Annotated in this window: 112 protein-coding genes, 1 tRNA gene and 1 pseudogene (2 of these 114 cut by a window edge); 54 read left to right on the forward strand and 60 right to left on the reverse strand. The window is 62.3% G+C overall.

Translation table 11 applies throughout. From position 1 onward, the window contains the following. Positions 1 to 855: the 3' portion of an aromatic alcohol reductase gene (locus tag J5289_RS06880; RefSeq protein WP_209206656.1), read on the forward strand. 84 nt of this gene lie to the left of the window's left edge; 855 of the gene's 939 nt are visible here — the last part of the coding sequence; the start codon falls outside the window, past its left edge; its stop codon occupies positions 853 to 855. Between the two features lie 76 nt (positions 856 to 931). Here the strand turns inward: J5289_RS06880 and J5289_RS06885 are convergent, their stop codons facing one another. After that, entirely contained in the window at positions 932 to 1918 is a 987-nt protein-coding gene (locus J5289_RS06885) for an AI-2E family transporter (RefSeq protein WP_257623370.1), read from the reverse strand. 592 nt (positions 1919 to 2510) lie between these two features. On the opposite strand from J5289_RS06885, the gene J5289_RS06890 reads away from it, so the two are divergent. Next, positions 2511 to 3038, forward strand: coding sequence for a DUF4142 domain-containing protein (locus J5289_RS06890; RefSeq protein WP_209183130.1), 528 nt, complete (start codon positions 2511 to 2513; stop codon positions 3036 to 3038). Positions 3039 to 3302: 264 nt separating this feature from the next. Here J5289_RS06890 and J5289_RS06895 read toward each other — a convergent pair whose 3' ends face one another. The 6 genes from J5289_RS06895 to J5289_RS06920 form a co-directional block, all read right to left on the reverse strand. Then, complete coding sequence (locus J5289_RS06895; protein WP_257625419.1) at positions 3303 to 4418, reverse strand: ABC transporter ATP-binding protein; 1116 nt, start codon at positions 4416 to 4418, stop codon at positions 3303 to 3305. Then, complete coding sequence (locus tag J5289_RS06900; RefSeq protein ID WP_209183131.1) at positions 4415 to 6367, reverse strand: glycoside hydrolase family 127 protein; 1953 nt, start codon at positions 6365 to 6367, stop codon at positions 4415 to 4417. The genes J5289_RS06895 and J5289_RS06900 overlap by 4 nt, the downstream gene beginning before the upstream one ends. A 31-nt stretch (positions 6368 to 6398) precedes the next feature. Further along, positions 6399 to 7274, reverse strand: coding sequence for a carbohydrate ABC transporter permease (locus J5289_RS06905; protein ID WP_209184067.1), 876 nt, complete (start codon positions 7272 to 7274; stop codon positions 6399 to 6401). A gap of 2 nt (positions 7275 to 7276) precedes the next feature. Continuing rightward, positions 7277 to 8212: a carbohydrate ABC transporter permease gene (locus J5289_RS06910; RefSeq protein WP_209183132.1), complete on the reverse strand. Its 936-nt coding sequence runs from the start codon at positions 8210 to 8212 to the stop codon at positions 7277 to 7279. A 66-nt stretch (positions 8213 to 8278) separates the two neighbouring features. Continuing rightward, positions 8279 to 9529, reverse strand: a complete 1251-nt coding sequence (locus J5289_RS06915) for a sugar ABC transporter substrate-binding protein (RefSeq protein ID WP_209183133.1) — start codon at positions 9527 to 9529, stop codon at positions 8279 to 8281. Between the two features lie 47 nt (positions 9530 to 9576). Beyond that, positions 9577 to 10632 carry a LacI family DNA-binding transcriptional regulator gene (locus tag J5289_RS06920; RefSeq protein ID WP_257623369.1) on the reverse strand — a complete coding sequence of 352 codons (1056 nt, stop codon included), beginning with the start codon at positions 10630 to 10632 and terminating at the stop codon, positions 9577 to 9579. 658 nt (positions 10633 to 11290) lie between these two features. Between J5289_RS06920 and J5289_RS06925 the strand changes: the two genes are divergently transcribed. The 8 genes from J5289_RS06925 to J5289_RS06960 all read left to right on the forward strand — a co-directional run bounded on the left by J5289_RS06925 (position 11291) and on the right by J5289_RS06960 (position 18743). Then, positions 11291 to 12856 carry a GMC family oxidoreductase gene (locus tag J5289_RS06925; protein ID WP_209206654.1) on the forward strand — a complete coding sequence of 522 codons (1566 nt, stop codon included), beginning with the start codon at positions 11291 to 11293 and terminating at the stop codon, positions 12854 to 12856. Between the two features lie 45 nt (positions 12857 to 12901). Beyond that, positions 12902 to 13753 (forward strand): oxidoreductase, encoded by an 852-nt coding sequence (locus J5289_RS06930; protein ID WP_209206651.1) that lies wholly within the window; start codon positions 12902 to 12904, stop codon positions 13751 to 13753. 49 nt (positions 13754 to 13802) lie between these two features. Beyond that, positions 13803 to 14546, forward strand: a complete 744-nt coding sequence (locus J5289_RS06935) for an SDR family oxidoreductase (protein ID WP_209183136.1) — start codon at positions 13803 to 13805, stop codon at positions 14544 to 14546. Then, complete coding sequence (locus J5289_RS06940) at positions 14543 to 14989, forward strand: SRPBCC family protein (protein ID WP_209183137.1); 447 nt, start codon at positions 14543 to 14545, stop codon at positions 14987 to 14989. The genes J5289_RS06935 and J5289_RS06940 overlap by 4 nt, the downstream gene beginning before the upstream one ends. 52 nt (positions 14990 to 15041) lie before the next feature. Next, positions 15042 to 15992, forward strand: a complete 951-nt coding sequence (locus J5289_RS06945) for a LysR substrate-binding domain-containing protein (protein ID WP_257625420.1) — start codon at positions 15042 to 15044, stop codon at positions 15990 to 15992. Between the two features lie 35 nt (positions 15993 to 16027). Then, on the forward strand, positions 16028 to 16603 hold the full coding sequence (locus J5289_RS06950) for an NADPH-dependent FMN reductase (RefSeq protein ID WP_209183138.1): 576 nt from the start codon (positions 16028 to 16030) through the stop codon (positions 16601 to 16603). A gap of 297 nt (positions 16604 to 16900) precedes the next feature. Next, positions 16901 to 17980: an IS630 family transposase gene (locus J5289_RS06955; protein WP_111223089.1), complete on the forward strand. Its 1080-nt coding sequence runs from the start codon at positions 16901 to 16903 to the stop codon at positions 17978 to 17980. A 274-nt stretch (positions 17981 to 18254) separates the two neighbouring features. Continuing rightward, positions 18255 to 18743: a cupin domain-containing protein gene (locus J5289_RS06960; protein WP_209183139.1), complete on the forward strand. Its 489-nt coding sequence runs from the start codon at positions 18255 to 18257 to the stop codon at positions 18741 to 18743. A 147-nt stretch (positions 18744 to 18890) separates the two neighbouring features. Here the strand turns inward: J5289_RS06960 and J5289_RS06965 are convergent, their stop codons facing one another. The 5 genes from J5289_RS06965 to J5289_RS06985 all read right to left on the reverse strand — a co-directional run bounded on the left by J5289_RS06965 (position 18891) and on the right by J5289_RS06985 (position 23394). Further along, positions 18891 to 19412: an isoprenylcysteine carboxylmethyltransferase family protein gene (locus J5289_RS06965; RefSeq protein WP_209183140.1), complete on the reverse strand. Its 522-nt coding sequence runs from the start codon at positions 19410 to 19412 to the stop codon at positions 18891 to 18893. Positions 19413 to 19661: 249 nt separating this feature from the next. Next, entirely contained in the window at positions 19662 to 20669 is a 1008-nt protein-coding gene (locus J5289_RS06970; protein WP_209183141.1) for an Atu2307/SP_0267 family LLM class monooxygenase, read from the reverse strand. Between the two features lie 418 nt (positions 20670 to 21087). After that, positions 21088 to 21164 (reverse strand) — tRNA-Pro (locus tag J5289_RS06975). A gap of 165 nt (positions 21165 to 21329) precedes the next feature. Then, on the reverse strand, positions 21330 to 22814 hold the full coding sequence (locus tag J5289_RS06980; RefSeq protein ID WP_209187355.1) for an esterase-like activity of phytase family protein: 1485 nt from the start codon (positions 22812 to 22814) through the stop codon (positions 21330 to 21332). A gap of 211 nt (positions 22815 to 23025) precedes the next feature. Further along, positions 23026 to 23394: a hypothetical protein gene (locus J5289_RS06985; protein ID WP_247749010.1), complete on the reverse strand. Its 369-nt coding sequence runs from the start codon at positions 23392 to 23394 to the stop codon at positions 23026 to 23028. A 288-nt stretch (positions 23395 to 23682) separates the two neighbouring features. Between J5289_RS06985 and J5289_RS06990 the strand changes: the two genes are divergently transcribed. After that, positions 23683 to 24708, forward strand: a complete 1026-nt coding sequence (locus tag J5289_RS06990) for a LacI family DNA-binding transcriptional regulator (RefSeq protein ID WP_209183143.1) — start codon at positions 23683 to 23685, stop codon at positions 24706 to 24708. A 42-nt stretch (positions 24709 to 24750) separates the two neighbouring features. On the opposite strand, the gene cysN is transcribed toward J5289_RS06990, so the two are convergent. From cysN to J5289_RS07005, 3 genes are all read right to left on the reverse strand, one after another. Then, on the reverse strand, positions 24751 to 26235 hold the full coding sequence (cysN, locus tag J5289_RS06995) for a sulfate adenylyltransferase subunit CysN (protein WP_209184070.1): 1485 nt from the start codon (positions 26233 to 26235) through the stop codon (positions 24751 to 24753). Position 26236: 1 nt separating this feature from the next. Next, the gene (cysD, locus tag J5289_RS07000) at positions 26237 to 27190 is read right to left on the reverse strand and encodes a sulfate adenylyltransferase subunit CysD (protein ID WP_209206634.1); all 954 of its coding nucleotides are present in this window, start codon (positions 27188 to 27190) and stop codon (positions 26237 to 26239) included. Positions 27191 to 27294: 104 nt separating this feature from the next. After that, positions 27295 to 28026 (reverse strand): phosphoadenylyl-sulfate reductase, encoded by a 732-nt coding sequence (locus J5289_RS07005; protein WP_209183145.1) that lies wholly within the window; start codon positions 28024 to 28026, stop codon positions 27295 to 27297. A 359-nt stretch (positions 28027 to 28385) separates the two neighbouring features. On the opposite strand from J5289_RS07005, the gene J5289_RS07010 reads away from it, so the two are divergent. Continuing rightward, positions 28386 to 28832 carry an Rrf2 family transcriptional regulator gene (locus J5289_RS07010; RefSeq protein WP_142824480.1) on the forward strand — a complete coding sequence of 149 codons (447 nt, stop codon included), beginning with the start codon at positions 28386 to 28388 and terminating at the stop codon, positions 28830 to 28832. Here the strand turns inward: J5289_RS07010 and J5289_RS07015 are convergent, their stop codons facing one another. Then, positions 28833 to 30200: a chloride channel protein gene (locus tag J5289_RS07015; RefSeq protein ID WP_209206632.1), complete on the reverse strand. Its 1368-nt coding sequence runs from the start codon at positions 30198 to 30200 to the stop codon at positions 28833 to 28835. Between the two features lie 183 nt (positions 30201 to 30383). Between J5289_RS07015 and J5289_RS07020 the strand changes: the two genes are divergently transcribed. The 3 genes from J5289_RS07020 to J5289_RS07030 all read left to right on the forward strand — a co-directional run bounded on the left by J5289_RS07020 (position 30384) and on the right by J5289_RS07030 (position 32568). Further along, the gene (locus tag J5289_RS07020; protein WP_209183147.1) at positions 30384 to 30659 is read left to right on the forward strand and encodes a YlcI/YnfO family protein; all 276 of its coding nucleotides are present in this window, start codon (positions 30384 to 30386) and stop codon (positions 30657 to 30659) included. Further along, positions 30656 to 30955 carry a type II toxin-antitoxin system RelE/ParE family toxin gene (locus J5289_RS07025; protein WP_209183148.1) on the forward strand — a complete coding sequence of 100 codons (300 nt, stop codon included), beginning with the start codon at positions 30656 to 30658 and terminating at the stop codon, positions 30953 to 30955. Before J5289_RS07020 ends, J5289_RS07025 begins: the two co-directional genes overlap by 4 nt. Positions 30956 to 31509: 554 nt before the next feature. Continuing rightward, a complete protein-coding gene (locus tag J5289_RS07030; RefSeq protein ID WP_209183149.1) occupies positions 31510 to 32568 on the forward strand; it encodes a LacI family DNA-binding transcriptional regulator in 1059 nt (352 codons plus the stop codon). Between the two features lie 27 nt (positions 32569 to 32595). On the opposite strand, the gene betA is transcribed toward J5289_RS07030, so the two are convergent. After that, a complete protein-coding gene (betA, locus tag J5289_RS07035; RefSeq protein ID WP_209206631.1) occupies positions 32596 to 34248 on the reverse strand; it encodes a choline dehydrogenase in 1653 nt (550 codons plus the stop codon). Between the two features lie 93 nt (positions 34249 to 34341). Between betA and J5289_RS07040 the strand changes: the two genes are divergently transcribed. Next, a complete protein-coding gene (locus J5289_RS07040) occupies positions 34342 to 34587 on the forward strand; it encodes a type II toxin-antitoxin system RelE/ParE family toxin (protein WP_209183151.1) in 246 nt (81 codons plus the stop codon). A gap of 6 nt (positions 34588 to 34593) precedes the next feature. Beyond that, positions 34594 to 34956 carry a helix-turn-helix domain-containing protein gene (locus J5289_RS07045; protein WP_209187356.1) on the forward strand — a complete coding sequence of 121 codons (363 nt, stop codon included), beginning with the start codon at positions 34594 to 34596 and terminating at the stop codon, positions 34954 to 34956. Between the two features lie 11 nt (positions 34957 to 34967). Here the strand turns inward: J5289_RS07045 and betB are convergent, their stop codons facing one another. The 3 genes from betB to betI are packed head-to-tail and all read right to left on the reverse strand — an operon-like array spanning position 34968 to position 38558. Next, on the reverse strand, positions 34968 to 36431 hold the full coding sequence (betB, locus tag J5289_RS07050) for a betaine-aldehyde dehydrogenase (RefSeq protein ID WP_209206629.1): 1464 nt from the start codon (positions 36429 to 36431) through the stop codon (positions 34968 to 34970). A gap of 1 nt (position 36432) precedes the next feature. Beyond that, entirely contained in the window at positions 36433 to 37962 is a 1530-nt protein-coding gene (gene betC / locus J5289_RS07055) for a choline-sulfatase (RefSeq protein ID WP_209183154.1), read from the reverse strand. Then, positions 37959 to 38558, reverse strand: a complete 600-nt coding sequence (betI, locus tag J5289_RS07060; RefSeq protein WP_209183155.1) for a transcriptional regulator BetI — start codon at positions 38556 to 38558, stop codon at positions 37959 to 37961. The genes betC and betI overlap by 4 nt, the downstream gene beginning before the upstream one ends. Positions 38559 to 38727: 169 nt before the next feature. Between betI and J5289_RS07065 the strand changes: the two genes are divergently transcribed. From J5289_RS07065 to J5289_RS07085, 5 genes are all read left to right on the forward strand, one after another. Continuing rightward, on the forward strand, positions 38728 to 39276 hold the full coding sequence (locus J5289_RS07065; RefSeq protein ID WP_209183156.1) for an HdeD family acid-resistance protein: 549 nt from the start codon (positions 38728 to 38730) through the stop codon (positions 39274 to 39276). Between the two features lie 201 nt (positions 39277 to 39477). Beyond that, the gene (locus J5289_RS07070; RefSeq protein ID WP_209183157.1) at positions 39478 to 39732 is read left to right on the forward strand and encodes a type II toxin-antitoxin system ParD family antitoxin; all 255 of its coding nucleotides are present in this window, start codon (positions 39478 to 39480) and stop codon (positions 39730 to 39732) included. A gap of 185 nt (positions 39733 to 39917) precedes the next feature. Then, positions 39918 to 41702 carry a GGDEF domain-containing protein gene (locus tag J5289_RS07075; RefSeq protein WP_247749048.1) on the forward strand — a complete coding sequence of 595 codons (1785 nt, stop codon included), beginning with the start codon at positions 39918 to 39920 and terminating at the stop codon, positions 41700 to 41702. A 77-nt stretch (positions 41703 to 41779) separates the two neighbouring features. After that, entirely contained in the window at positions 41780 to 42778 is a 999-nt protein-coding gene (locus J5289_RS07080; RefSeq protein ID WP_209183159.1) for an NAD(P)H-quinone oxidoreductase, read from the forward strand. A gap of 116 nt (positions 42779 to 42894) precedes the next feature. After that, entirely contained in the window at positions 42895 to 43890 is a 996-nt protein-coding gene (locus tag J5289_RS07085) for an asparaginase (RefSeq protein ID WP_209183160.1), read from the forward strand. Between the two features lie 27 nt (positions 43891 to 43917). Here the strand turns inward: J5289_RS07085 and J5289_RS07090 are convergent, their stop codons facing one another. Further along, positions 43918 to 44673 carry a DeoR/GlpR family DNA-binding transcription regulator gene (locus J5289_RS07090; protein ID WP_209183161.1) on the reverse strand — a complete coding sequence of 252 codons (756 nt, stop codon included), beginning with the start codon at positions 44671 to 44673 and terminating at the stop codon, positions 43918 to 43920. Between the two features lie 117 nt (positions 44674 to 44790). Between J5289_RS07090 and J5289_RS07095 the strand changes: the two genes are divergently transcribed. Both J5289_RS07095 and J5289_RS07100 read left to right on the forward strand, forming a co-directional pair. Beyond that, positions 44791 to 45147 (forward strand): DUF4406 domain-containing protein, encoded by a 357-nt coding sequence (locus tag J5289_RS07095; RefSeq protein WP_142824295.1) that lies wholly within the window; start codon positions 44791 to 44793, stop codon positions 45145 to 45147. 111 nt (positions 45148 to 45258) lie between these two features. Continuing rightward, positions 45259 to 45879 (forward strand): glutathione S-transferase family protein, encoded by a 621-nt coding sequence (locus J5289_RS07100; RefSeq protein ID WP_209183162.1) that lies wholly within the window; start codon positions 45259 to 45261, stop codon positions 45877 to 45879. Positions 45880 to 45882: 3 nt separating this feature from the next. Here J5289_RS07100 and J5289_RS07105 read toward each other — a convergent pair whose 3' ends face one another. The 3 genes from J5289_RS07105 to J5289_RS07115 form a co-directional block, all read right to left on the reverse strand. Further along, on the reverse strand, positions 45883 to 46542 hold the full coding sequence (locus J5289_RS07105; protein WP_209183163.1) for a glutathione S-transferase family protein: 660 nt from the start codon (positions 46540 to 46542) through the stop codon (positions 45883 to 45885). Positions 46543 to 46645: 103 nt separating this feature from the next. Continuing rightward, on the reverse strand, positions 46646 to 48001 hold the full coding sequence (locus J5289_RS07110; protein WP_209183164.1) for a TIGR03808 family TAT-translocated repetitive protein: 1356 nt from the start codon (positions 47999 to 48001) through the stop codon (positions 46646 to 46648). An 84-nt stretch (positions 48002 to 48085) separates the two neighbouring features. Next, positions 48086 to 48871: a carbon-nitrogen hydrolase family protein gene (locus tag J5289_RS07115; RefSeq protein WP_209183165.1), complete on the reverse strand. Its 786-nt coding sequence runs from the start codon at positions 48869 to 48871 to the stop codon at positions 48086 to 48088. Positions 48872 to 49118: 247 nt separating this feature from the next. Here J5289_RS07115 and J5289_RS07120 point away from each other — a divergent pair, with 247 nt between their 5' ends. The 3 genes from J5289_RS07120 to J5289_RS07130 all read left to right on the forward strand — a co-directional run bounded on the left by J5289_RS07120 (position 49119) and on the right by J5289_RS07130 (position 53283). Further along, positions 49119 to 50132: a ligase-associated DNA damage response exonuclease gene (locus J5289_RS07120; RefSeq protein ID WP_209183166.1), complete on the forward strand. Its 1014-nt coding sequence runs from the start codon at positions 49119 to 49121 to the stop codon at positions 50130 to 50132. Positions 50133 to 50535: 403 nt separating this feature from the next. Continuing rightward, positions 50536 to 52173 (forward strand): cisplatin damage response ATP-dependent DNA ligase, encoded by a 1638-nt coding sequence (locus J5289_RS07125; RefSeq protein WP_209206627.1) that lies wholly within the window; start codon positions 50536 to 50538, stop codon positions 52171 to 52173. Positions 52174 to 52329: 156 nt separating this feature from the next. After that, positions 52330 to 53283, forward strand: coding sequence for a S9 family peptidase (locus J5289_RS07130; RefSeq protein WP_209184071.1), 954 nt, complete (start codon positions 52330 to 52332; stop codon positions 53281 to 53283). 469 nt (positions 53284 to 53752) lie between these two features. Here the strand turns inward: J5289_RS07130 and scpA are convergent, their stop codons facing one another. Both scpA and J5289_RS07140 read right to left on the reverse strand, forming a co-directional pair. Next, entirely contained in the window at positions 53753 to 55888 is a 2136-nt protein-coding gene (gene scpA, locus J5289_RS07135; protein ID WP_209187359.1) for a methylmalonyl-CoA mutase, read from the reverse strand. 946 nt (positions 55889 to 56834) lie between these two features. Continuing rightward, positions 56835 to 58205 carry a methylmalonyl-CoA mutase family protein gene (locus J5289_RS07140; RefSeq protein ID WP_209206624.1) on the reverse strand — a complete coding sequence of 457 codons (1371 nt, stop codon included), beginning with the start codon at positions 58203 to 58205 and terminating at the stop codon, positions 56835 to 56837. Positions 58206 to 58441: 236 nt separating this feature from the next. Between J5289_RS07140 and J5289_RS07145 the strand changes: the two genes are divergently transcribed. Next, entirely contained in the window at positions 58442 to 59239 is a 798-nt protein-coding gene (locus J5289_RS07145; protein WP_247749013.1) for a L,D-transpeptidase, read from the forward strand. A gap of 168 nt (positions 59240 to 59407) precedes the next feature. After that, positions 59408 to 60139 carry a L,D-transpeptidase gene (locus J5289_RS07150; RefSeq protein ID WP_142824305.1) on the forward strand — a complete coding sequence of 244 codons (732 nt, stop codon included), beginning with the start codon at positions 59408 to 59410 and terminating at the stop codon, positions 60137 to 60139. A 19-nt stretch (positions 60140 to 60158) separates the two neighbouring features. Here J5289_RS07150 and J5289_RS07155 read toward each other — a convergent pair whose 3' ends face one another. Then, positions 60159 to 60623 carry a MarR family winged helix-turn-helix transcriptional regulator gene (locus J5289_RS07155; RefSeq protein WP_209206642.1) on the reverse strand — a complete coding sequence of 155 codons (465 nt, stop codon included), beginning with the start codon at positions 60621 to 60623 and terminating at the stop codon, positions 60159 to 60161. Positions 60624 to 60768: 145 nt separating this feature from the next. Between J5289_RS07155 and J5289_RS07160 the strand changes: the two genes are divergently transcribed. Further along, positions 60769 to 61191 carry an organic hydroperoxide resistance protein gene (locus J5289_RS07160; RefSeq protein WP_209183171.1) on the forward strand — a complete coding sequence of 141 codons (423 nt, stop codon included), beginning with the start codon at positions 60769 to 60771 and terminating at the stop codon, positions 61189 to 61191. Between the two features lie 254 nt (positions 61192 to 61445). On the opposite strand, the gene J5289_RS07165 is transcribed toward J5289_RS07160, so the two are convergent. Beyond that, positions 61446 to 62567 (reverse strand): NADH:flavin oxidoreductase, encoded by a 1122-nt coding sequence (locus J5289_RS07165; RefSeq protein ID WP_209187360.1) that lies wholly within the window; start codon positions 62565 to 62567, stop codon positions 61446 to 61448. 100 nt (positions 62568 to 62667) lie between these two features. On the opposite strand from J5289_RS07165, the gene J5289_RS07170 reads away from it, so the two are divergent. Both J5289_RS07170 and J5289_RS07175 read left to right on the forward strand, forming a co-directional pair. Continuing rightward, positions 62668 to 63087: a helix-turn-helix domain-containing protein gene (locus J5289_RS07170; protein ID WP_209183173.1), complete on the forward strand. Its 420-nt coding sequence runs from the start codon at positions 62668 to 62670 to the stop codon at positions 63085 to 63087. A 65-nt stretch (positions 63088 to 63152) separates the two neighbouring features. Further along, complete coding sequence (locus tag J5289_RS07175; RefSeq protein ID WP_142824309.1) at positions 63153 to 63458, forward strand: alkylphosphonate utilization protein; 306 nt, start codon at positions 63153 to 63155, stop codon at positions 63456 to 63458. A gap of 64 nt (positions 63459 to 63522) precedes the next feature. On the opposite strand, the gene J5289_RS07180 is transcribed toward J5289_RS07175, so the two are convergent. Next, on the reverse strand, positions 63523 to 65079 hold the full coding sequence (locus tag J5289_RS07180; protein WP_209187361.1) for a helicase HerA-like C-terminal domain-containing protein: 1557 nt from the start codon (positions 65077 to 65079) through the stop codon (positions 63523 to 63525). Between the two features lie 212 nt (positions 65080 to 65291). Between J5289_RS07180 and J5289_RS07185 the strand changes: the two genes are divergently transcribed. Beyond that, positions 65292 to 65690 (forward strand): hypothetical protein, encoded by a 399-nt coding sequence (locus J5289_RS07185; RefSeq protein WP_209206622.1) that lies wholly within the window; start codon positions 65292 to 65294, stop codon positions 65688 to 65690. Between the two features lie 42 nt (positions 65691 to 65732). Here J5289_RS07185 and J5289_RS07190 read toward each other — a convergent pair whose 3' ends face one another. The 6 genes from J5289_RS07190 to J5289_RS07215 form a co-directional block, all read right to left on the reverse strand. Further along, complete coding sequence (locus J5289_RS07190; protein WP_209183175.1) at positions 65733 to 65987, reverse strand: BrnA antitoxin family protein; 255 nt, start codon at positions 65985 to 65987, stop codon at positions 65733 to 65735. Next, positions 65947 to 66219 (reverse strand): BrnT family toxin, encoded by a 273-nt coding sequence (locus J5289_RS07195; RefSeq protein ID WP_209183176.1) that lies wholly within the window; start codon positions 66217 to 66219, stop codon positions 65947 to 65949. Before J5289_RS07195 ends, J5289_RS07190 begins: the two co-directional genes overlap by 41 nt. 100 nt (positions 66220 to 66319) lie before the next feature. Next, positions 66320 to 67093, reverse strand: a complete 774-nt coding sequence (gene tam / locus J5289_RS07200) for a trans-aconitate 2-methyltransferase (RefSeq protein WP_209183177.1) — start codon at positions 67091 to 67093, stop codon at positions 66320 to 66322. 60 nt (positions 67094 to 67153) lie between these two features. Continuing rightward, the gene (locus J5289_RS07205) at positions 67154 to 68713 is read right to left on the reverse strand and encodes a TerC family protein (protein ID WP_209183178.1); all 1560 of its coding nucleotides are present in this window, start codon (positions 68711 to 68713) and stop codon (positions 67154 to 67156) included. 379 nt (positions 68714 to 69092) lie between these two features. Beyond that, the gene (locus J5289_RS07210; protein ID WP_209184072.1) at positions 69093 to 69554 is read right to left on the reverse strand and encodes a cupin domain-containing protein; all 462 of its coding nucleotides are present in this window, start codon (positions 69552 to 69554) and stop codon (positions 69093 to 69095) included. A gap of 323 nt (positions 69555 to 69877) precedes the next feature. Further along, positions 69878 to 70918, reverse strand: a complete 1041-nt coding sequence (locus tag J5289_RS07215) for a zinc-dependent alcohol dehydrogenase family protein (protein WP_209206640.1) — start codon at positions 70916 to 70918, stop codon at positions 69878 to 69880. A gap of 247 nt (positions 70919 to 71165) precedes the next feature. Between J5289_RS07215 and J5289_RS07220 the strand changes: the two genes are divergently transcribed. The 4 genes from J5289_RS07220 (at position 71166) to J5289_RS07235 (ending at position 74648) form a co-directional block, all read left to right on the forward strand. Further along, positions 71166 to 72053 (forward strand): branched-chain amino acid aminotransferase, encoded by an 888-nt coding sequence (locus J5289_RS07220; protein WP_209183179.1) that lies wholly within the window; start codon positions 71166 to 71168, stop codon positions 72051 to 72053. 555 nt (positions 72054 to 72608) lie between these two features. Next, positions 72609 to 73223 (forward strand): TetR/AcrR family transcriptional regulator, encoded by a 615-nt coding sequence (locus tag J5289_RS07225; protein ID WP_209183181.1) that lies wholly within the window; start codon positions 72609 to 72611, stop codon positions 73221 to 73223. A gap of 130 nt (positions 73224 to 73353) precedes the next feature. Next, positions 73354 to 74205 carry a protein-L-isoaspartate O-methyltransferase gene (locus tag J5289_RS07230; RefSeq protein ID WP_209183182.1) on the forward strand — a complete coding sequence of 284 codons (852 nt, stop codon included), beginning with the start codon at positions 73354 to 73356 and terminating at the stop codon, positions 74203 to 74205. 191 nt (positions 74206 to 74396) lie between these two features. Then, complete coding sequence (locus J5289_RS07235) at positions 74397 to 74648, forward strand: DUF1488 domain-containing protein (protein ID WP_111220761.1); 252 nt, start codon at positions 74397 to 74399, stop codon at positions 74646 to 74648. A 37-nt stretch (positions 74649 to 74685) separates the two neighbouring features. On the opposite strand, the gene J5289_RS07240 is transcribed toward J5289_RS07235, so the two are convergent. The 3 genes from J5289_RS07240 to J5289_RS07250 all read right to left on the reverse strand — a co-directional run bounded on the left by J5289_RS07240 (position 74686) and on the right by J5289_RS07250 (position 77559). After that, entirely contained in the window at positions 74686 to 75909 is a 1224-nt protein-coding gene (locus J5289_RS07240) for an MFS transporter (RefSeq protein ID WP_209184074.1), read from the reverse strand. A gap of 11 nt (positions 75910 to 75920) precedes the next feature. Further along, a complete protein-coding gene (locus tag J5289_RS07245) occupies positions 75921 to 76628 on the reverse strand; it encodes a YbhB/YbcL family Raf kinase inhibitor-like protein (protein ID WP_209183183.1) in 708 nt (235 codons plus the stop codon). Between the two features lie 91 nt (positions 76629 to 76719). Continuing rightward, positions 76720 to 77559: an AraC family transcriptional regulator gene (locus J5289_RS07250; protein ID WP_209183184.1), complete on the reverse strand. Its 840-nt coding sequence runs from the start codon at positions 77557 to 77559 to the stop codon at positions 76720 to 76722. A 190-nt stretch (positions 77560 to 77749) separates the two neighbouring features. Between J5289_RS07250 and J5289_RS07255 the strand changes: the two are divergent. Continuing rightward, positions 77750 to 77956 (forward strand): annotated as a pseudogene (locus tag J5289_RS07255) (hypothetical protein); the annotation flags it as partial. Positions 77957 to 77977: 21 nt separating this feature from the next. On the opposite strand, the gene J5289_RS07260 reads toward J5289_RS07255, so the two are convergent. Next, on the reverse strand, positions 77978 to 78718 hold the full coding sequence (locus tag J5289_RS07260; protein ID WP_209183186.1) for a histidine phosphatase family protein: 741 nt from the start codon (positions 78716 to 78718) through the stop codon (positions 77978 to 77980). 55 nt (positions 78719 to 78773) lie between these two features. After that, a complete protein-coding gene (locus tag J5289_RS07265) occupies positions 78774 to 78965 on the reverse strand; it encodes a hypothetical protein (protein ID WP_209183187.1) in 192 nt (63 codons plus the stop codon). Positions 78966 to 79130: 165 nt separating this feature from the next. On the opposite strand from J5289_RS07265, the gene J5289_RS07270 reads away from it, so the two are divergent. Next, on the forward strand, positions 79131 to 79430 hold the full coding sequence (locus J5289_RS07270; RefSeq protein WP_142824325.1) for a hypothetical protein: 300 nt from the start codon (positions 79131 to 79133) through the stop codon (positions 79428 to 79430). Positions 79431 to 79469: 39 nt separating this feature from the next. Here the strand turns inward: J5289_RS07270 and J5289_RS07275 are convergent, their stop codons facing one another. Together J5289_RS07275 and J5289_RS07280 are read right to left on the reverse strand one after the other, a co-directional pair. Next, complete coding sequence (locus J5289_RS07275) at positions 79470 to 79658, reverse strand: hypothetical protein (RefSeq protein ID WP_209183188.1); 189 nt, start codon at positions 79656 to 79658, stop codon at positions 79470 to 79472. Between the two features lie 127 nt (positions 79659 to 79785). Further along, positions 79786 to 80007, reverse strand: coding sequence for a hypothetical protein (locus tag J5289_RS07280; protein WP_142824327.1), 222 nt, complete (start codon positions 80005 to 80007; stop codon positions 79786 to 79788). A gap of 547 nt (positions 80008 to 80554) precedes the next feature. Here J5289_RS07280 and J5289_RS07285 point away from each other — a divergent pair. From J5289_RS07285 to J5289_RS07300, 4 genes are all read left to right on the forward strand, one after another. Further along, positions 80555 to 81157, forward strand: coding sequence for a superoxide dismutase (locus J5289_RS07285; protein ID WP_209183189.1), 603 nt, complete (start codon positions 80555 to 80557; stop codon positions 81155 to 81157). Between the two features lie 304 nt (positions 81158 to 81461). Continuing rightward, the gene (locus J5289_RS07290) at positions 81462 to 82544 is read left to right on the forward strand and encodes a D-alanine--D-alanine ligase family protein (protein ID WP_209206617.1); all 1083 of its coding nucleotides are present in this window, start codon (positions 81462 to 81464) and stop codon (positions 82542 to 82544) included. 104 nt (positions 82545 to 82648) lie between these two features. After that, positions 82649 to 82903, forward strand: a complete 255-nt coding sequence (locus J5289_RS07295; RefSeq protein WP_209183191.1) for a type II toxin-antitoxin system HicA family toxin — start codon at positions 82649 to 82651, stop codon at positions 82901 to 82903. Next, positions 82900 to 83232, forward strand: a complete 333-nt coding sequence (locus tag J5289_RS07300; RefSeq protein WP_209183192.1) for a type II toxin-antitoxin system HicB family antitoxin — start codon at positions 82900 to 82902, stop codon at positions 83230 to 83232. The genes J5289_RS07295 and J5289_RS07300 overlap by 4 nt, the downstream gene beginning before the upstream one ends. A 327-nt stretch (positions 83233 to 83559) precedes the next feature. Here J5289_RS07300 and J5289_RS07305 read toward each other — a convergent pair whose 3' ends face one another. Together J5289_RS07305 and J5289_RS07310 are read right to left on the reverse strand one after the other, a co-directional pair. After that, a complete protein-coding gene (locus J5289_RS07305) occupies positions 83560 to 84126 on the reverse strand; it encodes a hypothetical protein (protein ID WP_209183193.1) in 567 nt (188 codons plus the stop codon). Beyond that, positions 84084 to 84560: a hypothetical protein gene (locus tag J5289_RS07310; RefSeq protein WP_209183194.1), complete on the reverse strand. Its 477-nt coding sequence runs from the start codon at positions 84558 to 84560 to the stop codon at positions 84084 to 84086. Before J5289_RS07310 ends, J5289_RS07305 begins: the two co-directional genes overlap by 43 nt. Positions 84561 to 84678: 118 nt before the next feature. On the opposite strand from J5289_RS07310, the gene J5289_RS07315 reads away from it, so the two are divergent. Beyond that, complete coding sequence (locus tag J5289_RS07315) at positions 84679 to 85305, forward strand: TetR/AcrR family transcriptional regulator (RefSeq protein ID WP_257623368.1); 627 nt, start codon at positions 84679 to 84681, stop codon at positions 85303 to 85305. On the opposite strand, the gene J5289_RS07320 is transcribed toward J5289_RS07315, so the two are convergent. The 3 genes from J5289_RS07320 to J5289_RS07330 form a co-directional block, all read right to left on the reverse strand. Further along, complete coding sequence (locus J5289_RS07320; protein ID WP_247749016.1) at positions 85275 to 85820, reverse strand: putative glycolipid-binding domain-containing protein; 546 nt, start codon at positions 85818 to 85820, stop codon at positions 85275 to 85277. The genes J5289_RS07315 and J5289_RS07320 overlap by 31 nt on opposite strands. 152 nt (positions 85821 to 85972) lie before the next feature. After that, positions 85973 to 86461 (reverse strand): GNAT family N-acetyltransferase, encoded by a 489-nt coding sequence (locus J5289_RS07325; protein WP_142824333.1) that lies wholly within the window; start codon positions 86459 to 86461, stop codon positions 85973 to 85975. Between the two features lie 411 nt (positions 86462 to 86872). Next, positions 86873 to 87316, reverse strand: coding sequence for a helix-turn-helix domain-containing protein (locus J5289_RS07330; protein ID WP_209183196.1), 444 nt, complete (start codon positions 87314 to 87316; stop codon positions 86873 to 86875). A gap of 98 nt (positions 87317 to 87414) precedes the next feature. On the opposite strand from J5289_RS07330, the gene J5289_RS07335 reads away from it, so the two are divergent. After that, a complete protein-coding gene (locus J5289_RS07335; protein WP_209183197.1) occupies positions 87415 to 88179 on the forward strand; it encodes a cation transporter in 765 nt (254 codons plus the stop codon). Positions 88180 to 88282: 103 nt separating this feature from the next. On the opposite strand, the gene J5289_RS07340 is transcribed toward J5289_RS07335, so the two are convergent. The 3 genes from J5289_RS07340 to J5289_RS07350 form a co-directional block, all read right to left on the reverse strand. Beyond that, the gene (locus tag J5289_RS07340; RefSeq protein WP_209183198.1) at positions 88283 to 88672 is read right to left on the reverse strand and encodes a DoxX family protein; all 390 of its coding nucleotides are present in this window, start codon (positions 88670 to 88672) and stop codon (positions 88283 to 88285) included. 258 nt (positions 88673 to 88930) lie between these two features. Then, positions 88931 to 89644, reverse strand: a complete 714-nt coding sequence (locus J5289_RS07345) for a DNA helicase (RefSeq protein WP_209183199.1) — start codon at positions 89642 to 89644, stop codon at positions 88931 to 88933. Positions 89645 to 89845: 201 nt separating this feature from the next. After that, entirely contained in the window at positions 89846 to 91042 is a 1197-nt protein-coding gene (locus J5289_RS07350; protein WP_209206615.1) for a GTP-binding protein, read from the reverse strand. A 228-nt stretch (positions 91043 to 91270) separates the two neighbouring features. Here J5289_RS07350 and J5289_RS07355 point away from each other — a divergent pair, with 228 nt between their 5' ends. Then, positions 91271 to 91564: a DUF1330 domain-containing protein gene (locus J5289_RS07355; protein ID WP_111220278.1), complete on the forward strand. Its 294-nt coding sequence runs from the start codon at positions 91271 to 91273 to the stop codon at positions 91562 to 91564. 161 nt (positions 91565 to 91725) lie between these two features. After that, the gene (gene bla / locus J5289_RS07360) at positions 91726 to 92706 is read left to right on the forward strand and encodes a class A beta-lactamase (RefSeq protein ID WP_209183201.1); all 981 of its coding nucleotides are present in this window, start codon (positions 91726 to 91728) and stop codon (positions 92704 to 92706) included. A gap of 74 nt (positions 92707 to 92780) precedes the next feature. Here the strand turns inward: bla and J5289_RS07365 are convergent, their stop codons facing one another. Both J5289_RS07365 and J5289_RS07370 read right to left on the reverse strand, forming a co-directional pair. After that, complete coding sequence (locus J5289_RS07365) at positions 92781 to 93299, reverse strand: hypothetical protein (protein ID WP_209183202.1); 519 nt, start codon at positions 93297 to 93299, stop codon at positions 92781 to 92783. Positions 93300 to 93439: 140 nt separating this feature from the next. Next, positions 93440 to 95776, reverse strand: coding sequence for a glucose/quinate/shikimate family membrane-bound PQQ-dependent dehydrogenase (locus J5289_RS07370; RefSeq protein ID WP_209183203.1), 2337 nt, complete (start codon positions 95774 to 95776; stop codon positions 93440 to 93442). 141 nt (positions 95777 to 95917) lie between these two features. Here J5289_RS07370 and J5289_RS07375 point away from each other — a divergent pair, with 141 nt between their 5' ends. Continuing rightward, positions 95918 to 96688: a hypothetical protein gene (locus J5289_RS07375; RefSeq protein WP_247749761.1), complete on the forward strand. Its 771-nt coding sequence runs from the start codon at positions 95918 to 95920 to the stop codon at positions 96686 to 96688. 51 nt (positions 96689 to 96739) lie between these two features. Here J5289_RS07375 and J5289_RS07380 read toward each other — a convergent pair whose 3' ends face one another. Continuing rightward, positions 96740 to 98245 (reverse strand): YdiU family protein, encoded by a 1506-nt coding sequence (locus J5289_RS07380; RefSeq protein WP_209206614.1) that lies wholly within the window; start codon positions 98243 to 98245, stop codon positions 96740 to 96742. Positions 98246 to 98342: 97 nt separating this feature from the next. On the opposite strand from J5289_RS07380, the gene J5289_RS07385 reads away from it, so the two are divergent. Both J5289_RS07385 and J5289_RS07390 read left to right on the forward strand, forming a co-directional pair. Next, the gene (locus tag J5289_RS07385; protein WP_209183205.1) at positions 98343 to 98603 is read left to right on the forward strand and encodes a type II toxin-antitoxin system ParD family antitoxin; all 261 of its coding nucleotides are present in this window, start codon (positions 98343 to 98345) and stop codon (positions 98601 to 98603) included. A gap of 3 nt (positions 98604 to 98606) precedes the next feature. Continuing rightward, the gene (locus J5289_RS07390; RefSeq protein WP_209206613.1) at positions 98607 to 98942 is read left to right on the forward strand and encodes a type II toxin-antitoxin system RelE/ParE family toxin; all 336 of its coding nucleotides are present in this window, start codon (positions 98607 to 98609) and stop codon (positions 98940 to 98942) included. Here the strand turns inward: J5289_RS07390 and J5289_RS07395 are convergent. Then, on the reverse strand, positions 98939 to 99469 hold the full coding sequence (locus J5289_RS07395) for a DUF922 domain-containing Zn-dependent protease (RefSeq protein WP_209187424.1): 531 nt from the start codon (positions 99467 to 99469) through the stop codon (positions 98939 to 98941). The two genes, J5289_RS07390 and J5289_RS07395, sit on opposite strands and share 4 nt — an antisense overlap. 165 nt (positions 99470 to 99634) lie before the next feature. Then, entirely contained in the window at positions 99635 to 100840 is a 1206-nt protein-coding gene (locus tag J5289_RS07400; protein WP_307877415.1) for a patatin-like phospholipase family protein, read from the reverse strand. 210 nt (positions 100841 to 101050) lie between these two features. Between J5289_RS07400 and pepT the strand changes: the two genes are divergently transcribed. After that, on the forward strand, positions 101051 to 102283 hold the full coding sequence (pepT, locus tag J5289_RS07405) for a peptidase T (protein ID WP_209183206.1): 1233 nt from the start codon (positions 101051 to 101053) through the stop codon (positions 102281 to 102283). Between the two features lie 45 nt (positions 102284 to 102328). Here the strand turns inward: pepT and J5289_RS07410 are convergent, their stop codons facing one another. Continuing rightward, positions 102329 to 102958, reverse strand: coding sequence for an NAD(P)-dependent oxidoreductase (locus tag J5289_RS07410; RefSeq protein WP_209183207.1), 630 nt, complete (start codon positions 102956 to 102958; stop codon positions 102329 to 102331). 33 nt (positions 102959 to 102991) lie between these two features. Next, complete coding sequence (locus J5289_RS07415; RefSeq protein ID WP_209183208.1) at positions 102992 to 103870, reverse strand: NmrA/HSCARG family protein; 879 nt, start codon at positions 103868 to 103870, stop codon at positions 102992 to 102994. A gap of 135 nt (positions 103871 to 104005) precedes the next feature. On the opposite strand from J5289_RS07415, the gene J5289_RS07420 reads away from it, so the two are divergent. Next, positions 104006 to 104914 carry a LysR family transcriptional regulator gene (locus tag J5289_RS07420; RefSeq protein WP_209184079.1) on the forward strand — a complete coding sequence of 303 codons (909 nt, stop codon included), beginning with the start codon at positions 104006 to 104008 and terminating at the stop codon, positions 104912 to 104914. An 80-nt stretch (positions 104915 to 104994) separates the two neighbouring features. Here J5289_RS07420 and J5289_RS07425 read toward each other — a convergent pair whose 3' ends face one another. Further along, positions 104995 to 107088, reverse strand: a complete 2094-nt coding sequence (locus J5289_RS07425; protein ID WP_209183209.1) for a S9 family peptidase — start codon at positions 107086 to 107088, stop codon at positions 104995 to 104997. A 272-nt stretch (positions 107089 to 107360) separates the two neighbouring features. On the opposite strand from J5289_RS07425, the gene J5289_RS07430 reads away from it, so the two are divergent. Together J5289_RS07430 and J5289_RS07435 are read left to right on the forward strand one after the other, a co-directional pair. Next, positions 107361 to 107747, forward strand: coding sequence for a DUF930 domain-containing protein (locus J5289_RS07430; protein WP_209183210.1), 387 nt, complete (start codon positions 107361 to 107363; stop codon positions 107745 to 107747). A gap of 161 nt (positions 107748 to 107908) precedes the next feature. Beyond that, on the forward strand, positions 107909 to 108748 hold the full coding sequence (locus J5289_RS07435; RefSeq protein WP_209183211.1) for a polysaccharide deacetylase family protein: 840 nt from the start codon (positions 107909 to 107911) through the stop codon (positions 108746 to 108748). On the opposite strand, the gene J5289_RS07440 is transcribed toward J5289_RS07435, so the two are convergent. Both J5289_RS07440 and J5289_RS07445 read right to left on the reverse strand, forming a co-directional pair. Next, a complete protein-coding gene (locus J5289_RS07440; protein WP_209183212.1) occupies positions 108745 to 110040 on the reverse strand; it encodes an FAD-binding oxidoreductase in 1296 nt (431 codons plus the stop codon). The genes J5289_RS07435 and J5289_RS07440 overlap by 4 nt on opposite strands. 40 nt (positions 110041 to 110080) lie before the next feature. After that, positions 110081 to 110457, reverse strand: partial view of an AI-2E family transporter gene (locus J5289_RS07445; protein WP_142824353.1) — the end only. It continues 793 nt past the right edge of the window; the window shows 377 of its 1170 coding nt (coding positions 794-1170); its start codon lies beyond the right edge, outside the window; its stop codon occupies positions 110081 to 110083.

Consider the following 110457-nt stretch of genomic DNA (forward strand, 5'->3'; position numbering starts at 1 on the left):
GCGCGCAAGGCCATGCATCGTCCGGACACAACGATCAGCGTTCTCTTGCGGGCCGCAACTGTGGAATCGACGGACACGGTAAAACAGCGTGACGTCTCCGAAATCCGCGCACTGGGGATCGAGATTGTCACCGGCGACATTCTTGCTGCTTCAGTCAGCGAATTGGCGGCAATCTTCGCTCGTTTCGATACGGTGATCGGCTGCGCAGGTTTCTCTGCGGGTCGAAACACGCCAATGAAGCTTGCGAAAGCTGCGCTGGATGCCAATCTCAAGCGATATTTCCCATGGCAGTTTGGCGTCGATTTCGACGTGATCGGTCGCGGCAGCCCTCAGGACCTGTTCGACGCCCAGATCGATGTGCGTGACCTCCTGCGTGGCCAGGACAAGACCGACTGGGTGGTGATTTCCACCGGGATGTTCACCAGCTTCCTGTTCGAACCGGTCTTCGGGGTCGTCGATCTTAAAAAGAACGTGGTCAATGCACTTGGCAGCCTGGATACCGAGGTTACGCTGACAACTCCAGACGATATCGGTGCCTTGACCGCAGAGGTGGTCTTTGCACAGCCGACGATCCGCAATGAAATCGTCTATCTTGCCGGCGACACCCTGACCTATGGTGAGGTTGCCGACACGCTCCAGAAGGTGCTTGGGCGCCCGTTTGCAAAGGCAGAATGGACAGTTCCGGATCTCCTATCTGAACTTGCGCAGGACCCCGACAATCACATCCGGAAATACCGGGCGGTCTTTGCCGAAGGCAAGGGCGTGGCATGGCCGAAGCGCAACAGCTTCAATGAGCAAAATGGCATCGATGTGATGACAGCCAAGGAGTGGATCAGCGAAAATCTTCGCTCCTGACAGCGATGCGGTTCAAGTGCAGGGCCGGGCGCGAGTTGCGTGCGACCCCTGAAGCTGAAGCTCTCGCATACGCCGATCATCCAGCCGGAGCTTCTTCCTTCTCGGAATGGCGTTCGGAGAGAAAGTCGCCCAGCCCTTTGAGGCCATCGATGTGCTCGCAGAAGGTATTCACGGCCACCAGCAACGGTACAGCGACAAGCATTCCCACGGCCGACCACAGCCATGCCCAGAAGGAAACGGCGATGAAGACGACCACGGTGTTCAGCCGGAGACTTCTTCCGATGAAGTAGGGCGTGATCAACTGGCCTTCGATGCTCGTCAAGCCGAGATAGAGGACGCCGACAGCGAGCGACCAGCCGGGCACGTCGAATGACACCAGCGCGACACTCATTGCGACAAGGATCCCGGCGAACGCGCCGAGATAGGGGACGTAATTGAGAAGAAACGCAAGCACCCCGAAAATGATGGGGCTCGGCATGCCGACAGCCCAGAGCAGCAGCGCAACGGCAACGCCGAGCCCGCCATTGATGATCGTGATGGTCAACAGATAGCGAGACAACTTGCGCTCGATATCGTGTGCGATGCGCATCGCCCGCTTCTTGTCCTTGAACGTCGGCATGACATGCACGAGCTTCTCGTAGAACATGTCGCCTGACGCCAGAAGGAACAGAAGCAGTATCAGCGTAAAGATGAACTGCGCCATCGCTGCGGGAGCAAAGAGAGCAGCGCTTGCGATCATGCTGCTGTCGCGAACCTCCACCTGCTGGACGTCGGCCGAATGGCTGCGGGTCAATTCTCCGAGGCGGGTTGCGGCATCCATGATCCCTGAAAAGGTGCTGGAGAGACCACTGAGCTTGCTTTGCACATCCTTCTGGATCTGCGGCGCGCGCTCCATCCATCCGCTGACGGGAATGGCCAGAGCGCCTATCAGGGCGAGAAACCCGAAAAACAGAACGGCGACGATCACCAGCGACGTCAGTGTCGAAGACACGCCACGCCGGTCAAAGAATCGTCTGATCGGCCCAAAGACCATGGCGAGCAGAAACGCCAGTACGATGGGCACCAGGAATTCCTTTGCACTGCTCAATGTAAACACCGAGCCGTAAAGGAAGAGACCAATAATTGCCCATCTGGGCGCGGCGCGAACGGCGGAGACTTTCGAGCCATCCCCGCGGTCCTCTGGCAACATGTTCACGTCTGACAAATCATTTCCCCGATGTCGGCGGACTACAACGCAGCCGACGATAGTGAAGTGGCGCTGCCGTCACAAAAGGCAATCGAACCCGGTTTCTTGGAGCGGCGGTCCTGTCTGAAGAGCCCTCGACCCTGGGAGGCATTCAGCAGTCCGTCGCGGCGACAGATTGAACGCCCGATGCGGTGTGGGTCGCTTTCTGCGATCCCCGGATACCAAGCTCGGACGGCGATGCGATCACGAGAAACGCCATAGCCTGGTTGGGAACGGCGTGGTTCCTCGGTGGCAGAAAGCGCATCACATTTTTCGTGGCGCGCATGTGAGCACGGCAAACCTCAAGATGTCCTATCGGTTCCGCGTCTGTCCGGTATCGCTCAAAAGGGGTCGTAAGGCACTTGCCGTCCGGCCAATCGGGAACGCCTGCGCCAAAAGCACGTTAGCCAGGGCAAATGGAGGACTACAAATGAACAAGATAATTCTCACCGCAGCGCTTCTCATGGTTTCTACCTCGGCCTTCGCTCAATCGGCTGCCGAAAGCACAGGCGTCAATTCGCTGATGGGCAATGCTCCGAAGACGGAAGACTTTGTTACCGAGGCCGCCACCAGCGACATGTTCGAGATCGCGGCGAGCAAGTTGGCTGTCGAAAAGGCCGATCCCGCCACCAAGGCCTTCGCCCAGCAGATGATCGCCGACCACACCAAGACCTCGGCCGAGATGAAGGCGATGGTCGATTCCGGCAAGGTAAAGGCTGCAATCCCGACCGCCATGACGTCATCGCAGCAGGGCATGATCGACAAGCTCAACGGTCTACAGGGCGACGACTTCAACAAGCAGTACCATTCCGACCAGGTCGCGGCCCACAAGGACGCCGTCGACCTCTTCAAGCGCTACGGCGACGGCGGCGACAATGCCGACCTGAAGACGTGGGCGACGACGACACGCCCCGCATTGGAGCATCATCTGATGATGGCGCAGGACCTGAACAAGTAAGCTACGGACAGGGCGGCGGACACTCCGTCGCCCGTTCACCGTTGCGATGTAAAGTTTGCGGACGGTGCCCCAATGCCCCTACCGACAAGAGCGGCGAGCCTAGACAGCAGACTATCAGAGGTCTGAGCGGGCCTCTCCTGGTTGAAATGTCATCAAGGCAAACGAGCCGAGCGGCATGCCCAACAATTTCCGCTTATGGGCATGAAAGCTCTCTGAATTGCCGCAGGCACTCCGGTGCATCTGATCTCCATAACCGCAGCTCACTCAGCCGTCGCTACGGACCCGTCTGCCGTTGGCATCGAACAAGCGCGCATCCGATGGATCGAACGTCACTGTAATCGACTGCCCGACCTTGGGCGCCGGCCCCCGACCGCCTTGGACGACCAGGGACACGCCCGGCTGAACCTGCCCGTAAAGATAAGTCGCACCACCCAGGAATTCCGTAAAGTCGACGGTGAGACTGAGGCCCGGCTCGGCGCCGCGGCTTAACCGCAGATGCTCTGGTCTTATGCCGAACTGCAGTTCACCGTTTGCGGGGAGGCTAGCAGGTGTCGCGAACGGCAGGCGCTGGCCGCCGATCAGGAGCGAGCCGGCCTCGCAGCTCGCCGGCAGGATGTTCATCTTGGGGCTGCCGATAAAGCCGGCAACGAACAGGTTGTCGGGATCGTTGTAGAGGTCGAACGGGGAACCGATTTGTTCGATACGGCCAGCTCTGAGAACGACGATCTTGTCTGCCAGCGTCATGGCTTCGGTCTGGTCGTGTGTGACGTAGATCATCGTGTTGCCGAGTTGCTTGTGCAGCCGTGCGATCTCGATGCGCATGCCCACCCGCAATTCGGCATCGAGGTTGGAGAGCGGTTCGTCGAACAGAAAGACCTTGGGATCGCGCACGATGGCTCGACCGATAGCAACGCGTTGGCGCTGACCGCCGGAGAGCTGTCCAGGACGGCGATCGAGCAAAGGAGACAAATGCAGAATTTCGCCCGCCGCCTGCACCATGTCGGCGACTTCCTTCTTCGGCCGATGCGCCATGCGCAAGCCAAAGCCCATGTTCTGGGCGACGGTCATGTGCGGATAGAGCGCATAGGACTGGAATACCATGGCAATGCCGCGATCCGAGGGATCGGCATCCGTGACGTCGCGTCCGCCGATGAGGATTTCGCCCCGGCTTGTCTCCTCCAGTCCGGCAATCAGCCGCAGAAGCGTCGACTTTCCACATCCGGACGGCCCCACGAACACGACGAATTCGCCGGCCGCAATGGAAAGGTCGATGTCATGGATGACGTCGACCGCGCCGAAGCTCTTGGAGACGCCCCTCAGATCGACGCCGCTGGTCTGGGCTGAAAGGTGAGATGCCACTCTCATGTCCACCGCATTCATCGACCACCCTCCGTCCGGATCCAGACCAGCATCTCTCCCGCCGCGCGATTGTCCCACAGATGATATGGAACCGCCCGGATTTCCGCCTCCTTCCGGCGAGGCGGCCTTTCCGTGTAGAGGCTTTCGCCAGCGGCCACTTCGCGCAGACCGGTCGTTACAAGTGCCGGGATGCCACCAAGTGCGTTCACGGGCTCGCAGCGAAAGCGACTTTTCGGCTGAAGGACGAGGGAGTTCAGGTTATCGCCGTTGTCAACGCCCTCAAGGCAATAGACCAGCGGGCCCCGCTGGAGCGCCACCCGTCCCTGGTCGACCCCCGCCTTCGGGTGCGCGTATAGTTGCTGTACCGGCATCTCTAGATCGAGTTCCACAACATCTCCCGACTTCCAGAGGCGGGACAGCCTCGCATACCCCTTCTGCTCGACGGCAGCTCGGTCGACCGGCGCGGCGTTGACACGGATCGTCACGCCCGGTGACCAGGCCGGCAGGCGCAGGGAAAGAGTGAATTCGGCCGGCTGCTGCGGCTCCAGCGTCAGCCGGATGGCGCCATCCAGGGGATATATGGTTTCCTGGCGGATACGAACAGCCGTTCCTGCCGTCTCCAGATCCGCAATGCCCTCGCAGTAAAGATGCACGGCGATTTCGTTTTCCGACTCGCCGTACATGTATGTGCCGACCGACGCTACCAGCCGGGCGATGTTCGGCGGGCAGCAGGGGCAGCGATGCCAGGTCCAGCGATGATGCTTGCCACGGCTTTCCAGCGGATTGTCATAGAAGAAGCGGGTGCCGTCGATGGAGAGACCGACCAGAGCACCGTTGTAGAGCGCCCGCTCCATGACGTCAGCATAGGCGCGATCGGGACCCAGCCCCAGCATGCGGCTGGCCCAGAAGACCAGCGCCACGGCAGCACATGTCTCGGCATAGGCCGTTTCGTTTGGAAGGTCGTAGTCGAAGGTCAGTCCCTCGTTGTGGGCAGAGGGGCCGAAACCACCTGTGACGTAGAGGTTCTTCTCGGTAAGGTGCGCCCAGATCGCCTCGAGCGCAGGTTTCAGACTGTCGTCGCCAAACTCGGTCGATACATCGGCCATCCCGGAGTAGAGGTAGGCGGCGCGCACGGCATGGCCGACCACATGGCGCTGCTCGCGCACCGGCACATGGCTCTGCGAGTACTCGTAGGTCGCAAAGTGATAATCGGCCGGATCCCGGCCCCGCGCGCGGGCTTCCCGGTCGTAATAGTGCTCGCCATCAGGCCGTTGGCCACGCTCGTTGACGAAGAAGCGGGCAAGCTCGAGATAGCGTTGCTCGCCGGTGGCGCGCCCGAGCTTGACAAGCGCAAGCTCGATTTCGGGATGTCCGCAATAGCCCGGCTTCTGGTCTTTTCCGGGCCCGAAGACGGTCGCTATATGATCGGCGTAGCGCGCCATGATATCCAGCAATTTGCGCTTGCCGGTGACGTGATAATAGGCAACGGCCCCCTCCATCAGGTGGCCGGCATCATAGAGCTCGTGGCAATCGCGCAGGTTGGTCCAGCGCTTGCCGGGTTCGATCCGCTGGTACCAGGAATTCAGGTAGCCATTCTCGTCCTGCAGTCGTCCATAGGCATCGACGATCTCGTCGATCCGGGCCTCGAGCGCGGCATCCGGCTTGTGCAGCAGCCCATAGGCGGCCGCCTCGATGCTCTTGCCGAAGTCGGAGTCCCAGAACATCTGGGTGCTGACAGTATCATTGCCCTGCTGGTAGGGAATGCGCAGCCCGGGGTTTGGCCTGTCCGGATCGACCTGGTCCAGCATGCCCGCTTCGATGCAGCGGTCGAGCAGGGTGTGCGCGGTGGCGGTTGCGATGGTTTCGATGCGGGGACCGAAGAAGCCGCCGACGCGCACCTGATGGACAGCGGGTGGGCGAAATTTTGCATTCTGGCGGATCGTGTCGGCGGCGGAGGAAGGCATGCTCATGATGTGGGTCCTCTGTTGGATTGGTGTGCGCCTATTTCACCGCGCCGGCCGTGAGGCCGCGGATGTAGTAGCGCTGGAGAGCGAGAAAGAGCAGCAGGCAGGGGATCATCATCACGGTAACGCCCGCCTGCACGGCGCCCCAGTCGACTGAGCCATAATGGCCGGAGCGCACGGCCGTAACGAGCACCGGAAGCGTGTAGCGGTCCTGATCGGTCAACAGCACCAGCGCTGCCAGGAATTCGTTCCAGGCGTTCAGGAAGGCGAAAAGGCCGACCGAAACGACACCCGGAAACACCAGCGGCCCCATGACATAGACCAGCGCCCGCAGTCCCTTCACGCCATCGATGCGCGCCGCCTCCTCGATCTCCTTGGGCACTGCGTCGAAGGCATTGCGCATCATGAAGACCGAGAAAGGCAGCTGCAGCGTGACATAGATGAGGACGAGACCGCTCAGCGTATTCTGCAGCCCGAGCTTGGCGAGGATCAGGAACAGCGGTGTCAATATGGATTGAAACGGCACCATGATCGTCGACAGAATGAGAACGAAGGCCACCGCCTTGAACGGAAAGCGGAAGCGCGAAAATCCGTAACCGGCAAAGACCGAGACCACGACGGTGAGCAACGCCGTGGCGACGGCGACGAAAAGGCTGTTGCCGGCGTAATGCAGGATGCCGGCGCCGAAATCCTCCAGTCTCCCGTAGTTGCCAAAGCCAAGTCCCTGGATCGAAAGCAGCCCATTTCCCGCCATGGCGGGCGGTCGGAACGATGCCAGCAGGACAAGCGCAATCGGCGCCAGAAACAACAGTGCAACGAGCAGGCAGGTGGTGTGAAACAGGACTCCGTAAAGCCAGGCATTGCCGCGTCTGCGTGCCGGCGCAAGCTTTATTGCGTGAAGCGTTGCGGTCATCGTCATCGCGCGGTCTCCCTGTCACCCAGCAGTCGCAGCTGGATCACGCTCAGCACCACCAAAATGGCAAGCAGCACCATCGACAGCGCCGCACCATAACCGAGACGGAAGGACACGAAGGACTGGCTGAAAATCCAGTAAACTGCGGTGATCGTCTTGTTCTGCGGTCCGCCGGCAAGAATGATGTAGAATTGGTCGAAGGCGAGCATGGAGCCGGACACGCACAAAATGAGTGCAAGGGCAAAGGGACGGCGCACCAGCGGCAGCGTAATGAAGCGGAACCGCTGAAGCGCGTTCGCGCCGTCGATCCGGGCGGCCTCCGTGAAGTCGGCCGGAATGGAGTGCAGTCCGCTCATCAGGATGACCATGTAGAAGCCCGCCATCTTCCAGATCACCATGGCGGTGACCGACCAGAAGGCGGGTGCAAAGGTGGCGAGAAGGTTCACGCGGCCATCCGTGAGCCCCAGCGCCTCGGCCAAAGGGGAAAACAGTCCGCTGTCGACATTCGACAACCAGCTCCACAATAGGCTCGCCGAGGCGAAACCGATCACCACCGGCAGAAAAAACGCGGTACGATAGAAGCCGGCGAACGGTCGTGGCTTTTCCACCAGGAGGGCCAGCGCAAAGCCGACCAGCAGAAGGCCGATCGTGGCTGCGATGGTGTAGCGGATGGTGAAGGCGAGCGCGTTCCAGAAGTTGATGTCGTTCCAGAGCGCCTTGTAGTTGGCAAAGCCGATCCAGCGCGGCACGCCGATCAGCGGCCAGTTGTGCAGCGACATCCAGGCGGTCATGCCAAGAGGCACGAGAAAGAAGACGAGGACCAGCGCCAGCGCCGGAGCCACGTAGAGAAGTCCCATCCAGTCGCGACGCGGCTTGCGCCGAGGACGCAGAGAGGCATTGGGCGCGCCGCTTGGCGTCGCCAGAGTATTGACTGACATCGGTCTGGTCCTCCGCTGATATCCATGCAGCGGAGCCTCACGGCTCCGCCTTTCAGGATCGAGCCTTCAGGGCGCGGTGTCGACGATCGACTGCATGGCGCTCTGCGCGGCCTGGATCGCCGGTTCGATCGCATCCGGTCCACCGAAGAAGGCCGTGTTCAGCATGGTGATCCATGGGCCGTTGGCGGAGTTGATCAGATCGTTAAACACAGTGGAATAGGGCGTCCGGCCCTTGGCCATCGCGTCGGCAGCAATCAGATAGCGTGAATCGAGGCCTGCCAGCGCTTCCTTGGCGATATCGCTACGGATCGGCAGCGAACCGTTGCGGGCAAGCAGCTTCTGGCCGTCGAGCGAATAGGAGAACTCGAGGAACGCCTTCACCGCCTCCATTTTCTTGGTCCCCTTGGAGACGACAAAATTGTCGCCGCCGGCAAAGGAGGAGGAGCCGCCGTCCTTGCCCGGAAGGGGGGCGACGCCGTATTCGAGATCTGGACTTTGCGAATTGAGCGCGCCGATGGCGAAGGAACCGGACGGCGTGATGCCGATCTTGCCGGTGGCGAAGGCAGAGAAGAAATTCGCCCCCGTGTCCGTTTGTGCGCCTGCCGGAATGAGCTTGTCTCTTGCCATGCCCTGATAGAAGGCGATCGCATCCCGCATCTGAGGCGTATCCAGCGTAACCTTGCGGCCATCGGCGGAGAAGATGTCGCCGCCCGACGCCCATATGAGCGGCGTGAAGGTGAAGATATTGCAGCCGCCGCAGTTGCCGGAGAAGTAGAAGCCTTTGATATCTCCCCCGAGGGCATTGACCTTTTCCGCATCGCTACGGATTTCCGCCCAAGTCGCCGGCCCCTTGTCGGGATCGAGACCAGCCTGCTTGAACAACTTCTTGTTCCAGATGAGCACCGAGCCATCAGCGGAGAACGGCACGCCATAGATGCGGTCGTTGTAGGTCCCGACTGAAATGTGCGCCTTCGACAGAGCGTTGAAATAGGGCAGGGACTTTGCAAAATCGGTCAAATCCTCCAATTGACCGGCCGCGGCAAAGGCGGGCGTGTAGATCAGGTCGAGCGATAGGGCATCAGGTGCCGTCCCGCCGGCCGCTGCCACGGCGTATTTTTGCACGAGTTCATTGACCGGCACGATCTGCAGATCCGCGTGATGCTCCTTCTGGCTGTTGTTGAATGCATCGACGAGCTTCGGCATGAAGGTCGAGCTGTCGGACCGCGTCCAAAGCGTGAAAGTATCCGCGCTGGCGGATAGCGGCATAGCGAGCGACGCTGCCACAAGGCCGCTGAACCCCAATATCCATTTCTTCATTTCATTCCCCTCCCAGTTTTGCACCCGGCTTCGGGTGCGGTTAAATCCTATTCAGTCGACGGCTCCTCCGAACCGCACGATTGACGCACCTTCAAGCGGCACGGAAGACGGCGCTGCCCGGCCTCCACGGGCTTGCCGTCAATGAGATCAAGTAGCGTGACGCCAGCCTGGCGCCCCAACTCCTTGAGGGCCATATCGACTGTCGTCAGCGGCGGACGCGTGGCCGTTGCAAAAATCTCCCAGTTGTCGAAGCCGACGACGGCGATGTCCTCCGGCACCCTGACACCCGCAAGCGTCAAGGCGTCGATCAGCCCGCGGGCGATCTGGTCGTTGCCGCAAAACACGGCATCGGGCCGATCAGACACTGGCTTTGCAACGAGCAGCTGTCCGCTTTCGTAGCCAAAGCGTTCGGACCATTCGCCGGACAGCGCCGGGCCGAAGCAGGGGAGCGCCGCTTCGGAAAGTGCCCTCAACCAACCCTGTTCGCGCAGGCCGACGGCGCCAAAGCTGCGCGGACCCGTCACATGCGCAATGCGAGTGCGACCGAGGCTGACGAGATGGGCGACGGCCGCATGCGCGCCTCCCTCGTCGTCGGGGACAAAACCGATGGCGCCTGGAGGACAGGCCGCATTGACGTAGACGACAGGCATGTGAACGGCAGGAAGATCGACCGGCAGCACACGGTCGATACGCTTTCCGGAAACCACCAGCCCGTCGACGCGCTTGTCCTCCATCGCTTCCAGATTGAGCCGCACGCGCTCCGGATCGTCGTCAATGGCACACAGAAAGACCGACACTCCACGATCTGCCATCGCGGACGACAGGCCGGCGGCAATTGGGAGGGTAAAGCGACCGTATGTGTCATTGGTGAGAAGGCCAAGGGTGAATGAGCGCTGGTGAACGAGCGCGCGCGCCATGGCGTTCGGGCGAAAACCCATCTTCTGCGCGATATCCTGTATGCGTTTCCGGGTCTCGACCGTCATCCGGCCGCGCTCGTTTAGGGCCTTGGATGCAGTGGAAACCGATACGTTCGCAGCAAGCGCAACGTCTTTGATCGTGATGCGCGCGGCGACCTCTGTCCTGTCGCCGGACAACACTGCCACGCCTTTGCTATTTTCGTTCAATACCACCGGACATCAACATATCTGGAATGAAAAACCGTTTGCTCATTACAGAAAAACCGTTTTCTCATCTTTGGTCAAGCGCTTTTTCTCGTTCTTCATGACGTACGGGATTAAAACCTTCGAGCAATCTTGGCGTTGCCAGACGCGCCTATGCCGGAGCAATGGTTGCACAAGAAACGCACCGCAAACGAATTGCCGCTTTTCGGAAAGATACGAGGCGACATCTGTGGAGATTTCATCCAACTTGTGTAGCCATGCCCTCGGATGCATTGGGTTGCGGCTATGTCAAACGAAGCGTCTTGAGCGCGGTTATCCTTCGGATCGAAATAGCTGGCCTGTTCGTATGATCCAGTCTGTCCGCGGACATGCGTTGCCAGAATGTCCCGAAGATTTTGCCGTCCGGTAACGTGTCTCGCTACGTCGACCACCGTTGGGGCTGCGCCGGTTGGCGCGTGGGCCACACATCCATGGCTGATACGATCGTCCATGCTGTTGAACTTAGCTTCCGGGACCAGGCCGCTGTTGGCGCGCGCGGGCATTCGCTACTTCCCTGACACCGGAGTGAAGTGGCGTTGCAAGCGCCGACGGGCATCGGCCGAGGACGATTTGAGCAATGGCAATGACGCGGAGACGTTTCATGGGTGAAGGTGGCAAGGCAACGGCTGCCGTAGTAATCGGCGGGGGTGCTGCCCGGGCAGGCTCGCGACCGGTCGACGTCATCATCGTCGGAGCCGGATCTGCGGGATCCGTGCTTGCGACACGGCTCAGTGCCGATGCCAATCGTCACGTGCTGTTGCTGGAGGCAGGCCCCAGCTTCACACCGACGGGCTACCCGAAAAGCCTGACCGACGCCGGCACTGTCGGTACGCCCGATTTCGACTGGCACTACCACAGCGACGACAAGGAGAGGCTCGGCCATGATATTCCGCTGCCGCGCGGCCGGGTCGTCGGCGGCAGCTCGGCAGTCAACGGTACTGTCGCCATGCGGGCACGACCGTCAGATTTTGCGCGCTGGGCAGCGCGTGGAATTAAGGGATGGTCCTGGAATGAAGTGTCTGCCGCGTTCAAGGCGCTGGAGAACACCCCGACCGGCGACAGCGCCGTGCACGGTCGATCCGGTCCTTTCCCGATCAGGCAGCGCATCCTTAGCGAACTGACGCCGTCGTCGAGAGCGTTCGTCCAGGCCGCCCGCCACCTTGGCCTTGCCGATGTGCAGGATTTCAACAGCGACGCTGCGGACGGGGCAGGGGCATACCCGCTGAACGTCATCGACGAAATGCGGATGAACACGGGCATCGTCTATCTGACGGCCGAGGTCCGTGCCCGTCCGAACCTTGCGATCCGCAGCGGGTCCGAAGTGGACAACCTTGTCTTCAGCGGTCATCGCGCCACCGGAGTTCGGTTGGTCTCGGGAGAAGTCCTCACAGCAGGCGAAATCATCCTTTCGGGCGGGGCGTTCGGAAGTCCGGCCATTCTACTTCGCTCCGGCATCGGTCCGGCCAGCGATCTGCGTGCTCTGGAAATCCCGGTGCTGGCGGATCTGCCGGTGGGCGCACGTCTCCAGGACCATCCGTTCTTCTACAATGTCTACGCCCTGAAGGCTTCGGAAAAGGCCATGAGACCTGCGGCCGGCGCGCTTGTCTGGACGGGCTCATCGTCGTCGGTCGGCGGCGAACTCGATCTTCCGGTGTCCGCCACGCACTTCATCGACCCGAAGATCAGCGCCACCGGTGGAGCGATCGTTCTTGCCGCCGCCGTAACCCTACCACGGTCCATTGGCTCCTTCCATCTGACGTCGCGCGATCCGCACATCGCGCCGCGCATTCACTACAATTTCTTCGACGATCCCAGCGATCTCGACAGGATGGTGGAGGCGGTCAGACTCTCCCGCGAGATCGGCAGAACCGCGCCCTTCACAGGCATGGTTGACCACGAGATGGCACCGGGGGTTGGCGTCCAGAGCGACGCGGACCTGCGCGCCAACATCGTCGCCAATATCGCGGCCTACCAGCACCCGACATCGACGGTCCCGATGGGGCCGGACACAGACGACACCGCAGTCGTCGATGCCTTCGGGCGCGTGCGCGGGTTCCAAGGCCTTCGTGTCGTCGATGCCTCCATCCTGCCGGACATTCCATCGGTTCCAACCAACGTCACCACCATCATGGTAGCCGAGCGGATCGCCGCCCACATCCTCGCCTAGCTCCGATTTTCCTCCGTTTCAGACCCCCTCAGAAGGACGCCTCCCATGTCGCAGACAACATCCAGGAACTGGCTGATCACCGGCGTATCGTCGGGCCTTGGCCGCACCCTTGCCGAAGCCGCGCTGGCGCAAGGCGATCATGTCGTTGGCACGGTTCGCAAGGCCGCCAACAAGGCCGAGTTTGAGGCTGTCGCACCGGGCCGCTCGTCTGCCGTCGTCCTCGACGTCACCGATGTTGCTTCCGTGGATGCCGGGCTCGCTGAGGCGGCCACCCTGTTCGGTGGCCGGATCGACGTCCTCGTCAACAATGCCGGATGGGGGATGCTGGGCGCGGTCGAGGAGACCAGCGAGACCGAGGCGAAGGCGGTGTTCGACACCAACTTCTTCGGCCAGCTCAATGTCTTGCGGGCGGCACTGCCGATCATGCGGGCTGCAAGAACCGGTCACATCGTCGCCGCATCCGCCGTCGGCGGGTTTACGGGCTTTGCCGGGCTTGGGGTGTACTCTGCGGCAAAGGCTGCGGTCGACATCATGAACGAGGCTTTGGCGCAAGAGGTCGCGCCGTTCGGCATCAAGGTGACGATCCTGACGCTGGGCATTTTCCGCACCAACTTCGCCTCGTCATCGCTGAAGCATGTCGGCCAGACGATTGCCGCCTATGAGGACAATCCGGTCGGCAAATTCCGTGGCTTCATGGACCAGATCGCCGGCAAGCAGCCGAACGATCCCCAGCGCGGTGCCGAGGCAATCCTTAAGCTCGTCGCTTCCGAAAATCCGCCGCTGCATCTAGCCCTTGGAGAAGACGCGGTCGCGGTCATGGAACGCAAGATGGCGTCGATGAAGAGCGATATCGATGCCTGGCGCGAAGTCAGTGTATCGGTCGTGTTCCCGAAATAACCAAACAGAACGTCTCGCCGATCACTCGACTTCACCCAGGAGCATTCCCATGACATCCCTAAAAGGCAAGGTGGCGCTGATCACCGGTGCATCGCGTGGCATCGGCCGGGCGATCGGCGAGCGTCTCGGACGCGAAGGCGCGACAGTGGCGATCAACTATCGCAGCCGTCCCGAGGAAGCGGCGGACGCGGTTCGGGCGGTCGAGGAGGCCGGCGGCGTGGCGCGCGCCTTCCAGGCGGACGTTGCCAACACGGCAGACATCGGCCGATTGTTTTCGGAGGTCGATGCTGCCTTCGGTGGCCTCGACATCGTCGTCGCCAATGCAGGACTACCGTTCATCGGCGTGGCAGTCGTTGACGTCAGGGAGGAGGATTTCGATCGGATCTTCGGACTGAACGCCAAGGGTTCGTTCTTCGTGCTTCAGGAAGCGGCCAAGCGCGTACGCAACGGCGGACGGATCATCGATATTTCGACATCGACAACCGCGTTCACGGCACAGGGGATGGGGCTGCATGCGGCTTCGAAGGCCGGATCGAAGCTGATTGTGGAGGTCCTTGCGATTGAGCTCGGCCATCGTGCGATCACGGTCAACTCGGTCATGCCCGGGGCGACCAACACGGAGTTCATCAAGGATGCGCCGCAGGAAGAGCGTGACCGTATTGCTGCCGGTTCGCCGCTCGGACGCCTTGGCGAGCCCGACGAAATCGCCGATGTCGTCGCCTTCCTTGCCTCCGATCAGGCGCGCTGGCTGACCGGGCAACACATCCTGGCGAACGGTGGAGCGAGGGTATGAGCAAGAGCTATGTCGCCGTCTACACCGCCACCATCGGCACAAGCCCGGAGCGGATCTGGGCTGTAGTCCGCGATTTCGCAACGGTTGCGTCGTGGAACCCCATTGCCTGCGAGAGCCGTCTGGTGGGCAAGGGCGAAAGGGAGCTGATCACGGCCGACGGAACGCTTGTCCGCGAGCGGATGATCAAATGTGACGACGATGCCCGTCATCTCACCTACCAGATGGTGACATTCCCCATCCCCGTTACCGAGCAGACAAACCAGATCCTTGTCGTTGCAGGCAAATCTGAAGACGAGACGAACATCCGGTTCGAGGCGTCGTTCATTCCGGCCGACGGGGTGGATTCGAATGTGATCCAGGGCATCAATCTTTCAGCGTTTGCGTCGGCATCTGAAGGTCTTGCCCGTCATTTGGGGGTTGCTCTGGTGAGAGCGTCTCTCTAATGCTGGTTGTGGTCTCTCTAGAATGGGGCTCTCGAACACGGGTCTTGGCGGGATGTCCGTCAACCTGCTGAAGGACTGTCTAGTGCTTGACCTGAATGACGTCCGCTACTTCGTTCAGGTTGTCGACAGCGGAGGGCTGACAGCTGCAAGCCGTAGCACGGGTATTCCGAAGTCGACCCTGAGCCATCGGCTCCAGCAGCTCGAGGCAGGCCTGGGTGTGCGGCTGGTCAACCGAACGTCACGGGCGCAGACTCTGACCGAGGCGGGTTCCTCATTCTATCGCCACGCGCTTGTCATGCTCCAGAGCGCAGAAATGGCGGAAAATTCGGTTCGCCAAAGGCTGGATGAGCCGACGGGGGTCGTCAAGTTTACCACGGCGATCGCGACCTCCATGTATGTCCTGCGCCATATCATACCGCAGTTTGCGATCGATCATCCCAAGATCCAGCTCGTCCAGCACACGGGCGACGAGCAGACCGACATCATCGGCGGCGCCTTCGACCTGGCGATCCGGGCCCACGAGGGACAAATGACCGACTCGGCCCTGGTGCAGCGTACATTGTCTCCGGCACCCTGGTTCATCTTCGCGGCTCCCAGCTATCTCCAGCATCGCGGTGAGCCGATCACGCCGGACGATCTTTTGGAGCATGACCTTCTGGCGATGTATCGTCCCGGGCAGGCGACCGTCTGGAAGCTCAGCCATCCCTTGATGGGCGATCGCTCGCTTGCGGTCCGACCCCGGATGGCGGGCAATGACCTGATGATGCTGAAACAGGCGGCGGCGGACGGGATCGGCATCACGGCGCTTCCGGGGTACATTTGTCGGGAGGAATTGCTCGAGGGAAAGCTGCAAAGGGTGATGCCGGAATGGCTGGCGGGCAAGGCGGTCATCACGGCGGTATTGCCTTTCCGGGATTATGTGCTGCCATCGGTGCGTGCGTTTCTAGATTACCTCATCATCGAGCTGCCCAAAGTGGTCAACCCGGATCCCGGCTCACCATAGTTCGCCATTTGTCAGCAATCTCAGTCGGAGCCCTCATGTCCCAGTCCAAGTCGCTGCACTTCGTGACTCTTCTCGGAAGCCTGCGTCATGGCTCCTACAATGCCGCCATCGCACGCGCCCTGCCGTCCTTGTCCCCCGACGGTGTGACGATCGCAGCGCTTGGTTCGATCGGTTCGTTTCCGCTCTATGACGAGGATTTGGAGAAGACGGGGTTCCCGGCCGATGTGATGGCCATGGGCGACACGATCCGTCTGGCCGATGGCGTCATCATCGTCACGCCGGAGTACAACTACTCCGTCCCCGGCGCTCTCAAGAACGCTCTGGACTGGCTTTCGCGTCTCCCGAACCAGCCGTTTGCGGGCAAGCCAGTGGCGATCCAGACGGCGTCACGCGGCATGCTGGGCGGCGTCCGCGCCCAGTACCATCTCCGACAAATCCTTGTGTATCTGGATGCAGCCGTACTCAACAAGCCGGAGGTGATGATCGGGCATGTCCCCGGCAAGGTCGATGGAGAGCCGCCCGAGCTCACCGATGAAGAGACGCGCCAGCACCTGTCAAAGCAGATTGCCGCATTCGCGCACTTCTCTGAAGGTACAAAGACCAGCATTTAATCACCTTCATGAAACTTTAAGATGTCTGTCTTGCCGCGGTCATCGGAACGAGGGCTTTGATCGTTCATCTCCTCGGACATACCGTCTTGGATAGGCAGGCTAATCATTCCGTCAGATTTCTTTAACTGAGAGAGACCGATCCAAATTGAGAGATCGGGCCATCAGCTTTGAAATGGATGATCAGGCACATAACCCAACGGTGCATGCTAAAGCCCGTCGATCCCTCTAGTGGTTACCGCCTGACATAAGAGTCCCGTATGGGATTCCATTTGCTGGGTTGGCATGCGAGTCTGGCGCATGCGCACAGGAATATCGTTCACCGTTTCGCCAACAGATCACCAACGCCTAATGGCCTTGACCAGGGATCGCAATGCGCCCCAAAAGCACGTCTGGCGGGCCGAGATCATCCTGCTGAGTGCCGATGGCGTCGGGACTGTCGAGATTATGCGCCAGACCGGCAAATCGAAGACCTGCGTATGGCGCTGGCAAGAGCGCTTCGCCACAGAAGGCGTCGAGGGTCTCCTGCGCGACAAGACGCGGCCGTCGCGTATTGTGCGGCTCGGACCCGATGTCGCCGAGCGTGTGGTGGCCCTGACGCTGGCTGATCCGCCGGGCGAGACGACGCACTGGACGGCCGACATGATGGCGACGGCCGCCGGCATCAGCGCCAGCGCAGTCAGGCGTATCTGGAAAGCGCATGGCCTCGCACCTCATCGGTGGCGGCAGTTCAAATTGTCCAACGACCCGAAATTCGTCGACAAGCTGCGAGACGTTGTCGGCCTCTATGTTGATCCGCCAGCCCACGCCGTCGTGTTGTCGGTCGATGAGAAAAGCCAAATCCAGGCGCTCGACCGCACCCAGCCGGGCCTGCCGATGAAGAAGGGTCGGCTCGGCACCATGACCCACGACTACAAGCGGCACGGCACAACCACGCTGTTTGCCGCCCTCAACGTGCTCGACGGCACCGTCATCGGCCGCAACATGCAGCGTCATCGTCATCAGGAGTTCATCCGCTTCCTCAACGCCATTAACGCCCAGGTGCCGGACGACAAGGCCGTCCACGTCATCCTCGACAACTATGCTGCCCACAAGCATCCCAAGGTGAGAGCCTGGCTCGACCGTCACGAGCGTTTCACCTTCCACTTCACTCCGACTTCAAGCTCATGGCTCAACGCGGTGGAGGGTTTCTTCGCCAGGCTGTCGAAGCGGCGTCTGAAACGCGGCGTTTTCCATTCCGTCGTCGATCTCCAGGCCGCCATCAACCGTTTCCTCGTTGAGCACAACAAAAAGCCAAAGCCCTTCACTTGGACCGCCGATCCCGACAAAATCATCGCCGCCGTTAAACGCGGGCACCAAGCGTTAGATTCCATCCACTAGCGGCAAGATCTACAGCAATGGCTGGAAGCAGCCGGGTCGCGGAACCCGGTCGAAGGCCTGCGGCAAAGTGCTTGCGGCGGATTTCTCTATGCCGCGCTCATCAGTCCAGGGGGTCTGAGCCTCGACGTCTTTCTCAAGGGGCACCGATGCCTGTTGCGAAACGCGCGGGTCGTCGAGTTCTTGGAGAATTAAGCAAGCTCCAGCGGAATAACCAGCTGCCTTTCAAAACCGAACCCGGGGCCGGAATTGCCCCATAATCACCGAGGATATGAATATGAAACCGACATACGTGCATCGCGAAAAACCCGATGCCTACCTGTTCCTTGGCGTCGTCATGCGCGTGCTCCTCACAAGCGAGGACACGGGTGGGCAGTTTACAATGATCGAGGGGACGATGCCGCCCGAGGGCGACGGCGGTCTCCACGTTCATCGCGACGAAGACGAGAGCATGACACTCCTGGAGGGCGCGCTGGACGTGACGGTCGGGGACGTCAACTTCCGGCTGGAAGCGGGCCAGTCGTATTTCGCCCCGCGCGGCGTCCCGCACAGGTTGCGAAATACGGGTACGCTTCCCGCCCGAGGTCTCCTCGTGACGACGCCGGGTGGCTTCGATTCCTTTGTCGCACGAGCGGGCATTCCGGTTCACAACGGAGTGGTGCCGATATTGCCGCCACCTTCGCCTGAAGGGATGGGAGCGCTTCTCGAATTGGCGGCCCAGTACGGGATTACAGTTCTGGAACCGCCGGCGGGCCTTCCTTCCTGAAGTCGCTCCGAGAGCTTGCCGGGCATTCGTGCCTGGCAAGCTTTCGGGTTTTGACAGGCACGGCACCAATCGACCCCGCATGGGTTTTGATGTCCGCTTTTGAGCTCACGCTCTGAAGCACATGGTCGGCGCGCCCGTCCCCCGACCTCAATACGCCGAAAACCGCGATCTCATTGCCGCTTCCTCCTGGACGATGCGGATGATCAGCGGGATGGCGTAAAACGGCAGGCCGGCAGCCAGGGTGAGGGGAGCGTTCATGAGCAGAGCGAAGCCGATCAACTCCGGCAGGATATTCAGGAAGTAATTCGGATGTCGCACCCACCGGAACAGCGCATGGGTGACCAAAACGTGCTCACGGGCAATCAGGAGCTTCACCGTCCAGAGGGGGCCGAGCAGCCGGACCACGACCACCAGCGCTACGACCCCGATCGTATACAGAATGACGCCAATCCAGAAGGCGGCGTCAATGGGGTGCGCCTGGAAGGCACCTTCTGTCATGGCGCTGATATAGAAGGCGATGTGTGCGAGCGCCAGGATCGCTGTATTGCGCGCACCGATCTCCACGGCACCCTCTCGCTTCAACGCCGCCTCGTGGCGAAGCGATACGACGAGCATGGCGACACGGAAGGCAACCGCAACCATGCAGAAAATGATGAGACCCAGGGGCATATGAAATCCTTTCAATTGAGCGTCTTGCCGATGAACGCAACACCGGCGAAACCGGTGGTCGCTGCCCGAAGGCCTGCCTCAAGCCGTCTGCATGAGAAGGCACGGTCGCCCGGCAATGATACGCAGTGTGAGCCGAATGTTGGTGGGGGGCAGGATGACGTTATAAACCTTCAAGCCCACGGCTGCGTATTGCCGCGGCTTGATCGCGCGCCGGGTCGTCAATGTGTCGGGTGACGGGACACCTGTCGTTCAAGTGGACAGGCGCGGTTTGACCTCGCGACCGAGCAGTTCGATCGACCGCAGCATCGCCGGCTGGTCGCTCGCTGCAGAACTCATCTGGAACGTCAGGCGGTCGATGCCACCCAGTTCCTCGGATGTCTGCCGGATCTTGGTCGCCACCGCATCGGGATCACCGACGAGGAACGCTCCACCGGGACGAACCAGGTTGTCGAACTGGGCGCGGGTCGACGGTGGCCAGCCCCGCTCGAGGCCGATCTTGGTGAACATCGCCTGCCATCCGGGGAAGAACCGATCCTCCGCCTCGCGCTGGGATTCTCCCACGAAGCCAAGGGCATGAATACCGACGCGCAGTGTTTCGGCGGTGTGCCCGGCGCGCGCTCCGGCCTCCCGGTAAAGGTCGACCAGCGGTCGAAACCGCCTGAACTCGCCGCCGATGATTGCAACCATCAGCGGAAGGCCCAGCAGGCCGGCTCGAACGAAGGATTGCGGCGTGCCACCCACTCCAAGCCATATCGGCATCTTTTTCTGCGCAGGTCGTGGGTAGACACCCTGGCCGTCAAGCGGAGCACGGAAACGGCCGGACCACGTCACATTCGTCTCGTCGCGCAGGGCAAGCAGCAGCTCCAGCTTTTCTTCCGACAGTGCGTCGTAATCCCTGAGGTCAAGACCGAACAGCGGATAGGCCTCGATCGAGGATCCCCGGCCCACGACGATTTCTGCCCGTCCCCGGGAAATCAGGTCCAGTGTCGCAAACTCCTGGAAGACGCGGACAGGGTCGGCGGCGCCGAGCACCGTCACCGCGCTCGTCAGGCGGATGGATTTCGTCCGGGCCGCGGCTGCGGCAAGGATCACGGCAGGTGCACTGTCGAGATAGTCGCTGCGGTGGTGCTCGCCAATGCCGAACACGTCCAGTCCTGCCGTATCGGCCATCACGATCTCGTCGAGCAGGAACCCCATACGGTCCATATCGCCGACGCCAGGGACGGTCGCGGCAAAACTGTCAATTCCGATTTCCAAGATGTAGTCCCTTCATGCGCAACGTCGATGGATTGGAGAAGCGATCTTAGGCGATGACACCCGCCATCGGAAGGGCGACCGCCGGGACGCACCGTCCAACACATCGGACGCAGGCGATTTCCCGATAGCGTTCATGCATGTCGCGCCAGGGGGATCCGACCTCGAACATGCAGCATGCCCTTTAAGTATTGTCGATTATCGCGCGCAGGCCGCGACTTCCTCCCACGCTCTGCGGGCAAGGCCGCCGCAAGCCAAAACCGCCTCCTGGAAACAGCCTTGAACAAAGCCCAGCGTGATTTAGGAAGCCAATTTGCCGAAAAGGTCTAGTACACCGACTGCAAAAATAATGACTGTCGGAACCAGCATCTAAGGGTCAAAACGCCTAGAAAAATTCGGGAAAAAACATTTAAAATCAAACTGGTCGGAGTGGAGTGATTCGAACACTCGACCCCCACGTCCCGAACGTGGTGCGCTACCAGACTGCGCTACACTCCGTGACCAGTGGCGCTTACTTAAACCAGCCGTTTTGGTTAGACAAGGCCGAATCTTCGGGGCGCTGTTTTTTGGATGGTCAGGCCGATTTGGCGCTCGGCAACAGGCACGACATCGCTTTGTGCGAGGGGCAGGGTGGGCGCGATATGGGCCCACCCTGGCAGGTGGCTACTTCTTTGCGAGGCCCGGCAGAGTGACCTGGAAGACCTGGAACATCGTGTCGACATCGGCGCCGCCTTCGCCCTTGTAGGCGGCTCCGACCTGGTAGCCGTCCTGTGTCAGGAAGTCGTTATCGTTGGCGACAAACAGGAAGTAATCGTCGGGGAGTTTCGGGTCGAGGACGCTGGCGAGCGACATGGCTTCCCATTTTTCAGAGAGGTTGTTGCGGTCGTTCGGTGCGCCGTTGTGGAGACCGAAGCGGGCAAGCTGCGCCTCGTCGTTGAGGTCGATGAACGGCGTGCGCTTGGCCGGCGTGACGGACGGGTCGAGCACGCCTTTCGGTGCCACCGGCTTGTCGGCGTCGAAGGCGGTGCCGGCGATATCGGTGGCGGCGGAGACATCCACGAGGTCGATGGCGCGGTGCAGCGACTTGTCGCCCTTGACGCCATAGCCGTTGTTGCTGTCGCGGGCGAGCATCAGAAATGTGGTCGGCGACAGCGCGACGATCTCGCTCTGGGCGGCCACCACGGTCTTGCCCTTGGCATCGGTGAAGACGGGCAGCGGCACGACATATTCGTGCACCAGTTTCAGATGGTCGACATCGCTCGCGTCATAGAAGAGGGCGCGCGTGTTCTGGCGCGTGCTGCTGCTGTCGCCGCCATCCTGGCGCGTGGCTGATTGCAGCACGGCGATGACAGTCTTGCCATCCGGCGTCATCGCCATGCCTTCGAGGCCCTGATTGTTCTGCCGTCCGGTCTGCGGATCCTTGGGTTCCGGTGCCTTTTCGCCCGGGCCGGGATTGTTCGAGGCGAAATTCGGCTTGCCGTCACGCATCGGGATCAGCGCTGCCGGCGGCTGCGTTGCCGAGACGAGCCGGCCGTCTGCCGAGAAATGATAGATGTTCGGGCCGTATTCGTCGCTGATCAGCATCGAGCCGTCGGCAAGGCGGGCGATGGCCTCGTTGTCGAGGGAGATCTTGCCGTTGGACGCCTGCGGCAGCATCGGCAGCGTTGCGCTTGCCGGCCGCACACCGGCTGACGGATCGAGGCCGGTCATGTCGGCGCCCTTGTCGTCTTTCAGAAGCATGGTGCTGGCGAGCGTCGCTACCACGCCGGATTGTTCCTTGCCCGAGGCAGGGGCGGCACCCGGCGCAGTCGGCGTCATCTGGATGTCGATGGTATTGAGGCGGGGCCGGTAATCCGTCGTGCCGCTGACATTGTATCCCCGGTCCGGCAGCAGCCAGAGCTTGCCCTTGTAGCCCTCGGCCGTGCGCGTCCAGGTGGCGGGGTCTATCGCCATGCCGGAGCCGGAGCCGAATGTCTCGCCGAACGAATCCCGCTGGCTGGCGGGAATGCGGCCGATACCGACGAGGCCCTTGTTGACGAGGGTCTGGCCAGCGGCCGGCGCGGTATCGTCGGCGCGGCCCGGAGCCACGGCAAAGGCCGTCAGGAGGGCTGTCGAAAGCAGGATCGTCTTCAATACCGGGGTCTTCATCGCAATATCCTCCATCAATGATCGGCACCGCATCGGTTGCGGCTTCGGAGATGGAGCTGTCTTTTTCAAGAGACCGACAAAGCCCCGCCACCGTCTGGGGACGGTTTATGGCGGCAACATGATAGCTGGATGACAGGTTTTGGAATGTTGATATCACAACCCATGCGGATTGTTCTGCAAGCGCGATGGCGCGGCCGCAGATACCAGTCGCTCAGTCCGTGGCGCTGCGGCGGAAGACCGAAGGTAGGCGCGTCCTGTCGATGACCGCGCCAAGGGCAACGCCCCACATGCCGCTCGCCATGTTGACGATGATGTCGAACGGGCGACCGTCATTGCCGATGGTCAGCACATGGGCCAGACCGAGCGCACTGACGGTGGCGATCATCATCAGGAAGGCAAAGGATGGTGAGTCCGGGTAGGCCAGTCGTGCGAGGCAGCCTGCGATGCACAGCGCGACGATGTGGTAGATGTTGAAAGGATTGCCAATCTCGGCCTGCCAATTCACATGCGCCAGCGTCAGCGCGACGAGGGCTGCGATATAAATCCAGACGCTGAATTTCAAAACGCGATTGGTGTCCATGAGGAGAGGATATATCAGCGACTTGAGGCAAGACTAGCATCGGCACCGCTATATCAGCCCTTTCGGGTCACACAAATTGTGTACGCGCGATATAAATGTCGAAACAAATATAGGATGTTGAGCCATTCTGCGGGCGGAATTCCGCCATGCTTCGGATCTTGCGCCGCCTCAGGGTGATCCACCCCCGTCAGGCTTCGTAGAGAAAAAGGTAAGCCGAGCGTGAGTGCAAGGTACGGCCGCAAGGTCGGGATCACGAGGTCAGGAGCGTCGTTGCAGGACAGCGTTGGAATGGAGCCAGGCACCAGGCGGAACAAGCGGACCCGGGTCAGGCTCAGGGACGTGGCGCAGAAGGTGGGTGTGAGCCCCATCACCGTGTCCCGTGTGTTGCGTGCACCCGATAAGGTCTCCGCAGAATTGCGCGAAAACATCCTCCGGGTCATCGATGACATGGGCTATGTGCCCGATCTGGCCGCACGGGCACTCGCCGGCCGACATAGCGGCATCATCGCGGTTCTTGCCCCGGCGATCAACAGCCAGATCCTCTCCGATGTCATGAGTGGCATCGAAGCCCGCGTGCGCAACACCGGCCTGCACACGCAATATGCCAATACGGTGTACAGCGGCGGCGAGGAGACGGGCCAGATCCGCAACCTCCTGACGCAGAACCCGGCCGGCATCCTTCTCGTCGGCACCGAATGCTGCGAGCGGATTGCCCCGACCGTTATTTCGGCGACCTGCCCGGTATCCTACATCATCGATCACAGCCAGAAGCCCGAAGAGCCCATGGCTGCGGCCATCGACCACGAGGCCGTCGGCGAGGCAGCCACGCGTCATCTTGTGTCCGCCGGTTATCGCCGCATCGGCTTGCTCGGCGGCTACCTCGATGTCCGGTCGAACCGGCGACGGCAGGGTTACGAAAACGTGCTGCAGGCAGCAGGCATCCACGATCCGGACCTGATGCTCATGGAGGATGAACCGACCAGCGTGGCCCTCGGTTGCCGGTTGTTCTCAGAGCTTCTGGCGCGGGCGCCCGATGTCGATGCGGTGCTCTGCCAGAACGACGATCTGGCGCTCGGCGTGCTGTTCGAATGCCAGCGTCGCGGCATCAGCGTGCCCGGCGATCTCGGCATCTGCGGCATCAACAATCTCGAATTCGCAGCCTCCTCCCATCCGGCCATCACGACCGTCGATATCCCGCGCTTCGAACTCGGTTTCGAGGCCGCCGACTTGCTGATCCAGGCGATAGGCGGGGGGGAAGTGGCCAGCCGGCGCAAGCTGGGCTTCAAGCTGCTCGTGCGTGGAACGACGCGGTAAGGGGTGAGGTCAGGGGCGCGCCACCTGCCTTGTGCAGTTCTATCAGATGTCGCTTGCTGCGTCAGACCAGAGATCGGCTGCCTCTGACGCAGTCATCCGGCGGATTTTTGCCTCGTCCCGACGGCTGGCGAAGAGGTCGCTTGCCATGATCTGTTCGGCAAGGTCTGCCGGCAGGGACAGGAGCACGCGCGTCTGGTCCGGATCGTAGGCGCCGAGGTCGGCGCGCTTGCCGGAGATCATGCCGCCGGCCACCGTGTTGTTGGTGTCGGCATCGATCAGGATGAACGCACCCGTCGAGCGGCTCTGCTCGTAGGGATCGAAGATCGCCAGCTCGTCGAAGATCAGCTGGACCTTGCCGATGGCGTTCATCGGCAGGGCCTTGGCGGGGTTCCAGGCTCCGCTGACCAGTTCCAGCTGGCTGACGGGGAGCACCTGCACCCGCTGGCGGCGGCTGCCGCTCTTCAGCCAGTAGCGCTTGCCGGAGTGAATGCCTTCCGGCTGCAGCGCGACGATCTGCGCATCGAAGGAAAGGCCGACCTGCGGCTGGTGGTCGATGGCAACGATCATGTCGCCGCGCGACACGTCCACCTGCCGGTCGAGAACTAGGGTGATCGCATCTCCCGCCACCGCCGCATTGCGCACCAGGTCGAAGGTGACGATCTTGGCGACGTTGGCGACCATGCCGGACGGCAGGATCATCACGCTGTCGCCGGGTTTTACCGAGCCGCCGGCAACGGTGCCCTGATAGCCGCGAAAGCTTTCGCCGGGCCGCGACACACGCTGCACGGACATCCGGAAGCCGACCGCCTGCGACGAGCGAACCGTCGCCAGTTCCAGCGCCTCGACCAGCGTCGGGCCGGTGTACCACGGCATGGATGCCGCGCCGGAATAGACAACGTTTTCGCCCTTCAGCGCTGACATCGGGATCGTGGTGATCTGCCGGACGCCGAGCGTCGCGGCGAATTCCTTGAAATCATGGGCGATCTTGTCGAAGCCGGCGCGATCGTAGTTGGTGAGGTCGATCTTGTTGATCGCCAGCACGAACTGCTTGATGCCGAGCAGCGAGGCAATCGTCGCGTGGCGGCGCGTCTGCTCCAGAATGCCGACGCGGGCATCGATCAGCAGGATGGCGAGATCGGCCGTCGAGGCCCCCGTCGCCATGTTGCGGGTATACTGTTCGTGGCCGGGCGTGTCGGCGACGATGAAGGAGCGGTTGTCGGTCGCAAAGTAGCGATAGGCGACATCGATGGTGATGCCCTGTTCGCGCTCGGCCTGCAATCCGTCCAGCAAGAGCGCGAAATCGGGCAGCCCGAGGTCGTTCTGCTTGCCGGTGGAGTCCCGGCGCAGCGTTGCGGCCTGGTCTTCCTTGATGGCCTTGGTGTCCCAGAGCAGGCGGCCGATCAGCGTGGACTTGCCATCGTCGACGCTGCCGCAGGTGATGAGACGCAGCGGGCGGGTGTCGCGCACGGCTTTCAAAGGCTCGGCCGGGGCGAGATGGACGACGTTTGCGGCACTGGCGACAGTCATCTCAGAAATATCCTTCACGCTTCTTCTTTTCCATGGAGCCGGACTGGTCGCGATCGATCGCGCGTCCCTGCCGTTCGGAAACCGTTGCAATTTCGAGTTCGCCGATCACCTCGTCAAGGGTGGTCGCCTCCGACCGGATGGCGCCGGTCAGCGGGAAGTCGCCAAGCGTGCGGAAACGGATCATGCCTTCCTGGCGGACTTCGCCGGGCAAAAGCTCCAGCCGCGGATCCTCGGCGAGGATCATCATCCCGTCGCGCTCCACGAAGGAGCGCTTCTTGGCGTAGTAGAGCGGCACCAGCGGAATCTCCTCGGCCTGGATATACCGCCAGATGTCGACCTCGGTCCAGTTCGACAGCGGAAAGGCGCGCACGCTCTCACCCTGGCGGATCATGCCGTTGTAGATGTTCCAGAGCTCTGGACGCTGGTTGCGCGGGTCCCATCGATGATCGGGGGTGCGGAACGAGTAGATACGCTCCTTGGCGCGGCTTGCCTCTTCGTCACGTCGTGCGCCGCCAAAGGCAGCATCGAACTTGCCGGCGTCGAGCGCCTGGCGCAGGCCTTGCGTCTTCATGATGTCGGTAAAGGCGGACGAGCCGTGGGTGAAGGGGGTGATGCCCTCGGCAGCGCCGCGCGGATTGATATGCTCGATCAGGTCGAGATCGTAGGTCTTCGCGATGTTGTCGCGAAAGGCGATCATCTCGGAAAACTTCCAGCCGGTGTTGACGTGCAGCAGCGGGAAGGGGACGCGGCCGGGATAGAAGGCCTTGCACGCCAGATGCAGGAGCACCGACGAATCCTTGCCGACCGAATAGAGCATGACCGGCCGTTCGAACTCAGCCGCCACTTCCCGGAAGATATGGATGGATTCGTTTTCCAGCGCTTTCAGGTGCGGATCGAGCGGCGGCTTTACGCTCTGCGGATTGTGCAGTTCCGTATCCGGACGGCTGTCGGCCATTGTCTACTCCAACTCTGTCGTCTCCGGCCGCAGGTTGGGCCGGCATAAAAGGGAATTGCGTCTCGCAAGTCGCGATTGGAATTTGCAGAGACGCGGGGGAAGGTTCAAGCGGAAACGACAGGATCCTCGGAAACATGCAGGCCGCATTCGCGCGTTTCGTCGTTTTCCCACCACCAGCGGCCGGCGCGTTCCGGCTCGCCTGGCTTGATGGCGCGGGTACAGGGCTCGCAGCCGATCGATGGGTAACCGCGTGCATGCAGCGGGTTGATCGGCACGGCATTGTCGACGACATAGGCGCGGATGCGATCGATATCCCAATCGGCGAGCGGGTTGATTTTCAGCAGGTGCCGTTCTGCATCGTACTCGGCAAACGGCGTATCCGACCGGTTGGCCGACTGGCCGCGTCGAAGGCCAGTGACCCAGATCGTCGCGCCGGCGAGCGCGCGGGCAAGCGGCAGCACCTTGCGCACGCCGCAGCAGGCATGCCGTGCCTCGACGCTCTCATAGAAACCATTGATCCCGTAGCGCGCCGCAAAGGCGTCGATGTCGGCTTGTTCGGGCTCGAAGCGTTGGATCGAAATGTCGTAGCGGCTTTCTGTCTCGTCGATGAGCGCCAGTGTTTCTGCAAACAGCCGGCCCGTCTGCAGCGTCGAGACGTCGATTGGAAAACGGTGCGTGCCGATCTCGGCGGTGATCACCTGATCCTCGATGCCGAGGCTGGTGGTGAAGACCGCGCGGCCGAGGCTGGCAGCCAGCGACAGTCGGCCGGCAAGGTCGAGACCTGCCAGCGCAGCGTTCAATGTTTCCGTATCTTCGATGGAATTGATGGCAGTCATCGGAAAACCTTGTCTGAAAGTGCACGCAGCATCGCAGACGATGACCGAAAAAGACAGGAATGGGATTTCTTAAACGCTTCGGTGTGAGCAAATATCTCTCACAACGGCCTACGCAGCGCAAAAGCAACCGCTTTTGCCGCAACCGGCGCCTCTCGGGCTGGCGCTGTCAGCAAGAACAGCGCTTATATCTACCAATCTAGTAGAGTTAATCGCCGGATGTCAAACTGATTTCTGCTGCAATCTTCAATTTTGTAGCCGTTTCGGCCGCACGCGTTCAATTCCGGTTCAGGCAACATGCGCCAAAAGGGGTGTTCACCAAGCAAAAGGCGCCACTGCGCCGTGGATGAATGGCATTGCAGATGATCACGCAGAAGGCAAAATACGCATTGAGGGCGCTGGCCATCCTGGCGCGTGCCGATCAAGGCGAGCCAATGCTGATCTCCGAGATCGCCGCACAGCAGAAGATCCCGAAGAAATTCCTCGAGCAGATCCTGCTGGAGCTGAAGCACCGTGACATCGTCGAAAGCCGGCGCGGCAAGCAGGGCGGCTATCTGTTGCTGAAACCTGCCGAAGAGATCACATTCGGTGAAATCCTCCGCATCATCGACGGTCCTATCGCCCCGCTGCCCTGTCTGTCGCTGACAGCCTATCGCCGCTGCAGCGATTGCGATGGCGAGCAGGGTTGCGAAATCCACCATGTCTTCGCCAAGGTCGCGGATGCCATGCGCAAGGTCCTGTTCAACACCACCATCGCCGACGCCATCCGCCGCCCGGAAAGCGCCACGGTCACAAGGCTGCTGGCCTGATCAGGCGGAACTTGCGTCGGTCCGCGCGGCATCCTTGTCATGCGTCCGTCGTGCGCGGATGGCGGCGGCGATGTAGACACGCGAAAGCCCGTGATAAAGCGGCTCCGGCGACAACATCCGTGACGTCACATAGCCCAGCATCGACACCGCCATGATCGGGATGACCGCCTGATGATCGCCGGTCATTTCGAGGATAATGACGAAGGCCGTCATCGGCGCCTGCACGACACCGGCAAAATAGCCCGCCATCCCGAGGATGGCGGCAAGCGCGATGCTGGTGCCCATGAGGTGCCCGACGGTGCTGCCAAAACCCGCGCCGACTGCGAGCGACGGCGCAAAGATCCCGCCCGGAATGCCTGAAATCATCGACAAAAAGCTTGCCAGCAGTTTTTCCACGAAGAACAGCAACGGCAGCGAATGCCCCTCGACAGCGCCGCGCGCCTGCTCGTATCCGGTACCAAACGTATTGCCCTTGGAGATGACGCCGATGACAGCCACCGCCAGCCCGCAGCCGCCGGCCATGATGAGCATGCGCAGGAGAGGTTGCGGCTGTGCCCAGCGGCGGATGCGCAGGCCAAAATGCAGGGCAAGGCCGCTGAAACCGGCACCGAGCGCGCCGCCGCCGATACCGCAGACCAGCACCAGGCCCCAATCGGCAAGGAAAGTCGGCGACGTCACCGCCGTGCCGAAATAGTTGTAGCTGCCGGAGAGCCCGAGAGCCGCAAGCCCGGCGAGGATCACCGCCGTCAGCACCAGCCCGTTGGCACGGGCCTCGTAGGTTCGGCTCATTTCCTCGATGGCAAAGACGATGCCGGCCAGCGGCGTGTTGAAGGCGGCCGCGATCCCGGCTGCGGAGCCCGCAAGGATCAGCCCGCGTGCCTGTGCCATGCCGCCGAACCGCGCCGCGGCCAGCATGATGGCGGCGCCGACCTGGACAGTCGGCCCCTCGCGACCGATCGAGGCGCCCGACAGCAGGCCGAGGATCGTCAGCAGGATTTTCCCTGCCGCCACCCGCAGCGACAGCAGCCGCACCCGGTCATCCTCCTGATGCAGGTGCCGCGCTGCAATCGCCTGCGGAATGCCGCTTCCCTGCGAATTCGGAAACAGCGTGATGGCAAGCCACGCCGACAGCACGAACCCGACCGGGGTGATGACGAGAGGCAGCAGAAACCCCCAGTCGCCGGAGGTCGTCACCGCACCGAAAAGCCGCTGCGCCATGTCAGCCGCCTTGGCAAAGCCGACACTGATCAGCCCGATGGCGACAGCCCCCGCCCAGAACACCAGCCGCGTCCGCCACGTCCCGTGCGACCCCCACACGGCACGGGAGCGGCGCAGGAACTTCGATTTTCGATAGGAGGAGGAGGGCATGGGAGCTCTGGACTGCTGAAAAACTGGCTGAGTTCGGGCAAATTGAGCCTCTGGGCGAAGACCCCCTTATCGACCCCGCTGGCGCGTCTTGCAAGTTGGAATCGGTCGGGGTCAGCGCGCGTTATTTGACAAGCGCCTGTTGCATTCTACAATGCATCGCAATTGCAACGCATGGAGCGGCTCATGAAAACGGCATCCCTTCCGTCACTGCGCGTCGATCCCGAACTACGCGCAGCGGCTGAGAGCGTCTTGAAGGACGGCGAGACGCTGTCGGCATTTGTCGAGGCTTCTATCCGGGCACAGATAGATTTCCGACGCACGCAGGCGCAGTTTATCGCACACGGCCTGGCATCGCTTGAAGATGCAAAGAAAACAGGAATTTATTTCAGTTCGAAGGAGGTTCTCGACGAATTGAAGGGAATGCTCGATGCCAGGTCTTCGGAAAAGCATTCCTTGTGACCTATGCGGTCAGGACGACGGCAAAGGCCCGGGAAGATATCAAACGTCTATACGCTTATCTGCTGCAGCGCGATGAACAAGCTGCCGTGCGGGCCTATGCGGCGATTGAAAAGGCCATGGTCATGCTGGAAACGTTTCCTTTCAGCTGCCGTCGAGCGTCTGGCGGCGATTCTCTCTTAAGGGAGCTTGTCGTACCCTTCGGCGCGGCCGGATATGTGCTTCTGTTCGAGATAGAGGACAGCCAGACAGTCACCGTCGCGGCCATCCGCCACCAGCGGGAAGAAGACTACCACTGAGCCCGCCGATCGATGCCCATGTTGCTTTGACGATCCAGCCCCCTGTCTCATGGAGCGGCCACAGCGACCGCTTTCTAAAATGCTGGTTTCTGAGCCTTGAGGCCAACGACCGCTCACCGAAGGGGCTTCAGTCTTTTCGTCGATCTCGATGATACCAGCAGAACTCGCACTTCATTGGTTAACGCGCTGCCAGACGATCTCTCACCGAAAGCGCCGGTCGATTGGCAGTGTGAAGGACCATGCTGTGGCCTTTTTGCGCGCGCCGCGTCTTAAAATTCTCCTGAGCAGGCGAATTGCTAAACCTGCAGGCGGTTTCGGGGGCGGGATTGGCGTTTCAGGCTCGGGATCGTTCGGGTCGCCGAAGCGCTCGATGTAGAGATCCGCATACAGGCTCGGGATGGGTGGCATGACGAAGGCTTCCCCCGGTTTGACACAGGACTTGATTGTCTTTGAATCGATTCAATTTCATGCATCTCTGTCGGCCTGTCAAGCCAAAGTTGAATCGATACAAACGGCGCGGTATGCTTCGCTTTCGGTGCAGGCAGGGGTAGGGCATGAAGGAAAAGAGCGCAAAACTTGCCGATGTGGCGCGGGTGGCGGAGGTCTCGCAGGGGACCGCCTCCAATGTCTTCAACCGTCCTGAGGTGGTGCGCGAACAGGTCCGCGAGCATGTCCTGAAGGTCGCTGCCGCGTTGGGCTACAGGGGGCCTGACGTAAAGGGCCGCTTGCTGCGAGCAGGGCGCGTCAATGCGATCGGCGTGGCAACGGTCGAGCCGCTGTCCTATTTTTTCGAAGATCCTTGGGCGCGAGCGATCATGACGGCGATTGGCGACGTCTGCGATGAGAGCGGAACCGGGATTGCGCTGGTGTCAGCGAAAAACCAGGAAAAGCTGGCCTGGAATGTCAACAGTGCCCTGGTCGACGGGTTTATCCTGCTCTGTGTCGAAGGTGGAGAAAGGTTGGTCGACCTGACACGCCGGCGGCAGTTGCCCTTCATCGCGCTGGCGCTTGGCGAGGACGACGCCTCGGTCCCGCGGATCGGCGTCGATAACAGGGCGGGCGCGGCTGCGGCTGCGCGGCATCTGGGCGAACTCGGCCACAGGAATGTCGCCATACTGGCCATCGGAAACCACGATGTTCCGCAGGGGCTGTTGCCGCGTTCGCGGATCGACGAGGTTTTGGGCGGCAGCATGCGGGAGCGGATGCGTGGCTACTGGCAAGGGATGGAGACGTTCGGTATCGGGCCCGACGATATGCCGGTCTTCGGCACGCTGAACGACCAGCCGACGGTCGAGGCTGCAATGACGGCGCTGTTCTCGATGCCTGCGCCGCCAACCGCCGTTTTGGCCATGTCCGACCACAGCGCCATGCTGGCGCTGCAGTGGCTCGCGGCTCGTGGCATCGCCGTGCCCGGCGAAGTGTCCGTGGTCGGCTTCGACGGCGTGCCGGAAGCGGCTCTGTCACAGCCCGCTTTGACGACCGTAGTCCAGCCGCTGCCGGAAATCGCGCGACGCGCGGTGGCGTCCATACTCGACGCCACCATGCCGGCGGATGGGGATGTCATGGCGGTCGAACTGGTCGTCCGCAAAAGCACAGCCGCGCCCGGGCGATAGGCCAAAGGCGCGGCCGTCGAGACAGGATTACCGGTCGCTGATGTCAGCGCGCGGGTTGGTCCAGGGTTGCTGGTTGGAGCGGGCGAGCGGCTGGCGGCCGAGGATGTGGTCGGCGGCTTTTTCGCCGGCCATGATCGATGGGCCGTTGAGGTTGCCGTATGTCAGCGACGGGAAGATCGACGAGTCCGCGACGCGCAGGCCGTCGACGCCGATGACGCGCGTTTCGGGGTCGACGACGGCCATCGGGTCGTCTTTCGATCCCATCTTGCAGGTGCCGCAGGGGTGATAGGCGCTTTCCAGGTGTTCGCGCAGGAAGGCGTCGATCTGCTCGTCTGTGGTCACCTCGGCGCCCGGCTGGATTTCAGGTCCCCGGTAGTGGTCGAAGGCCTTCTGGCCGAAAATCTCGCGCGTCAGCCGGACGCAGTGGCGGAATTTCTCCCAGTCTTCCGGATGGCTCATATAGTTGAAGCGGATCACCGGATCGGCCTTCGGGTCGGAGGAGCGCAGCGTCACGGCACCGCGGGACTTCGACAGGTTGTAGCCGACGTGGACCTGGAACCCGTGGCTCTTGGCGGCCGCCTTGCCGTCATAGCTGATGGCCACGGGCAGGAAATGATACTGGATGTCGGGCTGCTTGATGCCGGGCGCCGAGCGCAGGAAGGCGCAGGCCTCGAACTGGTTGGAGGTGCCAAGTCCCGAGCGGGTAAAAAGCCACTGCGCCCCCGCCACGCCCTGCCAGAACCATGGCAGCCAGGAATAGAGCGATACCGGTTTGGTCGAAACCTGCTGGAAATAGAACTCCATGTGATCCTGCAGGTTGGCGCCGACGCCCGGCCTGTCGACCTTTACCTCGATGCCCATCTCCTTCAGATGCGCTGCCGGCCCGATGCCCGACAGCATCAGCAGCTTTGGCGAATTGAACGAAGATGCAGCCACGATCACTTCCCGGTTGGCCTTGACAACCTCGATCTTGCCGCCGCGCTCGATCTCGACGCCGGTGGCACGGCCATTCTCGATGACGATCTTCCGGGCAAGGCAGCGGATCAGTGTGACGTTCGGCCGCTTCAGGGCAGGGCGCAGATAGGCATTGGCGGCCGACCAGCGGCGGCCCTTGTAGATGGTCTGCTCCATCAGCCCGAAACCTTCCTGCTTCGAGCCGTTATAGTCGTCGGTGGTCTCGAAACCTGCCTGCTTGCCGGCCTCCACGAAGGCGTGGAACAGGGGATTGGTGAAGCCGCCGCGCTGTACATGCAGCGGCCCGTCGGTGCCCCGCCAGCCCTCTTCGCCGCCATGGCTGTTTTCCATGCGCTTGAAGTAGGGCAGCACGTCGGCATAGGCCCAGCCCCGCGCGCCAAGCTCCTCCCAGCGGTTGAAGTCTTCGGAATGGCCGCGCACATACACCATGCCGTTGATCGACGAGGAGCCGCCGAGCACCTTTCCGCGCGGCGCGGTGATCCGCCGGTTCTTCAGGTGAGGCTCCGGCTCGGAGTGATATCCCCAGTTGTAGCGATCCATGCTCATCGGCCAGGCGAGCGCCGCCGGCATCTGGATGAACGGCCCGAAGTCCGTGCCTCCATATTCCAGCACGATCACCGAATGCCTGCTGTCTTCCGACAGCCGATAAGCCATGGCCGACCCTGCCGAACCGGACCCGATGATGACGAAATCTGCTTGCTGCATAGGGGCTCCAGACGTCTATGGAAAAGGGCGACAAATGTATCGCGATGCGCTATCATTGTTGAAGGCGGTATAGCTCAGGGCGATGGTGTCGGAATGAAGGACGTTGTCGTATCCCGACTTGCCGACAAAGCACTTATGCGCATGCAGCCAAAACGGCGGCTGGCGATTATTGAAAAAGTCAAAGCCTATGCGCGCGGAGAGATTGTCGACATCAAGAAGATGAAAGGCGGAAATCTCTACCGTATCAGGGTCGGACAGGATCGCGTCATCATCGACGACAAGGGTAGGATTGTCGTGGTCATCGATGCCGGTCCGCGGGGCAGTATCTACAAGGAGTGATCCACAATGGGCGATATCAAGAGGTTCGAAATCGACGGCAAACCCTATGTGCTGTTGAGTGAAGAGGATTATGAGGATCTCGTCGATGGACTGAGGGCGAATGCTGTCCTGGCCGGGATTTCTGCAGGAGAAGAAACCTGGCCCTTGGAGATCGTTGAGGCGCGTGCCAATGGCGGAAATGCCGTTCGTATCTTCCGAAACTATCGCCGCATGACTGTTACCGAACTTGCCACGGCCGCCGGAATTTCGCAGCCCTATCTCTCTGAGATCGAGGCAGGCAAAAAAACCGGCAGTGTCGATGTCCTGAAGCGTATCGCTAACGCCCTCAAGGTCGATCTCGACGATCTCGTCGTCAACGTGGCGGACTGATCCATCCATGGTCAATACGGCGCCTCGACCTTGCCCATGGCCACATACACCGTTTTCAGCTCGGAATAATGCTCCAGCGCTGCCAGTGAATTCTCGCGGCCGAAGCCGGATTGCTTGGAGCCGCCGAAGGGGATTTCGACCGGGCAAAGATTGTAGGTGTTGATCCACAACGTTCCGGCTTCAAGCCGGTCGACGATGCGATGGGCGCGGGTGATATCGGCGGTGAAGACGCCGCCGGAGAGGCCGAACTCGGTGCCGTTGGCCCGCGCGATGACCGCCTCTTCGTCATCGAAATCGAGCACGCACATGACAGGCCCGAAGATCTCTTCGCGGGCGATGGTCATGGTGTCGGTGACATCGGCAAACACCGTCGGCTGGATGTAATAGCCTTCACTGGCGACGTTGCTGGGGATGCCGCCGCCGGCAACCAGCGTGGCGCCCTCGGCCTTGCCTGCCGCGATATAGGCGAGCACTTTGTCGCGCTGGGCGAGCGACACCATCGGCCCGACCTGCGTCGCCTCGTCCATGGGATCGCCGATCACCATCGCCTCGGTGCGCGCCTTCAGGCGCTTCAGGAACTCGGCCTTGATCGCGGTATGGACGAAGACGCGGGTGCCGTTCGAGCAGACCTGGCCGGTCGAATAGAAGTTTCCGAGCATGGCGCCGCCGATGGCGCTGTCGATATCGGCATCGTCGAAGACGATCAGCGGCGATTTCCCGCCGAGTTCCATCGTCACATGCTTCAGGCTGCCGGCGGCCGCCGCTGCCACCTTGCGGCCCGTCGGCACCGAGCCGGTCAGCGACACCTTGGCGACATCGGGATGGTTGACCAGCAGCGGCCCGGTATCGCGGTCGCCCTGTATGACGTTGTAGAGGCCCTTCGGAAGCCCGGCTTCATGCAGGATTTCGGCGATCTTCAGCGCCCCCAGCGGCGTATTTTCCGATGGCTTGAAGACCATCGCATCGCCGCAGGCCAGCGCCGGCGCACCCTTCCAGCAGGCGATCTGCTGCGGGTAGTTCCACGCGCCGATGCCGACGCAGACGCCGAGCGGGACGCGCTTGGTGTAGGCGAAGTCGCCGCCGAGCGGGATGTAGCTGCCGTTCAGGCCGGCTGCGATGACGCCGCCGAAAAACTCGAAACTGTCGGCGCCCGAGGTCGGGTCGGCGACGATCGTCTCCTGGATCGGCTTGCCCGTATCCAGCGTCTCCAGTTCCGACAGTTCGCGATTGCGTTCCCGCATGATGTCGGCGGCGCGCTTTAGGATGCGACCGCGCGCCGTCGGGCTCATTGCCGCCCATTCCGGCTGGGCACGCTTGGCCGAGGCGATCGCCTTCTCGATGATGGCCGGCGTTGCCGCATGCAGCCGGGCGATGACTTCGCCGGTGGCCGGATAGAGGCTTTCGAACACCGCTCCCGCCGGATCCTCCACATATTCGCCATCGATGAAGTGCGAGGCTTTCGGTTGGGCTTTCATCTTATTCTCCGCGCGGATAGCGTTTGGATTCTTCGAGGGTATCGAGGTTCATGTGGTTGCGCATGTAGCGCTCCGAGGCCTTCTGCAGCGGCTGGTAGTCCCAGGGATAGTAGGAGCCGTTGCGCAGCGCCTCGTAGACGACCCAGCGTCGCGCCTGACTTTCGCGCACCGCGGCGTCGAAGGCGCCCATGTCCCAACGTTCCTCGCGCTTGCGCCGGAACAGGGCGACGACTTCGGCAAAGTCCGGATCGTCGGCGAGATTGGTGAGTTCCAGCGGGTCGGTGTCGAGGTCGTAGAGAAGATCAGGGTCGAGCATGCAGTGGATGTATTTCCACTTGCCCTCGCGAATGCAGACGAGCGGCGCGTAGGAGCCTTCCGCCGCATATTCCATCAGTACCGGCTCGGTGCGCTCGCCGCCATTGATGACAGGCCTCAGGCTCATGCCGTCTGTCCAGGGCATGATCTCCTCCATGGATATGCCGGCAAGGTCGGCCATGGTGGGAGTCACGTCGAGGTTGGAAGTCGGCGCCAGATGCAGCCCCGGGGTGACGCCGGGGCCGGCCATCATCAGCGGCACCCGTGAGGAGCCCTCGAAGAAGTTCATCTTGAACCAAAGCCCGCGCTCGCCGAGCATGTCCCCGTGGTCCGAACAGAACAGGATGAGCGTGTTGTCGAGCATCCGCGTGCGCGTCAAAGTGTCAATGAGCTCGCCGACCTTGTCGTCGAGATAGGAGATATTGGCGAAATAGGCCTGGCGGGAGCGGCGGATGTGCTCCTCCGTGACCTCGAAATTCTTATAGTCGCAGGAGTGGATGATGCGTTTCGAATGCGGGTCCTGCTGCTCGTCCGTCAGCATCCCGACTTCGGGCATCAGCTGGTCTGAGCCCTCGTAGAGATCCCAGTATTTCCGGCGCGCGACGTAGGGGTCGTGCGGATGGGTGAAGGACACCGTCAGGCACCACGGCCTGCGGCTCTGGTCGTCGTTCTCACGGCTGAGATGATAGAGTTTCTGGTTTGCCAGAAACGCCACCTCGTCGTCATATTCCATCTGGTTGGTGATCTCGGCGACGCCGGCACCGGTCACCGAGCCGAGATTGTGATACCACCAGTCGATGCGCTCGCCCGGCTTGCGGTAATCCGGCGTCCAGCCGAAATCGGCCGGATAGATATCCGTCGTCAGCCGCTCCTCAAAGCCGTGCAACTGGTCGGGCCCGACGAAATGCATCTTGCCGGACAGCGCCGTGTAGTAGCCGGCGCGGCGAAGGTGATGGGCGTAAGTCGGGATCGACGAGACATATTCGGCGGCATTGTCGTAGACACGGGTGCGGCTCGGTAACTGGCCGGCCATGAACGAGGCGCGGGCAGGGGCGCAGAGCGGCGACGAAGTGTAGTTGTTGGCAAAGCGTGCCGAGCGGGCTGCCAGTGCCTTGAGGTGCGGCGCATGCAGGAACTCCGCCGGACCATCCGGAAAGAACTTTCCGTTGAGCTGGTCGACCATGATGATCAGGATATTCGGCTTGGTCTCGGTCACGGCGTCGATCCTTTGCCAAGGGCGGTCAGATGAGTGTTGATGTAGTCTTCGGTCAGCGCAATAGAGGCTTCGATACCCGTCGGCACCGAGCGCAGACTTTGCCGGATATAAAGCCCGTCGATCATCGCAGCCGCGCCTTCGGCCATGCGTTCCGCGTCATCAGCAGTGCAAAGCGGCCGGAGGTTGGCGAGCAGGTTGGAGCGCAAGCGGCGCGCATAGATCACCAGGAAGCGCCGCGTTTCCTCGGAGCGCTGCGCCTCGGCATAGAAGGCCAGCCAGGCGGCAATTGTATCCGGGGCGAACTGGTTTGCCTGGAAACTGACGCGGATCATGGCCGACAGCTTTTCGCGCGGTCCTGCTGCCGCCTTGAGCGCCGTCACGGTGTCGTTGCGCAACTGGCTTAGAAGCGAGCGGATGGTTGCCTGCAGCAGGCGCTCCTTGCTGCCGAAATAATGATGGGCCAGTGCCGCCGAGACACCGGCTTCCCGGGCGATCTCGGACATGGTGACGCTTAGCGATCCGTGATCGCCGATCACCCTGAGGGCGGCGTTGACGAGCGCCTCGCGACGCACTGGCTCCATTCCGACTTTCGGCATCGTCGTCTCCTGATGACGATCATCGTATTTTTGATTGAGCCATCAATCAATAAAAATCGGAAGCCCGCGAATTGATTTCGATCAGTGTGCCCGGAAGGCTTTTTGCGCTAGGATGGGTTTCCGGACGTGGATTTCACGATACGTAAAAGTAACAGGAACGGGTGTCGTCATGGTCATGGGTTTGAACGAACTGCCGCACGCCTCCGCCCATGCCAAGTGGGGCTGGTTCGTGGCGCTGGGCGTCCTCTTGTTGCTGCTGAGCGGCATCGCCTTCGGCAACCTCTTCGTCGCCACCGTCGTCTCGGTCTACTACGTCGGGATGCTGATGCTGCTCGGCGGTATCGTCTATCTCATTCATGCCTTTCAGGTGCGGGGTTGGGAGCATAGCCTTCCATGGATCCTCAGCGGTCTGCTCTACACGCTGGCCGGCATCTTCGCCTTCATGAACCCGCTGCTGGCCTCGGCGGTCTTTACCCTGATGCTTGCAATAGCACTGGTCATTGCCGGCGTCCTGCGCATCTGGGTCGGCCGCAGGATGAAGCCGGCGAAGGGCTGGGGGTTCATTCTCCTCAGCGGCATCGTGACGATGGTGGCAGGCTTCGTGGTCGCGCTCGGCTGGCCCGTCAACAGCCTGTGGATCCTCGGCCTGTTCCTCGCCGTCGACCTGATGTTCCAGGGCTGGACGCTGATCGCCTTCGGGCTTGGCCTCAGGCGCTGATAGAAGAAATCGCCCGTTGGTTCCGCCTTTTGACAAGCTTGGCGCGCAGGCATAACGTGAAAGCGTGGCAGCACAGCGTGAGGCCCGTATCTCCCGCCGCAAGCCACCCTTGAGTGAACCCGAGTGAACCTTGAACGCAGGCATGATGCCTGCGCGGATCTGGCAGTTCTTCGGCCAGACACGGCAAAGAGAGGCAATGTCATGCCTATGGTCACTGTTTCCATCTCTCCAATGCAAGTCGCCGGCATCCGCGCCGCCGTCGACAACGGCAATTACGCATCCGGCAGCGAAGTCGTGCGCGAGGCGCTGCGCATGTGGGACGCGGCACGCAAGCGCGGCGATCTCTGCGATGCACACCATCTGGCGACGGGTTTGCCCGATGGAGCCGGCAGGGACGACAGGCGCGTCGCCGATATGCTGGCCGACTTCGACGCATCGGTTGCGGCCCACAATTGAAGCTGCTGCGTGAAGGCCAAAAAGCTAAACTATTCCTGTAGGTTGGTGCATGCCGGCCTGAACGCCGGGATAGGGCTTTTTGTCATCAAAACTTCACGAACCGGAAAGCTTTTATTGACGCCTGACAACCATCTTCAACCACAGCGACATCGCGTGGGGCAGTGGAGACGAGCATGTCTGGGAGTATGGTCAAGGAGGTGGCAGTGCGGCGCCATCCCTTCGATGCCGCCAGATGGACGCTCATAGAAACCGCCTTCCAGCCGATCGTCGATATCCGCACCGCTGCGGTCTTCGGTTATGAAGCGCTGATGCGCGGCCATGACCGGATCGGTTTTGCTGACCCCATCGCCGCTCTCGACGAGGCCGAGCGCACCGGCCAGTTGTTCGGGCTCGAACAGATGATGGAGCGGCTGGCGCTTGGCGCCTTCTCCAGTCTCCCGAACCGGGCCGAGGCGACGCTTTTCCTCAATCTTGACGCCCGGCTCATTCCGCAAGGCCTGCTGCTGGTCGAGGGTTTGCTGCAGCTTTTGAAGACGCGGTGCATTCCGCCGTCTTCCGTCTGCTTCGAGTTTTCCGAGCGCTTCGACAACAGTGCGTTTCCGGAGATCGCCGGCCTGATCGCCTACATGCGCAAGTCCGGTTTCAAGCTGGCTATCGACGATTTCGGCGTCGGTCATTCGGAAATGCGGCTGCTGTGCGACCAGGTGGTGGACTATATCAAGGTCGACCGGCATTTCGTCACCGGCGCCGATACCGCGATGCGCAAACGGCATTTCCTGAAAAGCGCCGTCTCCATGGCTCACATGCTGGGCGCCCGCGTCATCGCCGAAGGCATCGAGACCGAAGGCGAACTGGCGGTTTGCCGGGATCTCGGCGTCGATATGGCCCAGGGCTGGCTTATCGCCCGGCCGATGGCCGATGTCAGCCAGTGGCATCCGCGCCTGTCGCATTTTCCCGATCACAAATCGACCGCCACGCCCCTGCAGTCGCTCGACGACATCCTCATCCGCAAGCAGATCGAGGTTCTGCCGACCGTGTTCGAAAACGAGCCGATCGATACGGTGTTCGAACTCTTCCGTCGCAATCCGCGACAGGCTTATTTCCCGGTGCTGAATGCCAACAACGAGCCGCGCGGCATCATCCACGAATACAGCCTGAAGGCCTATATCTATCAGCCTTTCGGCCGGGATCTGCTGAAGAACAAGGCCTATGAGCGGACCATTTCGCATTTCATGGAGCCAGCGCCCGTCGTCAGCATCAATTCGACCGTCGATGACCTGATGGGGATCTTCGCCGATGTCGACGATGCTACCTGCCTCGTCGTCATCGAGGACCTGCGCTATGCCGGCGTCGTCTCCGCCGCATCGCTGGTCAAGGCGATGACCGAAAAGCAGTTGAAGACGGCGCAGGACCAGAACCCGCTGACCGGCCTGCCGGGCAACCATGCGATCCGCGATTTCATGCGCATGACGGCCGGCGGCACGGTCGATGCCATCCGCTATTTCTGCTATTGCGACTTCGATGCCTTCAAGCCGTTCAACGATGCATACGGTTTCCACATCGGCGATCATGCCATCTCGCTGTTTGCAGCCCTGATGCGCCGCCATTTCCTGCTGGGCACTCATTTCCTTGGCCATGTCGGCGGCGATGACTTTTTCATTGGCGTCATCGGGGGCAGCCGCGAGGAACTGACCGAGACGCTCGACCGGCTGCGCGCCGACTTCAGCAACGATGTCGCCGCACTTTATCCGTCCGACGACCGGGAGCGTGGCTATATCACCGGCCATGACCGCAGCGGCGCGGAAACGATATTCTCGCTGATGCGCTGCTCGATCGGCGTCGTCGAATTGCCGGAAGGCACGGTTATCGACGACATCGGCAATGTGAGCAAGCGCATCGCCGGCCTGAAGACCAAGGCCAAGGAAAGCGCCAGCGGTCTGGTTTTCGAACAACTCTGCGAGACCAATTGACGCCCCACGACGTCGCGCCTTTTATTTCCGCTCCCGCTGACCTATGTGCGTCTCTCCCTGATGTCATGGAGAGCCAGATGCCTTTGCCAACTGATATGCGCTGCGTCGACCTGCCGTCCTTCGGCGCCCCCGAGGTGATGACCATTGTCCGCAAGCCGCTGCCGGTGCTGAAGCCCGGCGAGGTTCTCGTGCGGGTCGAGGCAATAGGCGTCAACCGCCCCGATGTCGCCCAGCGTCAGGGAAACTATCCGGCCCCGAAGGATGCAAGCCCGATCCTCGGTCTTGAAGTGTCCGGCGAGGTCGTCGATGTCGCACCCGGCGTCACCGAATTTGCCATCGGCAACAAGATCTGCGGGCTCGCCAATGGCGGCGCCTATGCCGAATACTGTGCCGTTCCCGCCTCCCAGGCGCTGCGCTTCCCGAACGGCTACGACGCAGTTCGCGCTGCGGCGCTGCCGGAAAACTACTTCACCGTCTGGGCTAATCTCTTCCAGATGGCGGGGCTGACCGAGGGCGAGAGCGTCCTCATACACGGTGGCTCCAGCGGCATCGGCACCACGGCAATCCAGCTTGCCTGCGCTTTCGGCGCCGAGGTCTTCACCACGGCCGGCTCCAAGGATAAATGCGACGCCTGCGTCAGGATCGGCGCCAAGCGGGCGATCAACTACCGCGACGAGGATTTCGTCCAGGTCATCAAGGCGGAGACAGAAAGCGGCGTCGACATCGTTCTCGACATGGTCGGTGCGGCCTATCTGGAAAAGAACCTTGCTGCCCTTGCCAAGGACGGGTGTCTGTCGATCATCGCCTTCCTCAGCGGCTCAATCGCCGAGAAGGTCAACCTGGCGCCGATCATGGTCAAGCGCCTGACGGTCACGGGCTCGACGATGCGGCCGCGCACGGCGGAAGAAAAGCGCGCTATCCGCGACGATCTCCTGTCGCAGGTCTGGCCGCTGCTGGATGCCGGCACCATCGCCCCGCTGATCCACCACACATTTGCCTTCGAGGATGTCGTCGAAGCCCACAAGATGATGGAAACCAGCAGCCACATCGGCAAGATCATGCTCCGCATGGAATGAGCGGACGCATCGGCCTCTTGTGAGCCGGGGGCAGCGCGAACGTTGGCGCGATGACGGTTGGCAAGCGTCGCCCCAAACGCTATCACCGCTCGACCCCACCAGCATCGGATGCCATCATGACCAATCCCGTCACCGTCGAAGTTACCCGTGGTTTGCTTGTCGAGAGCCGTCATCGCGGCACGATCGTTGTCGTCGACGGTGATGGCGGCGTGGTGTTTTCACGCGGCGATATCGATGCCGGCGTGTTTCCGCGCTCCGCCTGCAAGGCGATGCAGGCCCTGCCGCTGGTCGAAAGCGGCGCTGCCGATGCCTATGGTTTCGGCCACAAGGAACTGGCGCTGGCCTGTTCCTCCCACAATGGCGAAGACGAGCATGTGGCGCTGGCAGCCTCGATGCTGGCGCGCGCTGGCCGCGATGTCGAGGCGCTGGAATGCGGCGCCCACTGGTCTTCCAACCAGAAGACCCTGATCCACCAGGCCCGCACGCTGGAGAAGCCGACGGCGCTCCACAACAATTGCTCCGGCAAGCACTCCGGTTTCGTCTGCGCCTGCTGCCACCAGGGCATCGATAGCAAGGGCTACGTCGGCTACGAGCATCCGCTGCAGCAGCAAATCCGCGACACGATGCAAGACCTGACCGGTGCCACACTCGGCGCCGACGTCTGTGGCACGGACGGCTGCTCGATCCCGACCTATGCCGTGCCGCTGCGCGCTCTCGCGCACGGCTTTGCGAAGATGGCGACCGGCCAGGGTCTCGGCGCGTTGCGTGCCAAGGCCTCGCGCCGGCTGATCGAGGCCTGCATGGCTGAGCCCTTCTATGTCGCCGGCAGCGGCCGCGCCTGCACGGAACTGATGCAGATCGCACCCGGCAAGATCTTCTGCAAGACCGGCGCCGAGGGCGTGTTCTGCGCTGCCATCCCGGAACAGGGCGTCGCCATCGCCGTCAAGTGCGACGATGGCACCGGCCGCGCAGCCGAGGCAATGATCGCCGCAACGCTCGCCCGCTTTTTCGAGACCGATGGCGAGATCCACGCCGGCCTGATGGCCATGGCGACAAAGTCGATGCACAACTGGAACGGCATTCACGTCGGCGACGTCCGGGCGACGATCTAAGCCCACCGAATTTGCCGAGCCAGTCGCTCACGCCAGTTGGATCGCCAGCCCGGCATCGCGATAGGGCTGGAGGTCGGCCTCCGGCAGCGGTCCGGGCAGGATCATGCCGGCCACGGATGCCAGCGGCAGGATATGGCACGGCGACGATGCGTCGAGCTTGTCCGGCGTCGCCAACACGAATGTTTCGGCGGAACATGCCGAGATATGCCGCTTGATGGCCGCCTCCTCGAAGTCGCCCGTCGAAAATCCATGGGCGGGGTGGACGGCGGTAACCCCGAGAAAAAAGATATCCGGCCGCACCAGTGAAATCGTTGCCATCGCACTCGCTCCGGTTGAAACCATCGAATGTTTGTAGATCCGGCCGCCGATCAGAATGACCTCGGCCGTCGGATGATGCTCCAGTACGCCGGCAATCGTCGGGCTGTGCGTTATCACGGTGAAGGCAAAGCCCCGTGGCAGCTGCCGGGCAATTTCCGCGTTCGTCGTGCCGCCATCGAGGAACACCGTCTGGCCAGGGCGGATCATGCCGGCGGCACAGGCGCCGAGCCGCTGCTTTTCCCCGGACGACAGGCTGCGGCGCGCAGACAGGTCCGGCAAGTTCGGCGACAGCGGCATCGCCCCGCCGTGCACCCTGAGCAGCAGCCCCTCGGCTGCCATCTCGCGCAGATCGCGCCGGATGGTGTCTTCCGACACGCCGAGCATTTCTGCCATCTGCTTGGCAATCACCTGTCCCTCGCTGCGCAAGGCCGCCTGGATCGTCGATTTGCGTTGGTTCGTCAGCATGCTTGTTTCCTGCACGAAGTTACACGATATTGCGCATAATATGAAATATGACTCGACATACCAGCAATATTATCGATATTCGTGCAAATTGTCGCATCAGGCGACAGGAGACAAACCATGTTGATATTGATTGCCGGCCCTTATCGCTCCGGCACGAACGACGACCCGGTTAAAATGGCGGAAAACCTGAAGCGGCTGGAAGCGCCGTCGCACCGCTTGTTCGAGGCCGGCCACGTACCGATGATCGGCGAGTGGGTCGCCTTGCCCGTCTGGAACGCCGCCGGTGGAAAAACCGTTGGCGACGACCTCTACGAGGCCATTTTCCATCCTGTTGCCGGCCGGCTTCTGGCCCTTTGCGACGGCGTGCTCCGCCTGGAGGGAGCATCCAAGGGCGCCGACAACGATGTGCGCATCGCCAGGGAACGGGGCATTCCCGTGTGGAACCGCCTCGAGGATGTTCCGGGCTGCGCCTGAAGTCGGCAGGGGGCGATCTATCGCCCTCTTATCCTCCGATTTTCCGACGCATGGCCTTTCACTTCGGTGAGAAACGCGCTTATTCTACTCCCCCAAGGGAGAGGAATCATCATGACAGTTTTGTATTATTCGCCGGGAAGTTGTGCACTTGCGAGCCTCATCGCCATGGAGGAATCCGGCATCGCCTACGAGCCGCGCCGCATCGATCTTTCCAAGGGCGATCAGAAGACGCCGGAGTATCTGAAACTCAATCCGAAGGGCAGGGTGCCCACGCTGGTGACCGAGCGTGGCGTCATAACCGAGACGCCGGCGATCCTCGCCTATATCTCCCAGGTCTCGCGCAACGTACGGCTGGCGCCGCTCGACGACTCCTTCGCCTTTGCCGTCATGCAGGCGTTCAACAACTACCTGTCCTCGACCGTTCACGTGAACCACGCCCACGGGCGCCGGGGTAGCCGGTGGTCGGACGATGCAGCCGCCATCGAGACGATGAAGGCCAAGGTGTCGCAGACCATGACCGAGAGCTTTGTGTTGATCGAGGACCAGCTGCTGGCCGGCCCCTGGGTGCTCGGCGGCAACTATTCCGTGGCCGACGGCTATCTCTTTACCGTCGCCAGCTGGCTGCCCGGTGACGGTGTCGATATGGACCTGTTTCCCAAGGTCAAGGCGCATGGCGAGCGCATGCGCGACCGGGCGGCCGTCCAGCAGGCGCTCGCCATCGAAAAGGGCTGAGCCTCAGCCTTTTTCCTGCCCGCGCGTCGCCTGCATGGCAAGGTAGGCGGGGCGGGCCTGGCAGCGCTTGATCCAAGCATCGAGGGCCGGACGCGCGTCGAACAATGCTGCCTCGCTCTGGGCATAGCGAAGCACTTCGGCAACGTTGAGGTCAGCGACCGTGAAGCGATCGCCGACGAAATGGCCGTTCGCCGAGAGATGTTTCTCCAGCACGTCCAGTGGCCGCTTCAGGAGGCGGCAGGCCACCGCGATCGTGGCCTTGCCGGCATCGGTGCCCTGTTCCCCACGGTCGTAGGTCTGGACAAGGCGGATGCTGTGCGGCTCCAGTTCCGTCGCGGCGAAGATCGTCCACATCGACAGCAGGCCGTCCTCTTCCGCCGTCTGGCCAGCGAGCGGCCCACCATGCTTGCGCGCAAGGTAGAGGTTGATGGCGAGTGATTCGTGCATGACGAAGTCGCCGTCGGTAATGCTCGGGATCAGCCCCATCGGGTTGATGGCGAGGAACTCCGGCGACATGGTGTTGATCGGTGCGCCCGGCGCCAGCGGCTCGTCCAGACGGTGGGCCTGCATGACGGGTATGGATTTGAACGGAATCCCCAGTTCGTTTGCCATCCAGTAGTTGCGCGATGCGCGCGAGCGATAGACGCCATAAATCGTCAGCATGAAGGTTCTCTCTATTTGCTTATGCCGACAAACCTATCTGGCAGCGCAGGCGAACGGAAGCAGCTGGCGTTGATGCAGCGATGAAAGCTTTTGATCGGTCGCGCTACGCCAAGCGGTTGCCGAGGATCGTCAGGTGCGGATAGGCCGTGCTGCCGGTTACAAGGTCGGCCGATGCAGGCTTGTCCCAGAGGAAGGCGACGATTGCCCCCTGGCTCGCGGCCTCGAACAGGTTGTTCGAAATCACCGCCGATCTCGCCCCGTCGGCGACCGAGACCGCGCAACCGACAGGCGCATTACGGACGATGTTGCCGGAGGCGACGAGGTTGCGCATATAAGGCCCCCAGCCGAGCTTGATGCCCCAGAGCGGTGCGTTTTCGATGACGTTGCCCGAGATCAGCGTGTCCGCCTCAGCCGAGATGCCGATGCCGAAACCGCCGTCCTGTGCATAGGGCGCCGACAGCGACAGGTTGCGCACCAGATTGCCGGTGACACTGGCGAGCCGGCCGCCCTTGTCGAAATTGGCGATGGCGATGCCATTGGCGGCGCCGTCGATCAGGTTGCCCGACACGACAGCGCCCTCGAATTCGAATTCGCAGAAAATCGCCGTCTCGCCGGAGCGCAGGCACTGGTTGTCGCTGATCTGCACGTCCGAGGCGGAGTTGGCTCGCACCGCCGTAAAGGCGCAGTCGGCGATGTGGTTGTCGGTCACCATGACATTGCCGGCGTAATAGACGTTGATGCCGTTGCCGTTCTCCCCGGTGCCGCCGTCGCGCGCACCGATCCGGGCGATGCGGTTGCCGGAGATGACGCTGCCATCCTCGCCCTTCTGCCAGCGATGCACCAGAATGCCGCCATTGCCGCAATCCTCGACGCGGTTGCCGGTCATAGTCAGCGCGTTCGACTGGACCGCATAGACGCCGGCATTGGCCGCGCCCGAAATACGGTTGCGCTCGATCCTGCCGCCGCAGCGCTCCAGATGCAGCCCATTCCCGGCGCTGCCGGTAATCTCGCAACTGCTCAGCAGCAAATCGCCGACGCCATCGAACCGCAGCAGCCCGCCGGCATCCTCGGCGAGCCCGAGGTTCCCCCCGTCGATGACGACGCCGGAGATCTCGATCCGCCCGGCATCGGCCGCCTTCATCAGAAAGCCGCCGCCGCCATAGACGATGCGCGTCGCCCCGGGGACGCCGATCAGCCGCGTATTATCGGGGAGGGTGAGGTTCGAGGCCGTGTAGTTGCCTGCCGGCAGCATCACCGGCCCCTTGTTCCGAGCTGCCGCATCGATCATCGATTGCAGCCCATCCGCCGACACCCGCTTGCGAAACGCCACGCCATCGATGGCACCGCGCATATCCGAGGCAGCCACATTCCCCGCCGGCCCCGCCAGCGCCCGCGAAACCGCTGCCGCACTCGCCGCCGCCGCACAAGCGCCAAGCATCAACTCACGTCGGGAAATCATGCTCGGCTCCTCGAATGCAAGGGAGTTCGCCTTATGCTCCCTTCATGATGCCGATAAAATCGGACGAGACGCAATCCCGGTCTATCACACACGCCGGAACCACTCTTTTTCCTGCGTCGCCCTGATCATTTCCAGATCGAAGTCCGCAAAGGCGATCTCGCTTTGCTCTCCTGCCATGCAAACAATCCGTCCTAGGGGATCGACGGCAAGAGACCGGCCGTCGTTCTTCGGTGCCGGATAGTTGGCCACGGCGACACCAACAACCGATTGGAACGCCATGGCGCGGATGCCTGCCACGCGGACATCGCCCACCTCGGGGTCATCGACAAGAGGGCTGCTGTTTGGCACGAAAATGACCTCGGCGCCCAAGCGGACGAGGTCGGACGCCACGTCGGGAAATTCGCGGTCCATGCAGATCATGATGCCAACTGTAACATCGCCGTTCCGGGTCGAAAGGCGAACGACACTGGAGCGGTCGCCCGGTGCGCAGGCATCTTCCGGGATGTCGAAATGGCAGATGTGTCGCTTTCTCTGCTGCAGCACGATTTTGCCGTCACTGTCGATCAGGACTGCAGCGTTGAAGGGCCTGGGTTCGGCCCGTTCGAGAAAGGTTGCCACGACGGCAATACCATGTTTGCGCGCTGCGTCGCGAAACCGCTTCACGTATTCCCCATCAGGGGCCACCGCTCCATCGACCCAAGACGCCCTGGAGCCCGCATCCGTGCCGTCGTAGCGGCCGTAACCGTTGGAAAACATCTCGGGAAACACCACGACATCGGCGGCTGCCTTGGCTGCCGAGGCAATCGCGTTACCAACGTCCGCATCCGGCATGATTTGCGCCAGCCCGACGCGCATGGAATGGGTCGCCAAGACATCCTCCTTGTCTGCATCGCAATCGCACATGGCCGTTTCGCTGAACGCCGCAGTCTGTCGATGCGCCCTCGCAAGCACAGAAGGTATCACCGTTTTGCGTCCCATCGACAAGCAGAAACCGCCCTACCGGATGCCGCCCGTGGCGACAAGGCAGCCCATCGCGCTCCGCCGTTGATCCATCTAAATTTGCGCGAAAGCACAGCCGCCTCTGGCCGTCCGGCAAACGGTCGCTATCTTGTCTTGCATGAGGCCAGATGCATTGCTTTACCCCGCCCCGGAAGGGCTTTTCTGCCCGGTCGGCGGGTTTTATGTCGATCCGGTGCGCCCGGTCGACAGGGCGTTGATCACCCATGGGCATTCGGACCATGCGCGGCCCGGCCATGGCCATGTGCTTGCCACCCGCCAGACGCTCGACATCATGCGTATCCGCTACGGCGAGGGCTTTGCCGGCAGCGAGCAGGCGGCCGGCTTTGGCGAGGAGATCGTCGTCAACGGCGTCACCGTCAGCTTTCATGCCGCCGGCCATGTGCTGGGCTCGGCGCAGATCGCCATCGAGAAAGACGGCCTGCGGATCGTCGTATCCGGCGACTACAAGCGTCGCCCGGACCCCACCTGCGCCGCCTATGTGCCCGTGCCCTGCGACGTCTTCATCACCGAGGCGACCTTTGCGCTGCCGGTCTTCCACCATCCGGACCCGATGGCCGAAACGCGCCGGCTGCTTGCTTCGCTGAAGCAGTTTCCCGACCGTACCCACATGGTCGGTGCCTACGCGCTCGGCAAGGCGCAACGGGTCATCCGTTTGTTGCGCGATTGCGGCTATGACGAGCCGATCTATATCCACGGCGCGCTGACGCGGCTGTGCGATTACTACGAGAGCCAGGGCATCGCGCTCGGCGACCTCCGGCCGGCGACCATCGAAAGCCGCGCCGACCAGACGACATTCCACGGCGCCATCGTCGTCGGCCCGCCCTCGGCGTTCGCCGACCGCTGGGCGCGACGCTTCCACGACCCCGTCTCCGCCTTCGCCTCCGGCTGGATGATGGTCCGCCAACGCGCCAAGCAGCGCGGCGTCGAACTGCCGCTTGTCATCTCCGACCATTGCGACTGGCCGGAACTGCTGGAAACCATTTCCGAGCTGCAGCCCCGGGAAGTCTGGGTGACGCACGGCCGCGAGGAAGCCCTGGTCCGCTGGTGCGAGCTCCAGGGCATCAAAGCCAAGCCGCTGCATCTGGTCGGATATGAGGACGAGGGGGATTGATGCATCATCGTCTATCGGCTGCAGCTTCCCAGGCAGCGTTGTTTGGAACACGTGCAGAAGCTCCCATCTCCCTCTTTCCTGTGCTCGTCACAGGAATCCATCCACCGTGCGTCTGCACGGTGAGAGGACCTTTGCCTTACAGCGACAGTCTCCCGCAGCGCCGACGCGCTGCACTGGATTCCTGTGACGAGCACAGGAATGAGGGGAAGGAGGGGACTGAGGCCGGGGGAGCGATTGAGGCGGGATTGGTGGAAGCGCTGCGTTTCTTTACCTCCCCCTCTATGGGGGAGGTCGCGGCAAAGCCGCGGGTGGGGGTGATCTGCGGCAAATTCGGAGCTTGTGGCAGTCACCCCACCCCGTCGCTACGCGCCGACCCTCCCCATCAAGGGGAGGGTGCATACTCATGAAAGCTTTCGCCGATCTCCTCGATCGCCTGGTTCTGACGCCGAGCCGGAACGGCAAGCTGAAGCTGCTGACCGATTACTTCCGCGACACGCCGGATCCTGACCGCGGCTATGGCTTGGCGGCCATTGCCGGCACGCTCGATGTGCGCAACGTCAAGCCGGCGATGCTGCGCGAGCTGGTGCTGGAGCGGATGGATGCGGTGCTGTTCCGCTATTCCTATGACTATGTCGGCGATCTCGCCGAGACCATCTCGCTGGTCTGGGACAATGACGCCGATATCGAGCGGGCGCCAACCGATGAGCCGGGTCTCGGCCAGGTCATCGACGAGATGAATGCGCTCGGCCGCACCGAGGTACGTGGGTTCGTGCGCGACATGCTCGACAGGCTCGATTCCTCCGGTCGCTTCGCCTTCCTGAAGCTTGCGACCGGTGCCATGCGCATCGGTGTGTCGGCGCGGCTTGCCAAGCAGGCGCTGGCTGAATTGTCGGGCAAGGACGTGACCGAGATTGAGACGCTGTGGCACGGGTTGGAGCCACCCTACGTGACGCTGTTCCAGTGGCTCGAGGGCAAGGGCGACCGGCCGCTGCTGGCAACGCCGGCGATCTTCCACTCCGTCATGCTGGCAAACCCGGTCGAGCCCGGCAATCTCGATGGCCTCGACCCGAAGGACTTTGCCGCCGAATGGAAATGGGATGGCATCCGCGTCCAGCTGTCGCGCTCGGGCTCGACGTCGAAGGTTTACTCGCGCTCGGGCGACGATATCTCCGGTGCCTTCCCTGACGTGGTGGACGCCATCACCTTCGAGGGCGTCATCGACGGCGAACTGCTGATCGGCGGCACGGCGCGCTCTAACAACCCGACCCGCACCTTCTCGGACCTGCAGCAGCGACTGAACCGCAAGACGGTGAACGCCCAGATGCTCGCCGACTACCCGGCGTTCATCCGCACCTACGACCTGCTGTTCGACGGTGACCAAGATGTCCGCGCCCGGGGCTTTATCGAGCGTCGCGACCGGCTGGCCGAGATCATCGAGCACGCGCCGCACGACCGGTTCGATCTCTCGGCGCTGGTCGATTTTACCGACTGGGACGAGCTCGACAGGCTCCGCGCGGCGCCGCCCGATCCTGTCATCGAAGGGGTGATGATCAAGCGTCGCGACAGCCCCTACACAGCCGGCCGCGCCAAGGGGCCATGGTTCAAGTGGAAGCGAAATCCGTTCAACATCGACGCGGTGCTGATGTATGCCCAGCGCGGTCACGGCAAGCGCTCAAGCTACTATTCCGATTTCACCTTCGGCGTCTGGTCGACGACACCGGAGGGAGAGCAGCTGGTGCCGGTCGGCAAGGCCTATTTCGGCTTCACGGATGCCGAGCTGGAGGTGCTCGACAAGTTCGTGCGCAACAACACGGTCGAGCGCTTCGGTCCGGTCCGGTCGGTGAGGGCGGAGCGCGAATTCGGCTTCGTGGTCGAGGTTGCCTTCGAGGGCATCAATCGCTCGAGCCGGCACAAGTCCGGCGTGGCCATGCGCTTCCCACGGATCGCCCGTTTGCGGCAGGATAAACCGCCTTTCGAGGCCGATCGGCTGGAAACACTGGTGGCAATGATTGACGCCAAGACCCCTCCAGCCGAATATTAGCGTCAATGCGAATCCTCACCACAAAGTGAGTTGGCGCCGACCTTCAACCCGTGCAGACTTTGTCTGGCGGGGAACCACCGACGGAGCTTTACTTTGACTGATGTACCTGAGTTCTCCCACCGCCGTCGTGCAGTTCTGACCGGCCTTGCCGCCAGCATGCTCCTTCCAATCTCCGCCCGTGCAGCCTCCGTTGCCTCCCGTGCCACCACGCCGCCTGCTGCTTCGACGACACCACCGGCGCCGGCGACTGCTGCGCAGCCGGCCCCGGCTGCAAAGGCATCGGACGTTCCCAACACAGCACCGGCGCAGATGAGCGGCGATTATCAGCGTGAGCGCCGCAAGTTCCGCACCAACCTGCTCGTCAAGGGACCGGCGCCGGATAAATACGAAGCGCTCGTCGCTCCCGAAGGTGCAAACCAGATATTCTACCGCAGCGGCTATGGTGGAGAGCTCGAGCTCGTCGCCTGGGTATCGCGCTATGAGCGCACCCGCACGCCGCGCCCGGCAGTCCTCTTCCTGCATGGCGGCAATGCGATCGGCCAGGGCCACTGGCAGCTGATGAAGCCATACATCGACGCCGGCTATGTGGTGATGATCCCCAGCATGCGCGGCGAAAATGGCCAGAAAGGTAACTTCTCCGGCTTCTACGACGAGGTGGACGACGTGCTGGCCGCCTCGGACCGGCTGCGTCACATGCCGGGCGTCGATCCGCATCGCATGTTCCTCGCCGGCCACAGCATCGGCGGCACGCTGGCCATGCTGACGGCGATGTCGACGCGGCGTTTTCGCGCCGCCGCGCCGATCTCGGGAAATCCGGACTCTTTCGCCTTCTTCAACAGGTACCCGCAGGATATCCGCTTCGACGACAAGGACCCGCGCGAATTCCAGATGCGCTCGCCTGTCTGCTATGCTCACAGCTTCAAGTGCCCGATGAAGGTGATGCACGGCTCGGAAGAGGTGCACTTCGTCACCCGCGTCGGCATCCTGTCGAAACGGGCCCGCGAGGCGCATGTCAACATGGACGTCGACGTCATCCCGGGCGGCCACTTTTCTGCCCTGCCGGCCGAAATCGAACGCAGCATCCAGTTCTTCAAAGGTATTGCGGCCTAGCCTGTCACACAAAAATGGGTGGCTTTATCCGCAGAACACCCTTATCACGGTCGATTTCGGGTTGGTGACACTCTCGGATGCTGTGCCGCTGTGGACAAAATTGAGACGAGTGGGCGTATCTGTGGCGACACGTTCCTGGCTGCCGTAGTGGCGGGAGTCTCCGGGTATTTTGAGCCCCACTGTCGCAGAGGATGGACCGCCCACGAACTTTTGATATCGGGATGCACCACAGGCATCCGAGGTCGACGCCTGGTTTGACGGGGACGTGGTTGAGCATGCACTCAGAAAAATGAATGCCGAAAATATTGATGCTATCGGTGAAGGTTTCAAGGTTGTGCCTTTTGCGTGATGGTTTGCTCTATCTCTGCTTTATCAGAGGCATAGACATTGCCATCCCATCATTGCCGATGCAACCGACCTCTTAAATCTCAACACAGGATACAATATGGCGCCCTTCCCGTGGCCGTCGTCACGCTGGCATCATCCGTTCGATCAGTGCCTGCGCCGCCTCGGCGATGACGGTACCGGGCGGGAAGATCGCGTCGGCGCCGGCGGCCCGGAGGGTGGCGAAATCCTGAGCCGGAATGACGCCGCCGACCGCGATCAGGATGCTGGCGCCACCCCTGCGGGTGAGGGCGCTTTTCAACTCCGGCACCAGCGTCAGGTGACCGGCGGCCAGCGAAGACGCGCCGACGATATCGACGCCTTCGCGCACCGCGAGATCGGCCACTTCCTCCGGCGTCTGGAACATCGTGCCGACGACGACGTCGAAGCCGATATCGGCAAAGGCCGAAGCGATGACCTTCTGGCCCCGGTCGTGGCCGTCCTGGCCCATCTTGGCAACCAGAATGCGCGGCGCCGCACCCCTTGCTCTCCGGAACCCCTCGACGGCAGCAACGGCGGCGTTGAACACGGGATCGCTGTCGCCGACCTGGCTGCGGTAGACGCCGGAGATCGTCTGTACCTCGGCCACGTGCCGGCCGAATGCCTTTTCCATCGCCAGCGAGATTTCGCCGACGGTAGCCCTTGCGCGCGCCGCCTTGACCGCGAGATCGAGCAGGTTGCCCTCGCCATTGCGGGCGGCCAACGTCAGCGCATCCAGCGCCTGCTCCGTGGCGGCAGTATTACGCGTGCCCTTCAGCTGCTGCAGCTTCGACAATTGCCGGGCGCGCACCTCGGAGTTGTCGATCGTCAATACGTCGACGTCGCGCTCCTCGGCGAGCCGGGAGACGTTGAGCCCGACCACAGCCTGCCGGCCGCTGTCGATACGGGCCTGCGTCCGGGCGGCGGCTTCCTCGATGCGCAGCTTGGGGATGCCGGTTTCGATGGCTTTCGCCATGCCGCCGAGCGCCTCGACCTCCTCGATGTGACTGAGCGCCCGGGCAGCGAGATCGTGCGTCAGCCGTTCCACATAGGCCGAGCCGCCCCAGGGGTCGATGATGCGGCTGGTGCCGGATTCCATCTGCAGAAGGATCTGCGTGTTACGGGCAATGCGGGCGGAATGATCGGTCGGCAGCGCCAGCGCCTCGTCGAAGGCGTTGGTGTGCAGCGACTGGGTATGCCCCTGCGTCGCCGCCATCGCCTCGACCATGGTTCTGACGATGTTGTTCATCGGGTCCTGCGCCGTCAGGGACCAGCCGGAGGTCTGGCAATGGGTGCGTAGCGCCAGCGACTTCGGATCCTTCGGCGCAAAATTCTTCTGCATCAGTGCCGCCCAGAGCAGTCGCGCGGCCCTGAGCTTTGCCACCTCCATGAAGAAGTTCATCCCGACGGCCCAGAAGAACGACAATCGGGGGGCAAACTTGTCGATATCGAGCCCGGCAGCAACGCCGGCCCGCGCATAGTCGATGCCGTCGGCAATCGTGTAGGCAAGTTCAAGGTCAGCCGTCGCACCGGCTTCCTGCATGTGGTAGCCGGAAATCGAAATGGAGTTGAATTTCGGCATCCTTCGGCTGGTATAGCTGAAGATGTCCGAGACGATCCGCATCGAGGGCTGCGGCGGATAGATATAGGTGTTGCGGACCATGAACTCCTTGAGAATGTCGTTCTGGATGGTGCCGGACAACTTGTCCTCGGACACGCCCTGTTCCTCGGCGGCAACGATGTAGAGCGCCATGATCGGCAGCACCGCACCGTTCATCGTCATCGAAACGCTCATCTCGCCAAGCGGAATGCCGTCGAACAGCTGCTGCATGTCGAGGATCGAATCGATCGCCACGCCGGCCATGCCGACATCGCCGGCGACGCGCGGATGGTCGCTGTCATAGCCGCGATGGGTGGCAAGGTCGAAGGCCACCGAAAGCCCCTTCTGTCCGGCCGCCAGATTGCGCCGGTAAAATGCGTTCGACGCCTCGGCCGTCGAGAAACCGGCATATTGGCGGATCGTCCACGGCTGCTGGACATACATCGTCGGATAGGGGCCCCGTATGAAGGGTGCTGCACCCGGATAGGTCTCGAGAAACGGGACATTGGTCAGTTCCGCCTCGCCATAGCGACGTTTGACGTCAATCCCCTCAGGCGTCTCCCAGGCATCACCGGCTTCGGCAACCGTCGGAAGGTTAGGGCGAACCCAGGGCAGGATTGAAAAATCAGGAATGCGGCTCATACGATATCTCCCAAGCCCATGACCGGCACGAGTACCCCGCCACGCCCCTTCATCAACGAGCCCAAAGACCCCAGCCACCGGCTCATCGATTTTCGACAGGCACCACCCCATCCTCCCTCATTCCTTTGCTCGTCACAGGAACCCAGCCAAGGCGCGTCTGCGCCTTGAGGAGACCCGCTCCGCACGCGCAAGAGTCTTTTCCGCCCAAGGACTTGGGCGTGCTGGATTCCTGTGACGAGCACAGGAATGAGGGAGGGGGATGCGCTCTCTGTCGCAAGATGGTCCTGTTTCCAGGAGGGGGCTGTCAGGCCGCATGGTCGCAAGGCAGATGTCACGCGGCTCCCTTGGCCACCTATCGATGACCCGCGCCGCAGGGCCACTCCTTTTTCCCGAGCACCGCCCGATCCTCCCTCATTCCTGTGCTCGTCACAGGAATCCGGCCAAGGCGCGTCTGCGCCTTGAGGGGACCGGTGCCACGAGCGCAAGAGTCTTTTCCGCCCAAGGACTTGGGCGTGCTGGATTCCTGTGACGAGCACAGGAATGAGGGAAGGGGCGGCGCTCTGTGTCGCCGCAAGACGGCCCTGTTTCGAGGAGGGGGGTGTCAGGCCGCATAGTCGTAGGGCAGATGTCACGCGGCTCCCTTGGCCACCTATCGATGACCCGCGCCGCGGGGCCACTCCTTTTTCTCGAGCCCCGCCCGATCCGCCCTCATTCCTGTGCTCGTTACAGGAATCCAGCCAAGGCGCGTCTGCGCCTTGAGGGGACCGGTGCCACACGCGCAAGAGCCTTTTCCGCCCAAAGACTTGGGCGTGCTGGATTCCTGTGACGAGCACAGGAATGAGGGAGGGATCGGTACTGTCGTCGACTGTTTGGACATCGATATCCTCTTGCGGCCGTTGGCTTCGGGCCATCAAGTTCCGACCAGCGGCACCCTGTTCGACCATCATCATACCGTCTCCTCGTCCCGTCGCACCGGCCGCACGCCGACAGTGGCAACTGTGGTCCGAGGTCCCAGCACCGTGACGAGCCGCTCCTTTTCCGCAGCAAACAGTGTCGTCCCTACAATCAGTCCAGGCGGACGCTTCTGTCGGGATTGCGCCACCATCGATGCCAGGCTGCCATCGGCGATGGCGGCCTGCAAGCCACCTGCGCGTTCGATATCGCCAAACAGCGCACAGGCTTTTGCCGCCAGTGCATCGGTCAACGCCTCAAGGCCGCCGGAGCCGGCTGCAGGGTCGGTAACGTCGGCGAGGTGGCTTTCGGCGGTCAATACAAGCTGCGTGTTGCGCGCCAGGCGTCGCGCCAGCGGGTCGGGGATGCCATGCGCCAGGGTGTGCGGCAGCACGGCAATCTCGTCGGCGCCGCCCGTGCCGGCGGCAAATACTGCGATGGTGTTGCGCAGGATATTGGTCTCGGGGTCGCGCAGCGTCAGCATGCGGCAGCTGGTTTCGGTGAAGACATGCGGCCGTGGCGCTGGATCGACGCCGCAGGCTTCAGCGATGCGGGCAAAGAGCAGCCGTGCGGCGCGAACCTTGGCAATGGTGAGAAACTGGTCCTGGTCGGCGCAGAGGTTGAGACTGATGGCGCCGAGCACCGCTTCCGGCTCAATGCGCTCTGCCTCGAGGAGGCGCAGATAGGCGGCGATTGTCGCTGCCATGACGGCCAGTTCCTCCGCCTCGGTGCCGCCGGCATTGTGGATGATCCGCCCGTCGGCGTTCAGGATGGTGCCGCCGCGTGCCAGCCCTTGCCGTTGCCGGAAGCGGGTGCCGAGGTCGGCCGTCTCGACAGGCCGTCCGCCAAAGGCCGCCGGGGTGAAGGGGTCGATGCCGAAATGCACTGTCTGCGGTAGGTCCGTGCCGGAAGACTGCAGGAAGTTATCGACGACGGAAACCGACTGGACGCCCTGTTCGAGCCGCATCGAAACCGGACGGCCTGCGGTGGCGGCAAAGATTGAGGCGATAAGCGCCCTGTTGTCTGCACCGATCCCCGTGCCAAAACCTTGGGCGCTGTCGTCAAACACCATGCTGACAGCCGTGGCGCCGTTGGCCAGATCGTCGGCCAGTTGCGACAAGGCGCGTGTTGCATCGGGATCGTCGATCCGCTGGCAGATCGCCCAGGCCGCCGATGGCTGGCGACGCGCGAGCGGTGTTGCAGCCACACGTCTTTCGTAGAGCGGCTGGATGGCGATACCGTCGTCGGTCGCAGACACCAGCGTGCGGTCGAAATCAGCGCCCTTCAGCGCCTTGCCAACCAGCGCCAGCCAAGCCTCGCGGTCTGTGGCGGCAAAAGCCTGCGGGTCGAGAATGTTCAGCGTCATACGATCCTCCTCAGGTCGTTCTAAAGGAGCGAGGCGGCGTCGAAAACAACACATTGGATGGTTTCTCAAAATAACTGCGCCATCCAGCCCAATTCGGATGACAAGCCTGCCTCACTGCCTCACTGCCTCACTGCCTCACTGCCTACTTCTGCACCCGACACCAGCCTCGCGCCAGCCGTGGCTGGCAGGGTGCGGTGCATTGCTCCTTTTGCGCGTTTTCGATGATGGCTGGTCCTATGCTCCTTTCCCGTTTGCTGTTGCTGGCTTCGACTGTCTCCTGCCTCGCGCTGGCAAGTTGCAGCATCATTCCCGACACCGGCGCCACCGATCCGGATCGCTTTGCCCAGGAAACCGCACCGGTCTTCTACCGGCCGGAAGGCATCGATCCCGAAAAGGTCAAGCGCCTGCCGGTGCAGCCGGTGCCCCAGGTGCGCAATATCTACCAGACGCAGTTTCACCAGACCTATGGCCTGCCGGTTTCCAATCCGGTGCACCAGGCAATGTATGCCCAGCAGCACGAAGACGATTTCACGCTTCCGGCCATACCCTATTCCCGCATCGATCCGCGCTTCCTGCGCCAGGAGGTCAGCTATCAGTCGACCGAGCGGCCGGGCACCATCGTCGTCGATACCCGGAACTACTTCCTCTATCTGGTCGAGGCCAACGGCAAGGCGATGCGCTACGGCGTAGGGCTGGGTCGCGAAGGCTATGCCTGGGCCGGGCGGGGCGTGGTGCAGTGGAAGCAGAAGTGGCCTCGCTGGACGCCGCCGGCGGAAATGGTGGCGCGCGAGCCGGACATGCGACCGATCTCGGCCGAGCGCGGCGGCATGAATCCGGGGCCGACCAACCCGCTGGGTGCGCGGGCTCTCTATATCTACAACAACGGCAAGGACACGCTCTACCGTGTCCACGGGACGCCGGACTGGCAGTCGATCGGCAAGCCGACATCGTCGGGCTGCGTGCGCATGCTCAACCAGGATGTCATCGATCTCTACAATCGCGTGCCGGCCCATACGCAAATTGTCGTGATGTAGGCGTCTCAGTCTACTATTTTAGGAGCTGTTGCATAAGCGCGATAGCGGCGGAAGATCAGGCGCTTTAAAGGCTTGTTAAGCTTGAATGGTCTTCAATCGGCGAAACTGATTCGGCACTTGTCGTTTTTGTCCGCCCGACGCCCCCGCACCATGGAATGATGTTCACACATGAACCTGCCTTCGTCTCTTTCACGCCGTAAATTTCTGACCTTCGCTGGCATCGGCGCCGCATCAACGCTCGCCGGCTGCGCCTCTTCGGCCGGTCCCGGCGGCCAGATCATCGAATACCGCAACCCGATGCCGATGATCAGCGGCTGGCTCGGCGGCAACGGCTATCGGGGCGAACAGCCAGATCCGGCCGTGATCTACGCTGCAATGGAAGACAACGGCTATCTCCTGCCGGCCATTCCGTATCAGCAGATCGACCCGAAGTTCTGGCGCCAGCGCGTCATCAACGACACCGGACAGCCGGCCGGCATGGTCATCGTCGATACACGCACCCGCTTCCTCTACATCACCGAACCCGGCGGCACGGCAATGCGCTACGGCATCGGCGTCGGTCGCGAAGGCTTCGCTTGGCAGGGCACCGGCGTTATCCAGTGGCGCCAGAAATGGCCACGCTGGAACCCACCGGACGAAATGGTTGCCCGTCAGCCGGAACTCGTCAAGTATTCGATCAAGAACGGCGGCATGGGCCCAGGCCTCAAGAACCCGCTCGGCGCGCGTGCTCTCTATATCTTCCAGGGCAAGCAGGACACGTTCTACCGCCTGCACGGTAATCCGGACTGGCATTCGATCGGCAAGGCCGTATCGTCGGGCTGCATCCGCATGCTGAACCAGGACGTCATCGACGTCTACGACCGCGTGCCGGAAAAGGCACCGATCATGGTCATCCAGTAATAGACCTAGAAAATGGGGGTCAGTCTGATTTTGTCAGATTGGCCCGCAACTGCTGCAGGCGGTCGCGAAGACCTGCCATATCGTCGATGCTGCAGCCTATGGTCTCGCCGATGGCGAGCATGATGCCATCGACCTCGCTTTTCATCGCCTCTCCCTTGTCGCTCAACGACACGATAAGCTGCCGTTCGTCCTCTGCATCGCGCGTCCGGACGATAAGCCCGTTCTGCTCGAGACGCTTCAGCAGCGGCGACAGTGTTCCGGAATCGAGATCCAACTGCTCGCCGATCGCCTTCACCGGCAGCCGGCTTTTCTCCCACAGCACCAGCATCACCAGATATTGCGGATAGGTCAGGCCGACGCGGTCGAGGATCGGCTTGTAGGCACGCGTAAACGCATGCGCCGTGGCGTAGACGGCAAAGCACAATTGCCGCTCGAGGCGTTTTTCCTCGTCGGGTACCACTCGTCTAGTCACTTGCTCTGCCATTTCATCCTGCCGTTCAGTTCCCATGTAATTGCCCACAGGGGCTTTCTAAAATCAAATCGCAAATATCTATTGCGCACAATTAGATTTCGCGATATATAAAATCATCCAACCGAGCAAGATCGTCCAACCGAGAAGGAAACGCGATATGCCTATTCTCTACACCACCAAGGCTTCTGCAACAGGCGGCCGTGCGGGCCACGCAGCATCTGAAAACGGCGCACTCGATGTCACGCTGACGGTTCCGAAGGAACTGGGCGGCGACGGCGCTGCCGGCACCAATCCTGAACAGCTGTTTGCTGCCGGTTATTCCGCCTGCTTCCTCGGCGCATTGAAGTATGTCGCGGGCCAGCAGAAGGTCAGCATCCCGGAAGACACAAAGATCACCGCAACGGTTGGCATAGGCCCGCGCGAAGACGGCACCGGCTTCGGTATCGAAGTGGCGCTGTCCGTCCACATCCCGGGCATGGAAAAGGCCGAGGCTGAAAAGCTCGCCGCTGCCGCCCACATCGTCTGCCCCTACAGCCACGCCATGCGCACCACGACCGAAGTGCCGGTCACGGTTGCCTGAGCCAGCATTTGCCGGGACACGCGAAAGGCCTTCTCCCAGCCGGGAGAGGGCCTTTTTTGTCCTGGAACAAGATGATGATGTTGGCGAGGACCGCTGCCGCTAAACACAACGGTTGCGCATGAGGGGAAATCCCGAAACTGCTTCGAGCAAATCAAAGTCAAACTGCATGAGACCAGGATGACGAGACGGCGGCATTGTTCGCGTTGACGGCGGCAAGGCGATGATCGCCGCCGTCCCACTTCATCGAGGCTAGATCAGACCAGTTGGCCGAAATCGGCAGGACTGAAGTCCTTGAGGGCGGCGGTGTCGCCAGCATGGATCTTGGCGGCCCAGGCCGGATCGCTGATCAGCGCACGGCCGACGGCGATGAGGTCGAACTCTTCGCGCTCCATCCGGCGCACCAGATTGTCGAGACCGGTCGGCGTCGAGCTTTCGCCGCCGAAAGCAGCCATGAAATCGCCGGAGAGGCCGACGGAGCCGACGCTGATGGTGGCAGCGCCGGTGAGCTTCTTCGCCCAGCCTGCAAAGTTCAGGCCGTTCTCTCCGTCTATCTCGGCAAATTCAGGCTCCCAGAAACGACGCTGCGAGCAATGCAGCACGTCGACCCCGGCTTCGACCAGCGGCACGAGCCAGTCCGCCATTTCATCCGGGGTTTCCGCCAGGCGGGCCTTGTAGTCCTGCTGCTTCCACTGACTGAGGCGCAGGATGATCGGATAGTCCGGACCGACTGCGGCGCGGATGGCTTTGACAACTTCGATCGGGAAGCGCGAGCGTTCCTTGATCGACGTGCCGCCAAACCGGTCGTCGCGGATATTGGTAAGGCCCCAGAAAAACTGGTCGAGCAGATAGCCATGGGCGCCGTGGATTTCGAGTGTGTCGAAGCCCAGGCGCTTGCTATCTGCGGCAGCGCGCGCATAGGCGGCAAGCGTGTCAGCTATGGTCTCGTCGCTCATTGCCTCGCCGAATGGTGCGTCTGGAGCCTCGAGACCCGATGGGCTCTCGATCGGCGATGGCGGAACCCACTCGGTTCGGGCGTTCCTGACGGCGCCGACATGCCAGATCTGCGGGCCCATCTTGCCGCCGGCTTTGTGGACGGCGTCGATGACGTTGCTCCAGCCGGAAAGCGATGCTTCGCCATGGAAGAACGGCACATTGGGATCATTCTTGGCGGCCGGGCGGTCAATTGCCGTGCCTTCCGAAAGGATCAGTCCGACTTCGTTTTCGGCGCGACGGCGGTAATAGGCGGTGACGTTGTCGCCAGGGACGCCATCCGGCGAGAAAGAGCGCGTCATCGGCGCCATGACGATGCGGTTCTTCAGTTCCAGCGACTTGACGCGGAAGGGCTGGAACAGGGAGGATACGTCTGTTGAACTCATGGAAAGGCTCCGCATTGATGATGCGGCAGATTAGTATATCCTGGATACCTAGTGTCAATCAGGCACTTTTCGGCCACTAGGTTGCTCAAAGGAAACCACCATGTCAGAACAGCAGGCATTGTCGCGGGAAGCCGGTGGGGAAATCGCAAGCTCCTCCCGGAAAAAGGTTCTCAGCGCCGCCGATTGCCCGCACCGCCTGCTTCTGGAGCAGATCGCCGACAAATGGTCGGTGCTGCTGCTGGCAGCCCTTTGCGACGGCCCGCTGCGCTTCAACGAGATCCGCCGCACGCTGGAGGGCATCACCCAGAAATCCCTGACCCAGAGCCTGCGTCGTCTCGAGCGCAACGGTATCGTCGACCGCCGCGTCATCGATACATCGCCGGTTGCCGTCGAGTACAGCATCACACCGCTTGGTCATTCGCTGAAAACGCCTTTCCGCGCTCTCTACAGCTGGACGGTCGATAACCTGCAGGACGTTGAAAAGGCCCGCGCCCGGTTCGACCAGAGGAAGGGCGGGTGAGGAGATGTTGCGATTGATTGCGCGACTGCTATAAGCGGCGATCTTTGCATCAGGAGTAGATTTCGATGGCAGCCGATAACGACGAATACGTGTATGACGAGGCGACAGGCGACTGGCGTCCCGCCTCCGAAGTAAAGGCTGCCGGCGCTTCCGGTGCCGTCGAAGTGCGCGATGCCTCCGGCACGGTTCTGAAGGACGGCGATAGCGTCACGCTGATCAAGGATCTCAAGGTCAAGGGCGCAGGCCAGACCCTGAAGCAGGGCACTGTCATCAAGTCCATCCGTCTGACCGACAATCCGGAAGAGATCGACTGCCGCCACGACGCCATCAAGGGCCTCGTCCTGCGCACCGAGTTCGTCCGCAAGCGTTGATCGCCAAAGCCCCGGATCGGAACCGGGGCTCACTCCGATTCTCTCGCTTCACACCCGGCGCTTGCTACCGCTTCAGGCTGCCAAGAATACCCCGCACCAGCGCTCGCCCGACCTGGGTCGCGACGGTGCGGGCGACACTTTTTAGCGCCGCCTCCATCACCGTTTCCCGCTGATAGCCGGCCCGTCCGGCCGGTTTCTCCTTGGTCTCGTCCTTGTCTCCGCCAAAGCCGGGCAGGGTCCAGCGGCCCGAGGCGTTGTCGTTGTCGGCGGGCTGAGCCTGCGGGTGCTGCTTGGCGGCATCCTGGTCGGCGGCCTTGCTGGCCCGGGCGATCAGGATCTCGTAGGCAGATTCCCGGTCTATATCCTGGTCGTACTGGCCGGCAACCGGGCTGTTGGCCATGATCTTCTGGCGCTCGTCATCCGTGACCGGGCCGATGCGCCCGGAAGGCGGGCGGATCAGCGTGCGCTCGACGATGGACGGTGCGCCCTTGCCCTCCAGCGTCGACACCAAAGCCTCGCCGGTACCGAGCGTGGTGATGACGGTGGCGCAATCGAAATCGGGGTTGGGCCGAAACGTCTCGGCAGCGCTCTGTACTGCCTTTTGCTCACGCGGCGTATAAGCGCGCAGCGCATGCTGCACCCGGTTGCCGAGTTGGGCAAGCACGGTGTCTGGCACGTCGAGTGGGTTCTGGGTGACGAAATAGACGCCGACGCCCTTCGAGCGGATCAGTCGCACCACCTGCTCGACGCGCTGCGTCAGCACTTTCGGAGCGTCGTCGAAGAGCAGGTGGGCCTCGTCGAAGAAGAACACCAGTTTCGGCTTTTCGGGATCGCCGATCTCGGGCAGTTCCTCGAACAGTTCTGACAGCAGCCAGAGGAGGAAGGTCGCATAGAGACGCGGGTTCATCATCAGCTTGTCGGCGGCCAGGACCGAGATCTGGCCATAACCGTTCTGGCTGGTGCGCATGATGTCGCTGATCTTCAGGGCTGGTTCCCCGAAGAAATGCTCGGCGCCCTGCTGCTCCAGCACCAGCAGCCCGCGCTGGATTGAGCCGACAGAGGATTTCGAGATCAAGCCGTACTGGTTGGAAAGCGCAGACGCGTTTTCCCCCATGTAGTTGAGCAGCGCCTGGAAATCCTTGAGGTCGAGCAGCGGTAGTCCGCCCTGGTCGGCGATCTTGAAGGCGATGTTGATGACGCCTTCCTGTGCTTCCGACGCGTCCATCAGCCGCGACAGCAGCAGCGGCCCCATCTCGGCAATCGTGGTGCGGACGCGGTGGCCCTTTTCGCCGTAGAGATCCCAGAAGATCACCGGAAACTGCTCGAATTCATACGGCGAGAGGCCGATCTCCTCGGCGCGTTTCAGCAGGACATCCTTCGGCTCGCCTCGCGCCGCAATGCCGGAAAGGTCGCCCTTGATGTCGGCGCAGAAGACCGGGACGCCGGCCCGCGAAAAGCCCTCGGCCATCACCTGCAGCGATACGGTCTTGCCCGTACCGGTAGCGCCGGTCACCAGCCCGTGGCGGTTGCCGAACTTCAGCGACAGGTATTCCTTGCCGGCGATGCTGTCGTCCGGCTTGCGGCTGGCGCCGAGAAAGATCTGTCCCTTGTCGTCAGCCATCCGTCGTCTCCCCACCGGATCAGGCAGCCCTGCCGGCTGCGATCGTGTTTTACATTGCTAGTTATAAAGGGGGTCTTCCGCAGGAACAACAACTTGCTGCGGGCACTGCCATAATCGCAGAAAAGCTATCTCCCGCGTCACGTCGCCTTGAGTTGGCCGGCCAAACAAAATACGCTTGAGGCTACCTTTAATCCCTGTGGCAGGAGAGCCCCATGAACGAAGTCGTAGACCAGATCGCCGCCAAGGCAGGCATCGCCCCCGATATCGCCGAACGCGCCGTCGGCATGATGCTCGGCTTCCTGCAGCGCGAGGCTCCGGACGGACCCGTCTCGAAGATGATCACGGCAATCCCCGGCGCGCCCGATCTCGTAGCCCAGTTCAACGGTGCCGAGACTGGTGGCGGCGGCGGTCTCCTCGGAGGCCTCATGAGCGCCGTCGGCGCTGGCGGCGGCATCATGGCGCTCGGCCAGGAACTGATGAGCCAGGGCCTGGGCATGAGCGAGATCTCGGCGCTCGCCAAGGAAACCATCGCAGTCGCAAGGCAATATGCCGGTGACAAAGTCGTCGACGAGGTCGTCGGCTCGATTCCGGGGCTCAGCCAGTTCGTCTGATCCGGTAATATAAGGCGGCGGTTCGGAAATTCGGGCTGTCGCCTATGCCTGCTTGTCCAGCCATTCCCGCAGCGCGGCGTTGATGCGCGTCTGCCAACCCGGACCACCCTCGCGAAACCGCTCCAGGACATCCGCATCGAGCCGGATTGTCGTCGATTCCTTCGGCGTATCGATCAGCGGCCGACCGCGCCTGACGGGCACGCTCCTGAATTTCTCGATCCATTCGGGTGTGGAAAGGTCCGGCGCGTCGTCCTCGTCATGCCAGTCTGCCTGCGTAGACTTTTCGCTCTCGGTCATTGGCCTTCCTCATGCTGATTATACGCTCATGACCATCACGTGGTGTCCACACGACGATTACCATTCTGCCGTCAAGCCAACCAACCGTGATGAACCTCTGTTCGCCGTAGTCGGCTCGATCGTCTTCTCTGGTGAGGGTGTCACCCGCAAAAACTTCGCTGCAGCGCGCAAAATCCAGCCCACGCTCCCAAAGGGCATCATTGCGTTTCGCAGGATCGAAAATAATCGCCATTTTTGTTACTACAAAAATCTATAATTTGCAATAACGATACGATAGCAACTTTTGCGAGCAATGATAGTCCCGACGAGGCCCGTTGCCCGGGCGCCAAACTTCAGCCGCCCTTCACCACCACCAGAAACATCCGCGGAAAGCGCAGCAGCACGCGGCCGTCGGCGAGTGGGGGGTAGGCTGCCCGGACCCGTTCCAGATAGTTCGCAGTGAAGTCATCGCGGTGGGTGCTGCCGGCATTGTCGAGATAGGGGCGCAGGCCGGTGCCCTTGACCCATTCGACGATCGCTTCTGCATCGGCCATCGGATGGTTGTAGACGGTGTGCCAGAGATCGATACGCGCTGCTTTGCCGATCAGCCGGTCGTAGTAAACGGAAGGGGCGGCGAGGGGAGTGCGGCGAACGCTCTTTGCCTCGAACGCCGGACGCCAGGGCCCGGCATGCGCCGTCTCTTCCATCAGCAGGTGTGTCGGCTCGTTGAGATTGTCCGGCATCTGCACCGCCAGCACGCCGCCGGGTGCAAGGCCGTCCAGCAGCCTGTCGAAGATGTCGAGATGGTTCGGCAGCCACTGGAAGACGGCGTTGGCAAACAGCAGGTCGGTCTTTTCGCTCGGTTGCCAGGTCGCAAGATCCGCCTGCGTGAAGGTGGTGCCGGGCATCCGCCGGCGCGCGCTCTCCAGCATGTCGAGATCGCTGTCGAGGCCGGAAACCGAAGTGGCACCGAAGCGCTCGACGATCAGCTCCGTCGAATTGCCGGGTCCGCAACCAAGGTCAATTGCGCGCGTCACCGTTTCAAGCGGCACCTGCGCCAGCAAGTCGCGCGCCGGGCGGGTGCGCTCGTCCTCGAACTTCACATACTGGTTTGCCGACCACGCCATGTCATATCTCCCTGTCTTTTCAGACAGACCATTGGCGCCAACTATGACACCAGCATGACGTCAGGCGGGCTCCGCGACCCGGCTGATCCGCACCTTGGCGATGTTGCGACCTTCCAGCTTGACGATCTCGAAGGCCAGATCCTCGGAAGCAAAGTTCTCGCCCTCGTGCGGCAGATGGCCGAGACGCCAGAGGATGAAGCCGGCCAGCGTCGAATAGCGGTCGTTTTCGTCGACGAGATCGGCGTCGACCAGCTTCGATGCCTGGCGGATGTCGATCCAGCCATCGACGGTCAGCGATCCGTCGGCGCCTCGCTCGATCGACAGCTTCTCGTCGTCCTCGTCCGGAAATTCGCCGGCGATGGCTTCGAGCAGGTCGGTCGTCGTCACCATGCCCTCGATCTCGCCGTACTCGTCGAGAATGACGGCAATAGCCTGGTTCGAAAGTCGCAGCTGCTCCATCAGCTTCAGCGCCGTGATGCTTTCATGGACGACGAGCGGCTGGCGGATCGACCGCGCCAGATCGACGGCACCGTCCTTCAGGAGGTCGCGCAGCAGATCGCGGGCGCTGGCGATGCCAATGAAATTGTCGAGGCTGCCGCGCGCCACCGGAAAGCGCGAATGGCCGACGTCGAGGATCAGCTGCTGCAGTTCGGCCTGGGGCTTGTCGAGGTCGAGCCAGTCGATATCGATGCGGGGCGTCATGATCGAGCGGGCAGAACGGTCGGCCAGCGCCAGCACGCCCTGGATCATGTCCTTCTCCTCGTTCGAGAAGACTTCGGCTTCGCCAGCCTGTTCGGCGATCAGGTCAACCGTCTGCCCGAGCGTGCCCTGCGAGCGCTTGCCGCCGAGCAGGCCCAGCACCGCGTCGGCGGTGCGGTCACGGATGTTGCTCGGCGTGATCAGCCGCTCCTTGCTGTGGCGTGCGAGCTGGTTCAGCGCCTCGATGATGACCGAGAAGCCGATGGCAGCGTAGAGATAGCCCTTCGGTATGTGGATGCCGAAACCTTCGATGATCAGCGAGAAGCCGATCATCATCAGGAAACCGAGGCAGAGGATGACGACGGTCGGATGCTTGGAAACGAACTGCGTCAGCGGCTTCGACAGCAGGAGCATGACGCCAACGGCAATGATGACTGCCATCATCATCACGGCGAGGTCCTGCACCATTCCGACGGCGGTAATGACGCTGTCGAGCGAGAAGATCGCGTCGAGCACGACGATCTGCACGATCACCTGCCAGAAGACGGCATGGACCTGCTTCTTGTCCTTGCTCTCCTCCTGGCCTTCCAGCCGCTCGTGCAGCTCCATCGTCCCCTTGAAAAGCAGGAATATGCCGCCGATGATGAGGATGATGTCCCGGCCCGAGAAGCCGAAATTCAACACCGTGAACAGCGGCGTCGTCAGCGTCACGATCCAGGCTATCGAGGCCAGCAGTCCAAGCCGGATGACCAGCGCCAAGCCGAGACCGATAAGCCTAGCCGAATCGCGCTGTTGCGGCGGCAGCTTGTCCGCGAGGATCGCGATGAACACGAGGTTGTCGATGCCGAGAACGATCTCGAGAACGATGAGGGTGGCCAGACCGACCCAGACGGAAGGATCGGAAATCCAGTCGAAGATCATAGTTCTGCGTTGGCGGCCGCAGTCATTGCAGACCGGCCACTCCCCTGTTTTGAGATGGGATGAGGTGTGTTGACGCTAACCACGCTCGACGACGGGCGTCGGCGCGTCGAAATGCCGATGGCTGGTGTCACGGACGAGGAGCGCAAACGACCCGCTTTGCCGGGTCTACAATCGTCGCTGCCCTCGTCTGCCGGCATATCGCGCTCGGCATGGGGCAGGCTTGTAGTGGATGGGTCGCTATCGGGCATCGGTGCAATCTGGCGTCGAACTGCTGTTTGCGCAAGGGGGAGAGGACGAAAACATCGGTACAGGCGAGGTTATGAACACACTGCATGCCAGCAAGCCGACCGCAGCACGCTGCTGCGGTCGGCCTTGGATATTACGATGCCAGAATACGGATGCCGTGCTCGCCGGCGGCAACCAGAAATCGTTCGGCTTCCTCGTCGGACGCGACTTCCGCCTGCGGGCCGATGTCGGCAACTTCGAAATATGTGGCCATGTCCTTGTCGATGATGGCCGAAAAGACGACGGCGTCGGGGCCGGTATTGCTGTAGCCATGCGGCACGTTGCCGGGGATGGAAATGATGTCGCCAGCCTGCGCCTGCGTCTCCGAGAGGCCGGAGTCGGTCATCTGCTGCACGGTCAGCGTGCCCTCGAGAATGCGGAACACTTCGGGGCTGGCGTGGCTGTGAAGGGGCGTGCCGCCACCGGAGGGAACCGTGACGTCGAAGACGTTGAGCCACGTGCCTTCAAGGCGCGCCTGGCGCTGGACGTGGTCGCCGAGCACGAAAAGAGGCTTGGCCTGGGCTGCCGTGTCGGCATGGGAGGAGTCGGACATGATGTCGCTTTCTTGTTTTTCTTCTTGAGGACGCGTCCGTTAAACCCTTCGACCACCCTTGGCAACCGTTCGGCCATGGTCATACGGACGGGCTGCCCTGCGTCATATTCACGGGTACGAACGCGGCGTAGCAGTATCAGGCGCATTCGAGCGACCTTTGGAGGCCGGCCGAACCAGCCCTGCGTGGCCACCTTCTTGCCCTTGCAGCGCAGTGCTAGCACGCTCTCCGATACAGACATGTGACAGGCAAGACATCGCAGGCGAGACGGATGGCCTGAATGCAACCCGGCGGTCTATCGCTCCCGATGAAGCCGCCGACCGCAACCTCAAAACCGCGTGATAACGCTGATCCCGAGGCCTTCCGCCCGGTCGAGCGTCATCAGCGCGGGAATAGCCTCTTCCAGGCTGATCCGCCGCTGGATGAGCTTCTGCGGCGCGATCTTGCCGGCAGACAGCATGGCGAGCATCGCATCGTAGCGCCAGGCCTGCATGCCGTGGCTGCCATAGATCTCGAGTTCCTGGCTGATCACCTGCGCCATCGGGATCGCCGGGGTCGCGTGCTGGCCGAGCATCAGCCCGACCTGCACGTGCCGACCGCGTCGACGCAGGTTGCGGATAGAGTTGAAGCAGGTCGTGGGGTGCCCGAGCGCGTCGATCGACACATGCGCGCCACCGCCGGTGATCTCGCGCACTGCCTCGGCAACATCGGAAACGGTCCCGGCATTGATCGTCGCCACCGCACCGCATTCGCGGGCGAAGGCCAGTTTTTCGTCGGAAAGATCGATGGCAATGGCATTGGCGCCGAGTGCCGTGGCGATCATGATGGCCGACAGCCCGACGCCGCCGCAGCCGTGCACGGCGATCCATTCTCCGGGCTTGGTCTTTGCCTGGTCGGTGACGGCGCGGAAGGACGTGGCAAAGCGGCAGCCGAGGCTGGCCGCCGTCGCGTCGTCGATCGCCTCCGGAAGATGCACCAGATTGGTGTCCGCATAGTCGATACCGACATATTCCGCGAACGATCCCCAGTGGGTGAAGCCCGGCTGGAACTGGTTCGGGCACACCTGCTGATTGCCGGAATGGCACTCGCCGCAATGGCCGCAGCCCGAAACGAAAGGTACGGTGACGCGGTCGCCGACCTTGAAGCGCACCACGCCCCGCCCCGTCGCCACCACCTTGCCAGCCAGTTCGTGGCCGGGAACATGGGGAAGGGCGATATCGGGATCATGCCCCATCCAGCCATGCCAGTCGCTGCGGCAGAGGCCGCTGGCACCGACTGCGATCACAACCCCGACTTCCGATGGCGTCGGATCGGGCAGGGTGCGGATTTCGGGTCTAGCCTCGAAGGCTTCGTAATACATGGCGCGCATCGGCAGTTCCGATTCGAGTGGGCGTTGGATGGTTTCCATGATGGCACGCCACCACGGCTGCTTCCACTCTGCGGCCCATCAATTCTGCTCATGCACAAATTCATGCGACGGATGGCATGCGCAGGAAAGTTGCGCCGGCTTTGCACCTTCGCGTCATTTGTTGCGAATGGATTTGCCGCCGAGATTTCTTCTTGATTCTCGCCCTCCATGAGGTCTTGTCTCGTGACGAAATTCGAAGGAGACCACCATGGCTGTCGATACATCGCCGCGTTCCGCCACCTGGACCTATGTCGACGGCGGGTGGCTGCCCGGCAACCCGCCGCTGATCGGGCCCACGTCGCATGCGATGTGGCTGGCCTCGACGGTCTTCGACGGCGCCCGCTGGTTCGATGGCATCGCGCCCGATCTCGATCTGCATTGCCAGCGCGTCAACCGCTCGGCCCGCGCCATGGGCCTCGAACCGACCATGACGGCCGAACAGATAGAGGCGCTGGCCACGGAGGGCGTGAAGAAATTCGATGGCACTTCGGCGCTCTACATCAAGCCGATGTACTGGGGCGAGCACGGGATGCCGACCAGCGTCGTCGCCGTCGATCCGGCCTCGACCCGCTTTGCGCTCTGCCTGTTCGAAGCGCCGATGAACAATGCCAAGCCGCAGTCCCTGACCGTCTCGCCCTATCGCCGACCGTCGCCTGAGACGGCGATGACCGAGGCCAAGACCGGCTCGCTCTACCCGAACAGCGGCCGGATGATTATCGAAGCCCGCAGCCGTGGCTTCGACAATGCGCTTGCCTGCGACATGAACGGCAATGTCGCCGAAACCGCATCCTCGAACGTCTTCATGGTCAAGGACGGCGCTGTATTCACGCCCGTCGCCAACCGCACCTTTCTGGCCGGCATCACCCGCGAGCGGATCATCGGCCTGCTCCGCCAGGCCGGCTTCGACGTTCGCGAGACGACCTTATCCGTTGCCGACTTCATGGGAGCTGACGAGGTCTTCACGACGGGAAACTATTCGAAGATCGTCGGCATCGACCGCCTCGATGGCCGCACGTTCGGCGAGGGACCGGTCGCCCGCAAGGCACTGGAGATCTATATGGACTGGGCCCATTCACGCAAAGCCACCGACGAGTAATCCGCATCTTTAGACGCATGAAGACGAGTTGGCGGCGAGACACGATGGCTGCGCCCGCTGCAGGCGGCACAGGTATCGTGCGAAAATCCTGTTTCGCCCGTCCGACGGGCTTGCCCTTCGTCTGCCAGAGCGCATGCACCTCCTGCCAGTCCGGCACGCGGTCGGCATAGAAACCCAACGTCTTGCCGGTCGCAATCGAACCGAACGCCTGCATCGCCTTCAGATGCGCGCCGGCGACGAGATAGCGGCGCATAGCGGCCTCGTCTTTCCAGACCGTCAGCGTGTGGTGGACGCCGTCTATCCTTCGTGCGTCCGTCGAGATGTTCCCCTCTGCCTTCTGCGCCTGCAGCATCGAGGGGATGGCGTGCCACCAGAAGTGCGGCAGATGACGCCGCGCCTTGATCTGGAGGCCCGTAATCGACACGTAGACCATCGTTCCGTCCATGACTGCTCCCGTCCGCGAGACCTGCCGGCTCATATCTAGACACTGTAAAGATATATGGCATCCATGCCGACCTCTCGTCAAGCGCGATCTTGTCGGTGTAAGGATGGCGGATGACTCAGACCTATCATCATGGTGCGCTTCGTCCGGCCCTGCTCGCCGCAGCAGAGGCAATCCTCGACCGCGACGGTATCGACGCCCTGACGTTGCGGGCCGCGGCACGCGAAGCCGGCGTCTCCCATGCAGCACCGTCCCATCATTTCGGCGATATCACCGGCCTGCTGACCGAGTTGGCGGCCGCAGGCTTCGTCCGATTGCGGCAGGCGCTCGAAAAGCACCTGGCCGAGCCGGACGCGCACAGGCGGGTGCAGGCATTGGCGCACGGTTACGTCGCCTTCGCCAGAGCCCATCCCGGGATATTCCTGCTGATGTTCCGCTCGGAGCGGCTGGACTGGTCTTCCCCGGCGCTCGCGACGGCAGGCGTCGCCGCCTTCGCGCTGTTGACCCCTGACCAGTCCGGCCCGGCACCGGATCGATCCGGATTGGCGCCAGTCACGGCGCCGCAAGACTTCGAGACCCTGGTGCTGGCCAGCACGCGCTGGTCGCTAATGCATGGGCTGGCCACCCTGCTTATCGACGGCCGGCTCGGTGCGATGGCGGAAAAGACGCCTGATGCCGATCTCAAGCGACTGATCGAGGCGGTGATCCGCAATGGTCTCCCTGCCTGATCGAGGCGCTCGTCAGACTGTTTGCCAAATTCCCCGTTGCACAACAGAGGAAAATGCACTTTCCTTGCGACCAAGCCGATGTTTCCGAGTTTCGTCTGCACCGTAATGCACCGGAGAGCGGGGAGGGTTCATGAAGAGCAACCGCGCCAGCCTGGAAGAGATCCGCGGCTTTTTCGCCAAGCGCATGGCCGCCGTCAGCCTGTCCCGCGATCCACGCCTCGAGCGTGTCTTCGAGCTCGTTCCCCGCGAAGTCTTTCTCGGCCCGGGGCCGTGGCATGTCTGGGTAGAGGGTAGCAATTACCTGGAAACTCCGAGCGCCGATCCCGTCTATCTCTACGAGAACAACCTCGTCGCCCTGGATGCGGCAAAGGGCATCAACAATGGCGAGCCCTTCCTGCATGCCTCCTGGATCGGAGCGGTCGCCCCGCAGCGCGGCGAGAGCGTCACCCATATCGGCGCCGGTACAGGATACTACACCGCCATCCTGGCGCTGCTGACCGTGCCGGACGGCAAGGTCACCGCTTTCGAACGGGAAACCCATCTCGCCGACAGGGCGCGGCTTAATCTCCAGCCCTTCGAAGGCGTCACTGTCGTCAATGCCAACGCCACGCAGGCGGCACTGCCGAAGTCGGACGTCATCTACGTCAACGCCGGCGTCGCCGCGCCGCCGGTTGCCTGGCTGCAGGCGCTGAAGCCCGGCGGGCGGCTGATCTTTCCGTGGCGACCGACGCAGGATGTCGGATTGACGTTGCTCATCCGCGCCGATGCAAATGGTTTCAGTGTCGCCCCGCAGAGGCCGTCTTGGTTCATTCCCTGCATCGGGGCCTCCCATGAGATTGTCGCGACGCGGACGCCACAAAGCCTATTGGAGGCACGATCCGTCCGCTCTGTCTGGACCACGGCCGCAAGGGCGCCGGACGACACCGCCATTGCCGTCTATCCCGATGTCTGGTTTTCCAGCGATATGCCGCAATCTGCCTGAGCGGCTTCGCGTGCGGTGACATTCCTGCAAATTAAAGCCGCCGCCTGACGCCCTCGCATGCTATGCTCTGCGCGAGACCTGCGATGCCACGCTCCCGCAGGCAGCTTTTCCGGACGCAAGGGGACAAGAGGCGATGACGCTTCGGCCCCCGATTTTTCAAGGCGACCGGGCCGTTTTCAGAAGGTAGTCCGATGTCGCTTACGTTTCCCAATGCCAGCCGCAGCTATGACGAACCCGGTCGCCGCGTTCGCTTCCTCGGTCACGACGGCATGTTCCAGGTGCAGCTTTTCGTCGATGTCGACGTGTTTGCAGGCGCCAATTCCGAAGCCGGCTATCTCGCCGCCTTCGACGCCAAGCGCAGCGGCATCCAGGCCGTCGCCACCAAGGCCTACGCCGCCACCCGCCGCAGCTCGTACATCCTGACGTCGAAGGATTTCAGGTAGAACAGTAGCATCAGGCGCTGACCGAGACGGCGCACCCTCAGGTCGCGCCGCTCTTGTCATGCCTTGGCCGAACCATCCAGCTGTAGATGGCGCCGGCTGACAGCAGCACGCAGGTGCCTAAAAATACCGCGCGCATGCCGATGTGGCCGCCAACGAAGCCGCCGAGCACCGGGCCGACCACCTGGCCGACGAACTGCGACGAGGTCGACAGGCCGAGGATACCGCCGGCGGCTGCATCGGGCACGCTGTGGCGAATGACGGCAGCGATGCAGGGCAGCAGTCCGCCGAGCGCCACGCCCATCAGGAAACGCAGGATAATCAGCTGCCAGGCGCTGGTCACGAAGGCCTGCGGTATCAACAGCAGCGCGGCGATGCCGAGTGCGCCTGATATCACCGGCCAGTGGCCGATGCGGTCGGCGAGCTTGCCCAGCCACGAGGCCGAAAGCACGCTCCCCAGCGCCGCCACCGACATCACCACGCCCGATACCAGCGTCAGCTTCGTCTGGTCGTCGATGAGGTCGGCGACATAGACGGTGATGATCGGCTCGATCGACATGTTGGCGAGCATCAGCAGCATGCCGGTTGCCAGCATGGCGATGACCGGCCGCTTGTCCTCGATCGAGCGCCAGCCGCCGCTGGCCTTGGCGGCTTGTCTGCGGGAGGCCGATTTCTCTTCCTTGATCAAAAAGATGGTGGCGAGGAAGGTCAGCAAGATCACTCCGCCAGCCGCAAGGAACGTGTTGCGGATGCCGATGATTGCCGGCAGCGCGCCACCGATTAGCGGCCCCACCAGATTGCCGGCCATGATCCCCGACGACACCATGCCGAGCGCCCAGGCGACGCGATGCTTTGGCGTCTGCGTGGCCACTAGCACCATCGACCCCGACGCATAGCCGCCGGCAAGCCCGGTGAACAGCCGCAGCGCCACCAGCTGCCAGACGCTGTCGACCATGCCCATCAGGCCGATGGCGACAGTCATGCCGAGGCTGGCGCGCACGAGCATCAGCTTGCGGCCGTAGATATCGCCGAGCCTGCCCCAGATCGGCGCGACGAAGGCTGCGGCAAAGAAGGTGGCGCCGTAGGCGATGCCCGACCACTGGACGATCCCGGCCTTGTCGCCGACGCCGAGCTCTTCGACATAGAGCGGCAGGAATGGCAGCAGCAGCGTCATCGCGACGATGGTGGTGAAGGAGCCGACGAGGCAGACGATCATGTTGCGCATCCAGTGCGCGGTGACATCGTCGCTGGCGGTCTTGCTCATGCCTGTCCCGGTCATTCCCTGGCCCTGGCGTTCAATGTGTAGCGCAGTTCGGCGCTGCCGCTCGACAGGATGTGGCCATCGGCGGCCCGCAGAAGGTCGGACCGGGTAAACGCGTCCGGCAGGCCGAGATGCTCGACATCCAGCGCGTAGACGGTGACGCGGTAGTGGTGGACACGCTGGTCGTTCCAGGGCGGGCAGGCGCCGTGATAGCCGCCCTGCGGGCCGTTCTTCAGAGAGCCCTCGCCAAAGCCGTTCTGGCCTCGCCGGCCGTGGTCGGTGCGCTTCAGCGGCAGTCCCGCCTTGGTCACGCCGTTGCCGTCGATTGCCTCGGGCAGGTGGCTGAAGTCGGAGGGAATGTCGGCCAGCACCCAATGGACGAATTCCTCGCGCGGCGCGGTCTCGGCAATCACCGTGTCATCCCTGTTGAAGCCGCTGCGATCGACGGGCACGTCGGGATCGACCATGGTGACGGCATAGGATTTGGTGCCCGCCGGGCCCTTCGACCACGACAGCGACGGGCTCTCGTTGCGCCCCGGCCTGAGCTTGCCCTGGTGCACGACGCAGGCCGCATTAGCCGGCGGCAGCATGCGACCTGGCTCGGCCTTGCCGAAGCTGACCGCAAGATCGGCGGCAAAAGCCTGTATTGCGGAGGCGGAGAGAATGAGGCCAGCCACGGCGGCAAGCACTATGGCACCCGGAAATCTGTTGGTGGTTCGCATGGAAGCCCCTTTGGTGGATCGCTGGACACTGGCTAACAGATCGCCGGCCGGACCATGAGCACGGAAACGCTCGATTGGAAGTCTGAAACGCTTAAATCGGCTCCGTCGTGCCGTGCTGGATGAGCGCCCGCCGGCGTTCTGCAAAGCGCCTGGGCGAGCGGTAGCCTGTCGCCAGCGCCGCTTCCCGCAGGCTAAGCCCATCCTCCGCCAGCATCGCTTCGGCCAGTGCCATGCGCTCTCCGGCAATCACGGCACGCAGGGAAGTGCCCTCCAGCCCCAGCCGGCGGCGCAGCGTCGCATTGCTGGTGCGAAGTTCGGCCGCGATCAGGTCGGCAGTCCAGGCCCGGTCGGGCTGCCAGCGCACCAGCGCCCGGATGGCATCGGTCGTGGTATCCGCCCGCGCGGGCAGGGCGCCGCGCATTGCCAGAACCATCAGGATTTCCAGCACCCGGTGTTCGGCGATCACCGTCGGCAGATTGCCGTCCATGATCCCGTCGCCGGCATGGCGGATCGCCTCGGCAAGGGTAGCATCGAGCGCGAGGTGAGGAAGCGCCAGCCGCCGCAGCGGAGAGAGGCCGGACTCTGCCCGGCGCACCAGCGCATCCGGGAAGTCGATGAAGATGGCGCGGTATGCGCCGCTTGTCGGATCGGGATCGTTGACGACCTCGCCGCGCCAACCGGACGGCAGCACCAGAACCGTGCCGGCATCGAGACGCTGATGGCGGCCCATGCTGAGCACTTCCTTGGTGCCCTCGACGATGACCACGATCGACAGGCGCGCAAAGGCGGCGCCGGCGATGCGCTCGCGCCTGTGGGTTACGAAGGAGAACAGCGACGATGCGGCATTCCGGTCGGCGAGTGGCGCGATCGGCCTGCGATCTTCAGCCACCAGCCGGCGCAGGCGCTCGAGAATGAGACGGGATTCGGACATGTCAAGCTCCAGGCGGGAGCCGATATCTACGCCGACGTTTCGCGGGATGCCAAGGCCGGATAGGCCGTCAAACGGCGTCTTTTCGGTATATCGATGCGAATTGGCGACAGGCTGATGACGCCAAAAGATGGAACCGACCGTCGCCGGCAAATGTTACGGTTGTGCCCATTATAGAGAAAAGGATATCCCCATGACAGACGAAGCCAGGATCTCGCCCGCTGCCCAGTCGCTGAAGCAGGAACAGGCAGACCAGCGCACCACCGCCGCAAAAGGCGAACTCGACACCGGTCTTGAGGACAGCTTTCCCGCATCCGACCCGGTCTCCATCACGACGAGCAGCATTTCCGGCGGTCGCACCGACGTCGAGGAAGCGGAAAAGGTCAAGACCCAGGCGGAATAGCCGCCGGCCCCGAACCCGTCAGGCTCCGGGGCCTGAGAGCACAGACGGCAGGACGGCATCGCGCAATTCGTCCTGTCCGGGCTGTCGGTCGGTAGCCTTGTGCAGCAGCGTGGACGTGTAGCCGCGCGTCCCGTTGCCCTCGATCAGCGTCACGTCGGCATTGCCCGGATTGTCGGATTCTTCGAACCAGGCGACGGGATGCTGCAGGAAATTCATCTCGAAGGCGCGGTTGGTAACGCCGTGGCCGACGATCAATACGCTATCGTGGCCGTGCAGCGCCTCGTGCATGACAGTCTGCAGGAACAGCCGCATGCGCTGCGCCACGTCGGCGCGGCTTTCGCCATCCGGTGGCCGCGCGTAAAACTTGGCGCCATTGCTGCGCAGCCGTGCCCACCGCTCGAACTCGTCCGGAAACTTCTGCCTCTGCTCGACGTGGTCGTAGATCTCGGTGAAAACCCCGAAATCCTGCTCGCGCAACAGGTAGTCTTCCCGCACCTTGCCGACGCTTGCCGCCGGCAACACCGTCAAAAGCGCATCCTTGCTCTGGCGCGTCCTGAGGAACGGTGAAAACCAGACACGCAGTTTCGGGCGCTCTAAATCGGCAAGGCTGTCCAGGTATTTGGCAATCACGCCGCCAGCCTGCGCCACCTGACGATAGCCCCATTGGCTCAAGGGCACGTTGTGGTCGCCGAATTCACGGTAGGCATGGCCATCGAGGTTGCCGAGGGATTCGCCGTGGCGAACGAGAAAGATGCGCATCAGCCGTTCCGCATTGTCAGCATGCCACCGCAGGCGGCGTGTTTCGGGGCAAGGCTCAGAGCCGCCGGGACCAGAGCATTGCCACGACACCGCAGATCGCCGTGATGGCGCCGCGGTAGACCCAGGGACGCTGGTCGATCATGAAACTGTTGGCGGGGTAGGGGAAGTAACCGCTGCCCTGTGCGGCCCAGATCACTCCGGCGATGAACAGCAACAGACCCAAAACAAACAACGCTTTTCTTGCCATCGTCCCATCCTCGCTTGAAAGGACGACATAGCAGTTCCTGCGGCCGATGCCTACCGTCATGCCTACCGTCGCGATGGTGGTGAAGACGCTGCTGACACAATCTGACAGTGGCAGCGTCTACTCCTGCGACATCGAGCAAGTCTCGCAAACGGCAAGGAGCACCACATGATAACCTGGTTACGCAGCGCGGCCATTGCGCCCGGCAAGGTCCCCGACGCATTCGCCTTCGTCAAAAAGGCAGCAGGGCTGATTGAAGAAAACCACGGCATCCGGATCGCCATCAGCCGGCCGCTCGCGGGAAATCCGACGCGGATATTCTGGTCTGCGCAGCACGAGGATCTTCAGGCCTTCGAGCGTGACCACAAGGCGATCAACACCGATGCCGCGTTTCTGCGATTGCTCGGCGAGGCCAGCAGCTGCTTCATTGCCGGCTCGACTCACGATGAAATTCTGCAGACGATTTGAGGATGCCACGATGACAGATGCCGGCAGCGCCAGCGCGGCTCAAATCAGGCTCCCGACCTCGATCGTCGGGTGGTCGGACGGCATCGCGATGGCTATGTCGGCATCTTCGAGCCCGGCCATGGCTACCGCCTTCGCGTCGGAAATGCCGACGAGCGCAAGGTTGGGGTAGGCGCGGGCTCGAAGCGGTGTCTCGACAATGACCGAACGGCCCTTGAAAAAGAACAACATGGCACTCTCCTGTGGGCGTTGGCGATGCTTGACGAGGGCTTCAGGCGCATGTCGTAGAGGCCGGCGGCAGTAGGGTCAGGATGCCATCAGGCGTCCCGTCCGGAAATGCTGCCGGTCAAGGCCGCCGTTACTCGGCGGCGATATCCGGAGCGATGTCATAGGCTTCGATATCGCGCTCCTGGCTTACACGCTCCTGGGAGACTTCGTCGTTGCGCATCCGGTATTGCGGCGAATTATCCCGCACCGGCAGCAGGGCGATGATGCGGTAGGTATCGGCTGCACGCGGCGACAGGCCTTGGCGGCTCTTGAGGCGTACGGACTGGCCGATCGGGAAACGATGAACTGACATGGGCGCTTTTGCTCTCCGCCACGTCGCCGGTCGCCATCAGGGCGCCGTAGCGTGGTCTTTATCTCAAAGTCGAGTACTGAGGCGAATGCCATCCGCGGCATCCGTCGATCGCAAGGCGCCGGTCAAGGCCAACTCGGGACAACGTGTGATTGCCGCCCGTCCCTGGCTCTCCAGTCCCCAGCGATCGACAAGAGCATAGCATGAAGCGCGCGACAGGCTAGACCTCTTGGCGGTTGCAGTCCTGCCGAAGGCTTTGACACTCGGAACGTGCCCATGAAGGGCTAATCCAGCGTTTCATGACGACCGCGTCGATGCGGCGACAACTGCAGGCTGAATGCGGCCCGTGCTGCCAATACAGGCGGCGGACCCCTCCAGCGGCGAGCGACATGGTAGGCCCTCCGGGCCTCCGCTACCTAGCCTGTTTGTCATGCGCCTGAAATACGGCGGATTTTTTCGGTAGGCGCTCCGATTTTTGGCCCCTGCGCGGTTGCCTCGTGCGGGTTCCGCTCCTATGTTCCGCCTCACCTGCCAACAGGAGAACAAGACCATGGCTTTCGAATTGCCTGAACTTCCCTATGACTACGATGCGCTTTCCCCCTTCATGTCGAAGGAAACCCTCGAGTTTCACCACGACAAGCATCACAAGGCCTATGTCGACAATGGCAACAAGCTCGCCGCCGAAGCCGGCATGAGCGATCTGTCGGTCGAAGAGGTCGTCAAGAAGTCGTTCGGCACCAATGCCGGTCTCTTCAACAACGCTGCCCAGCATTACAACCACATCCATTTCTGGAAGTGGATGAAGAAGGGCGGCGGCGGCAACAAGCTGCCCGGCAAGCTGGAAACAGCCTTCGCCTCCGATCTCGGCGGCTATGACAAGTTCAAGGCCGATTTCGCTGCCGCCGGCACGACGCAGTTCGGCTCCGGCTGGGCCTGGCTGTCCGTCAAGAACGGCAAGCTCGAAATCTCCAAGACACCGAACGGCGAAAACCCGCTGGTCCACGGCGCAAGCCCGATCCTCGGCGTCGATGTCTGGGAACACTCCTATTACATCGACTACCGCAACGCCCGCCCGAAATATCTCGAGGCCTTCATCGACAGCCTGATCAACTGGGATCACGTGCTGGAAATGTACGAGGCGGCAACGAAGTAATTCTAGTCCACCACCCAGAAAGCCCGGCCCCGCGCCGGGCTTTTTCTATTTTGGCCGGCCTCCGCCAATCTCTCCTTGTGGGAGAGATGTCAGAATCGTCGACAGAGGGGTGCGCCGCCACACGCGCAAGATGGCCTCTTGCTCCATCCAACGCCGCCGCCAATCCACAAAAATCCCCCTCGCGCGACCCGCCATAAATCAGGCGCAGTTCAATTTAACCTTGCAGGCCGGCGGAACGGTTGTGCCAACCGTCTGCCCGGCCGCGAAACCTCGCGGCCATACACGCACGGGGGATCGCCACCGCATGTCCAGCAAGCCGAGAATCGCAGTCCTTTTCGGGGGACTTTCCTCCGAGCACGAGGTTTCGCTCATGTCCGCCGCCAATGTCGTCGGCGCCATGGATCGCACCCGCTACGAGATCGTCCCCATCGCCGTCACCCGCAGCGGCGAATGGCTGATGATCGACTGGGACGGCGCGACGATGCCTTCGGCCGTGCCGGCGACCGGCACCGGCGTTTGCCTGCTGCCGGGCGGCCGCGGACGGATGATGGCGATGCCGCCGGCGGGCGCGGCCTATGAGTTGCCGCCGGTCTCTGTGGTGTTTCCGGTGCTGCATGGCCTGTTCGGCGAGGACGGCTCGGTGCAGGGGCACTGCGAGGTCGCCGATGTCGCCTATGTCGGCTGCGGAATTCTCGGCTCAGTCGCAGCGCTGGACAAGGACATCGCCAAGCGGTTGCTTGCGGATGCCGGGCTTGCGGTTGCCCCCTCGGTGACGCTGCGGCGCGGCGAACCGGCGTCGTTCGAGACGATCTCGACGACGCTCGGGCTACCCGTCTTCGTCAAACCGGCCCGGCAGGGATCGTCGGTCGGCGTCGGCAGGGCACGGACGTCCGACGAGTTCACCGGGGTCCTCAGCGACGCCTTCCGTCATGACGACAAGGTGCTGGTGGAAACCTTCGTCGACGGCCGCGAGATCGAATGCGCGGTGCTGGAGGATGCCGACGGTTCGCTGGTCGTCTCGCTTCCCGGCGAGATCGTGCCGGCCGAAAAGCACGGCTTCTACAGCTACGACGCCAAGTACATCGATGCCGACGGCGCCGTCGTCAAAGTACCCGCCGATCTGTCGGACCAGGTGGCCGCAAGCATCCGCGAAATCGCCCGCCGCGCCTTTCTGGCGCTCGGCTGCGAGGGCATGGCCCGTGTCGACGTCTTCCTGCAGGCCAATGGGACGGTCACCATCAACGAAGTCAACACCATCCCCGGCTTCACCAACATCAGCATGTACCCAAAAGCCTTCGCCGCCAGCGGTATCGACAACACCGAACTCATCGACCGCCTGATCGCCCACGCACTGCGCCGCGATAGCGCGCGGCGGTCTGCGCCGTAAAAGAGAACCGGGGGGCGGCGGCTTTGGCGGTTGCCCCCCGTGTTTGCACCCTCCCGGGACATCAGAATGCTTGCGTTTCATGCTAGCATTTGCTATCCTTATTCATGAACAGCAGGCATCGCAGAACCCTGGTCGCCGTTTTCAAGGATCCGGTGCTAGGCACGATCGCCTGGGCCGACCTAGAGGCGCTTTTGCTGGCGTCCGGATGCCGGGTTGTCGAAGGCAACGGTTCGCGTGTCCGCTTTGAAAAAGATGGAAAGCTGGCTTTTTTTCATCGGCCGCACCCCGTCAAGGAAGCCAAGCGATATCAGGTCAGGGATGCGCGGCTCTATTTGCAGGAACTGGGAATAACACCATGAGTATCCTCACCTACAAGGGCTATTCCGCACGCATCGCCTTCGATGCGGAAGACGAGATATTTTTCGGTAACATCGCCGGCGTGCCTGACGTCATCGGTTTTCATGCCGACAGCGTTGCCGCTCTCAAGAAGGCTTTTCACGAGGCGGTCGACGATTATGTCGAAACCTGCCGGAAGCTCGGGCGGGCGCCGCACAAGCCCTATTCCGGCAAGATGATGTTTCGCGTCGATCCCGAGATCCACGCCCGTGCCGCAAAGGCCGCAGAACTTGCGGGAAAAAGTCTCAATCAATGGGCCGAAGAAGTTCTGGACAAGGCCTCTGCGGCCTGATCTCCCTGCTCGCCGCCGGTCGGCAACCCACTGCGCTTCGACGATCTCGGAGACGGAAGATCGATGAACAGATGGCGCGCAGCTTTATCGGTTTGCAGTCGGCGCAACGAGCCCTCCACGGTGCGGGTGATACACCGCCTTAAGTTGCCTTGGCTGTTCGTGTCCGTCCCCATTGGCAGGTGCGCCTTGGTGGCAAGCACCGCAGTATCGCGGCGTCCCTTCGGCTTTGCCGACGATCTCCTCGGATTCGTTATGGCTGTCGTAATCTGCGGCGTCGCTGCGCCCAGGCAGTAGGGGCTGACCTTGACGCAGGTTTTTCCGAGATTTCTATAGTGCCTGATCTTTTCCATTTGTGGTTTTGAGATCGGACTGCTTGCTCTCGACCCGACCCAGCGGTTCCGCGCTATCGGCCAATGCGGCGCAGGCGGTCGGCCAGGCATCGTCCTCCGGGTAGAGCGCGGTGCGCAGGTACGCCCAGCTCATCCGTTGCACCAATGCGACGCGGGCCGGATCTTCGTCGGTCGTTTCGGCCGCATCGTAGCCGGCAATGCCGCCGAGCCCATGTTCGCCGCCAAACAGCGTCAGCAGGCTCTTCGGGCCGGGGCTGAAGGCGTAGGGGTCGGCATGCCAGTCGGGGCCCCGCACCGTGAGATGCGGTGAAACGTCCCGGTCACCGGCGATGACCAGTGCCGGTGTTGTCATATGGTCGAAGCGGAATGTCGTGAAGAAGGGGTACCTCTCGGCCGCAGCAGCGCTGAGGTCGGCCCCGCCATTACCGGGTGCCGCCAGCAGCACGCCGGCGCTGATGCGCGGATCCGCAACATTGATCGCTTTGCCGTCATGCTCATCCGTCAGCTGCGCGCCCAGCAGCATCGATGCCGTATGCCCGCCCATCGAGTGCCCGGCAACGGCGACCCGGCTGCGATCAGGCGACCGCGGAGTTCCGGAACGCAGGCTTCGATCAACTCCAGCTGGTCGAGGATAAATGTCATGTCCTCGACGCGCGATCTCCAGAACAGCGGGGCGCCGGGATCGCTGCCGACGATATGGCTCAGGGTCTTCGAACTGAGATGGGTGGGTTGGATGACGACGAAGCCGTGCGCCGCCCAGAAATGGGCCAGCGGACCGTAGCCGTTCATCGAGGACAGATGGTTCGACCGTCCGTGCCCGTGCGACAGAAGGATGATCGGAAGGCAGGTTCCGGTAACGGGAGCAGAGATGCGCATCTGCAGATCGACCGCACGGCCCGGCGCGGGCAGGATAACCGGGCAGATGGAGACAACCGCGCTGGCCTCGTTGATGGGGATCGTCCCTGCTGGATCGTTCATTGGCATGTCCTTCGGTATCCTTTGGTGGTCAATTCTGCCGGTCCGTGCTAACTTAATTAAACGGAGCAGTGTTCCGTTTTATACGGAACGGCGTTCCGTTTTGCAAGTGGGTATGACTGTGCGCGATGAAACGAATGACAAACCGGAGGGGGCGGGCGAAACGGAACGTCCGGATCGCCGTGTGCGCGCCGATGCCCAGCGCAATCTCGACGGCCTGTTGAAGGCAGCAATGGCGGTATTTTCCAGTTCCGGCGTCGATGCTCCGGTCCGCGAAATCGCGACCAGGGCGGGCGTCGGCGTCGGCACGTTGTATCGACACTTTCCCCAGCGCGCCGATCTGGTGGCGGCTGTCTTCCGGCATGAGGTGGACGCCTGTGCGCAGGCTGCCGCAACACTTGCCGCAGAACACGCGCCTGGCAAGGCCTTGGCACACTGGATGCAGCGCTATGCGGGCTTCATCGCCACCAAGCGCGGTCTCGCCTCGGCGCTGCACTCCGGCGATCCGACGTTCGAGACCCTCCCGGGCTATTTCCAGCAGAGACTGCAGCCCGCGTTGCGAAACCTTCTGGAGGCTGCGGCAGCTGCCGGTGAAGCGCGCACGGATGTCGACGCCGAGGAATTGCTGGGCGCTGTCGCGCGTCTGTGCATGTCCTCACAGGATAATGATCCGGACCATGCACGCCGGATGGTGGCCCTGCTGTCCGACGGACTGCGCTACGGCGCGCGCCGAAACACGCCCGGATAGTCGCCGACGATGCCGTCGCCATCCACCTCGATTTCGGCGCTGAACCCGGTCGACAGGCCCTCGTAGCGGAAACGCTTCTCGCCAAGCCTCGTATAGCGCTGCTCGACCGCTTTCACAGCGAGGTCGGGCACGGAGACATAGGCGACTTTGATCGTTCCGGTCTCACCGACAGCGAGGTCGAGCCTGCGGATGGGCAGGGTGTTGGTAAACGGCGTGGCCGCGATGTCGACGTCGATGCAGCCTGAAAGCCCGGCAAGCTCCATGCCATCGGCACCGCTCCAGCGCCCGTGTCCGTCCGACACCAGGTGCAGTGCCGGACCGTCGATCATCTGCATGCTGGTCTCGCGCACGCGCCACTGGAGATCGAGGGTCAGCATGTAGGAAAGGCCGAAGCAGCAATCGTCGCGCTCGCCGATCACCAGGCTCCGGGCCGCAATCCGCGTTTCGTCATCGGCAACGGAGAGATGCTCGAGCCCCTTGCCGTCCCAGTCCGTCCACCGCACTATCCGAGCCATCGCCCCATCTCCCATGCTTCTCCAGCGTCGATCAGCACTATGGCCGACGGGTTCACTGCTTCAAGCCTGCGTCTTGCAAGTGGCTGCACCGCGCCGGTGGGATGCCTCCCGGACGAGATCGCGAGGATTAACCAGGCCCATCGTCGTTCCCCTCAGCCCAGTGCCTGCAGGTAGCGCATGCCGGTGACCGGGCGGGGGGTGAAGTCCAGCTGTTCGTAGAAGCGGTGGGCAGCGACGTTGCCGGTGGCGGCGCTGACCGAGAGGTAGCGGCAACCGGCCTTGCGGGCGGTCTCGCGGGCGCGGTCGACCAGGTGCTGGCCGATGCCGTGGCCGCGATGGCCGTCGCGCACGAAGAGATGATGCAGGTCCATGCCGCGCTGGCCTTCCTGCGCCCTGTAGAGCGGCACGAGGATGGCATAGCCGAGGAGGCCTTCGGCTGAATCGGCAACCAGCGCCGTGATCCACGGCAGGGGGCCGAAGAGATCGCGTTCCAGCTGCTCGGGCGTCGTCGCGGCCGCATCGCCGTGATGGGCTGCCAGCAGGGTGATCATCGCGTTGAGGTCTGGCAAGTCCTCGCGCCTGGCGGCACGGATAGTCAGCACCGGAGGTCTCAGGAGAGATATTTCACTGTCTTCGAGCATGGTCTGCGTCCTGTGTGGAGTGCCGTCAGGACGCTGTCGCATACAACAAAGCCGCCTGACGGCGGCTTGTTGACAAATATGATCTGCCGGCCGCCCTTCTAGAGGTACAGCCAAAAGTACGAGCGGGTGATGAGCGCGTGTGTGATCATGGGGAAGAGATGATCCGAAATGGTGGGGATGTCAAGGGGAGGGGGTGATTAGTGAGCAGTGATTAGTGAGTAGAGGCAGTAGGCAGTAGGCAGTAGGCAGTAGGATTTGAGCATTAGGTAGGCGCTTTGAATATAAGTAGCAGAAATTGTGAGATCAGCAGTCATAGGCAATAGCGCATTCAAGTTGCCGTTAGATATTGATGGCGACTTGATTCAACACTCTGTTAGAAATAGCGACTGCCTACTGCCTACTCACTACTCACTACTCACTAAAGCCACCCCCTCCATGCCCCGCATGCTCCGTCTCGCAGAGCCCATGGTCGGAGAGGGCTCGGATGACGTAGCAGTCTTCTATGCTGTGGCCGTTGCAATGGGATACGATGCGTTCCAGTTCGTTTTCCAGCTTCTTCAGGCGGGCGATCTTTTCGCGGACGTCGGCAAGGTGCTCGCGGGCGATCTGGTCGGCATCGCGGCAGGGCCTTTCCGGATGCTGGCTGAGGGTGATCAGCCCGCGGATCGCCTCGACCGTAAGGCCGAGATCGCGGCCGTGGCGGATGAAGGCCAGCCGCTCCACATCGGTCTCCCCGTAGCGCCGCTGGTTGCTGTCGCTGCGCTCGGGAGCGTCGAGCAGCCCGACCTGCTCGTAGTAGCGGATGGTCGGCACCTTGACGCCGGCGCGCTTCGACAATGTCCCGATCGACAGCATGGCGAAATTTCCTCTTGTTCCTCTAGTCGCTAGAGGGATTAGATAGGATGTCACACAGGTTCTTGCAACTAAACCAGCCCGATAAGAAAGGTGACATCATGAGCGCTTCCTGCGGCCACACCCACGGTCCCTTCGATGGCATGTCGGATACCTACAAGACGCGCCTGTGGATCGTCATCGCGCTCAACGGCATCATGTTCTTCGTCGAGATGGTCGCCGGCCAATTGGCCCGGTCCCAGGCGCTGCAGGCGGACGCACTGGATTTCTTTGCCGATTCCGTCACCTACGGCATCTCGCTGGCCGTCATCGGCGCTTCTCCCCGGATCCGCACCATGGCGGCGGCGGGCAAGGGCATCAGCTTGTTCCTGATGGGCCTGTTCGTCTGCGCGGCCACCATCTACCGGGTCTTCGTGGTCGGCGTGCCGGAAGCGCCGGTCATGGGCATCATCGGCTTCCTCGCCCTGCTTGCCAACCTTGCCACCGTCGTGCTGCTGGTCAACTACAAGGATGGCGATGCCAACGTGCGCTCCGTCTGGCTCTGCTCGCGCAACGATGCCATCGGCAATGTCGTGGTCATGGCGGCAGCTCTCGGCGTCTGGGGCACCAACACGGCTTGGCCGGATCTCGCCGTCGCGGCCGTCATGGCAGGCCTGTTCCTGACCTCTTCGGTACAGATCCTCAGCCACTCCTGGCGCGAATGGAAAGCAGCCGGAACCGGCGGTGTCGCAGATACCCATGATCACGAAGGCCACGACCATGCCGGCCACAATCATGCCGGCCACAGTCATGGGGGCTGCTGCTCTCACGACCACGCCGCCGGCGATAGCCACGACCATAAGCCTGCCGCCGCACACAGCCACTGAGGCTGCTGCTCTCCCGGCTTTCGTCAACTCTCCGAACGAAATCAGCCCATTGCATTTGCGTGCAATGGGCTGATCCGTGTCTGCAGCTTTCGAATAACGTCGACTAGTCCTGGCGCAGCTTTGCGTCGACGCTGACAGGGCCTGGGCCCGATGTCACGAAGTAGAGGAACAGGAAGCAGAAGACGACGGCAGCATAGCCGCCGTTTTCGGTCGGGAAGAAGCTCTTCGGAAAGTGGGCGATGAAGTAGGCGGCCGCCATCTCGCCGCTGAGCACGAAGGCCACGACCCGTGTCTGGAAGCCGATCAGGAACAGGAAGCCGAGGATAAGCTCGATCAGCCCCGCGACCCATGGTAGCGAGCCCTCCGGCGGCATGAAGACGCCGGCGTGGAAATGGAATATCTTGGCAGTGCCGAACGAAAAGATGACCAGGCCAAAGACGATGCGCAGGAGGCTGAGCACGTAGGGCTGGGCGGAGGATAGTTGCTGTTTCATAATCTTCTCCGGTGGTTGGGCTTTGTCGGTTGATGAGCAGCGTCCGCCGATACTCTTGAAAAAAAACCCCATAGCGCGACACTCTGCCGCCGCCAAGCCGACCGGCGGCGACAGACTGTTCACAGGTTCGATCTTCCTCTTGCGAAGACAGCCAAGGCAACGCCGATCCGCCAGGTGTCATTCAGCCACCCTCCGCATCGTCATCCTCGGGCCCGAGGTACCCCTCCGGATCGTCATCCTCGGGCTAGACCCGAGGACTCACGCCACGGCCTGCAACTGAGCCTCGCCATTGTGCAGGAAGCATGCCTTGGTGAAGAGGCCGAGGTCGATGAGGTTGGGAAGGCGGATATCGGAGATATCCGGCAGGCGCCGGCTCTCGGCATCGAACGACCGGTCGATCTGCGAGATGAATCCGAGGACGATGCCTGTCTCCTTCGCAAAACTGCCCAGTGCGGCAATCTGCTCGGAGAGCACGGGTTTTTGGCGGTTCTGGTCGAGAATCTGCAGGTAGTCGATGATCGCGATCGTTCCAGGCTTGGACCCTGCCAGATGCCGGATGACGTAATCCGCGCTGATATCGTCGGACGTGACGACCTCCAGCCTGTCGCAATCGGTGCGATCGTCCTTTTCGAGCACGCCGATATGCTTGCGCACCTGCTGCTCCGTCATTTCGAGCGTGAAAAACACCGCCCTTCTGTCGTCGCCGATGGCATCCACCAGAAGCTGCAGCCCGAGGCTGGTTTTGCCGTGTCCCGGTCGCCCCGCCACCAGCAGCAGGTCACCGTTTTCGAGCCTGGACAATATCGTTTCCGACAACGACCGGACGGCCATGCGCGACGAGAGCATGCTCCATCGGGCAAACCCCTCGTCGCGGGCAATCTGGTCGAGCGCCTGGTTGAGCGGAACGCCAGAGCTCCGGGCCATCAGCTTTGCCCGCCGCTTCAGCTGGAATATGGGTGCAGAAAGTTTCATGCGTAACCTCCATTGCGAGCCAAAAACGCAAACCCTCCGCATGCGATGCCCGAACAGATGGTTCGATGAACGTTTGTCACCCTGCATGTATGATGCTTCCCCGAATGGAGGGGGGAGGCGCGGGCCTAGCCTTCCCCAAAGACTAGCCACCGTCGTGAGTCGCGGCAAGCGCAAATGCGGCTGATCTCAGGCTCGACCGACTCAGCGCCCCCATGGCTCGAACGTGTCGGGAAGATCGCGCCAGCTTTCGGGCGTGAAGGCATCGGCTTTTATCAGGCAGGCATCGAGTTGCTGCCTGATCCAGTCTTCGTCCATCGGATCGGCGCCGATAAAGACGATTTCCTGCCGGCGGTCGCCCCAGACCGGGTCGATATAGGTTTCCATCAGCCGCACGGTATCCGCATCCTGAGGCCAGCGCTCGCGTGGCACCGATGCCCACCAGAGACCCATGTTCGCGGTTCGAACCATGGCACCCGCCTGGCTGAGTTCGCCCACATGGTTCGCACGCGTCGCCAGCCAGAAGAAACCCTTCGAGCGCACCACACCCGGCCATGGTCGATCCAGAAATGCGCGCAGCCTTGCGGGGTCGAAGGGGCGCTTTTCACGATAGACAAAGGAGCGGATGCCATATTCCGCAGTTTCCGGAATATGGTCTTTGAAGCCATGAAGCTCCTTGAACCAGAGCGGGTTCGTCTCTGCCTTTTCGATGTTGAAGAGGCCGGTTCCGAGAACGTCGCCGGGAGCAACCGCACCAAAATCCGCTTCGATCAAGCGTGCGTCCGGATTGAGCCCGACGATGATCTTCCTCGCGGCATCGCGCTGCGCCTGCGTTGCACTGCCGACCTTGTTGAGGACGACCACGTCGGCAAATTCGATCTGCTCGACCAGCAGATCGACAATCGTCCGGTTGTCTTCCTCGCCCGCCGTTTCGCCTCGATCCGCAAGGAAAGCTGACGATCCATAGTCCTTGAGCAGGTTGGCGGCGTCGACGACGGTCACCATCGTGTCGAGCCTGGCAATATCGGAGAGGCTTTCGCCGGCCTCGTCGCGGAATTCAAAGGTGGTGGCAACCGGCAGCGGCTCGGCAATGCCGGTGGATTCTATGAGCAGATAGTCGAAGCGACCTTGCTCGGCGAGCTGGCGTACCTCTTTCAGCAGGTCGTCGCGCAGCGTGCAGCAGATGCAGCCGTTGGTCATCTCAACCAGCTGCTCGTCGGTACGCGAAAGATTGGCGCCTCCATCGCGCACCAGCGCCGCATCGATATTGACCTCGCTCATGTCGTTGACGATCACCGCAACCCGCATTCCCTCACGGTTTCCGAGGATATGATTGAGCAGCGTGGTCTTGCCGGCACCAAGGAAGCCGGACAGGACGGTAACGGGAAGTCTCGAATTCATCGCCAACCTCAATATACGTTATAACATTACAATAATTTTGCCTGGAATTTTGTCAAGCAGGTTCCGGTGGGAGAATAGGGCGCCCTGGGGTTTGGCGCCAATGACTGTCCGGCGGCAAGGTCAGTTGGTGTTCATGGTGGAGATCAAAATTCCGTCAGTTGACCCATCGCCATCGGGATGATCTGCCATAGATGGGCTGTTACCGACCAAGAGCGAAAGGACAGAAAAATGAGTGCTTATGTGGTTTTCGTGCGCGACCGGATTACCGATCCGGAAGAATTCGCCACCTATGGCAAGATGGCGCCGCGGGCGGCGGAGGGGCGTGAGATGAAGCCGCTGGCCTTCTACGGGGCCGTCAAGACGCTGGAGGGCGCCGCAGTCGACGGGTCCGTCATCCTCGAGTTTCCGACCATGGAAGCAGCGCAGGCCTGGTACGACAGCCCGCTTTACCAGGAAGCCGTCCAGCACCGCTTCAAGGGTGCCGATTATCGCGTCTTCATCGTCGAAGGAGTCGCTGGCTGAACGGCGACAAAGGGCGAGCGCCCTGGAAGGCTCCCGCCTGTTGAAATTTGCGGGGCAGGGCGGGTACTTGGGGAAACTACGCTCACCCACGCGCCACCTGCGCCAGACCCGCGCCATATTCCCTCGTTAGGTGGGGGAATACGAACCTTTCGGAGGAAAGCATGCCTGCATCCATCACCCGTCGCCTGCTTCTGGGCTCGGCCATTCTCGGCCCCATGGCGGCCCTGCTGCCGCAGCAATTGATGGCGCAAACAACCCCGCCGCCCGTCGTGCCGCAAGACCCGGCGCCCCCCGTGCCGGAACAGCCGGCGCCGCCGTCCGACAAGACCGAGGAGGATGCCGGCGCCCAGCTGGCAGCGCTCGAAAAGCGCACCGGCGGACGGCTTGGCGTCGCCGTTCTCGACACCGAAACCAATATTTCGCTCGGCAACCGCGAGACGGAACGCTTTCCGATGTTCAGCACCTGGAAGGCGCTGGCGGCAGGCTTCGTGCTTGCCCGTGTCGACCAGGGCAAGGAAAAGCTCGATCGCCGCGTCAGCTTCGGCAAGGAGGCGCTCGTTGCCTATTCGCCGGTCGCCGAAAAGCACGCGGCAACCGATGGCATGACCATTGCGGAGTTGTGCGAGGCGGCAGTCACCGTCAGCGACAACACTGCCGCCAATCTTCTCCTCGACAGCTTCGGCGGCCCGGCGGCGCTGACCGACTGGCTGCGCACGACCGGCGATACCGAAACCCGCCTGGACCGCCGCGAGCCGGAATTGAACGAGGCGAAGAAGGACGATCCGCGCGACACCACCACACCGGACGCCATGCTCGATACGCTTGGCCTCTTGACCCTCGGCAACACGCTGTCGGATGCCTCGAGTACGATGCTGACGGGCTGGCTGGTCGCCGCCACCACGGGCAAGGATCGCCTGCGCGCCGGCCTGCCTGCGGAATGGAAGGTGGGCGACAAGACCGGCACCGGGGCTCAAGGCATGGCCGCAGACATCGCCATCGTCTGGCCGCCCGAGCGCGGCCCCATCCTGGTGGCCGCCTACATCGCTGATGCAACGGCACCGACGGCCGAGATCAACGCCGTCTTTGCCGAGATCGGAAAAATGGTCGCCGGCATGGTCGGCAGTTCGGCCGAAGAGCAGTAAGTACTGTAAATTCAAAGCGCTACGGGAGAGATGCGAATCTTTCCCGTAGCGACTTCACCTGATGAATGCGGCAATCAGCCGAGTGAAACCGCAGCGCTTCCGCCGTCGCTTTCGTCCTCGCCTGTAGCGGACATGCTGGCGCCTGCCTGCTGCTTTATCTGGCTGGCGATCTGGTCGTTGATGGCCTTCTGCTGGTCGGCCGGCAGTTGCGAGAACTGCTCTTCCGTCATGTTCTGCTGTTCCAGATATTGCGAGCGGATCTTGTCCGCCGGCGTCATGTCCGCCCATCTGGAGAATTGCGACAGGATATCGTCGTCATCGTCAGAACCGGCGGCGCTGCCGCTGTCCGTCGCATCCGTGCCGTCGGCGGCTGCCGCAGTGGTCGCATCGGTGGTCGATCCGCCCGACTGGCTCTGCCAGAAGAAGGATGAAATCGAGTTGGCAACGCCGGCGCTGCTGATTGACGGTGCAGTCTTCTTCTCGCTGCTGTCTTCGTCGTCGGGCAACACGAAGGGCGTGTCGTCGTCGGAGTCCGTATAGGACTGGCTGAGGAGCGGCGCACTGTAACTGCTTTGGCTGCTGTGTACCTTCATGATCGTATCTCCTGAAATCTGATGCCCACCCTGCCACGGCAAACCTGTCCGGGCCTTGTGGCTCAGGGCGTCCCGCCACAAAAAACTCCCCGTCGTTGCCAACGGGGAGGAGATGATTTCTGGCGATAGCGACGCCTGCGTTATGGCAGCGTATAGGCCATGACGTAGTCGCCGGGCTTGGTGCCGATGGATCCGTGGCCCCCGGCGACGATCAGCACATACTGCTTGTTGTCGCCTGCCGTGTAGGTCATCGGCGTCGACTGGCCGCCGGCGGGAAGGCGGCCCTTCCAGAGCACCTTGCCGGTCGTCAGGTCGTAGCCGCGGATATAGTTGTCAACCGCTGCTCCCATGAACACGACGCCACCCTTGGTAATCATCGGGCCGCCGATGCCGGGAACGCCGACATTGAAGGCCAGCGGCAGTGGCGTCATGTCGCGCGTCGTACCGTTCTTGTGCTTGTAGACGGTCTTGCCGGTCTTCAGGTCGACGCCGGCGACATAGCCCCATGGCGGAGCCTGGCAGGGGATCTTCAGCGGACCGAGGAACGGTCCCATGAAGACGCCGTAAGGCGCGCCGTCATTGCGGTTGAGGCCCTGTTCGCTGCCTTTCTGGTCCTGACCCTTCGGCGGGATCTGGCTGGCCGGCACGAGCTGCGATGTGAAGGCGAGGTAGGTCGGCATGCCGAACATCACCTGGCGTTCCGGATCGACGGCAACGCTGCCCCAGTTAAAGGTACCGAAGTTACCGGGATAGATCAGCGATCCCTGCAGCGATGGCGGCGTATAGCGGCCTTCATAGCGCAGTTCGTGGAACTTGATGCGGCAGGCAAGCTGGTCGAACAGCGAGACGCCCCACATGTCCTTCTCCTGCAGTGGCGGCGGGCTGAAGGTCAGGTCGGAAATCGGCTGCGTCGGCGATGCATGATCCTCGGGGATGGTGCCGCCCGGAGCAGGAATTTCCTTGAACGGGATGACAGGCGCGCCGGTGCGCCGGTCGAGCACGTAGATATCGCCCTGCTTGGTCGCGCCGACGAGCGCCGGAACGGTGGTGCCATCCTTCTGGGTGATATCGATCAGCGACGGTTGAGCCGGCACGTCCATGTCCCAGAGGTCGTGGTGGACGAACTGCTGGACCCATTTGACCTGGCCGGTGGCGAGATCGAGGGCTGCGATCGACGACGAGAACTTCTCGACGCTCGGGCTGCGTCCCATGCCGAGCTGGTCCGGCACCTTGTTGCCGAGCGGCACGTAGATGAGGCCGAGGGCTTCGTCGGCGCTGGAGACCGACCAGCTGTTCGGAGAGTTCGTGGTGTAGGTCTGGCCGGCCGGCAGCGGCGTCGTCACGTCAGGATTGCCGCTGTCGAAATTCCACACCAGGGCGCCGGTGTTGATGTCGAATGCGCGGATGACGCCGGATGGCTCCTGCGTCGAGTAGTTATCGTTGACGGCACCACCGACGATGATCATGCCCTTGGCGACGACAGGCGGCGAGGTCGAGTAATAGTAGCCGGCCGGATTGTACTTCATGCCCTGGCCGAGATCGAGCGTACCCTTGTTGGCGAACGTCTCGCAGACCTTGCCGTTGGCGGCATCCAGCGCGATCAGGCGAGCGTCCGAGGTCGGCAGGTAGACGCGCTCGGCGCAGGCCGAGCCGGGCTGGGCGGCCACGTCGTGATAGTAGCTGACACCGCGGCAGGTCTGATGCTGTCGGTTCGGGTTCATGCCGGAATTGGGGTCGTAGCGCCATTTTTCCTTGCCCGAGGCCGCGTCCAGCGCAATCGCCAGATTGTGCGGCGTGCAGAGATAGAGGCTGTCTCCAACCTTCAGCGGCGTCACCTGATAGGTGGTTTCGCCGACGTCGTCCGGGCGCTTCACATCGCCGGTCTGGTACTGCCAGGCAAGCTTCAGGTCGGCGACATTGGCCGGCGTGATCTGGGCAAGGGGAGAGTAGCGCTGGCCGTATGGCGTGCGGCCATACTGGTGCCATTCGCCATCGGGCATGTCGCCGCCCATCGGGGCATTGGCGGCAACCTCGGTCGGCAGGGCGCCTGCTAGGTCATGCGGATCCGTTGTCATCGAATAGCCGGCAACAAGCACGGCGATGATCACCGGAATGGCGAGCGGCCAGGGGTTGGCGCCATAGGTATGGCCGGTCGGGCTGCGGAAGCCGAGCGGCTTGCGGATCCACGGTGTCAGCAGCCAGAGGCCAAGCACGATAATCAGACCGCCACGCGGCCCGAGCTGCCACCAGTCGAAGCCGACTTCCCAGACCGCCCAGCCAAGTGCTGCCAGAACGAGGACGGCATAGACCCAGAGAGCGGACGAACGGCGCATCCACAGCAGGACGCCGGTGACGATGAACATCACACCGGCAAACAGGTAGAAGGGACTGCCGCCAAGGGCAACCAGCCAGCCTCCGCCGCCGCCGAGCGCAAGCCCGATCAAAATGAAAAGAAGGGAGGTAATCGTGACCGCCATCGAGCAATCTCCGCTGAGAGGGAGCCGCGCCGCCGGAGAGCGCGCACGGCATGTGGGGCCGAAAGCCGGCCCTGTCAGCGACGCAGATAGCGTGTCATCCGTGCCTTTCAATAGCCACAATCAAAATAAGGTAGCCTGGCTATGTATTTTGCTGTCCACCTATTTGAAATGGGCACTTCATGTGCCACAGGTCTCGATGCGAAACCGTGTCGGAAATTGGCGCTTACAGAGAAAGAGAACCCGGAGATGCGATTAAGAACTGTTGGCCTATGGGTGGGTCTCGGGTTTTTGGCCGGTTGCGCTGGGACTCCCGACCCAGCCAAGGTTGCCGCCCAGCAACAGCAAGGATCGGCCCAGATTTTCGCAAAAAAGAAACAGAAGGGCTCTCTCCTTCTCGTCCGAATGATCGATTCCCCGTTGTTGGGCGATGTGAATTGTGGCGGTTACATCACTCTACGCAAGATCAAGGCGGGTAAGCCTGACGAAACGGAGCCGCCTGTGTCCGTCAGTTCTGCGGCCGCGTATCGGTTGCCAAATCCAAACAAACTGTCTCTCGGTCAGCTGTTCGCCGCGACCGCACAAAGATATGAGAGATGGTTCGTGGCCGTGGAGCCTGGTCGCTACGCCATTACGTACGCAAATTGCAGCTATGGAGACATGACCATCGAAGCGGGAGGTGACACCGATGGCGTCTTCGGTCGAGCATTGAGCTATGTCGCTCCTTTTGGAGGTGAGAGCACAATCACGATTGGCCAGGGTCAGATTGTTGACGCGGGGTATGTTCGGCTGACAGGAACGCGCAGCGATCCCCGTGTGGTGGGAATGGAAGCCACATCCGCCGAGCGCGACCTTATGAGAAGCGCCATGCCGGACGTCTATCCCGCAATTACTTTCACAAAATTCGGTATGTAGGCGCTCAAGCAAGCAGGGGGCCAGTGCGTTTGACGGTCCTCTGCCCCTACCTCAGGTCCCACAGAACGTCTGCATAACCCGCTCTGCCGGCTTCGGTGACTCGGCGTAGGCTGCGAAGGCAGGCTGGTCCTCGTAGGGCTTCGCGAGCACATCCAGCAGCGCATGAAACAAGGAGAGGTCGCCTTCCTCTACGGCAGCGACGATTGCCTGCTCTATTCGGTGGTTGCGCGGGATGAAGGCGGGATTGACCGAGCGCATGGCCTTGGCACGCTGTGCAGCCGTCTGCGGATCGCGTGAGAGGCGCTCCCGCCAGCGGTGGAGCCAGGGCAGGGCAGCATCCGGGTTCTCGAATGTTGCCGCAAACGCCGCCGTGGCGGCGTCGTCCTCGGCGACAGCAGCAAGCCGGCGGAAGGTGAGCGTGAAATCGGCTTTCTCCGCCTGCATCAGGGCCAGCAACGCCTGGATGAGATCCAGATCGCCATCCTCTTCGCCGCCAAGACCGATCTTGCGGCCCATGCCGGCGAGCCAATGGGCCTGGAAGCGCGGGCCAAACCCCTTGATCACCTCGTTGGCGAGCGACGCCGCCGTGTCGGGATCGTCGTCGAACAGCGGCAGCAGGGTTTCGCCGAGCCGCGCCAGGTTCCACTGGCCGATACCAGGCTGGTTGGCATAGGCATAGCGCCCCTGCCTGTCGATCGACGAGAACACGGTGGCCGGATCGTATTCGTCCATGAAGGCGCAGGGCCCGAAATCGATGGTCTCGCCCGAGACAGTCATATTGTCGGTGTTCATCACCCCATGGATGAAGCCGACCCACAGCCAGCCGGCAATCAGCGCCGCCTGCCGCTCGATGATCGCCTCGAACAGCGCCAGGTAGGGGCGGATACTGTCGCGCGCGTGCGGATAATGCCGTTCGATGACATAGTCGGCCAGCGCCCGCGTGCCCTCGACATCGCCGCGCGCGGCAAAGAACTGGAACGTGCCGACGCGGATATGGCTGCCAGCCACCCGGGTGAAAACAGCGCCCGGCAACGCCGTCTCGCGGTAGACCGGCTGGCCGGTGGATACCAGCGCCAGCGCCCTTGTGGTCGGCAGGCCCAGCGCATGCATGGCTTCGCTGACCACATATTCGCGCAGGGCCGGCCCAAGCGCCGCCCGCCCGTCGCCGCGCCGCGAAAACGGCGTCTGTCCGGCACCCTTCAGCTGTATGTCGCGGCGTCTGCCGTTGATATCGATGACCTCGCCGAGCAGGATTGCCCGCCCGTCGCCAAGTTGCGGCACGAACCCGCCGAACTGATGCGCGGCATATGCCATCGCCAGCGGATCGGCGCCATCAGGCACGATGTTGCCGGAGAAGATCTCGGCACCGTCCCGCTGCAACGCCGCCACATCGAGCCCGAGCTCGATCGCCAGCGGCTCGTTCAGCATCAGCAGCAAAGGCGCCGCCGCCGCTGACGGCAGCTGCCGGGCGAAAAAGTGCTCCGGCAACCGGGCATAGCTGTTGTCGAACGGAAATGTTGCAGCAGGCGCCGCGCTGTCTTGAATGGATGAGCTCATGAGGGAAAGGTAGGGCGCCGCCCGGGCGGCTGCAAGGCGCTTGTTCGGCCCGCTGTTTGGTCTTACGTTAACGTCTCAACCGGAAGGCGCTCCAGCCATGAACCAGAAACTCAGCATCACGCTCCCCGCCGAGATGGTCGAGGCCATCAATGCGCGGGTCGAGGCAGGGACCTATGGTTCGGCCAGCGAGGTGGTTCAAGCGGCGATAAGGGCGCTTGTCGAGCAGGACGAAGATTACGCCGCGCGCATCTCTTCCCTCCGCGCCCGGGTCCAGGCTTCGATAGACGATCCACGACCCGATTTAACGGGGGCGGAAGTCAAGGCGCACATCGAGGCGTTCTTCGAAAGTCGCCGGTGATTTATGGATCGCCTGATTGTCAGATACCGCCCTCAGGCCGATGAGGATTTGCTCGACATTGCCGCTTACATTCTCGATCGAAGCCAGAATATCGAGACGGCACGCGCATATATCGACCGTCTCTATGCCCGATGCGAACGGATAGGACACGCCCCGAACGCGGGAGTACTGCGCGAAGACCTCGGTGCCGGTATCCGGATGGCAGTCTTCGAGCGGCGGGTTGTCATCCTCTACCGCGTCGAGGCAGACATCGTCTGGATCACCAACATCGTCTCCGGGGGGTGCGACTACGAGACCTTGTTCACGGACCGCCGCCCGGACCCCGAGGGTCCCGCCTAATCGTTCACCAGCGCCAGGATCAGCTGCTGCATCTTGCCGCCCTGGCCCATTTCCACCTTGTCGAAATCGCGGTTGCGCTGGCGTTCGCGGGCGGAGATCTCTCCCAGGCGCTTCGTAAGCTCGACGCGGATCTTGCGGCAGTCGGGATCGTTGGCGACGGTAAAGCCGATGCTGGTCGCCTCGATCTCGTGCACCATGTCGCGAATGAAGCCGCCATGCACCTTTTCGTGCGCGGCGACGCCGGCAATGAAGGTCTGCCATTTGGCATTGACGTCGGGCGGCAGAGGCGAAGACGGTTTTGGCAACGTGTAGATGATCGTCAGCTTCGGTACGGCCGAGACCAGCACGCAGGACGACGCCTGTGGCTGGTAGTTGCGTGTCCAGGTCAGCTTGAACGTCGTATGCGCGATCACGCGGCTGCCGCCCAACTCCGGGCCTCGAGCGCCGATCGAGGCGTAAAGCTCGGGCGTCGTCTTGCCGGAGATCGCATAGGGCCTTGTCGTCTCGACGGCCTGCCAGTCCGCCATCGCGGCGATGGGTACCAGCGTCAGGGCCAGGGCCCAGATGCCCGTCAGAATGCCTGCTCTCACCAAACTTGCTCCGTCGCATTTCAAGGTCGGTGCCTACAGGCCGCAAATCCGGGCTTCGATCAAGCGGAATCGTGGATCGGGTCAACCACCCGATGCCATCGGCTAGTTTGTCGCCACGACGGTCGGCTGCTCTGCCGAGAATATCGGTTTCTGCTTCCACAGCTTGCCGGCGAGCATCTCGGAAGAGCCGAGTTCGAAGATCGACCGCATGTAGGTCGCGTTGAACGGGTCCGACATGCTGTAGGCATATTGCCTGTCGATCGAGGCGAGGTGAAAATTGATACCCGTCCGCATGGCGTATTCATAAAAAGCCATCACCGAGGCCCGCGTCTGCGATTTTATCAGCATCGCATAGGCGCGCGCCATGACCGGCAACGTGCTGTCGGCCGTATTTGAAAATTCCGGCATCAGTGCGTTGTTGATCAGCACATAGACGTTGAAATCACGGGGCTTTTTTGGCGGATGGCCGTCTGCTTCGGCAAGCACGGCATCGGGGATCGTCAGCACCTGCGATGCCGAGCCGCCATCCGAGTGCATTTCCTGAAACGAGCGGTTGCCGACATGGGTCTTGATCATCACGGCGGGATAGACACCCGGCACGCTGGCCGAGGCGATCAGCACATCCTGGAACAGCTTCAGCGCATCCGGCTGGCCACTGGCCGCAATCGCCCCCATGTTCCAGACCACCGGACGCTGCGAATCGAGGTTCGACGTCAGCACCAGCAGTCGCCGGCCGGCCTTATGCTCCGTGGCTACGGCCCGCATGACATCCGCCGTAATGTATTCCTCGACCATGCGTCGCAGTGGCTCCTGCTTCAGCAGGCTTTTGCCGAGTATGGCGTTGGGCAGCCAGCGCCGGTCCACCAGGTCGCTGGCGACACCGCTGGTATAGAGTTTGACCAGAGGCGGGTCGTAGGACGATCCGAGGAAAGCGAAAGGAGCGATCAGGGCGCCGGTGCTGACGCCGCTGACGATGTCGAATTTCGGCCGGGTCCCAAGTTTCGTCCAGGCATCTAGCACGCCGACGCTGAAGGCGCCGCCCGATCCGCCGCCTGAAATAACAAGGTAATCCAGCTTCTTTGCCGTCGCCGGCGGCTCCCAGCCTTTCACGCCGGCAAGCTCGGTCGGACTGGCATCGAGATAGGTCCGGATATTGTTGAACCCCGCCACCTGCGCCTGCACGGCGTCCTGCCTGACATAGGTGACGCGCGCGTTGCCGACGCAGCCGGTGAGCATCGCCAGGCAGGCGAGTGCAAGAATGCACGCCTGTCCGAACCTTATCCGGCGCCGTGCCGATTGCGATGCCAATCCTTGCAATCCCCTGCCTCCGCCGCAATCGACGTCAAGCTTGATGAATAGCGCGGCGAAGCGGCCCCGTTATGTTGGCGCGGTATCTCAACATTTCCGTAATAAACCGGGGATTTCCATAAACCGCCTTGGGAAAGGCGAAAAACGCATTCACCGCGCCGACGACGCAGGTTATGGTCCAGCCCGAAAACATTCACTGGACTGGATCCCATGACCGATACCGTCACCGACCGCTTCCTCCGATACGTCGTCATCGACACCCAGTCGGACGCAAGTTCCTCGACCCAGCCGACCACCGAAAAGCAGAAGACGCTCGGCCGGCTGCTGGTGACGGAACTGCTGGCCATGGGCATGGAGGATGCCCATCTCGACGAGCACGGCTATGTCTACGCGACGGTGCCTGCCAACACCGACAAGAATGTGCCGGTCATCTGCTTCTGCTCGCACATGGACACCGCACCGGATTTCACAGGCACCGACGTCAAGCCGCAGCTGATCGAGAACTACCAGGGCGGCGATATCACGCTCGTCGGCGATCCCGCGCGCGTTATCCGCGTCAGAGAGCACAAGGCGCTGGCCGACCAGATCGGCAACGACATCATCACCACAGACGGCACGACGCTGCTCGGCGCCGACGACAAGGCGGGGCTGGCCGAAATCATGACGGCGGCGCGGACGCTCATCGACAACCCCGACATCCGCCACGGCACGATCAAGCTGCTGTTCACGCCGGACGAGGAAGTCGGCCGGGGCGCCGACAAGGTCGATCTCGAAAAGCTCGGAGCCGCCTTCGCCTACACCGTGGATGGCGAGACCGCCGGCCATATCGAGGACGAGACCTTCTCCGCCGATGGCGTCGAGATCACCATTGCCGGCGTTGCCATCCATCCGGGCTTTGCAAAGGGGCGCATGGAAAACGCCATCAAGATCGCCAGCGCCATCGTGGCCGGCCTGCCAAAGGACCAGGCACCGGAAACAACATCGGGCAGGGATGGCTTCGTCCACCCCGTTGCCGTCACCGGTTCGATGGAAAAAGCGACCATCAGCCTGATCGTCCGCGATTTCGACGATGCCGGCCTTTCTGCCAAGGAAGAGATGCTGAAAACGCTGGTCGAAACCGTCCTGAAAGACTATCCGGGCTCGACCCACACGTTCACGGTCAAACAGCAATACCGCAACATGAAGCAGGTGCTTGATCGTCACCCCGAGATCATGGAAAACGCCGTCGAAGCGATCCGCCGGGCTGGCATGGAGCCGGTACGCGGCAGTATCCGCGGCGGCACCGACGGCTCTCGCCTGTCTTTCATGGGCCTGCCATGCCCCAACATCTTCGCCGGCGGCCATGCCTTCCACTCACCCTTGGAATGGGTGAGCCGGCAGGACATGGAAAAAGCGGTGAAGACGTTGGTGGAACTGGCCCGGGTCTGGGAGGAGCGGGCGTAGGGCAATACGGCGTGGGGCCAGAGGCGCTGAAATCTGCTGCCGTCGCTAAGCGAAAATCACCGGCGCCTTTCGCAGCCACCGATCCTCCGTCAATTGTGCCACCGCGAACGTTGCCACACTTTGCCGTGAAATCGATCCGCCGTGGAAACCGGACAGATCGGTCAGTGCCTGCACCGTCTGCGCTTCCTGCTTGTCGTTGAGCACGGCTGGCCGGAGGATCACCCAGTCGAGGCCGCTCTCGCGGATCACGGCTTCCTGCCGGTCCTTGTCCTGATAGACCTTTCTGAGCAGGATCGGCTGGATCAGCCGGTCATAGACGAAGCCGCCGTGACCCTTGCTGTCGCCGGCACCCATGCCGGTGATGCAGACAAGACGCCGCACGCCGCGGCGTTTCATCGCCGCGATCAGCGCTGCTGTCGATTGCGACAGCAGCGTGATTTCCTTGACCGGCCCGATGCCGGTGCCGAGTGCGCTGATCACCGCGTCGCAGCCGTCGAGTGCGGCAAAATGCGCGGCCTCGTCGCGGGCATCGCCGTCGAAGAGCACCGCTCCTTCAAGCTGCGCTGCCTTCTGTCTTGAGCGCACCAGGGCGACGACGCTGTGGCCCTGCGCTTGTGCGGTACGAACGATGGCCTGGCCGGTTCCCCCGGTGGCGCCGACGACGAGAATTTTCATGGGATCAACTCCTTGATGGGTGCTGCAGCTTGCTCAGGCCTTTGCCCAGACAGCGGCTGTCTCGGTTGCAAAGGCACGATAGGATGTCAGCGGCCGGCCGAGCATGGCCTCCAGCCGTTCGACGTCGCCGGCGTCAGGGATCATGCCGTCGCTTTGAAAGCGGCGGGCCATCAGGGCGAGATCGTAGGCGGCCCAGCTTGGCGAAAATTGCTTCAACATCGCTTCGAACGCTCCGGTATCGTCGCCACCATAGGCAATCGGCTTGCCAAGTACATCCGACCAGATCGCCGCGACCCGCTCGCCCGTCAGGCTGTCCGGGCCGACGACGTTGATCGTCGTGCGTGGTAGCGGGTCTGGGGCGCGCTCGCGGCGCAGCAGTTCGATGACCGCCAGATCGGCGATATCGCGGGTCGCCACCATCGACAGGCCACGACTGCCAATCGGCATGCCGTAGACGCCGTGCTCGATCAGCGCCGTCTTCTGTTGCCCGTCATTGTCGATGAAATAGGCCGGACGCAGGATGGTGGCCGCCATGTCGAATTGCTCGATCATTCGCTCGACGGTGAATTTGCCGGTGAAATGCGGCACGTTGGTGTAGAGGTCGCTGTGAATGACCGAGAGGTAGACGATCCGCTCGATGCCGGCATCGCGGGCAAGGTTGAGGGTGATCAGTGCCTGCGTGACTTCGTCCGGCGTCACTGCGTTGAGCAGAAACAGCGTCGAGACGCCTGCCAGCGCGGCGCGCATCGTATCGATATCCATCAGGTCGCCCTTGATGACAGTTACGCCGGCCGGGAATTTCGCCTTTGCCGGATCGCGGGCCAGCGCATGCACATCCGCGCCTCTGGCGGCCAGTCCAGCCACCACCTGCCTGCCGAGGTTTCCGGTGCTTCCAACAACAAAGATTGTCATGCTCATACTCCTTTTCGAGATCGCCACCGGTCGCGTGAGTGCGCCGCCGTGATGTCGACCTGAAGTTAATCGATCCATTGCCATGCAAGTAGTCCGAGAATATAGATGGGGTGTCTCACTGATGGAATGATGCCGATGGACCTGCTTGCGATTTCGGATTTTAATCTCGTCGCCACCCATGGCGGTTTCGGGCTTGCCAGCCGGGCCAGCGGCCGGCCGAAGGCGACGCTGTCGCGGCGGGTTGCCGAGCTGGAGCTGGCCCTTGGCGTGCGGCTGTTCGAACGGGGAGCAAAGACACTGCGGCTGACCGACGAGGGTCGTCGTCTGCACGAAAAGACCGGTGGGCTGCTTGCGGAAATATCCGAGGCTGCCGATGAGGTCAGCAACGGCTCGGCGCAGCCGCGCGGCCGCCTGCGGGTCAGCGCGCCGGTATTGTTTTCGCATATGGCGATGGGTCGGATCGCTGCCGGCTTTGCCAAGGCCTATCCGGAGGTGCGGCTGGAGGTAACGGCAGAAGACCGCGATGTCGACATGGTCGAAGAGGGGTATGACGTGGCGATCCGGGTCAATCCCGCGCCGGATGAATTGTTGGTAGGCCGCCGCTTCCTCCACGACGACCTGCTGCTTGCAGCCGTGCCGACGCTGTTGCCACCGATGGCTGACAAGGGCGAGCAGCCGCCACCGCTTGCCGCCGTCGTGCTGGAATCGTTCGGCCTACGAGCGGCCTGGACGACCGTAGATCCGGCCGGCGGCCGGACCTTTGCGCCCGATCCGGTCCTTCGCCTCGGGACTATGATCATGGTGCGCGATGCCGTGCTGGCCGGCGCCGGCGCCGGACTGCTGCCAAAGTCGCTGATTTCAGGCGACCTCGCCAGTGGCCGTCTTGTCTCCTGGGGCAGTGTCAGCCCGTCCGAAACCGCCATCTGGGTACTCTACAGCTCGCGTCGCCTGCTGAGCAGCAAGGTCTCCGCCTTCATCGCCCATCTCCATGCCACCTTCCCGAACGGCACGGCAGAAGAACTGGGAGCGATGTTTGCGGGCTGACATGCCGGCAATGGCGCCTGGGCCTGACGAGGGGTGAACCTTTTACGACCGCGCCACGTTATTGTGAGGGTAGCCGCCCCTCACATCCTCCCCACGACCTTCAGTGCAAACGCATACTCGAATGCGATTTCTTCCAGCCGCTGGAAGCGCCCCGAGGCGCCGCCGTGACCGGCGTCCATGTTGGTCTTGAGCAGGATAGGGGCGTCGCCGGTGGTCTTTTCGCGCAGGCGCGCGACCCATTTGGCGGGCTCCCAGTAGGTGACTCGGGGGTCGGTGAGGCCGCCCAGCGCCAGGATCGGCGGGTAGGGCTTCTCGCCGACATTGTCATAGGGCGAGTAGCTGGCGATGTGGTCGTAGTCGTCCTTTGAATCGATCGGATTGCCCCATTCCGGCCATTCCGGCGGGGTCAGCGGCAGCGTGTCGTCGAGCATGGTGTTGAGCACGTCGACGAAGGGCACGGCGGCGATGATGCCGGCGAATTTTTCCGGTGCCATGTTGGCGATGGCGCCCATCAGCATGCCGCCAGCAGAGCCACCTTCCGCGATGATCTTCGTGTAGGAGGTGAACTTCTTCTCGCTCAGATAATCCGCCGCCGAGATGAAGTCCTTGAAGGTGTTGGTCTTCTTGTCCATCTTGCCGTCTTCATACCAGGCAAAGCCTTTGTCCTTGCCGCCCCGGACATGGGCGATGGCATAGATGAAGCCCCGGTCGGCGAGCGACAGCGCATTGGTGCTGAAGCTGGCGGGAATGGCCATGCCGTAGGCGCCGTATCCATAGAGCAGGCAGGGGGCGGTGCCGTCGAGCAGCGTGTCTGCGCGGTAGAGCAGCGAGACCGGCACCTCGACGCCATCCCAGCCGGGCGCAAAGACGCGGCGCGTGATGTAGTCGTTGGCGTCGTGGCCGGACGGCACTTCCTGCGTCTTCAGCAGCGTGCGCTCGCGCGTCACCATGTTGTAGTCGTAGAGCTGGCTTGGCGTCGTCATCGACGAATAGGAAAAGCGGATGGTGTCGGTGTCGTATTCGGCAGCCCCCTGCAGGCCGAGCGAATAGGCCTCCTCGTCGAAGCCGATGGCGTGCTCTTCGCCGCTCTCGCGGTCGCGCACGATGATCTGTGGCAGGCCGTCCTTGCGCTCCAGCCAGATCAGGTGACGCGCATAGGCCATGTGCGAGAGGATCAGCGCGCCCGGCTTGTGGGCGACGACCTCCGTCCAGTGCTCCTTCTCGGGCGTTGCTGCCGGCGCCTTCATGATCTTGAAGTCGAGGGCATCGCCGTCGTTGGTGAGGATGTAGAACACGTCGCCGCCCTCGGCGATCTCGTATTCGATGCCTTCCTCGCGCGCTGCCACCAGCTTCGGCTCGGCCATCAGGTCCTTGGTCGAGAGGATGCGATATTCCGATGTCTCGTGGTCGTGGATGTCGATGAAGATGTAGTCGTCGAGCAGAGATCCGCCGACGCCCATGAAGAAGCCCGGATCGGTCTCCTCATAGACCAGCCGGTCGCTCGCCTGCGGTGTGCCGACGATGTGGTGGAAGACCTTCGACGGGCGGTGGTTCTCGTCGAGTGCCGAATAGAAGAAGCTTTTGCCGTCGGGCGCCCAGACGCCGCCGCCACCGGTATTCTCGACGACATCGGCCAAGTCCTCGCCGGTTGAGAGGTCGCGGACCTTGAGCGTGAAATACTCCGATCCCTTGTCGTCATAGCCCCAGATGCCGAAACTGTGATCGGAGGAATGGTCGAGCCCAGCCAGTCGGAAGTAACCCTTGCCTGATGCCTCCTTGTCGCCATCCAGCATCAGCTTGCGCTCGCCGCCATCGCGCGCCTCGCGGAAATAGCGCGGCTGCTCGCCGCCGGTGACGAACAGCGTGCCATAAGCAAACGGGCCGTCCTTCACCGGCACCGAGGAATCGTCCTCCTTGATGCGGCCCTTCATCTCGGCGAACAGTACCTTCTGGATATCCTTGGTGTCTTCCATCGCCGCGTTCATGTAGGCGTTTTCCGCCTCCAGATGCTTGCGAATGTCGGCATCGAGGATGGACGGATCCTTGAACATCGCCTGCCAGTTATCGGCTCTCAGCCAGGCATAATCGTCCGTCCGGGTGATGCCGTGGCGGGTGTCGGATACCGGACGCTTCGGCGCGACGGGGGCGGTCGGAAGAGGCTTGAATATCGACACGTATGTTCGCTTTCTGGTGATCTGAGGTGACAGAGAGATAGACACCGGCCGGTGTCGGATCAAGCGACTTGTCGCCGATAAGCGCAGCGGCGCGGTGCGAAGATCGGGCAGTTGGCTGCGGATGACGGCAAGGTTCAGCCGCACCCGCCATGATGTCACCACATTATTTCCGAAACTCACGAAGTGTTACAAACATCTGGATCGGCAGTCGACCGTGCGTTTGCGCGAACGCTTGTCAGTTCAGTCTGACTTGAACCAAGGAAGTGCTTTTCATGCTGAAATTCATCGGCGTCCTCGTCCCCGCCGTTTGCCTCGCCACGACCTCCTACGCCGTCGATGCCGCCATCAAGAAGCAGTTGGAAAAGCTCGATCCTGCCGAGCGCCTGGAACAGAGTTGCGATACCGAGGCGATGAAGCGCATCGCCGCCGAGAAGGACTACCATCCCGACAAGGTCATCGCTTACACCTTCGGCGACCCGGCGATGACCGCAGACACGATCAAGGCACCCGGCGCGGTCTTTCGCAGCAAGGGCGAATGGTACCACCTGACCTACGACTGCGTGACGGGCCCGGAGCAGATCGACGTGAAATCGCTGAGTTTCCAGATCGGCGAGAAAGTGCCAAGGGACGATTGGCAGAAGCATTATCTCTACGACTGAGGCATTTGAAGCCTGTTCGAAGCCGAAAGCTGTTGCTTCTGGCGGGTTTGGCGGTAAAGCAATGCCATCGCGCCACAGATCGGTCGCCTTGCCATGGGATTGCAGAGGCCGGTGCTCCGGCGCCCTTTGAAATCAGATGTCCCTGACACGGTGGCTGCCCCATGATCCGATTGCTCCTGACCTCCGCAGCCCTGCTTGTCGCCATCCCCGCGGCCATGTCCGCCAATTCCGCATTTCCGGCGGCCCCTGTGGCGCCTGTCCAAACCGCGCTGGTCTCCCCGCCGCTCGCCCCGAAGCCGAACCCCTCCACACCGGGCGTCAAACTCGTTGAACCGCATCTGCACGTGGCGCGCGCCGGCAAGCCGGCAACGCGCGTGGCGCTGACTTTCGACGCCTGCATGGGCAAGACCGACATGCGGATTCTGAACACGCTGATCGACCAGAATGTACCGGCGACGATCTTCGTCACTGCCCGCTGGCTGCGCACCAATCCGGATGCGTTGGCGCTGATGATGTCCCATTCGGACCTGTTCGAGCTTGAAAACCACGGCCTCAACCACATCCCGACGGTCGATCGCCCGACGCTGGTCTACGGCATTGCCGCTGCCGGTTCGCCGGCCGCCGTCGCCCAGGAAGTGCAAGGCGGCTCCGATGCGATGCTGGCCCATGGCATCCCGCAGGCCCACTGGTTTCGCGGCGCAACCGCCAAGTATGACCTGTCAGCCATCGCCCAGATCCGCGCGCTCGGCTTCGAGGTGGCAGGCTATTCGATCAACGGCGATGCCGGCGCCTCCCTGCCGGCCGCGGTGGTGGAGAAGCAGTATCTCAGCGCCAAAGATGGCGACGTGCTGATCTCGCACATCAACCAGCCGACCCATTCCTCCGGCGAAGGCGTCGTCAAGGGCATCCTCGACCTCAAGGCGCGCGGCGTCCAGTTCGTCCGGCTGCAGGACTTCGCCGTACAGGGCGACGACAACACCACCCAGCAGGCATCGCGCTAAAGCGGCAACCCGCGCTCCGGTATCGGGGTGCCATTTGCAAAGCCCCGATAGGTCGGGCCTTCGCGGTCCAGCGCGAAATCGTCGAACCAGTCGCGCCGTTCGTCTGCGACAAGCGCGCCGATCATCAGCGAGGCCATGAACGAAAAGGTGATGCCGTTGCCGCCGTAACCGTAGGCAGCGAGTACGTTCGGCATGTCGGGGACAGGGCCGATCAGCGGCAGGCCGTCCACCGTTTCTCCAAACGTGCCGCACCAGCGGTATTCGGCGGTGGTGTCTGCCTGTGGCCAGAGCCGCTTCAGCTTCTCGCTGAGGGTGTCGATCTTGTCGGCCATCTTGGCATCGCGCAGGGCAGGCAGCACTGTCGCATCGTCCTCGCCGCCGATGATGATGCGATTGTCCGCCGAGGTCCGCATGTAGAGGTAGGGGTGGCTGTCCTCCCAGATCAGCGCGCGGTCGCGCCACAGCCTGTTCGGGTCCTGCGGCACTGTCGCCATCGCCCAGCTCGAGGTGGCGCGATGCAGCTTCGGCATCGGAATGCCGGGCATCGCATAGCCGGTTGCGAGCACCACGTTCCGGGCTTCGATCACGTGGTTGCCATCGGTCTCGATGACGGCGGAGCGGCCTTCCGTGCGGATGCGCGTGGCGGATGCCTTGACCAGCTGTGCGCCGCGCTTGACGGCAACTGCGAGCAGTCCCCAGGCCAGCATCAGCGGATCGACTTCCGCAGCGCCGGAAGAGAGGATCGCACCGTCGCGTTCGATCTCGAATTCGGTCATCAGGTAGGGATGCGACAGATACTCGCCCGGCAACCCGGCACGCTTGCGGAGCGCCAGTTCCTGCTGCAGTTCACGCGCGCCGCCGATGCTGTTTGTGAGATAAAGGCTCGAGCGCTGTCGGTAGCCGCAGGGGATCTGCAGCCGCTCGATCAGCTTGCTGAGCCCCGAGACAGCAACGACGCTGCGCCGGTATATCGCGGCCGCCTTGTCATAGCCGTAGGAGAGCGAAAGATCGGAAAGCGATGTATCGAGCTCCCACATCAGCATCGCCGTGCTTGCCGATGTGCTGCCGAGCCCCGGTTCTTCGCGGTCGATCACACAGACGGAATAGCCACGCGCTGTGAGGTGTTCGGCGATCAGCGATCCCGTGATCCCGCCGCCGACGATGGCCACGTCGACCGAGAGGCTTTCGCGCAACGGGCTGTACCACGGGTGCAAAGCCAGCCGGCCCCAGGGGGCACGGCCGGTGACGAGGTCGGACTGTTCGGTGGCGTTCATCTGCAGGTCGGTCGGCATTTCGTCTCTTGCTCCAGGAAAAGGCGTGCGCGCAGAACAGTCAGGGAAGCTGCGGCTGCGGCTTTTCCTCGATGAACACTTCGTTGATGACGGTCATGACGATCAACGACAGGGGGAGGGCGAGCATCGCGCCGACAGCGCCCCACATCCATGTCCAGAAGATGATGGCGACGAACACGACGAAGGGATTGAGCTCGAGCTGGCGACCCATCACCGCCGGGAAGACGAGGTTTTCCATAGTCAGGTGGACCGAGAAGAAAATCGCTGCGGGTATAAGGCCGATAAGGATGCTGTCATGGGTGAGGACACCGGCAATGGCGACCGCGACGGTCATGAGCGTAATCCCGAGGAACGGTACGAAGCTCGACAGGAACGCGAACACGCCCCACAACGCTGGCATGCTGAGCCCGCCGAAAT

Source organism: Rhizobium sp. B230/85 (assembly GCF_019355735.1).
Classification (GTDB): Bacteria; Pseudomonadota; Alphaproteobacteria; order Rhizobiales; family Rhizobiaceae; genus Rhizobium; species Rhizobium rhododendri.

Bases quoted from the DNA above. Each gene is read 5' to 3' on its own strand.
- J5289_RS07330 (WP_209183196.1), bottom strand. From the start codon at position 87,316: ATGCTGTCGATCGGGACATTGTCGAAGCGCGCCGGCGTCAAGGTGCCG.
- J5289_RS07110 (WP_209183164.1), bottom strand. From the start codon at position 48,001: ATGATTTCCCGACGTGAGTTGATGCTTGGCGCTTGTGCGGCGGCGGCG.
- J5289_RS07285 (WP_209183189.1), top strand. From the start codon at position 80,555: ATGGCTTTCGAATTGCCTGAACTTCCCTATGACTACGATGCGCTTTCC.
- J5289_RS07310 (WP_209183194.1), bottom strand. From the start codon at position 84,560: ATGAACGATCCAGCAGGGACGATCCCCATCAACGAGGCCAGCGCGGTT.
- J5289_RS07415 (WP_209183208.1), bottom strand. From the start codon at position 103,870: ATGACAATCTTTGTTGTTGGAAGCACCGGAAACCTCGGCAGGCAGGTG.
- betA (WP_209206631.1), bottom strand. From the start codon at position 34,248: ATGCAGCAAGCAGATTTCGTCATCATCGGGTCCGGTTCGGCAGGGTCG.
- J5289_RS07395 (WP_209187424.1), bottom strand. From the start codon at position 99,469: ATGGCGGACTGGCAGGCCGTCGAGACGACAAGGCCCTATGCGATCTCC.
- J5289_RS07290 (WP_209206617.1), top strand. From the start codon at position 81,462: ATGTCCAGCAAGCCGAGAATCGCAGTCCTTTTCGGGGGACTTTCCTCC.
- J5289_RS07145 (WP_247749013.1), top strand. From the start codon at position 58,442: ATGCTCCTTTCCCGTTTGCTGTTGCTGGCTTCGACTGTCTCCTGCCTC.
- J5289_RS06955 (WP_111223089.1), top strand. From the start codon at position 16,901: ATGCGCACAGGAATATCGTTCACCGTTTCGCCAACAGATCACCAACGC.
- J5289_RS07080 (WP_209183159.1), top strand. From the start codon at position 41,780: ATGCCTTTGCCAACTGATATGCGCTGCGTCGACCTGCCGTCCTTCGGC.
- J5289_RS06940 (WP_209183137.1), top strand. From the start codon at position 14,543: ATGAGCAAGAGCTATGTCGCCGTCTACACCGCCACCATCGGCACAAGC.
- J5289_RS07220 (WP_209183179.1), top strand. From the start codon at position 71,166: ATGGCTGTCGATACATCGCCGCGTTCCGCCACCTGGACCTATGTCGAC.
- J5289_RS07105 (WP_209183163.1), bottom strand. From the start codon at position 46,542: ATGCTGACGATTTATGGCGTCTATCGCTCGCGCGCATCGCGCAACTAC.
- J5289_RS07385 (WP_209183205.1), top strand. From the start codon at position 98,343: ATGAACCAGAAACTCAGCATCACGCTCCCCGCCGAGATGGTCGAGGCC.
- tam (WP_209183177.1), bottom strand. From the start codon at position 67,093: ATGGCGTGGTCGGCAAACCAGTATGTGAAGTTCGAGGACGAGCGCACC.
- J5289_RS06950 (WP_209183138.1), top strand. From the start codon at position 16,028: ATGTCCCAGTCCAAGTCGCTGCACTTCGTGACTCTTCTCGGAAGCCTG.
- J5289_RS06915 (WP_209183133.1), bottom strand. From the start codon at position 9,529: ATGAAGAAATGGATATTGGGGTTCAGCGGCCTTGTGGCAGCGTCGCTC.
- J5289_RS06895 (WP_257625419.1), bottom strand. From the start codon at position 4,418: ATGAATGCGGTGGACATGAGAGTGGCATCTCACCTTTCAGCCCAGACC.
- J5289_RS07270 (WP_142824325.1), top strand. From the start codon at position 79,131: ATGATAACCTGGTTACGCAGCGCGGCCATTGCGCCCGGCAAGGTCCCC.
- J5289_RS07345 (WP_209183199.1), bottom strand. From the start codon at position 89,644: ATGAAACTTTCTGCACCCATATTCCAGCTGAAGCGGCGGGCAAAGCTG.
- J5289_RS07235 (WP_111220761.1), top strand. From the start codon at position 74,397: ATGTCGCTTACGTTTCCCAATGCCAGCCGCAGCTATGACGAACCCGGT.
- J5289_RS07170 (WP_209183173.1), top strand. From the start codon at position 62,668: ATGTCAGAACAGCAGGCATTGTCGCGGGAAGCCGGTGGGGAAATCGCA.
- betB (WP_209206629.1), bottom strand. From the start codon at position 36,431: ATGAAAGCCCAACCGAAAGCCTCGCACTTCATCGATGGCGAATATGTG.
- J5289_RS07390 (WP_209206613.1), top strand. From the start codon at position 98,607: ATGGATCGCCTGATTGTCAGATACCGCCCTCAGGCCGATGAGGATTTG.
- J5289_RS07030 (WP_209183149.1), top strand. From the start codon at position 31,510: ATGAAGGAAAAGAGCGCAAAACTTGCCGATGTGGCGCGGGTGGCGGAG.
- J5289_RS06900 (WP_209183131.1), bottom strand. From the start codon at position 6,367: ATGAGCATGCCTTCCTCCGCCGCCGACACGATCCGCCAGAATGCAAAA.
- J5289_RS07240 (WP_209184074.1), bottom strand. From the start codon at position 75,909: ATGAGCAAGACCGCCAGCGACGATGTCACCGCGCACTGGATGCGCAAC.
- J5289_RS07355 (WP_111220278.1), top strand. From the start codon at position 91,271: ATGAGTGCTTATGTGGTTTTCGTGCGCGACCGGATTACCGATCCGGAA.
- J5289_RS07195 (WP_209183176.1), bottom strand. From the start codon at position 66,219: ATGGCGATTATTTTCGATCCTGCGAAACGCAATGATGCCCTTTGGGAG.
- J5289_RS06960 (WP_209183139.1), top strand. From the start codon at position 18,255: ATGAAACCGACATACGTGCATCGCGAAAAACCCGATGCCTACCTGTTC.
- J5289_RS07125 (WP_209206627.1), top strand. From the start codon at position 50,536: ATGAAAGCTTTCGCCGATCTCCTCGATCGCCTGGTTCTGACGCCGAGC.
- J5289_RS07150 (WP_142824305.1), top strand. From the start codon at position 59,408: ATGAACCTGCCTTCGTCTCTTTCACGCCGTAAATTTCTGACCTTCGCT.
- J5289_RS06910 (WP_209183132.1), bottom strand. From the start codon at position 8,212: ATGTCAGTCAATACTCTGGCGACGCCAAGCGGCGCGCCCAATGCCTCT.
- J5289_RS06965 (WP_209183140.1), bottom strand. From the start codon at position 19,412: ATGCCCCTGGGTCTCATCATTTTCTGCATGGTTGCGGTTGCCTTCCGT.
- J5289_RS06985 (WP_247749010.1), bottom strand. From the start codon at position 23,394: ATGGACACCAATCGCGTTTTGAAATTCAGCGTCTGGATTTATATCGCA.
- J5289_RS07020 (WP_209183147.1), top strand. From the start codon at position 30,384: ATGAAAACGGCATCCCTTCCGTCACTGCGCGTCGATCCCGAACTACGC.
- J5289_RS07325 (WP_142824333.1), bottom strand. From the start codon at position 86,461: ATGCTCGAAGACAGTGAAATATCTCTCCTGAGACCTCCGGTGCTGACT.
- J5289_RS07120 (WP_209183166.1), top strand. From the start codon at position 49,119: ATGAGGCCAGATGCATTGCTTTACCCCGCCCCGGAAGGGCTTTTCTGC.
- J5289_RS07005 (WP_209183145.1), bottom strand. From the start codon at position 28,026: ATGACTGCCATCAATTCCATCGAAGATACGGAAACATTGAACGCTGCG.
- J5289_RS07085 (WP_209183160.1), top strand. From the start codon at position 42,895: ATGACCAATCCCGTCACCGTCGAAGTTACCCGTGGTTTGCTTGTCGAG.
- J5289_RS07205 (WP_209183178.1), bottom strand. From the start codon at position 68,713: ATGATCTTCGACTGGATTTCCGATCCTTCCGTCTGGGTCGGTCTGGCC.
- J5289_RS07090 (WP_209183161.1), bottom strand. From the start codon at position 44,673: ATGCTGACGAACCAACGCAAATCGACGATCCAGGCGGCCTTGCGCAGC.
- J5289_RS07320 (WP_247749016.1), bottom strand. From the start codon at position 85,820: ATGGCTCGGATAGTGCGGTGGACGGACTGGGACGGCAAGGGGCTCGAG.
- J5289_RS06930 (WP_209206651.1), top strand. From the start codon at position 12,902: ATGTCGCAGACAACATCCAGGAACTGGCTGATCACCGGCGTATCGTCG.
- J5289_RS07190 (WP_209183175.1), bottom strand. From the start codon at position 65,987: ATGACCGAGAGCGAAAAGTCTACGCAGGCAGACTGGCATGACGAGGAC.
- pepT (WP_209183206.1), top strand. From the start codon at position 101,051: ATGACCGATACCGTCACCGACCGCTTCCTCCGATACGTCGTCATCGAC.
- J5289_RS06925 (WP_209206654.1), top strand. From the start codon at position 11,291: ATGGGTGAAGGTGGCAAGGCAACGGCTGCCGTAGTAATCGGCGGGGGT.
- J5289_RS06935 (WP_209183136.1), top strand. From the start codon at position 13,803: ATGACATCCCTAAAAGGCAAGGTGGCGCTGATCACCGGTGCATCGCGT.
- J5289_RS07095 (WP_142824295.1), top strand. From the start codon at position 44,791: ATGTTGATATTGATTGCCGGCCCTTATCGCTCCGGCACGAACGACGAC.
- J5289_RS07275 (WP_209183188.1), bottom strand. From the start codon at position 79,658: ATGTTGTTCTTTTTCAAGGGCCGTTCGGTCATTGTCGAGACACCGCTT.
- J5289_RS07245 (WP_209183183.1), bottom strand. From the start codon at position 76,628: ATGCGAACCACCAACAGATTTCCGGGTGCCATAGTGCTTGCCGCCGTG.
- J5289_RS07350 (WP_209206615.1), bottom strand. From the start codon at position 91,042: ATGAATTCGAGACTTCCCGTTACCGTCCTGTCCGGCTTCCTTGGTGCC.
- J5289_RS07015 (WP_209206632.1), bottom strand. From the start codon at position 30,200: ATGCCCTCCTCCTCCTATCGAAAATCGAAGTTCCTGCGCCGCTCCCGT.
- cysD (WP_209206634.1), bottom strand. From the start codon at position 27,190: ATGGCCGACAGCCGTCCGGATACGGAACTGCACAATCCGCAGAGCGTA.
- J5289_RS07305 (WP_209183193.1), bottom strand. From the start codon at position 84,126: ATGGGCGGGCATACGGCATCGATGCTGCTGGGCGCGCAGCTGACGGAT.
- J5289_RS07225 (WP_209183181.1), top strand. From the start codon at position 72,609: ATGACTCAGACCTATCATCATGGTGCGCTTCGTCCGGCCCTGCTCGCC.
- J5289_RS07010 (WP_142824480.1), top strand. From the start codon at position 28,386: ATGATCACGCAGAAGGCAAAATACGCATTGAGGGCGCTGGCCATCCTG.
- J5289_RS07130 (WP_209184071.1), top strand. From the start codon at position 52,330: ATGCTCCTTCCAATCTCCGCCCGTGCAGCCTCCGTTGCCTCCCGTGCC.
- J5289_RS07260 (WP_209183186.1), bottom strand. From the start codon at position 78,718: ATGCGCATCTTTCTCGTTCGCCACGGCGAATCCCTCGGCAACCTCGAT.
- J5289_RS07365 (WP_209183202.1), bottom strand. From the start codon at position 93,299: ATGAAGGTACACAGCAGCCAAAGCAGTTACAGTGCGCCGCTCCTCAGC.
- J5289_RS07185 (WP_209206622.1), top strand. From the start codon at position 65,292: ATGAACGAAGTCGTAGACCAGATCGCCGCCAAGGCAGGCATCGCCCCC.
- J5289_RS07335 (WP_209183197.1), top strand. From the start codon at position 87,415: ATGAGCGCTTCCTGCGGCCACACCCACGGTCCCTTCGATGGCATGTCG.
- scpA (WP_209187359.1), bottom strand. From the start codon at position 55,888: ATGAGCCGCATTCCTGATTTTTCAATCCTGCCCTGGGTTCGCCCTAAC.
- J5289_RS07380 (WP_209206614.1), bottom strand. From the start codon at position 98,245: ATGAGCTCATCCATTCAAGACAGCGCGGCGCCTGCTGCAACATTTCCG.
- J5289_RS07410 (WP_209183207.1), bottom strand. From the start codon at position 102,958: ATGAAAATTCTCGTCGTCGGCGCCACCGGGGGAACCGGCCAGGCCATC.
- betI (WP_209183155.1), bottom strand. From the start codon at position 38,558: ATGCCGAAAGTCGGAATGGAGCCAGTGCGTCGCGAGGCGCTCGTCAAC.
- J5289_RS07045 (WP_209187356.1), top strand. From the start codon at position 34,594: ATGGGCGATATCAAGAGGTTCGAAATCGACGGCAAACCCTATGTGCTG.
- J5289_RS07430 (WP_209183210.1), top strand. From the start codon at position 107,361: ATGCTGAAATTCATCGGCGTCCTCGTCCCCGCCGTTTGCCTCGCCACG.
- J5289_RS07280 (WP_142824327.1), bottom strand. From the start codon at position 80,007: ATGTCAGTTCATCGTTTCCCGATCGGCCAGTCCGTACGCCTCAAGAGC.
- J5289_RS06945 (WP_257625420.1), top strand. From the start codon at position 15,042: ATGTCCGTCAACCTGCTGAAGGACTGTCTAGTGCTTGACCTGAATGAC.
- J5289_RS07420 (WP_209184079.1), top strand. From the start codon at position 104,006: ATGGACCTGCTTGCGATTTCGGATTTTAATCTCGTCGCCACCCATGGC.
- J5289_RS07165 (WP_209187360.1), bottom strand. From the start codon at position 62,567: ATGAGTTCAACAGACGTATCCTCCCTGTTCCAGCCCTTCCGCGTCAAG.
- J5289_RS07370 (WP_209183203.1), bottom strand. From the start codon at position 95,776: ATGGCGGTCACGATTACCTCCCTTCTTTTCATTTTGATCGGGCTTGCG.
- J5289_RS07180 (WP_209187361.1), bottom strand. From the start codon at position 65,079: ATGGCTGACGACAAGGGACAGATCTTTCTCGGCGCCAGCCGCAAGCCG.
- J5289_RS06890 (WP_209183130.1), top strand. From the start codon at position 2,511: ATGAACAAGATAATTCTCACCGCAGCGCTTCTCATGGTTTCTACCTCG.
- J5289_RS07065 (WP_209183156.1), top strand. From the start codon at position 38,728: ATGGTCATGGGTTTGAACGAACTGCCGCACGCCTCCGCCCATGCCAAG.
- J5289_RS07160 (WP_209183171.1), top strand. From the start codon at position 60,769: ATGCCTATTCTCTACACCACCAAGGCTTCTGCAACAGGCGGCCGTGCG.
- J5289_RS07075 (WP_247749048.1), top strand. From the start codon at position 39,918: ATGGTCAAGGAGGTGGCAGTGCGGCGCCATCCCTTCGATGCCGCCAGA.
- J5289_RS07340 (WP_209183198.1), bottom strand. From the start codon at position 88,672: ATGAAACAGCAACTATCCTCCGCCCAGCCCTACGTGCTCAGCCTCCTG.
- bla (WP_209183201.1), top strand. From the start codon at position 91,726: ATGCCTGCATCCATCACCCGTCGCCTGCTTCTGGGCTCGGCCATTCTC.
- J5289_RS07175 (WP_142824309.1), top strand. From the start codon at position 63,153: ATGGCAGCCGATAACGACGAATACGTGTATGACGAGGCGACAGGCGAC.
- J5289_RS07040 (WP_209183151.1), top strand. From the start codon at position 34,342: ATGAAGGACGTTGTCGTATCCCGACTTGCCGACAAAGCACTTATGCGC.
- J5289_RS07265 (WP_209183187.1), bottom strand. From the start codon at position 78,965: ATGGCAAGAAAAGCGTTGTTTGTTTTGGGTCTGTTGCTGTTCATCGCC.
- J5289_RS06990 (WP_209183143.1), top strand. From the start codon at position 23,683: ATGGAGCCAGGCACCAGGCGGAACAAGCGGACCCGGGTCAGGCTCAGG.
- J5289_RS06980 (WP_209187355.1), bottom strand. From the start codon at position 22,814: ATGAAGACCCCGGTATTGAAGACGATCCTGCTTTCGACAGCCCTCCTG.
- J5289_RS07070 (WP_209183157.1), top strand. From the start codon at position 39,478: ATGCCTATGGTCACTGTTTCCATCTCTCCAATGCAAGTCGCCGGCATC.
- J5289_RS07300 (WP_209183192.1), top strand. From the start codon at position 82,900: ATGAGTATCCTCACCTACAAGGGCTATTCCGCACGCATCGCCTTCGAT.
- J5289_RS07295 (WP_209183191.1), top strand. From the start codon at position 82,649: ATGAACAGCAGGCATCGCAGAACCCTGGTCGCCGTTTTCAAGGATCCG.
- J5289_RS07215 (WP_209206640.1), bottom strand. From the start codon at position 70,918: ATGCGCGCCATGTATTACGAAGCCTTCGAGGCTAGACCCGAAATCCGC.
- J5289_RS06905 (WP_209184067.1), bottom strand. From the start codon at position 7,274: ATGACCGCAACGCTTCACGCAATAAAGCTTGCGCCGGCACGCAGACGC.
- J5289_RS07140 (WP_209206624.1), bottom strand. From the start codon at position 58,205: ATGACGCTGAACATTCTCGACCCGCAGGCTTTTGCCGCCACAGACCGC.
- J5289_RS07230 (WP_209183182.1), top strand. From the start codon at position 73,354: ATGAAGAGCAACCGCGCCAGCCTGGAAGAGATCCGCGGCTTTTTCGCC.
- J5289_RS07100 (WP_209183162.1), top strand. From the start codon at position 45,259: ATGACAGTTTTGTATTATTCGCCGGGAAGTTGTGCACTTGCGAGCCTC.
- J5289_RS07155 (WP_209206642.1), bottom strand. From the start codon at position 60,623: ATGGCAGAGCAAGTGACTAGACGAGTGGTACCCGACGAGGAAAAACGC.
- J5289_RS07435 (WP_209183211.1), top strand. From the start codon at position 107,909: ATGATCCGATTGCTCCTGACCTCCGCAGCCCTGCTTGTCGCCATCCCC.
- J5289_RS07250 (WP_209183184.1), bottom strand. From the start codon at position 77,559: ATGTCCGAATCCCGTCTCATTCTCGAGCGCCTGCGCCGGCTGGTGGCT.
- J5289_RS07440 (WP_209183212.1), bottom strand. From the start codon at position 110,040: ATGCCGACCGACCTGCAGATGAACGCCACCGAACAGTCCGACCTCGTC.
- J5289_RS07375 (WP_247749761.1), top strand. From the start codon at position 95,918: ATGTATTTTGCTGTCCACCTATTTGAAATGGGCACTTCATGTGCCACA.
- cysN (WP_209184070.1), bottom strand. From the start codon at position 26,235: ATGACTGTCGCCAGTGCCGCAAACGTCGTCCATCTCGCCCCGGCCGAG.